A 113,812-nucleotide genomic window follows, 5' to 3' on the forward strand; every position below is an offset into this window, starting at 1 on the left:
AAACCCCCCCCCCTTGGGGCGCCTGCTATTTTTTTTAATACCCCCCGGGCCCCCGGGGGGGGGGGGGGGGCGCCCCCCCGCCCCGATGGGCGCGGGCCGGCTTCCCGCCGCCTACCGGCGGCTGCGGATCAGCAGGTAGAGGAAGTATGGCGTGCCGATGACCGCGGTCATCAGGCCGGCGCCGAGCTGGGCCGGTGCGATGACGGTCCGGCCCACCAGGTCCGCGGTGCAGACGAGCACCGCGCCGAGGAGCATCGCGACGGGAACCACCCGCACGTGCTGCCGGCCCACCAGGGCGCGGGCCGCGTGCGGTGCCACGAGCCCCACGAAGCCGATCGTGCCGGCGGCGGCCACAGCCGTCGCGCTGAGCAGCACGGCGAGGGACAGGAAGCCCAGGCGCCCGCGTCCCAGGCTCAGTCCGAGCAGCCTCGGGGTGTCCTCGTCGAGCGACACGAGGTCGAGTTCGGTGCGCCGCACCACCGCGATGGCCATGCCCACGACGAGCACGATCGCGAGGGGCACCACGTCGGACAGGGACCTGCCGTAGGTGGAACCCGACAGCCAGGTCAGCGCCTTGGTCGCGTTGAACGGGTCGGTGAGGATGATGAGGAGGCTCACCAGGGCCGCTGCCGCGGTATGGGTGCCGAACCCGACGAGGACCAGCCGGTTCTGCTGGAACCCGCCCCGCGCGGCCAGCCCGAACACCAGGACGGAGGCGACCGCGGCGCCCGCGAAGGCCGCACCGGCCACGCCCCACGTGCCGGCCATCGGCACCGTCGTCACGAGGAGCACGGCGCCGAGCGCCGCACCCCCGGAGACGCCCAGGACACCTGGTTCGGCGAGGGGGTTGCGGGTCACGGACTGGACGAGGGAGCCGGCCAGGGCGAGGGCCGCTCCGGCGAGCAGGGCGGCCAGGACCCGGGGCACGCGGGTGTCGAGGACGAAGGTGACGGTCCGGCCGGCGCGTCCCTGCGCCCAGTTCACCACGTCGCCCAGCAGCAGCTTGCTGTCGCCCACCAGGACGGCGGCGACGACCACGCCCACGAGGACCGCCACCAGGACGGCCGTGGTGGTGAGGAAGACGGACCTGCTCCTGATGCGCAGCCGGTCGGTGGCGGTGGCCCCGGCCGTGTCCCGGACCCGTACGGCCATGACGACGAGGAAGAGGGCGCCGACGAGGCTGGTGACGACGCCGGTCGGCACGGCGACCGCCACGTCCGCCGGCACGAGCGCGCGCAGCAGTACGTCGGAGCCGATCACCAGCGCCGCGCCGGTGAGGCCCGCGACCGGCAGGCTCACCCGTGAGCGGGCGAAGGCGCGGAAGCGGCGGACGAGCGGGCGGACGAGGGCGGGCGCGCACAGGCCGACGAAGCCGACGGGGCCGGCGAGGGTGACGGCGGCCGTGGAGAGCAGGGCGGCCAGGACGACGGCGGTGACCCGCGTGGCGCGGACCGGGACGCCGAGGCCGCGGGCCGCGTCGTCGCCCAGGGCGAGGGCGTCGACCCGGCGGGCGAGGAGCAGCAGTCCGACGAGGCCGACGCCGCCGATCGGCGCCACCTGCAGCACGCCGTCGAAGCCGTGCTGGGCGATGCTGCCCTGGTTCCAGTGGTAGACGCCCTCGGTCTCCTGCGGGAACAGCAGGAGCAGGCCCTCGGTGAGGGCGGTGAGGCCGAGGGTGAGGGCGCTGCCCGCGAGGACGAGCCGGACGGTGCCGGTGCCCAGCCCGGACAGTCCGAGGACGACGGCGGCCGCCGCGAGGCCGCCGACGAAGGCGGCACCGGAGGAGGCCAGGAGCGGCAGCGAGAGGCCGCTGGCGCTGATGAGGCCGAGGGCGAAGTAGGAGCCCGCGTTGACGGCCAGGGTGTCGGGTGCGGCGAGGACGTTGCGGCTGACCGCCTGCAGGGCGGCGCCCGCCATGCCGAGGAGGGCGCCGACGAGCAGGCCGGCGGTCATGCGCGGCAGCCGGGAGGCGATGAGGACGGACGCGTCGGCCGGATCGGACCGGCCGGTGAGCGCCTTCCACACCTCCGAGCCGCCGACGTCCGCCGTCCCCTGCGTGATGTCGACGATCGCGAGGACCGTGACGAGGAGGACCATCGCGGCCGTCACCGCGGCCGCGCCCGTCCGGGACGCGGCCGCCGAGGGCCGGGTGGCGGGGCGGGTTGCGGTGACGGCCATCGGTTACTTCTTCAGAGCGGCGACGAGCGCGTCGATGTACTTGTTCATCGACTCGGGACCGCCGAACATCCAGATGCCGTCGGGCAGACGGTGCACGTTGCCCTTCGTCACGAACGGCAGCGTGGTCCACACCTTGTCCTGGGCCAGGGCGCCGGTGAAGGGCGTGCTGTCCTTGTCGCCGTCGTTGGCGATGTAGGCGAACTCGACGTCCTCGGGCAGCTTGGTCAGGCCCTCGACGTCGGTGGTGCCGAGGCCGTAGGCCTCGTCGCCCTGGACCGTCCAGGCGTTCTTCAGGCCGAGCTTCTCGTTGACCCCGCCGATCAGCGAGCCGCTGGTGTAGGGCCGGATCGAGACCTGGTTGGAGATGACGTACCCGTCCGCGAAGGCGATCGGGGCGCCGGCGCGGCCGGCGTCGGCGAGGGCCTTGCGACCCTCCTCGATCTTGGCCTGGAACTGGCCCTTGAGCTTCTCGGACTGCTGGGTGGTGCCGGTGGCCTGGGCGATGATGTCGAGGTTCTTCGTCATCTGCCCGATCGGGTCCGCGGCGACGGCGGCGCGCACCGTCAGGACCGGGGCGACCTTGCGCATCTGCTCGATGGCGGCCGGCGGCAGGTCGGTGGTGGCCAGGATGAGGTCCGGCTTCAGCGAGGCGATGCTGTCCATGCTCGGCTCACCGCGGGTGCCGACGTCCTTGGGCTCGTTCTTGAGCGGGACGGCGGTGTTCCAGGCCTTGTAGCCCTTGACGTCGGAGACGCCGACCGGGTCGACGCCCAGCGATATCAGGCTCTCGACGACGTTCCACTCGGTCCCGACGACGTTCTTGGCGGGTCCGTCGAGCTCCACCTTCACACCGGTGTCATCGGTGAGGGTGATGCGCTCGGCGGTCTTCTTGGTGTCGTCCTTGGCGGGTTCGGTGGTCCCGCAGGCGGTCAGGGTGAGGGCCGCGGCGGTGGCGGCCGCCGCGGTGAGGAGGAGTCGTCTCATGAGGTGGTGCTGAGCCTTTCGCTTCGTGCGTGGTGCCGGCCGATCGCGCGGGTGCGCAGCAGGCCGGTGAGGGGGTCCGTTTCGACGTGGATGCGGATCCCGTAGGTGTCGGTGAGCCGTTGCGGCGTCAGTACGTCCGCGGGGTCGCCGTCGGCGATGACCCGTCCCGCGTGGAGCAGGACGATCCGGTCGGCGACGGCGGCGGCCTGGTCGAGGTCGTGGAGGACGACGCCTACGGCGATGCCGTGGTCGTCCGCCAGATCCCTCATGAGGTCGAGGAGTTCGACCTGGTACCGCAGGTCGAGGTAGGTCGTCGGCTCGTCGAGCAGCAGCACGCCCGTCTCCTGTGCCAGGCAGCCGGCCAGCCAGACGCGCTGGAGCTGTCCGCCGGACAGGTGCTCGGCGCCGCGGTCCGCGAGGTCCGTGACGCCCGTCAGGGCGAGCGCCCGGTCCACCGCGTCCCGGCCGCCCGGGTCGTCCCGGCCCCAGCGTCCCCGGTAGGGGTAGCGGCCGAACTCGACGAGGTCGCGTACGGTCAGCCCGCTCGGCGTGGGGCGCCCCTGGGTGAGCAGGGCGACCCGGCGCGAGAACTCACGGGGGCTCAGGGCGAGGCCGTCGGTGTCCCCGTCGATGACGAGCGTGGCGGTCCTGGGCCGCTGCAGGCGCGCGATCGTGCGCAGCAGCGTCGACTTGCCGCTGCCGTTCGGCCCCACCAGGGCGGTCACTTCGCCGGGCAGCAGCGTCAACGCGGCGTCGTGTACGACGTCGACGCCGTCGTACGCCACGGTGACGCCCTTGGCGGAAAGCTCATGACCCTGGGGACGCGTGGCGTCGGTGGTCTTTTCAACTGCTTGCACGATCGGAAGGTTAGCCTACCCTTACCGATTGGCAAACCACTTCCCTGCGGGAATCCGCAAGAGCGTAAATCGGCCACTCCGCACTCCGGCCGTCGGCGGGTGCATTGTTCGGGGAATGTACGGGTGTTGGCGCGTCCCCGTGCACGGCGGACCGGTGCGGTTAGCATCGACGCGGTCCGCCGCACGTGAGAGGCAGTGATGACGCAGTCCAGGGGCCTCGTGCTGATCGTCGAGGACGAGCGCCACATCTCCGATGTGCAGCGGCTCTACTTGGCGCGCGAGGGCTTCGGCGTCCACGTCGAGGCCGACGGGACCGCCGGGCTCGCGGCCGCGAGGCGGATGCACCCGGTGGCGATCGTGCTGGACATCGGCCTGCCGGGCATGGACGGCATCGCCGTCTGCCGTGCCCTGCGCGACGCGGGCGACTGGACGCCGGTGCTGCTGGTCACCGCGCGCGGTGAGGAGGCCGACCGGATCCTCGGCCTCGAGCTGGGCGCCGACGACTACCTGACCAAGCCGTTCTCGCCGCGCGAGCTGGTGGCCCGGGTCAAGACCGTACTGCGCCGCGCGGCGGGGCCGCCCGGCCGGCTGCCCGGCCACTCTCCCGGCCGGGCAGCCGAGAGCCTCGGCCGGCTCAGCGTGGACCAGGCCGGCCGCACCGTGCGCGTCGACGGCGAGCCGGTCGAGCTCACCGCGACCGAGTTCAACCTGCTCGCCCACCTGCTCCGGCACGTGGGCCAGGTCTTCACCCGCGAGCAGCTGCTCGCCCAGGTGTGGGGCTACCCCGGCTACCGCGACACCCGCATGGTCGACGTGTTCGTCTCCCAGCTGCGCGCGAAGCTCGGCGACGCGAGCCCGATCCGTACGGTCCGCGGCGTCGGCTACAGCGCGACGGCCCCAGGCGGATGAGCCTCCCCGGCCCGGACGGCCCGCGCCCGGACGGCCCCCGCCCCGGCGGCCCCCGCCCCGGCAGCCCCCGCCGCGGCTCCCTCGCGCGCAACATCGTGGTGCTGACCACCCTGGTGGCGGCGCTCGCGGTGGCGCTGACCGGGCTGATCGCCTGGCAGACCGCCGCGCACGGCGCGGAGCAGCGCGAACGCGACCAACTGACGCGGCAGGCAACCGTGCTCAGCCGGCTGCCGGCCCTGTCCGAAGCCCTCTTCCACGGCGCCCAGGTCCTCGGCGGGCCGAACAGCGTGCAGATCGCGGTCATCGCCCCCGACGGCACGGTGAGCGGCACCGCCACTCCGGCCGTCGACCGGGAGTCGAAGTCGGCCCTGATGGCGGGCAGACCGGTCTCCACCACCGGCTTCCTGGGCGGCCGGGACGTACTGCTGGTGGGACAGCCCGGCGTACGCGGAGGCGCGGTCGTGCTGACCGAGCCGTACGCGGTCGTCACCGAGAACACGAACCGGATCCGCCGCAACGTGGTCGTGCCGCTGGTCGTCGGCATGCTCGGCGCGGCACTGGCCGGAGCGCTCCTGGCCCGCCGCATCGCCCGTCCGCTCGTGACGGCCGCCCGGATCGCGCACCGGCTGGCCGACGGCGAACGCGGCGTACCGGCCCCGGTCGACGGCCCGCGGGAGACCGCCGACATCGGGCGCGCCCTCAACGTCCTGGACGAGGCGCTGGGCCGCAGCGAGAACCGGCAGCGGGAGTTCCTGCTCTCCGTCTCGCACGACCTGCGCACGCCCCTGACCGCGCTGCAGGGCTACGCCGAGGCGCTCGCCGACGGCCTGATCGAGCCGGACGCGATGCCGGAGGTCGGCGCCGTCCTGGCCGAGGAGACCCGCCGCCTGGACCGGTTCCTGGGCGACCTGCTGGACCTGGCCCGGCTGGAGGCGGACGACTTCCGCCTCGACCCGGCCCCGGCCGACCTGGGCGCGGTCGTCGCCGGGGCCGCGGCCTTCTGGACCGGCCCCTGCGCGCGGCAGGACGTGGAGCTGCGGGTCGAGCGGCCCGAGCGGCCCGTCATCGTCGCCACGGACGCCTTCCGGGTCCGGCAGCTGATCGACGGCCTGGTGCAGAACGCCCTGCGGGTCACGCCAGGGGGCGCACCCGTCGTCCTCGCCGTCCGTGCGGCGGCGGGCGGCGGGGCCGAGCTCCAGGTCCGCGACGGCGGGCCCGGCCTCACCGAGGACGACGTGCGCATCGCCTTCGACGAGGGCGCCCTCCACGAGCGCTACCGGGACACCCGCCCGGTCGGCAGCGGCCTGGGCCTGGCCATCGCCCGCCGCCTGACCGCCCGCCTCGGCGGCGTCCTCCGCGTCGAAGGGCACGGCCCCGAAGGCGGCGCCTGCTTCACCGTCAGCCTGCCGCCCGCACCCGACGCCGCCGCCTGAGGGCGCGGGCCCCGGCCGACCCGGCCTGCGCGCCCGCGCCCGTACATTCCCCGAACAATGTGCCAACGGCCCCCTTACACGCGCCGCGCAAAGTGAGGCCCCATGAACACTCCATCCACCGAGAGGCCCGGTCTCCTCCACCGCAGCGGGCGCTGGTGCGCCCGGCACGCGTGGCGGGTCGTCGCCGTCTGGGTCCTCGCCCTCGTCGGGATCGGGCTGGCCAACCACGCGTGGGGCGGCAGCTACGCGGACAGCTTCTCGCTCCCCGGGACCAGCACCCAGACCGGCGCCGACCTGCTCGACGCGCACACCAGCGGGTCCGGCGGCACCGCCGCCCCCATCGTGCTCCGGTCCGGCCAGGGCCCGGTGGGCGACCACCGGGCCGCGATCGACGCGGCGGTCGCCGGGCTGGGCCGGCTGCCGGACGTCCTGTCCGTGGCCGATCCGCTGAGCACGCCCGGCGCGGTCTCCGCGAACGGGGACATCGCCCGGATCACCGTCCGCTTCGAGGGCAACCCGGCCACCTTCGACCCCTCCTACCTCGCCGGTGTCGACGCCGCCGTGGAGCCGCTGCGCGCCGACCACCTCACCGTCGAGTACGGGGCCCCGCTCGGCCAGCTGGCCACACCCAAGTCCGCCGACCGCACCTCCGAGGCCATCGGCCTGGGCGTCGCCGTGCTCGTGCTCCTGATCGGCTTCGGCAGCGTCGCCGCCACCGGACTGCCGCTGCTGACGGCGGTGCTCGGCCTGGCCGTCAGCCTGGCCGGTCTCGGGCTGCTCGCCGGACAGTTCGACTTCGCCCAGGCGTCCCCGACCCTGGCCTCGATGATGGGCCTGGGAGTCGGCATCGACTACGCGCTCTTCCTCGCCACCCGCTACCGGGCCCTACTGCACGCCGGCGCGGAGCCCGCCGAAGCGGTCGGGCGTACGGTCGCCACCAGCGGCCGCGCCGTACTGGTCACCGCCGCCACGGTCGCCATGGCCCTGGGCGGGCTCTGCGTCTCCGGCGTCGGCTTCATCGGCACCCTCGGCGTCGCGGCCGGGCTCAGCGTCGTCGTGGCCGCCGCCGCGTCCGTGACCCTGACCCCCGCGCTGCTGGGCCTGCTCGGGCGGCGCATCGACCGCCTCCACGTCCGTACGCCGGTCGCCGAACCCACCGGCGAGTCGGACGTCTGGCACCGCTGGGCCCTCAGGGTCAGCCGTCGCCCCTGGCTCGTCCTGGTCAGCGGCCTGCTCCTGCTCGGCATCCTGTCCGTGCCGGTCGCCTCCATGCGGCTCGGGCACGTCGACGCCGGAGCCCAGTCCACCAGCCGGACCGACCGCCGCGCCCACGACCTGGTCACCGAGGGCTTCGGGCCGGGCGCCAACGCCCCTCTGACGGTCGTGACCCACCTCGACAGCCGGCAGGTCGCCGACGAAGGCCGGCGCCAGGCCCTGGCCGCCTCGCTGCAGAGCTCGCTGGCCGCCGTACCCGGCGTCGTCTCCGTGACTCCCCCGGTCCCCAGCCCCGACCACGTCCTGCTCATCACCACGGTCACCCCCACCACCGGCCCGCAGGACGAGGCGACCGCCGACCTGATCCACACCCTGCGGGACGACACGGTGCCGCGAGCCCTGTCCGGGACGGGAGCCACCGGCTACGTCACCGGCACCACCGCCGCCACCCAGACCTTCACCGACACCCTCGCCGCCAAACTGCCGCTGATCATCGGGGTGGTCGTCGCCGCGGCGTTCCTGCTGCTGCTCACCGTCTTCCGCAGCCCGCTGATCGCGCTCAAGGCCGCCGTGCTCAACCTGTTCTCCATCGCCGCCGCCTACGGCGTGGTCGTCGCGGTGTTCCAATGGGGCTGGGGCGGAGCCCTGTTCGGCGTGACCGAGAAGGTGCCCGTCGAGTCGTACGTGCCGATGATGATGTTCGCGATCGTCTTCGGACTGTCCATGGACTACGAGGTCTTCCTGCTCTCCCGGATCCGCGAGACGTGGCTGCACCGCGGGGACAACCACCTGGCCGTCGCCACCGGCCTCGCCTCCACGGCCCGCGTCATCACCTGCGCCGCACTGATCATGACCAGCGTCTTCCTGGCGTTCCTGCTCTCCACGAACGTCGCCGTCAAAATGCTCGCGCTGGGCCTGGGCGTGAGCGTCATCATCGACGCCACCGTGGTCCGCCTGCTCCTGGTCCCCGCGTCCATGTACCTCTTCGGGCGCGCCAACTGGTGGCTCCCCGGCTGGCTCGACCGCCTCCTCCCGCACCTGGACCCGGAAGGCCCCCCCGGCCTCACCGGCCGCACCGGCCGCCGAGCCCACCGGGTCAGCCGGGTCCGCCGAGTCTGCCGGGTCCGCCGGGAACTCCGGGCCACCGGACCCCGCCGCGACGCCCGCCCCCGTACCCGCCCGGAAGGACGGCCGATGAAACAGCGCCTCACCAGGGCCCGTGCGGCCCTGCGCCGTCACCTCGCCCTCACGGTCACGGCCGCCGTCGTCCTGGTGGCCGTACTCGCCGCGGGAGCGGCCGAGTTCGCGGCCCGTACCGTGCTCCAGCACCGCGTCGCCGCGGCCGCGCCCGCCCTCGGCGGCAACGTGGCGGTCCGCACGCCCGGCGGGTCCGTCCTGTGGGACCTGGCGCGCGAGAGCATCCCGCGGCTCGACATCAGCAGCGACGACGCCCGGCTCGGGCGCCTCTCCCACGTCCGTGTCACGGCGCGGCTCGACGAGGTCCGGCTCGGCGGGGAGGCCACCGTCGGCAGCACCCACGTGCAGGTGACGGCCTCCACGCCGTCCATCGCGGCGGCGATCCGCAGCGCCGCGCCGTCCGTGCCGGTGAGCGCGGTCACCACCGATCCGGCCGCGGGTACCGTCCTCGCCTCCGTCGGCCCGGGCGGCGCGGGGCAGCTGACGCTGCGTCCCGTGCTCGCGGAGGGAAAGGTGACCCTGGCCGTCGACGGGTTCACCCTCTTCGGCCGGTCCGTCCCGACGAGCAGGCTCGGCCTGGACGACGGCGGTCTCGGGGCGGGGCCGGGGGCCGGGGAGTACCCGCTCGGGCTGAAGGCCACCTCCGTACAGGTCGGTCCGGACGGCCTGCACGTGGCCCTGACGGGCGGCCCGAGCGCCCTGCCCGGCGGCGCGTGACGGAGCGTCCGGTCAGGAGCCGGACGGCTTCGGCGGCGTCTGCGGCGACGTCTGCGGCGTCTGGGTTCCGGTCGCGGGCGGGGTGGCGTCGGGCGAGACGTTCGGCTGCGCCGCGGCCGGCAGCGACCACGGGTGGTCGGGAGTGGCGATCTCGGTGACGGTCTTGCCGATGAGGGTGCTCAGGCTGCCCGTGCCCTTGTCGATGTCGGAGTTGACGATGACGACGAGGACCGCGCCGTCCTGCGGGAGGCGGGCCGCGATCGTCTCGTAGCCGGGCAGCTCGCCGTTGTGCCCGACCCAGCCGTTGATGTCGGCGATGCCCAGCCCGTAGCCCACGCCGGGGTGGCCCGTCGGCAGGGCGCGCATCCGGTCGGCCTGTGTGCCCGGCTCCAGCAGCCGCTCGCCGTCGGGCAGCTTCCCGCTGGTCAGTACGGGGACCCAGGTGCGCAGGTCGTCCAGGGTGGAGGTCATCGCGCCGGCGGCCCAGCCCCAGGACGGGTTCCACAGGGAGGCGTCGGCGACCTTCCCGCCGGGGGTGAAGTCGGTGTAGCCGTGGGCGTACGGGCTGGGGATCTCGGCGCCCGTCGGGAAGGCGGTGTCGTCGAGGCCGGCCGGGTCGAGGACGTGGTCGCGCAGGTAGGCGGCCAGGCTCTGCCCGCTGAGCTTCTCGACCAGCAGGCCGAGGATCACGGTGTTGGTGTTGGAGTACTCCCAGCGGGTGCCGGGCGGGAACTCGGCGGGGTGCCGGAAGGCGATGTCCAGCAGCTCGCGCGGGGTCCAGGAGCGGGTCGGATCGGCCTGGAACTCGGCCAGCCACGCCTTGTCCTCGGTGTAGTTGAAGAGCCCGCTGCGCATGTCGGCGAGCTGGCGGATGGTGATCCGGTCGCCGCCGGGCACCCCGTCGAGGTGCCTGGAGACGGGGTCGTCGAGGGCCAGCTTGCCCTCGTCGACGAGCTGGAGCACGCCGGTGACGGTGAAGGTCTTGGTGACGCTGCCGATCCGGGTGAACAGGTCGGTCTTCATGGGGATCTTGGTGGCGGTGTCGGAGACGCCGAAGGAGCGCTCGTAGGAGCCGCGGCCGTCGAACCACAGCCCGACGCTGACCCCCGGGATGTCCGCCTTCTCCATGGCCGCGGTGACCGCGTCGTCCAGCCGCTCGGCCGTGGCGGCATCGACGTCCACCCTGCCCTGCGGCGCCGCCGCGGGAGCCTGTCCCGCACACAGCGCGCTCATGAGCACAGTGGCGGCCGCCATCGCGGGGAACGCCCGGAAGCTGCGCATGGCGCATCACCCCTGAACACCGGTCCCCGAGGCTGTTCCTCCATCGTAGGAACCCCCGCCCCGACCGGCGACCGGGGCCGCGGCGGCGAACGGTCGGCGCGGCGGCCGGCGGCTCTGACGAGGAGCGTGGGTCGCTGACGGGGTCGGCGCGGGCCCGCTGTATAGGGTCGGGCCGCAAGCGCAGACGTGAGCGATCGTCAGGAGCCCTGCCGTGCGACCCACAGAGACAGCGTCCGCGCCCGGCGGCCTCGGCTGGAACCGTGAGACGGCGATGCTCGGACTGCTGTCCTTCGCCATGCTGATCGTCTCGCTCGACCAGTACATCGTGGTCGTGGCCCTGCCCGACATCGCCCGCGACCTCGGCTACTCCGCCCGGACGCTCCAGTCGGTCATCAGCGCCTACGCGGTGGCCTCGGCCGGCTTCCTGCTGTTCGGAGGGCGCGCCGCCGACCTGCTCGGACGGCGCCGGATCCTGGTCACCGGGCTCGCCCTGTACGCCGGGGCCTCGCTCGCGGGCGCCCTCGCCACCGGGCCCGGGCTGCTGCTGGCCGCCCGCGCGGTCCAGGGCCTCGGTGGCGCGCTCGTCTTCCCCACCACCCTGGCCCTCATCAACACCACCTTCGCCGAAGGCCGGACCCGCAACCGGGCCCTGGGGATCTGGGGCGGGGCGGGCGCGGCCGGGCTCGTCATCGGTGTGCTGCTCGGCGGTCTGCTGACGCAGGCCTTCGGCTGGGAGGCGGTCTTCCTCGTCAACGTCGCGCTGGCCGGCCCCGCGCTGCTGCTCGCCTTCGTCCTGATCCCCCGGGACGGCGCCCGGGAGAAGGGCCGCAGCTTCGACCTGCCCGGTGCGCTCAGCGTGACGCTCGGGGTCACGCTCATCGTGTTCGCCCTCGTACAGGGCCCCGGACTGGGCTGGCTTTCGCCCGGCGTCCTGGGCAGCGCTGTGGTGGGCCCGGTGCTGATCGCGGCGTTCGTCGTCATCGAGCGGCGCAGCGGCGACCCGCTCATGCCGCCGGGGCTGCTCGCCAAACCCCATCTGGTCACCGGCGTCGTCATCGCTTTCATGTTCATGGCGACCTTCGGCTCGGTGCTCTACTTCCTGTCCGTCTACTTCCAGGAGGTGCTGGGGTACGACGCCCTGCGGACGGGGGCGGGGTTCCTCCTGCCCACGGCGGTGGTGGTGGCCGGGTCGGCCACCGCGGGCCGGCTCGTGACCCGGTTCGGGCTGCGGCCGACCCTGGTCGCGTCCCTGGCCGTCGGTGCGCTCGGTGCGGTCGGGCTGGGCCTCGCGATCTCGCCGGACGGCAGCTACGCCGGGCTCGTCCCCGGGCTGGTGGCGCTCGGCATCGGCGACGGGGTGGTCTTCACCGCCATGTTCATCGCGGCCGCCACCGGAGTCCCCGACCGGCAGCAGGGCATCGCCTCCGGCATCGCCTCGACCGGCTCGGGCGCGGGCGCGGCGGTCGGCCTGGCCGTCCTCGTCCTGATCGCGACGGCCGGCCTCGACGGACTGTCCGGCGAGCCGCTGCGCACCGCCACCGCCGACGGGATCTCCACCGCGCTCTTCTTCGTGGCGGGCGGGATCGCGCTGACCTTCCTGTTCGCCCTGCGCCGGTGCCCGACGCCGCCCGGACCGCCGCCCGCGCCCGTTCCGTACCAGACCCGCCGCTGCTGACGGGCCGGCCGGTCGGCCGGTCAGAGGCCTGCTGCGCGCTGGAGCCTGCCCCAGTCGACGAACTTGAAGTCGGTATCGGTACGGGGCTGCCCGTCGGGTCCGGCGGTTTCGGGGGTGTTGGCGCCGTCCTGGACGACCAGCAGGCCGTTCGGGAACCTCCGTCCCAGCGGGGCGCTGGTGACGGCTGCGCCGTCGCAGACCTCCGAGCCGTCCGGTGCGCCGGGCGCGGCGCCCGCGGTGACCCGGAAGCCCCGGACGAAGGCGTTGCGGTGGCCGCGGTCGAAGACGGCGAAGGTGTCGTCGCCCTGGCCGGAGGCGATGAGGTAGCCGTCGCGGCGGGGGTCCTCGGGGTCGCGCCAGATCGTCAGGCCCTCCACATCGGCGCTGAGGTACCGGCCGCCGAAGCCCGGGTCGGCGCCCGCGTCGCATTCCTCGGTCCCCGGGTTCCAGGTGCCGGGCACGCCGTAGGAACGGACCTTCTCGATCAGGCGGGCCGGGGAGCGCAGGTCGGCGTCGAGCTTCCAGATGCCCACGTCCTCCTGGCCCGCGTACAGGTCGCCGCTGTCGGGGTCGACGACCATGCCTTCGACCTGGGGAAGCTCACCGGGTTCGGCGCACGGGGTCCAGCGCGTCCCGTCGGGCAGGGTGAAGGAGGACGGCAGGGTGAGGGTCCGGACCAGGCGGTAGCCGACCGTTCCGCGCGCGTCCGGCGTCAGTTCGGCGAGCGCGAGCCTGGTGTCGTGGCGCCGGCTGGTGACCGCGAACGAGCGGCCGCGCCGGTCGGTGTAGGCGGCCAGGCCGTACGCGGTGCGCTGGTCGCCGACCTCGTCCTGGCCGGAGGAGAAGACCAGCGGGGCGGCCGCCTCGTCGGTGACGTCGACGAGCGGCCCGGTGCGGCGCCCGGGGTCGATCCGGTAGAAGCGCAGCTGGTCGCGACCCCGGTCGGAGACCACGGCCACGTCGTGGCGGCCGTCGGGGAAGCGCAGCCCGGTGATCAGGTCGACGTTGTTGAAGCGGCCGGGCTTGTCCCCGTCGCGCGGGGGCGGCGGCGCGGGCAGGCTCTGGACCTGGCGGCCGTCCAGGTCGTAGACCCGCAGCCCGCCCTCCTTGGCGGTGGCGATGACCAGGCTGCGGTCGGGGTCGGAGGCGTTCCGCCAGATCGCCGGGTCGTCGGCGTTGGCGTTGCCGCCCGCCTCGTCGTCGAAGAGCGACGGGGTCTCGGCCGAGGCGGACACCTCGGGCAGCGCCGGGGCCGCGCCCCGGTCCGCGTGTGCGTGCGCCGGTGCCGGAGCCTGTGCGTGCGCCGGTACGGCGATCATTACGAGGGCCGCGATCGTCGCCGCGGCGACGAACGGGGTCCTCCTGCTCGGGGTCACACTCACACGCATGCTGCCTCCTGGTCACGGAGTCGGGTCGAAGCGCCGGGCGGGCCGCCACCCTGGCCTACTCGCGGGTAGCCGACATGGAGGCGATGTGGCGGCCGTATGAGCGGTCGATGACCCCGTGGGAGGACCGATGGCCGGAGGACCGGCGGCCGGAGGACCGGCGCGCCGAACCGCCGAGGTGCCGGACCCGGCCACGGCGCACCGGCAGGATGCTGCGACGTCACCCTTGCAGGATGCTGCGCCGGGAGCCGTGGCGCGCTCCGGAGCCCCCGGGCGGCCGGCGCGCACGAGCCTTGGAGCGCTGAGCACCTATGACGGGCAGCCCCGCCGATGTCCCCACTCCCCCGCCGGCCGGCCGACCGCAGGGCGGTCCCGTGCCCGGGGCCGCCGTCTCGCGCGAGGAGTTCGACGCGCTCTTCGCGTCGGTGCGCGGCTGGGGCCGGTGGGCCGCGGCCGGCCGCGGCGCCTGGAACAGGGTGACGGCGGACCACGTACGGAGGGCCGCGGCCCTGGTCCGGTCCGGCACGGTCGTCCCGATGGGGCGGCCCTGGGACACCCGGCCCGGGCCCGACAACGCGAAGCCCGCCCTGCACTACATGTCGGAGCTCGGTGACGTGGAGGCCCCGGAGCCGTCCGTCTACAAGGACTTCCTCGCCGTCGACTACCACGGCAAGGGCGTGAGCCACCTGGACGCGCTGTCACACGTCGCCTACCGAGGGCGCCTGTTCGACGGGCACGCGGCGCGCGAGGCCGTGGACGCCGCGGGGGCCCGGTTCGGCGCGGTGTCGGAGCTCGGCCCGCTGGTCACCAGGGGCGTGCTCCTGGACCTGCCCGCCGCCCTCGGGGTCCCGTGGCTCGAGCCGGGGCACGCGGTGCACGCGCCGGACCTCATCGCCGCGGAGCGGACGCTCGGCGTGGCGATCGGGGAGGGCGACGCGGTCCTGCTGCGCTCCGGCGCCGGCCGGCGCCGCCGGGAGACCGGGCCCTGGGACCCCTCGGCGGCGAGCGCGGGCTGGCACGTGGACGCCGTACCGCTGCTGGCCGAGCGCGGCATCGCCCTGCTCGGCGGGGACGGGGACAGCGACGTACGGCCGTCGCCGGTCGAGGGCCTGCACTCCCCCGTCCACGCGCTGGCGATCGCCGCGATGGGGGTCCCGCTGCTGGACAACCTCAACCTCGAGCGGCTCTCCGCGGCCTGCGCGGAGGCGGGCCGGTACGCGTTCCTGCTCGTCGTGACGCCGCTGGACGTCCCGGGCGGCACGGGCTCGCCCGTCAACCCGGTCGCGGTCCTGTGAGCCACCCACGCCCCCCACAAAGGTGAGGAATATACTCAAATCGGGCGATCGAGAGCGTTCCGGTGAGGGGAAGTGGTGTAGATGGGGGTCGTCGGCGACCGCATCGGCCCCGTAGGTTCCCGTGACCGGTTCCTGCACGGCGAGTCGGCCGAAGCGGTCGAGGGGAGCGTGCGGAGTCCGATCCTGAGCTCCTGGCAGCGCAGCCGGCTGCTGGGGCTGTCGCCGGACCAGTCCGAGCTCCCCTTCACCCAGGACTTCGACCCCGAGGGCAGGCTCGTCCGCGCCGCCCGGCCCGTGCTCGACCGGCTGGCGTCCATCTTCTCGGGCAGCCAGATGAACATCTGCCTCGCCGACGGTTTCGGCACCGTGCTCGAACGCCGCTTCGGCGACAAGTCGATGGTCAGGCACCTGTCCGCGATCCAGAGCGTCCCCGGGTTCGTCTTCGCCGAGCAGTACGCCGGGACGAACGGCATCGGGCTCACCCTGGCCGAGCGGCGGCTGTGCCAGGTGTACGGCGCCGAGCACTTCGCCGAGCGGTCCCAGGCGAGCGCCTGTACCGCGATCCCACTGCGCGACCAGCTCAACGGGCACATCGAGGGCGTCCTGTGCCTCGGCTATCCCTACACCGACGCGGACCCGGCCCTGGTCCCGGTGGTGCGCAAGGCGGCCGAAGCCATCGAACGACGGCTGATGGACCAGAGTTCGGCGCGCGAGCGCGGGCTGCTGCACGCGTACCTGGACGCCGAGAGCCGCGCCCGGACCGGCGAGGGCGCCCGGAACGGCTACCCGATCGGCATGGACGAGCTGCTCCAGAGCGAGCTGGAGCAGAGCGACCAGATGACGCTCAAGGAGAGGGCCACGGAGCTGATGTCCTCGGCCCGGCGGGCCGCCACCGAGGTCCCGCTGTCCCGCGGCCGCTCGGTCACCCTGGTGAGCCGGCCCGTGACGAGCACGACCGGGGTGGAGGGCATCGTCATCGAGGTGCTCCTCCCCGACGAGTCGGAGCGGCACGCCCCCGCCCCTCCCCACGCCCACGCCGACGCCCGTCCCCACGCCCACGCCGACACCCCTCCCCACGCCGACGCCCCGCCCCACCCTCCGGGCCCGGCCCACGCCGACGCCCCGCCCCACCCTCCGGGCCCGGCCCATGCCGACGCCCCGCCCCACGCCGCGGGCCCCCGACCGGCCCCTGACCCCGCTGCCGCCGCCCCGCAGCCCCCACCCGGCACCGACGACCCCGCGGGCGGCATGGTCCGGGGCCTGGTGCTGGTGGGCGAGCCCGAGGTGGGCAAGTACGCCGTCGCGGCACGGCGCCGCCTGGAGCTGCTGGCCGAGGCCAGCAACCGCATCGGCACCACCCTGGACGTCGGCCGCACCGCCTGGGAACTCGCCGAGATCGCGGTACCGCGCCTGGCCGACTTCGTCACCATCGACATGCCCGAAGCGGTGCTGCGCGGCGAGGAGTCCCCCCACCCCACCACCGAGATGCACCGCACGGTGGTCCACGGCATCCGCGAGGACTGCCCCTTCTACCCGGTGGGCGAGCAGGTCAGCCTCCGCCCGACCACCCCCCACATGCGCTGCCTGAGCACCGGTCAGCCCGTACTGGAACCCGATCTGAAGGCCGCCTTCGGGTGGATCGCCCAGGACCCCGAGCACGCCGAGCTGCTGCTCGCCCACGGCATCCACTCCCTCGTCACCGTCCCCCTGCTCGCCCGCGGCGTCCTGCTGGGCATCGCCGCCTTCTACCGTTCGCAGGACCCCGCACCGTACGGGGACGACGACCGCTCGCTGGCCCAGGAACTCGGCGCCCGCGCCGCCCTGTGCATCGACAACGCCCGCCGCTACACCCGCGAACACGCCCTCGCCCTGTCCCTGCAACGCAGCCTGCTGCCGCGCGGCCTCCCCGAACAGGACGCCGTCGAGGTCGCCCACCGCTACCTGCCCGCGGAGCACGGGGTGGGCGGCGACTGGTTCGACGTCATCCCCCTGTCCGGCACCCGCGTCGCCCTGCTCGTCGGCGATGTCGTCGGCCACGGACTGCACGCCGCCGCCACCATGGGCCGGCTGCGCACCGCCGCCCGCAACTTCGCCGAGCTCGAACTCGCCCCCGACGAACTCCTCACCCACCTCGACAACCTGATGGTGCGCCTCGACCGCGAGGAGGGCGGGGACCATGCCGCCGACGGCAGCACCGGCATCGTCGGCGCCACCTTCCTGTACGCCATCTACGACCCCACCTCGCAGGAGTGCACGATGGCGCGCGCCGGCCACCCGCCGCCCGCGCTGGTCCGGGCCGACGGCACCGTGACCTTCCTCGAACTGCCCGCCGGACCCCCGCTCGGCCTCGGCGGCCTGCCCTTCGAGTCGGTCACCTTCCACCTGCCCGAGAACAGCCAGCTGGTCCTGTTCACCGACGGGCTCGTCGAAGACCGCCGCCGGGACATCGACGTGGCCCTCGACGAACTGCGGCGCACCCTGGCCCACCCGGACCGCGCCCCCGAGGACACCTGCCAGGCCGTCCTCGACGCGATGGCCCCCGAACACCCGGCGGACGACATCGCGCTCCTCGTCGCCCGCACCCACGCCGTACGCCCCGACCGGATCGCCACCTGGGACCTGCCCGCCGACCCGGCCCGGGTCTCCGGGGTGCGCAACGCCGCCGTGGACCAGCTGGGCCGGTGGGGCCTGGACGAGGCCGCGTTCGCCATGGAACTGCTGCTCAGCGAGCTGGTCACGAACGCCGTCCGGTACGGCACCGGGCCCATCCGGGTCCGTCTCATCCACGACCGCACCCTGATCTGCGAGGTGTTCGACACCAGCAGCACCGCCCCGCGCATGCGCCATGCGGCCATCACCGACGAGGGCGGCCGCGGCCTGTTCCTCGTCGCACAGCTCGCCCAGGCCTGGGGCACCCGCTACACCGACGAGGGCAAGGTCATCTGGGCCGAGTGCGCCTTGGCCGCGGCATGACCTGGACCGGCATCTGCGCCCGATATACCGGAAATGCGCCGTACGCCCCCGTAGAATCCCCCATGCAGTCGGGAAGAACTCGGAGGCCGACCCCCGGAGAAGTCTGTGCATGACGCTCCCGACACCTCGACGGGTCCGCCTTCCCGCTCCGCACCGGAACCCCTCGTCCGCATCCGCGGTCTGGGCAAACGGTTCGGCGGCACCCACGCGCTGGCCTCGGTCGACCTCGACATCCACCGGGGCAGCGTGCTGGCCCTGCTCGGTCCCAACGGCGCCGGAAAGTCCACCCTCATCAAGGTGCTCGCCGGGGTCCACCACGCCGACGAGGGCGAGGTGACGGTGAGCGGACAGCCGCTCGGCTCCCACGCCGCCACCCGGAACATGTCCTTCATCCACCAGGACCTCGGCCTCGTCGAGTGGATGACGGTCGCCGAGAACATCGCCCTGGGCACCGGCTACCCGCGTCGCTTCGGGCTGGTCTCCTGGCGGCGGACCCGGCAGCTCTGCGCCGGGGCCCTGGAGACCGTCGCCGGGCACCTGGACCCCGACGCCCGGATCGCCGACCTCGCCCCCGCCGAGCGCTCACTGGTCGCCATCGCCCGCGCGCTCGCGACCCGGGCCGAGCTCATCGTCCTCGACGAGCCGACCGCCACCCTCCCCGCCGCGGACTGCGCCCGGCTGTTCGGCGTCCTGCACGCCCTGCGCGACCGGGGACACGGCATCCTCTACGTCAGCCACCGCCTCGACGAGGTGTACGAAGTCGCCGACACCTTCGCCGTCCTGCGTGACGGCCGCATCGCCGACCGGGGGCCGCTCGCCGGTCACAGCCCGGCCCGGCTGGTGCACGCCATCGTCGGCCACGAACCGGCCGCCCGCGCTCCGGGCGCTCCCCCGGCCGCCGGCCCGCCCCTCCTGAGCCTCGACGGGGTGCGGACCGGATCCACCGGACCGGTCTCCCTGGACCTGCGCAGGGGCGAGATCCTCGGCATGGTCGGCCTGACCGGCGCCGGCCACATGGAGCTGGGCCGCGCCCTCGCCGGCGCCCGGCCGGTCCTCTCCGGGCGGGCCCTGCTGGACGGGCGCCCGTACCGCCCGCACACGGTCGCCGCGGCCCTCCGCTCCGGCGTCGGCCTCGTGGCGGGCAACCGGCAGGAGGAGGGCTGCGCCGCCGAACTGACCGTACGGGAGAACTTCCTGGCGAATCCCCGGGCGGCCGGTCTGCCGGCCTGGCACTGGATCAGGCCGCGGCGCGAACGGGCCGAGGCCGCCGCCCTGATCGACCGGTTCTCCGTACACCCCCGCGACAGCGAGGTGCCGATCGCCACCCTGTCGGGCGGCAACCAGCAGAAGGTCATGGTCGGGCGGTGGCTCGGGGGGAGGCTGCGCCTGCTCGTGCTGGAGGAGCCGACCGCCAGCGTGGACGTCGGCGCCAAGGCCACGATCCACCGGCTGCTCGACGAGGCGGTGGCTTCCGGCCTGGCCGTCCTGCTCCTGTCCACCGACTTCGAAGAGGTCGCGGACCTGTGCCACCGCGCCCTGGTGTTCGTCCGCGGGACCGTGGCCGCCGAGCTGTCCGGGGCCGCCCTGACCGTCGCCGAACTCACCCGGACCGCCTCGGCCATGCCCCCCATCACCGGAGCTGCGACGAGCCGATGACCCCCTCCCCCGCGCCCTCCCCGCCGCCCTCCCGCGCGCCCCGGTCCCTCCTGGGACGGCTCCGCGGGCACCACATCGGCGCCTACGGCCTCCCGGTCCTCGGCGCCCTGCTCTTCCTGGTGTTCTCCCTCGCCCTGCCGCAGACCTTCCCCACCCGGGACAACGTCTCCTCGATCCTCTCCAACCAGGCGATCCCCGCGATCCTGGCGCTCGCCGCGACCCTCCCGATCGCCACCGGCCGGTTCGACCTGTCCCTCGGCTACGGTCTGGGCCTGGCGCACGTGCTGGTGCTGCAACTCATCGTCAACGAAGGCTGGTCCTGGCCGCTCGCCTGCCTCGTGGTGGTGTGCGGCGGGGCGGTGGCCGGCGCGCTCAACGGCGTCATCGTCGAATTCGGGCAGATCACCTCCTTCATCGCCACGCTCGGCACCGGCAGCATGATGTACGCCGTCACCGGCTGGATCACCGGCGGCAGTCGGATCGTGCCCGGCCCGGAGGGGCTGCCCGCCGCCTTCACCGGGCTGTACGACGCCCGCTTCCTCGGCCTGCCAGTACCCGCCTTCTACGTGCTCGCCGTCGCCGCCGTCCTGTGGCTGGTCCTGGAACGGCTGCCGCTCGGCCGGTACCTGTACGTCATCGGCTCCAACCCGCGCGCCGCCGGCATCCTCGGCATCCCCACCCGCACCTACTCCGTCTACGCCTTCGCCGGTTCGGGCCTGGTCGTCGGCTTCGCCGGCGTCCTCCTCGCGGCCCAGCAGCAGACCGGCAACCCGAGCGTCGGCCTGGACTACCTGCTGCCCGCCTTCGTCGGCGCCCTGCTCGGGTCCACCACGATCCGGCCCGGCCGCGCCAACGCCCTCGGCACCGTCGTGGCCGTCGCCGTCCTCGCCGTCGGCCTGGCCGGGATCGGCCAGCTCGGCGCGCAGTTCTGGGCCACGCCGCTGTTCAACGGCGGCACCCTGCTGATCGCCGTCGGCCTGGCCGGCTACGCGGCCCGCCGCCGGCTGCGCACCGGCGAAAGGCAGCCGCTCCCGGAGCACCTCTAGGCCCCCGCACCCGGCACCCCACACACCGCACCCCCGCACCCGTCTCAAACACGTCGTACGCGCGACCGCGTCAGGAGCACCGTGTACCCGAAGCGCAAGACCCCCCTCACGGCCGCGGCCCTGCTGACCGCGGCCGCCGCGCTCGTCTCCGGCTGTACGAGCGGCCCGCCGGCCGGCGGCGGTCCGTCGCCGGACGGCTGTCCCGGCACGCTCGCGAAGGCCCGGGCGGCCGTCCGGCAGGCGGAGAAGACCGACACCTCCTGGCACGGGCCCACCACCGGTCCCGCGGCGGTGCCCGGCAAGACCGTCGTCTACGTCGCGCAGACCATGACCAACCCCGGAGTCGCGGGCGTCGCCAAGGGAGTCGAGGAGGCCGCGAAGGCCATCGGCTGGCAGGTCCGGGTGATCGACGGGGAGGGCACGCCCGCCGGGATCCAGGCGGCGCTCAGCCAGGCCGTCACGCTCAAGCCCTCGGGCATCGTCATCGGCGGCTTCGACCCCCGTCTGACCTCGCAGCAGATGGCACGGGCCGCGGCGGCGCGGATCCCGGTCGTCGGGTGGCACGCGGTCGGCGAGCCCGGCCCGAGCGAGGACCCGGCGCTGTTCACCAACGTCACCACGAAGGTGGAGGACGTGGCGCGGATCAGCGCGGACTGGGTCATCGCCGGGTCCGGCGGCGACGCCGGGGTCGTCCTCTTCACCGACGACTCGATCCCGTTCGCCCGGAACAAGGCGCAGCTGATCAAGCAGGGCCTCGCCACCTGTTCCGGCGTACGGATCCTGTCGTACGAGAACATCCCGATCCCGGACGCGAGCAGCCGTACCCCGCAGGCGGTCTCCTCCCTGCTGTCCCGGTTCCGGGACGAGTGGACGTACTCGGTGGCCATCAACGACCTGTACTTCGCCGACGCCGCCCCGGCCCTGCGCGCGGCCGGCGAGCCGGGCTCCGGGCCGCCCTTCAACATCGGCGCGGGCGACGGCGACACCTCCGCCTTCCAGCGCATCAACAGCGCGCAGTTCCAGGCGGCCACCGTCCCCGAGCCGCTGAACCAGCAGGGCTGGCAGATCGTCGACGAGTTCAACCGCGCCTTCGCCGGGCAGCCGGCCAGCGGCTACGTCGCCCCCGTCCACATCGCCACGGCCGGGAACAGCGAGGGAGCCACCTCCTGGGACCCGACCGGCTACCGCGAGGGGTACCGCAGGATCTGGGGCAGGTAGCGGGCCGTCGCGTCACCCGAGGATGCGCCGGAGCCAGCGGGTGCGGGCGTCGCGGGCGTCCCGGCTGAGGGCCGCCCGCGGTGGCGCGAAGCCGCCAGCGCCGCGGCCGGCTCGGCATCGACCGGGGTCACCGGCCGGCCACCCGCACCGGGCCCGGCCGGCGAGGGCTCGTCCGTACGGGAGGCAGCAGCACGCGCGCGTTCCATACGCCCCGGTCAACCACCCGCCGGGCACAGGCCGGCCGGTTGCTAGCCTGCGCTGGTGGGACTGGACATCACCGTGGTCATGGCCGATTGGGAACATCTGGCGCGGCTGCCGGCGGGCGAGCGGGTGGCCGCGCTGACCGACGCCGTGTATCCGGACTTCTGCTGCGCCGCGTGCGAGGAGGCCGACCGGCCGGCGGGCGACGGCTGGCTGTGGCCGCGTCGGGAGCCGTGGTGCGCCGAGTACCGGTTCTTCGGCACCACCGGTTCGTACGGCTGGCACGTCCACCTGGCCAACGCCTGGGACGACATCAGGACTTCGGCCGCGCCCGAGCTGCGCGACGCCCTCGACCGCTTCCTGGGCGGCCTGGTGTGGGACGGCCCCTACGACACGGCCGGGAGGGGCCCGAACGACGACCGCCCGCCGGCGGGCGGCTTCCCGGACGACCCCGCGCCGTGGCACCCCCGCGTCCTCCTGCTCCGTGCGCCGGACGAGGTCCCGCCCCTCGTCGGCGCCTGGGAGCGGGCCGCACCGCGACTGGAGGAACTCCGGGAGCCGTTCGACACCCGGTCCGCCGGCTGGGCGGCCCGGCCCGGCTCCTTCGACGCCTTCGTCGCGCTCCTGCACGAATGGGGCGAGGTGGTCACGCGGTGCGCGGCACGGGGCTGGGGGCTGATCGGGCTTCCGTAGGCACGGGCGGACTTCCTTCGGATCGTGTCGCGGCCGGAAGGAGACGGCTTATCCCCGGGGGACGTCCTTGACGAAGACGATCGCCGCGTGTTCGGCCAAGTGGGCCGGGTCCAGGGGGGCGTAGCCGAAGTACGGGGACACGCGGGGAGCGGGGACGGTGTCGCCGAGGGCGGTGGACAGGCGGCGGGCGTCGATGATGCCGGCGGGCTGCGGGAGGGTGTGGAGCAGGCCTTCGACGGTGTCCGGTGGCGGGGTGTCCACTCCCTGGTGGCGGATCGTGCCGAGGGCCGTGGGCAGGAAGGCGTACCGCTCGCCGAGCCGCGCGTGCACGAGCGCGCCCGCACTCCACCACTCCAGCCGCTGTTCGCCCATCCGCATCGTGCTCTTCTCCCGCTGGAGATGGCTGTTGTGGGCGTGGACCAGCACCGGGCCCCGTTCGGCGAGGGCGAGGAGGTTGTCGGCCATCATCCGGGCCCGCTCGGCCACCAGCCGCGTCATGCGGACCGGTGCGGGGTCGGCCATGCAGGCGTGGTAGCGCAGCAGACCGGTGGCGGTGCGCCCGTACAGGCGGGCCCGGTCGCAGTCCTCCCGCGAGGTCGCCGTGATCAGGTACGGGGTCTGCGCGTCGAGCAGGGCCACCAGCTCGTCCGCGAGCAGCCGCAGCTCACCGGCTCCGGCCGACCGGCCCACGGACCGGGCCGGGTCCCACATCGCGCCGGGGTCGGTCCACCGGTCGTCGGCGCCGAGCAGCCGGTCGAGGGTGTGCGCGGTGCAGGGCAGCAGGTCCGCGTCCACCCGGGCGGCGAGGTAGCCGTGGAGTGCGGTCAGGGCCTGCCGGGGGCTCGCGGCGGCGGTGATCTCCAGGGGGCCGTCGAAGCCTGCGAAGCGGAGCCGTTCGGACGCGGGCCGGCCGGTGTTGTACGCCCGCATCCAGCGCACGAGTTCGCGGTTGGCCGCGGACCTGCCGAAGCCGTGGCTGAAGCCGCGCTCCATGACCTCGTCCTCGTCGGGGGTGTCGGTGCCGGAGGCGATGTGCTCGTCCACGGCCAGTCCCGCCACGCAGTCGCTCTCGATCGCGATGGTCCGGTAGCCCTCCTCCTCCACGAGCTGCCGGAACAGCGTGTTGCGCACGTCGAGCAGGGCGTCCTCGCCGTGGGTGGGCTCGCCCAGCGCGAGCAGCCGCGGGCGGGCCGGTAGCAGCTTCATGACGGCTGCGGCCTCGACGGCATGGGCGGCGTCGGCGATGTGCTTGATGTCAGTGGCCATGCCTTCAACGGTATCTTTGAACCCTCGGTTGAGGGTTTTACGCGAAATGGTGGGTCGTATGGGGCAGAACCTTCAAAGCAGTGGGCGGCTTCGGCCGATCGATCTGGCGCGCGGGCACGGTCTGTCCACGCAGGCCGTCCGGAACTACGAGGAGGCCGGGATCCTTCCGGCCGCCGAGCGCACGCCGCACGGCTACCGCGCCTACACCCCGCTGCACGCCCGGGCGCTGGGCGCCTTCCTCGCCCTGGTGCCCGGGCACGGCCACCAGACGGCGGCGTCGATCATGCGGGCCGTGAACGAGGGCGCGGTCGACGAGGCCATGCGCCTCGTCGACGAGAGCCACGCCCGGCTGCTCGAAGACCGGCGGACGCTGCGGGCCGTGGAGAGCGCGCTGCGCGACCTGGCGGCCGCGCCCGACGAGCGTGCCGCCGGACCGGGGCCCGGGGGCACGTTCGTCGGGCCGCTGGCCGAGCAGCTGGGGATCCGGCCCGCGACGTTGCGCAAGTGGGAGCGCGCCGGTCTGGTGAGCCCGCGGCGCGACCCGCTGACGGGGTACCGGGTGTACGGCGAGGCCGACGTACGGGACGCCCGGCTGGTCCACCAGCTCAGGCGGGGCGGCTACCTGCTGGAGCGGATCGCCCCGCTGATCGCCCAGGTGCGGGCGGCGGGCGGGCTGGAGCCGCTCGAGGCGGCCCTGACCGACTGGCACGGCCGGCTGGCCGCCCGCGGCCGGGCGATGCTGGCCGGGGCGGGCGAGCTGGAGCGGTACCTGCGCGAGCGCGGTTAGGAAGCCGCGGGTTCGAGGAGGTGGGGGCCGTTGTTGCGGACGCTGTTGACCGCGGTCGAGACCTCTGTCACCGCGAGCCGCCCGTCGGCCGGGGTGTGCAGGAGGGCGCGGAGGTCGGCGGTGTCCTGGTGGGCGGGGTCGAGCCAGGTCTCGTAGTCACCGGGGTCGAGGGCCAGCGGCATGCGGGGGTGGACGCGGCCCGCCTGGTCGGTGGCTTCGGTCGTGATGATGGTGGCCGTGAGCAGCCAGGCCGACGGATCGTCGTCGTCCTTGACGGCCGGGTCGCGCCAGAACTCGTACAGGCCCGCCATCGCCATCACTCGCGCGTCCTCGGGGCGGATGAAGTACGGCTGCTTGTACGCCTTAGCGGAGCCGGTGGCGGGGACGGCGACCCATTCGTAGAAGCCGTCGGCGGGCAGCAGGCACCGCCGCCGGGTGAACGCGCGCCGGTAGGCCGGCTTCTCGTGGACGGTCTCGACGCGGGCGTTGATCATGCGCGAACCCACCGACGGGTCCTTCGCCCAGGACGGCACCAGACCCCAGCGCACGGGCCGCAGCCGGCGTGCCACTTCCCCGGTGTCGCGGTCGGCCCGTTCCAGGACCGCCCACACGTCGTCGGTCGGGGCCACGTTCCAGGACGGGCCCAGGGCCTCGGCGCCGGGATCCCGCTCGGCGTCGAAGAGGCCGGCGAGGTCTTCCGGGGCCCGGGAGGAAGCGTAGCGACCGCACATGGAACCACTCTCCCACTCTTCCGCTCCGGCCTCACCGACCGGCACGGATAATGGCACGACCCCACGCATCGAGCCGAGAGACGAAGAACCATGACGTTGAAGGAAGGCCGGCGCGTGAAGCTGGCGGCGGACACCCGGCTGACCGGTGCGGTCGCGGTGGCGGAGGACTCCGACCCGGCGGCGGCGCCCGCGGGTGCCGTCGCCGGGTTCCTGTCGCTGGCGGCGGGCACCGAGGGCACCGTCGAGCGGGTGGTCGAGCACCGGCACCGGAGCCGGGGAGTCCTCGAGTACGAGCGGCTCAAGTCGCTGCTCGACTCCTTCGGCCGTGACATGCCCACGGAGAGCCGCAAGCAGCTGGAGGAGCAGGTCGGCGCCCTGGAGCCGGAGTGGACCGCCTACCAGGAGCAGGGGCCGCGGGTGACGGTCCGGGTCCGCTTCGACAACGGGTTCATCCTCGACGAGGCGCACGAGGGCCTCTTCACCCCCGCCTGACGGCCCCGCCGACTGACGGCCCCGCCCGCCCGCGGTCGCGCCCCGAGCCCCGCAACCGGTCACCGGCCGCGCGGCCATCCCGTACGCCGGCGGGAGATCCGCTGCCTGCGCCCGGACGGCAGGGGCGGGGCCAGTGCGAAGACCACGGTGATGTGCGCGCCGCCGAGCGGGCCGCGGGCGATGCGCACCGTGCCGCCGGTGACGGCCGCGGCCCTGCGGGCGATGTCGAGGCCGAGGCCCGACGAGCCGGTGCTGCTCCCGCGCGAGAGGGCCCGGTCCGGATCGGGGATGCCGGGTCCGGCGTCCTCCACGACCAGTTCCACGGCCTGGGCGGTGCGCACGACGCGGACGCCGAACGCGGTGCCGGACGGGGTGTGGCGGAAGACGTTGCCGATGAGCGCGTCGACCACGGCCGCGATGTCGTCGTCCGGGAGGCTGACGGCCGAGGGCTCCTGGGTGAGTTCGAGGTCGCAGGGCCTGCTCTGCTGCTCCGCCAGGACGGCCCAGAAGGCGGTCCGGCGGCGGACGACGTCGGCCGCCTCGCAGCGGGCTCCGGACGGCCCCGCTCCGGTGCCGTGGTGGCCCGGGCCCGGGTCGGTGTCCGTACCGCGCAGGCCCGCGCCCATGGGTCCCACGGCGAGCGGGGTGCGTGCCGCGGCGATGATGGCCTGGAGTTCCGTCTCCAGTGCTCCCACGGCCGCCTCGACCCTGGCCGATTCCGGTGAGCCGGCCATCCGCTCCGATGCGAGGTGCAGGGCGGTCAGCGGGGTGCGCAGCCGGTGGGACAGGTCGGCGACCAGTTCGCGTTCGACGGCGAGCAGTTCGGTCATCCGGTGGGCCATCGCGTTGAACGCGAGGCCCGCGTCGCGCAGTTCCCGGGGGCCCATGGGATCCACGCGGGCGTCCAGGTTGCCTTCGCCCAGCGCGTGGGAGGCGTGCGCGAGCCTCCTGGAGGACCGGACCACCTTCGCCCCGAGGCGGTCGGCGACCAGTACGGAACCGCCGATCAGGCCGACGGCGAGGAGGGTCATGACCGCCCAGGACGCCTTGACCCCGCGGGTCAGTTCCGCCTCGGGGACGAAGTTCTCGATGACGGCGACCCGGTCGCCGGGCAGCACCACCGGCTGGAGGCAGATCCAGCCGCTGGGTATCTCCTGGGAGATGGACTCCCGTCCGCGCTGGGCCCGTTCGAGCAGGGCGGACGGCGCCCGGGAGCTGCCGAGGGCGGGGGCGTCCGGCAGGTGGACGACCAGGTACTCGGCGGCGTCCAGGCCGGCGGCGGACTCCCGCAGGGCGGACGGGTCCGTGGTGAGCGTCAGTACGGGGGCCAGGGCGGCGGCCCGCTGCTCGGCCGCGGTGACGCTCTGCTCCTTGACCAGCGACATCACCAGTGCGGCCAGCGGTATGAGGAAGGAGAGGGCGACCATGGAGGTCACGGCGAGCGCCACTCCGGCCAGTGAGCGTCTCAACGCGGGGCCACCAGTTTGATGCCGACACCGCGGACCGTCAGCAGGTAGCGGGGGGCCGCCGCGCGTTCGCCGAGCTTGCGGCGCAGCGACGACAGGTGCACGTCGACGGTCTGGTCGTCCACGTACGGCTCGCGCCACACCTCGGTCAGCAGCCGCCGTTTGGAGACGACCTGGCCGCTGTGGTGGGCGAGGAAGGCCAGCAGGTCGAACTCGCGGCGGGTGAGGTGGAGCTCGCGGCCGGCCAGGTACGCGGTGCGCGCGCCGGGGTCGACGGCCAGCTCGCCCACGGTGGTGGCGCGCAGGGGTTCCGCGGCCGGTGCGGGCCGCGCCGGCCGGCCGCCCTGCGGGGCGTGGGCGGTGTGGGCCGGGGGGAGGTGGCTGGTGCGCCGGAGGACGGCGGAGAGGCGGGCGATGAGCTGTCCCCCGGAGAACGGCTTGACCAGGTAGTCGTCGGCGCCCGCGTTCAGGAGCTTGATGATCTCGGTCTCGTCGTCGCGGGCGGTGGCCACCAGGACCGGGACGGAGGATATGCCGCGGATCATGCGCAGTGCGTCTCCTCCGTCCAGATCGGGCAGCCCCAGGTCCAGGACCACCGCGTCGACGGGCACCTGGGTGACCTCGCGCAGGGCGCCGAACCCGTCGGCCGCGCTGCGTACGGCGTACCCGTGCTCCGCCAGGACCTCGATGAGTGACTGGCGGATGCTGGGGTCGTCTTCAACGACCAGGACGCTGGGCATGGCCACACCTTAGGTGAACGCCCGTTCCTACGGCCGGGGGGTGGCGAAGGCGAGGCCTTCGCCGGTGACGCGCAGGTGCACCGGGCGGTCGGATACCGGGATGGTGCAGCCTTCCCGGGTGCTGCAGCTGGCGTAGCCGAGCAGTACCGTCGCGTCCCCGTCGCCGTCGGCCCGGATGGGCAGCGTGGTGGTGACGGGGCCGTCGGGGTAGACGGGGACGGGGGCCTTGACGCCGGGCACGCTGATCGTCTGCACCTCCGCGCCGGCCGTCAGCTTCCCGGCCGCCCGCAGGACCCCGGTGACGCCGACGGCGGTCGGCCGGCCCACGCCCTCGATCCCGGTGGCGGGCAGGTCGGTGCTGTAGAGGTGGAACCCCTGCTCCTCAGGGGTGAAGACGGCGGTCAGGGTGCCCTGGGGGGCGCGCCAGTCGGACACCGACAGCGTGACGGTGACCCCGTTCTCGGTGAAGCTCGTCGTGGGCGGGGCCCCGCCGCTCCCGGCGGGCTGTGCGCCGCATGCCGCGAGGGTGGCCAGGGAGAGGAAGGCGGCGGCCGCGGCGAGGCCGGCCCGGGCCGCGGCGGCGGACCGCGGGATGCGACGGCTCACGGTGCCCACTTGCGCAGGAAGGAGTTGATGCCGTCCGAGGTCAGGGCCGGGTTGCCCGTGGCGTGGGTGTCGGTGCGGACCGTACCGGAGGGGGTGACGACGACGAGGACGGGCATCTTGTAACTCCCGCCCGAGGGGCTGTACTTGCGCAGGAGAGCGGAGTTGGCGGAGCTGTCGCCGCCGATGTCGACCTTGACCAGGTGGTAGGAGGCCCCGAGGATCGCCGTCGTCTGCGGCTGGGCGAAGACCTTGTCGGCCGCCTTGCAGTTGCCGCACCAGTTGGCGCCGAAGTCGAGCAGCACCATCCGTCCGTCGGCCTTGGCCGCGCGCAGGGCCGCGTCGATCTGCTTCTGCGCGTCGGCGGAACTGTCGTAGCCGGGCCCGGGGACACGGGCCGGTGCGGGCGCGGCGGAGGTGCGGGCCGGCTTGGGGGCGGCCGAGGTGCCGCGCGTACGGGAGGGGGCCGGGGTGGAGCCGGTCGTGGCGGCGGCGGACGCCGACGGCGAGGCCGAGGAGGCGGCGGTCGGGGAGGCCTCGGCGGACGCGGACGGGGAGGCGGACTCCGCTCCGGCGGGGAGGGTCTGCGACGACTGCCCGACCGCGGAGGGCGAAGAAGCCCCGGCGGACTGGGACGACGAGGGCCCGCAGGCCGCGGTCAGCCCGACGGCGACCACGGCCGCGGCGGCCAGCGGCAGCCGCACCCCCAGGAGCGGGGCGGAGCGGGGCTGCGTCGTGCGGCGGCCCGCGCGGACGGGTCGGAGTATGCGAGAAGTCATGGCGAGGACACCCCAGGGCACGGTTCGGACTGCGGGAACGGCGAATGCGTCCCGGCTCGGGGAGCACGAATGCCTCCCGGCTCGGGGAGCATAGGACCGCCCGGGGCGGCACGGACCGGGTGCGCGTGATCTTGAGGATCCCCTAAGGAAGCGCTCACCTTCCGCTGCGCCGGCACTCAGGCGGCGAGCACCCGCGAAGGCCCGAAACCGGCAAAGGGGATCAGGGGGTTGAGTGGTGCTGGTCGCCCCAAATGGGTCGGCGCCGCGGCTCAGAAGGACGTCTCGCGGACGGTGGCCTTCGCCACCGGTTCGATCGTCGCCGTGATGACCGAGCGGTGGTCCGCGCCGGAGAACGTGACCGTCAGGGTGTCGTCGGCGGTCTGGGAGGTGGTGGCCTTGAATCCGCGGCCGGGGATCGCGGAGATCAGGCACACGCCGCGGCTCCCGTACCGCACGGTGACCTTGCCGCCCTGCGAGGGGACGGTGTGCAGGCCGGGTCCGCCCTGCTCGCAGTCGACGGCGGGCTTGGGCGCGGTGGTGCGGGGGGCTCCCGTCGAGGTCTTGGCGGGCGTGGGCGTGGAGGCCGAGGGGGACGGCCGCTCGGTGGCGGTGGGCGAGCCGGTGGGGGAAGCGGTCGGGGGCTGCGGGCTCGGGGACTGGCCGTCGCCCGCCTGCCACGCCGGCGGGGATTCGAAGACCATCGGGGCGGACCGGGCCACGGGCGGCGTATGCCTGGTCGAACCGACCACGAACTGGACCGTGACGAGCACGGCGGTCACGCTGGCGGCCGTGCACGACAGCCATATGAGCAGGTAGCGCGGAATTCGGGGCACGGGCCCATAGTGGCCGACGCGCCGGGCCGCCCGTCACCACCTCCCCCGAACGGCGCGGACGCGGCAGCGGCCCGGGTCCGGGCGGTGCGGACGACGACGTCCCCCTGCCCGGATGCGGGCAGGGGGACGCGTGTGGGGGGTGTGGAGTGGTGCGTGTGGTGCGTGTGGGGGGTGTGGGGGTTACCGGGGTTCCGGGGGTTCCGGGGGTACCGGGTTTACCTCGGGGTGCCGAAGTTCTGTGTCCACCAAGGGCCGCCGTCGCCCTTGTGCACGCCGATGCCGATCTCCTTGAAGGCGCAGTTGAGGATGTTGGCCTTGTGGCCGGGGCTGTTCATCCACGCCTTCATGACCGCGTCGGCGTCCGCCTGGCCGCGGGCTATGTTCTCGCCCAGCCGGGACCACCCGTATCCGGCGGCCTCCACACGGCTGGTCATGGTGGACCCGTCGGGACCGGTGTGCGACATCACGCCGCTGCGGGCCATGGTGTCGCTGTACGCCCGTGCCGCGGCCGTCAGCTTCGCGTTCGCGGCGAGGGGGCCGCAACCGGCCGCCGAACGCTCCTTGTTGACCAGGGCCAGCACCGCGGACTCGGAGTCGCTGGAGGCACCTCCGCCGGAGGAACCGCCGGAGCCGCCCGACCCGCCCGACCCGCCGGTGGGCGCGGCGGGCGTACGCGACGGCTTGCGGGTCTGGGGCGCCGCCGGCGCGGCCGGGCTGCTCTCCTCCGCCTCGGTCTTCGTGGGGGCGGCGGGCTCCGAGGTCTCGGCGCCGGGGGTTCCGGGCGGGGTCGCACCCGGCCCGGAGGCGGCGTCGGCGGTGACCGTGGGCAGGGCGGCCGACGGGCTGGCCGTCGCCTCCGCGCCACCGGAGCCCGCCGCGGCGGACTTCGCCGTCCCGGACCCGGGGCCGGCGCCGCCTCCGGCCCGCTGGTCCGTGCCCGCTCCGCCGTCGGAGTCGGCCACCGCGACCCCGACCGCCACCGCCGCGGCGGCCGCGGTGAGGGACAGCACGATGCGCGTGCGCACCGTCTTCTTCCGCCGCGCCTCGACGCGGGACGGGGATCCGGGAGTTCGGCTGCGGCTCATGCCGGTAGCACCTCGCAGGGAGAGGGGAGGACGGTCGGACCGAGCCTAGGCCGGTGACCAGGGACAAAAGCCTCCCGGAGGCGTTCTTCAAGTTCCCTTAAGGAAGCCCGCAGGGTGGGCGCAGGTCCGTCTGCGCCTCCGTGCGGAGGTACGGGTTCACGTGGTGCGGGCAGGGGATCGGCCACGTCGCCGTCACTGCCCAACTCTGGAGCACGGCCCCGCCGCTGGACGAGGACCGGTGGCAGGACGTCGCCGAGGTACCGGTCCCCTGGGACTCCGCGTTCATCGACTTCGCCACGACCGGCACGCCCCGGCCGGAAGTCCCGTGCTGTGGAAGGCGACCAGCCGGCGACCAGCCGGGCCGCCGGGCGGTGGGGCACGGCCTGAGCGGTACGGCGGCACTCCCGCGGCCTCGGGAACGGCCTCGCTTGACTGGTGCGCGACGCGACCGGTAGGGAGAGGCTGTTCATTGCGCGAGGTGTGAAACGGGGGACCCATGAAGCCGCTCGAAACGGGCGATCCCACGTCGGTCGGCGAGGGCCGCTACCGGCTGGTGGGGAGGCTCGGCCAGGGGGGCATGGGTGTGGTCTACCTGGGCCGCTCCCAGTCCGGGCGTGCGGTGGCCGTCAAGGTGGTACGGCCGGAGCTGAGCACCGAGCCCGGGTTCAGGCGCCGGTTCGCCGACGAGGTGGCGGCCGCGCGGCGGGTCGGCGGCTTCCACACCGCGCCGGTCGTCGACGCCGACCCGGACGGCGATCCGGCCTGGCTGGTCACGGCCTTCGTGCCCGGTCCCACCCTGCAGGCGGTGCTGGCGCGCGTCGGATCGCTGCCCCTGGACACGCTGACCGTCCTGGCGGCCGGCCTGGCCGAGGCGCTGGAGGCGATCCACCGGGCCGGGGTCATCCACCGCGACCTCAAGCCCGCGAACATCATCGTCGCGGAGGACGGGCCGCGCGTGATCGACTTCGGCATCGCGCGCGCTCTGGACGGAACGGCCCTGACGCAGACGGGGCTGCAGATCGGCACGCCGGGATTCCTGGCACCGGAGCAGCTGACCAGCGGCACGGTGACCCCTGCGGTCGACATGTTCGCGCTGGGGGTGGTGCTCGCCCAGGCGGCGGGCGGCTCTCCGTTCGGCGACGGCCCGTCGGCGGCCAGGCACTACAAGGTGGTCCACGAGGAGCCGGACCTGACCGCCGTTCCGGACGAACTCCGGGCGGCCGTCGCTGCCTGCCTGTCCAAGGACCCGCGGGACCGGCCCACCCCGACGGCCTTCCTGGGCGGCCTGACCGTCCGCCACCCGGCGGGCGACAACTGGCTCCCGGACGCGGCGACCCAACTGCTCCCCCGCCCGGAACCGTCCGCCGAAGCCACCGCCTCTGACGCCCCGCAGGACGCACCGGCCCCACAGCCCTCCGCCCCCGGCGGGACACCGGATCCCGCTCCCCTCGGCCCCGGACTCACGGCACCGGGAACAACACCGTCAAGCCCACCGACCGAAGCAAAGCCGCACACGACCCCGGAGCCCGCCCGCCCCAACGCCACGGCACCCGACCCCCAGTCCGGGACGCCCCACCCCGACGCCACGGCACCCGACGCCCGGCCAGAGGTCTCACGGCCCGGTGGCGCGGGGCCCCGTACGGCTCCGGAGACCACCGACCCCGGCGCCACCGCACCCGACGCCCGGCCCGAAACCCTCCCGCCCGGCGACACGGACCCCCGTACCGCTCCGGAGACCGCCCGCCCCGACGCCACCGCACCCGACGCCCGGCCCGAAACCCTCCCGTTCGGCGGCACGGACCCCCGTACCGCTCCGGAGACCACCCGGCCCAACGCCACGGCACCCGACGCCCGGCCGGAGGTCTCACGGCCCGGTGGCGCCGGGCCTCGTGCCGAGCAGCCGTCGGCCGTGACGGGGGCCTCGGGGGCGGATTCGGCCGTGCCCGTGGACGGGCGGCGGCGGGCGGTGGTGGCGGCCGTGCTCGTGGTCGCTCTCGTGGCCGGCGGCCTGCTGGTGTGGCGGCCCTGGGACGGCGGCGGCTCGGACGATGCCAAGCCCGACGCCGTCGCCCCCACCGGTTACGGGTCCGGGTCCGCCTCCGCCGCCGCCGCGTTCCCCGCCGAGGACATGCTGATCCGGCAGGACACGGCCCCCGGCTGGCCGGGGACCTGTCACGGTGTCATCGCCCGCCGGGACGCCTCGTCGGCCGCTCCCGTACGCCTCCTCGCGGGCGGCGCGTGCGATGTCCTGCCCCAGTGGTCCCCCGACCGGAAGTCCTTCGCGTTCACCCGCACCAAGCTCGACGGCTCATCCGTCTGGACCGCCGAGGCGGACGGTGCGAACCCGCGGCGGGTCGCCGCCATCGCCGGCGGGCGGGTGTCCTGGTCGCCGGACGGCGCCCGGCTGGCCGTCCTGCGCAAGAAGGACGGCGTACAGCAGCTGTTCGTCGTCGACATCGCCGACGGCTCCGCGCGCCAGCTCACCTCGGGCACGAGCCCGGTCGAGGATCCCGCGTGGTCCCCGGACGGCAAGCACATCGCGGTCAGCATCGAGACGCGGCCCGAGAACTGGCAGATCCACCTCGTCGACCCCGCCGCTCCCCACCGGGCCCCGCAGCAGGTGACCCGGCTGTCCCATCCGGCGCTCGACCCGGTGTGGTCACCCGACGGCACGACCTTCGCGTACACGGCCGGCACCTACGGGAAGGACCGCCAGGGCGATATCCGCCTGGTGGCCGCCGACGGCACCGGCGACCGTGATCTGGTGGCCACCGACGCCCACGAGATGGACCCGGCCTGGTCCGCCGACGGCGCGTGGGTGGCCTTCGTCCGGGGCCCGTACGAGAAGCCCGTGATCTGGGCCGTGCGCACGGACGGGACCGGCGAGCGGGCGCTCACCACCGGCACCGCCGCCGAAGGCCACCCCTCCTGGCGCTGAGTCCCCGCCGGCCCCGTGGCGGTGCCCGGCCCCCTCGATGCCCAGGGGGCCGGGCACCGCCCGCGGGTCAGGAGACGGTGACGAACTTGGCGATGCTCGGCACCCCCTGGGCATCGAGGGCGAAGAGCATGTACGTCCCCGGCAGGACCACGCCGGTGTCGGCGGGTACGGACACCGTGTACGTACCGGTTCCGGTGGCCGTGGCCGTGGCCGTGAGGGGGACCCGCCGCTGGTCGTTGTCGGTGGAGTGGGTCGCGGCCGCGGCCCGCATCAGGACGAAGGACGCGACCGGGGCCTCGGTGCTCACGGTGAGCGAGCTGCCGGGGGCCGTCCGGGGAGGCACGCCTCCGGTGATGACGGGGCGCGGTTTCGGCGATCCGTCCGCGTTGAGCAGGTAGGGCGGTGTGAAGACGGATCCGTCGGGGTGGTTGGTCGCGCAGTCGCCGCACAGGCCTCCGCCGCCGGAGAAGATCCGGCCGTCCGGCAGGAGGTTGGCCACGCTGTGGTAGTTGCGCGGGATGGCCATGGTGGCGAGCGGGGTGAAGGTGCCGGTGGCCGGGTCCCACAGTTCGGGGGTCAGTACGGAGGTGGCGTCGCTGAACGGCACGGGGTAGGCCTGTCCGCCGAAGACGGCCACCTTGCCGTCGGGCAGGACGACGCTGTTGCCGAAGGCGCGGGCGTGTTCCATGTCCCCCGTGCGGGCGGCCTGGACCTGGCTGCCGGAGATGCCGACGGTGTAGGCGCGCCGGGTGGCCGGGCTCTTCTCGTAGGCGGGCGAGCCGCCCAGGGTGAGCAGTTTGCCGATGTCGTAGGCGACGGCGTTGCCGGTCATGGCGTCCTGGCTGTCGGCCCGGGTGCCGGCGGGGGTGGTGCTGCCCTGGCCGGTGGTCGAGATCCAGTTCATCTGCTTGCTCGGGCCCAGGTGCAGCACCTTGCCGCCCGAAGTGGCGTGCAGCCACATGTGGTTGTCGGCGCGGTAGGGTCCGGCCGGGTCGGCGGTCAGGGCTGGGGTGGCCGAGACGCCGGGCAGGCTCCGCCAGGTGCGGGTGTCCGGGGACCAGACCTCACCGGCCTTGTCGCCCGCGGCTCCGCTCCAGGAGCCGCCCAGGACGAAGGCCTCGCCGGTGGAGAGGAGGGTCATGGCCTGGTAGCCGCGGGCGATGTTCATGCTGGTGGTGGCGGACCACTCGTCGGTGGCGGGGTCGTAGACGCTCGCCTTCTCGGCGTTGCTCCCTCCGGTGACCAGGACGCGGCCGTCGGCCAGCATGGCGATGCCGGGGCAGAACATGTCGTGGCCGGTGTTGTCGATGCGGCGCTGGGTGACCTTGCCGGTCTTCAGGTCGAGGATCGCGGTCTGGGTGTAGCCGTTGCTGCCGCCGAAGCGGTCGACCGCGTACGCCGACCAGGCCAGCAGTTTGTCGCCGGGCAGGGCGGCGGTGGCCACGGGCACCAGGGGGAAGCCGATGATCCGGTCCCAGGAGCCGTGGACGGCGGGGCTGGCGGGTCCGCTCAGGCGTATCTCGCCGGCCGAGGTCCACGGGCCGCGGCCGCCGGCCTCGGTGGTCACGGTCAGGCGTATGAAGCGGGTGTTCTCGGTGCGGGTGAAGGTGGCGGTCTTGACGGTGTCGTCGTCCCGCCAGGTGCCCGCGGCGACGGGTGCTCCGAAGGCCGTGCCGTCGGCGCTGGTGGTGACGGTGTACGCGCCGGCCCGGCCGTTGGCCCCGTCGGCCCGGGGGTGGTAGACCAGCGCGGAGACCGCGGTCGTGCGCCGCGTGTCGATGGTGATGCTGTGCGGCAGCGGGGCCGGGGTGCCGGTCCACTTGCTGTGCCAGACGGTGGCGGTGTTGCCGTCGAGCACATTGGCCGCCCGGCCGTTCTCGCCGGTGGTCTCCTCGTCGCTCGCGGTGGCGGTCCAGCCGGTCCGGGACAGGTCGACGGTGGCCGCGGGGGTGCCGGGGTCGCCGAGCAGGTTGATCTCGGCGGCGGAGGACCAGGGGCCGCGGCCGCCCGCCTCGGTGAGGGCGGTCAGCCGGACGAAGCGGGCTCCCTGCGGGGCGAACCCGAGGGTCTTGGCGCCGGCGTCGTCGGCGAGCGTGCCGGTGGCGACCGGGCTCCCCCAGTTCTGGCCGTCCGTGCTGACGCTGATGCCGTACTCGCCGACGCGCCCGTTGGGGCCGTTGGTGCGGGGCTGGTAGACGAGTGCGGAGACGACGGCCGTGCGCCGCATGTCGATGGTGATGCTGTGCGGCAGCGGGGCCGGGGTGCCGGTCCACTTGCTGTGCCACAGGGTGGCGGTGTTGCCGTCGAGTACGTTGGCCGCCCGGCCGTTCTCGCCGGTGGTCTCCTCGTCGCTCGCGGTGGCGGTCCAGCCGGTCCGGTCAAGGAGCGGAGCCGTGGGTTCCATCGCGTTCGCCGGGGCTATGCCGTGGTGCGGTGACTGCACGGCCGTCTGCTGGTCGAGGGGTACGGGGGCGGGCCGGGGCGCCGGGGCCCGGCCGGCGGCCGCCGGGCCCGCGACCCCGAGCCACGGCGTCAGGCCTATCAGCAGCGAGCCGAGGCCGAAGGCTATGAGCAGGTGGGAACGGCGTAACAGGCGTGGGAAGGCGAAACGGCGCCTGGACTGCAATCTGACCTCCTGGGGCGAATGGGCGTGCTCCAGGAACATAGGTCAGCGAAACGGCAACTCGCCGCACATAAAGGATAGTTGGCGGGAAGCGGCGATTCGGCCGAAGCCCCGGCGCCCGCCCCGGTGAAACCGGTCAGGATTGGAGAAGCGCCGTCCGCCGAAGCCTCGTAGCGTCGTGGGCATGGACATCAAGCTCTCTCAGTGCTTCATCGCAGTCGACGACCACGACAAGGCGCTCGCCTTCTACCGCGACGCCCTCGGCCTCGAGGTGCGGGGCGACGTCGGATACGAGGGCATGCGCTGGGTGACCGTCGGGTCGCCCGCGCAGCCGGACGTGGAGATCGTCCTCGAACCGCCGCTCGCCGACCCCAACGCCTCCGCGGCCGACCGGCAGGCCATGGCGGACCTGCTGGCCAAGGGCATGCTGCGCGGGGTGATCTTCTCCACCGACGACTGCGACGCCACCTTCGAAAAGATCCGGGCCGCCGGCGGCGACGTGCTGCAGGAACCGATCGACCAGCACTACGGGGTGCGCGACTGCGCCTTCCGCGACCCGTCCGGCAACATGATCCGCTTCGCCCAGCCCCGCGAGCGGTAGCCGACGCCCGTCACGTCGTTGCCATGATCGAGCCGACGAAGTAGAACCAGACGTACTGCTCGATCCCGGCCGGATCGAGCCAGGCGACACCGAAGGGGGCCGCGCGAGCGGCCCCCGCCCGACAGATGGAGACACGATGAGCAAGGTCACGAGGTCGGACACGCAGTCGCCTGCACCGCACGATGCCGACAGCCACGACCGGATCCGCGTACACGGAGCGCGCGAGAACAACCTCAAGGACGTCAGCATCGAGATCCCGAAGCGCCGGCTGACGGTGTTCACCGGCGTATCGGGCTCGGGCAAGAGCTCGCTCGTGTTCGACACGATCGCCGCGGAGTCCCAGCGGCTGATCAACGAGACCTACAGCGCCTTCGTACAGGGCTTCATGCCGAACCTGGCCCGGCCCGAGGTCGACGTGCTCGACGGACTGACGACCGTGATCAGCGTCGACCAGCAGCGGATGGGCGCCGACCCGCGCTCCACCGTCGGCACCGCCACCGACGCCAACGCGATGCTGCGCATCCTCTTCAGCCGGCTCGGCAAGCCCCACATCGGCCCGCCCAGCGCGTACTCCTTCAACACGGCCTCGGTCCGGGCGAGCGGTGCGATCACCGTCGAGAAGGGCAACAAGAAGGCCGTCAGGGCGACCTACGAGCGCACCGGCGGCATGTGCACGCACTGCGAGGGCCGGGGCAAGGTCTCCGACATCGACCTCACCCAGCTCTACGACGACTCCAAGTCGCTCGCCGAAGGCGCGTTCACCATCCCCGGCTGGAAGTCGGACAGCCAGTGGACGGTGGGCCTCTACGCCCAGTCCGGCTTCCTGGACCCGCACAAGCCGATCCGCAGGTTCACCAAACAGGAGATGCAGGACTTCCTGTACGGAGAGCCGACCAAGGTGAAGGTCAACGGCATCAACCTCACCTACGAGGGGCTGATCCCCAAGATCCAGAAATCCTTCCTGTCCAAGGACAAGGAGGCGATGCAGCCGCACATCAGGGCGTTCGTGGAGCGGGCCGTCACCTTCACCACCTGTCCCGAGTGCGACGGCACCCGGCTCAGCGAGGGCGCCCGCGCCTCGAAGATCAAGAAGCTCAGCATCGCCGACGCCTGCGCGATGGAGATCCGCGACCTCGCCGAATGGGTCCGCGGCCTGAAGGAGCCGTCGGTGGCGCCGCTGCTCGCGGCGCTCCGGCAGACCCTCGACTCGTTCGTGGAGATCGGCCTCGGCTACCTGTCGCTGGAGCGGCCCGCCGGCACGCTGTCGGGGGGTGAGGCGCAGCGCGTCAAGATGATCCGCCACCTCGGCTCCCCGCTGACCGACATCACCTACGTCTTCGACGAGCCCACCATCGGCCTGCACCCGCACGACATCCAGCGGATGAACGACCTGCTGCTGCGGCTGCGGAACAAGGGCAACACGGTGCTCGTGGTGGAGCACAAGCCGGAGACGATCGCGATCGCCGACCACGTCGTCGACCTCGGCCCGGGCGCCGGGACGGCGGGCGGCTCCGTCTGCTTCCAGGGCACCGTCGAGGGGCTGCGGGCCAGCGGGACCACGACCGGCCGCCACTACGACGACCGGTCCTCGCTCAAGGAGACCGTGCGCGAGCCCAACGGCACGCTGGAGATCCGCGGGGCGGCGGCCAACAACCTGCGCGATGTGGACGTCGACATCCCGCTCGGGGTGCTGACCGTCATCACCGGGGTCGCGGGCTCCGGCAAGAGCTCGCTCGTGCACGGTTCGATGCCCGCGGGCGAGGGCGTGGTGTCGATCGACCAGAGCCCGATCCGCGGCTCCCGGCGCAGCAACCCGGCGACCTACACCGGGCTCCTCGACCCGATCCGCAAGGCGTTCGCCAAGGTCAACGGGGTGAAGCCGGCGCTGTTCAGCGCCAACTCCGAGGGCGCCTGCCCGACCTGCAACGGCGCCGGCGTCATCTACACCGACCTGGCGATCATGCAGAGCGTGGCCACCACCTGCGAGGACTGCGAGGGGAAGCGGTTCGACGCCTCGGTCCTGGAGTACCGGCTCGGGGGCCGCGACATCAGCGAGGTGCTCGCGATGTCGGTGACCGAGGCCGAGGAGTTCTTCGGTGCGGGCGAGGCGCACACGCCGGCCGCCCACAAGATCCTCGACCGGCTCGCCGACGTGGGCCTCGGCTACCTCAGCCTCGGCCAGCCGCTCACCACGCTGTCCGGCGGCGAGCGGCAGCGCCTCAAGCTGGCCACCCACATGTCGGAGAAGGGCGGGGTCTACGTCCTCGACGAGCCGACGACCGGTCTGCACCTCGCCGACGTCGAGCACCTCCTCGGCCTGCTGGACCGGCTCGTGGACTCCGGCAAGTCCGTCATCGTCATCGAGCACCACCAGGCGGTCATGGCGCACGCCGACTGGATCATCGACCTCGGGCCGGGCGCCGGCCACGACGGCGGCCTGATCGTCTTCGAGGGCACCCCCGCCGACCTGGTCGCCGGCCGCCCCACCCTCACCGGCGAGCACTTGGCGGCCTACGTCGGCGCCTGACGGGCTGCTCACGGACCCGGCGGCTCGGCTGCTCGGCTGCCCGGCGGACCCGGCGGATCGGTCGACCGGGCGGGTCGGCCGAAGACCGGGCGGTTCGGCCGACCCGCCGGGTCAGTCGCGGCCGAGCAGCCGGGTCTCCGCGGCCGGGATCCCCTTGGTCCACCAGTGGCCGTAGCGCCCGTACGCCCGGGGCTCGCGGGGAGCGAGGAACGAGACGAGCGCCCGCGCCTCCGCGGCCAGCGCCCGCCAGGTGTCCTCCGGCAGCGGGTGGAAGGCGGCGGCCTCGATGCCGCCCTCGGCGGGACGCCAGACGCCGGCGACGAGGCCGTCGACCAGCAGGGTGGGCAGCACGTCGCCGTTCACCCGGGTCACGTGCTTGCGGTAGGCGGGCGGGATGAGGCGGCCGCGGTCGGCGTAGGCCAGCAGGACGCTGTCCCACATCGCCATCAGCCTCGGCGGGGCGGGCGTGTCCGCGGCCGGCCGGGGCGCGCCCGGGACGTCGTACAGCTCCTTGCCGTCCGGGCCCGCCAGCCGTTCGAGCCCGCCACCGAGCGCCTGCACGGCCGCGCGGACCCGGGTCTGCTGGACCAGCGCGAACTGCGCCATGTCCGCCACCGACGCCGGGCCGAAGCCCTCCAGGTAGCGGCGGATCAGGATCCGCAGGCCGCCGGCCGCGGCGTCGGGTCCGGCCAGGACCGGTCGCTCGCGCGGTGCGACGTACGAGGGCCGGGTCCGGAACGACCAGGGCCCGCCCGTGGGCGCGTGCCACAGCGGCGCGTACTGCCGCAGCATGCGCTGGGCGGCCGGCTCCATCGGTGCGCCGAGCCGCTCCTCGAGCCGGCGGCCCAACTCGGCGGTGGTCCGCGGCCGGTCCGCGTACCCCAGCAGATCGCCGACCAGGTCCGCGGCCTCGTCGGGGCCGAGTCCGGAGGACCTGAACCGCGGGTCGCCGAGCCGCGCGCCGCGCAGGGTCGGCTCCATCGCCTCGCGGAAGGGCGCGTAGTCATCGGCGTGTACGGCGTGCAGGGTGAGCCGCATCAGGGTCGCCTTGACCGTGCTCCGGCCGGCCAGGGCCTCGTCGAGGCCCGCCGGATCGAAGCCGTCCAGCCTGTTCCACAGCGCGACGTACGGTGAGGCGGGCTCCTGCGCCTGCAGGGCGACCACCCTGCGCACCGCGTCCGGGACGGCGAGCGGCTCGCGGCGGAGCAGCAACTGCCGGGCGAGCGTCGCACGGTTGAGGGACTGCGCGCTGATCTTCATGCCGGCATTCTCCTGTCATTCGGGGGGTGGGGTCACCCCCCGAATGACAGGTGGCCTACCTTCGTCACGTGGACCAGTTGATCGCAGCAGACCCGACCCGCATCGGTCCGTACCGTCTGATCGCCCGGCTGGGTGCGGGCGGTATGGGCCTGGTCTATCTGGGCCGTTCCGAGGGCGGACGCACCGTGGCCGTGAAGGTCGTACAGGCCGAGCACGCCGGGCACCCCGAGTTCCGCAGGCGCTTCGCCCGCGAGGTGGCCGCCGCCCGGCGGGTGGGCGGGGACTGGACGGCGGCGGTGCTCGACGCGGACCCGGAGGCCGCCGTGCCCTGGGTGGCGACCCAGTACATCCCGGGGCCGGACCTGCGCACGGTGGTCGCCGAGGACTTCGGGCCGCTGCCCGAGTACTCGGTGCACACGCTCGCCAACCGGCTCGCCGTCGCCCTGCAGGCCGTGCACGGGGCGGGCCTGATCCACCGTGACCTGAAGCCGTCCAACGTCCTCGTCACCGTCGACGGCCCCCGCGTCATCGACTTCGGCATCGCGCGCGCGATGGACAGCCTCGCCGGGGACAGCCTGCACACCCGCACCGGCATGCTGATCGGCTCCCCCGGCTTCATGTCGCCCGAGCAGGTCCGCGGCCTCGAACTCACGCCCGCCAGCGATGTCTTCTGCCTGGGCGCCGTGCTCGTGTACGCGTCCACCGGACGGCTGCTGTTCGGAGCCGGCGACTCCGGTCTGAACGCCCACCTGTTCCGGGTCGCCGAGGAGGAGCCGGACCTGACCGGTGTGCCGCAGCCGCTGGCCGGTCTCGTGCGCGCCTGCCTGGCCAAGGACCCGGCCGAGCGGCCCACGCCCGGGCAGGTGGCGGAGCGCACGGCGGTGGACCGGCCCGGGGAGTGGCTGCCCGGTGCGGTGCTGGCCCAACTCGGCCGCCGTGCCGCCCGGTTGCTGGACTACGGCCCGGAGGTGGCGGCCGAGGCCCCCGCCGCGCGGCCGGACCCCCGCACCCCCTCCGTCCCGCACCAGCCGGTGCCCGCGCCGCCCGCCTACGCGCCCACCGCCCCGGCGCACTCCGTCCCCGCGCAGGGGTTCGGACCGCCGCCGTCCGGCCCCGAGCACCCGGATGCCCCGCATCCCAGGCGCTGGTGGGGGCTGGCGGTGATCGCCCTGACGCAGCTGCTGGTGCTGCTCGACGCGATGGCCTTCAACATCACCCTGCCGTCCGTCCTGGCCGAACTCGGCCTGGGCGGCGACGGCTTGAACCCGGCGGTCAGCGCCTACGTACTCGCCTTCGGCGGGCTGCTGCTGCTCGGCGGGCACATCGCCGACCTGGTGGGGGCCAGACGGACCCTGCTCATCGGCCTGGCCGGCTTCGCGCTGGCCTCGGCGCTCGGCGGCTCGGCCGACGGCCCCGGTCTGCTGACCGCGGCCCGCGCCCTGCAGGGTGCCTTCGCCGCCCTGGTGACACCGTCCGCGCTGTCCCTGGTGTCCACCGGTTTCACCGATCCCAGGGAACGCGCCCGGGCCTTCGGGGTCTACGCGGCGGTCGCGGCCGGCGGCGGCGCGGTGGGCCTGCTCGCGGGCGGCTGGCTCGCCGAGCTGCTGAACTGGCGCTGGTCCCAGTACGCCTGCGTCCCGCTCGCCGCGCTCGCGCTGACCGGCGCGGCCACCCTGCTCCCGGCCCGCCCGCGGCGTGCGGGGGCCCGCTTCGACTGGCTCGGCGTGCTGCTCGGCTCCGCCGCGATCGCCGCCCTGCTGCTCGGCCTGGGCGAGGCCGAGCAGCTGCGCTGGACCGCCCCCGTGACACTGGGGCTGCTCTCGGCGGGCGTCCTGCTGCTCGGGGCCTTCCTGTGGTGGCAGACCGTCACGTCCGGCCCGCTGTGGGCGCCGTACGTCGCCAGGGACCGTGACCGCGCCGGCTGCGTCCTCGTCCTGGTGCTGGCCGGCGCCGGCACCTTGGCCCTGCTCCCCACTCTGTCCTTCTACTTGCAGTACCTCTTCGGCCACGCCCAGGTCGTGGCCGGACTGATGATCCTGCCCGTGGCCGCCGCGGCCGCCGTCGCCGCCACCCAGGTCTCGGCGCGCCTTCAGCACCGCGCCGCGCCCCGTGTCCTGATCGTGTCGGGGCTGGTGACCGCGGCGGTCGGGCTGGTGCTCCTCACCGGCAGCGACTACACGCTCCGGGTACTGCCCGGGATGCTCCTCGCCGGTTTCGGCATCGGCCTGGCCTTCGTGCCGCTCTTCGCCACCGCGACCGCCGGCGTGGCCCCGCAGCACTCCGGCGCCGCCTCGGGGATCGCGGTCACGGCCCAGCAGGTGGGCGAGGCGATCGGGGTGGCCCTGCTCACCAGCCTCATCACCGCCCGCTTCAACCGCGCCTCGGAGGACGGCCAGACCGAGGAGCTGCTGCACGGCTACACCGACACCCTCTGGTGGTCGGCCGGCGCCCTGCTGTTGGCGGCCCTGGTGGCCGGCCTGATGGTCACCGCCCGGGCGCCCCGGGGCTCCGTGGTCAACGCGCCGCGGCCGGCGGCGGGGTGACCCGCAGGGTGCGGGGCGGCTGCGCGGGAGGTGCGGGCAGGCGCAGCGCCGTACGGCCGGGGGTGAGGCTGCCGAGGACCCGCGGGCCCGCCGCGCCCGTGCACTCGGGCAGGGTGCCGGGCAGGCCGTGCAGGGTGAGGTAGCCCAGGACGGCGAAGGCGTACGCCTCCTTGGCGGCGCTGGGCAGTCCGAGCGCGTCCGAGGTGCGCAGCCGTACCGCGGCGCCGAGTTCCTGCCGCAGGGCGGCCATCAGGGCGGGGTTGCGGGTGCCGCCCCCGGAGGCCAGCACCTCCGTGACGCCGAACGGGCGCAGCGCGTCGGCGACCGTGCGGGCGGTGAGCCGGGTGAGGGTGGCGAGGACGTCGGGGGCGGAGAGCGGGCCGACGGCGTCCAGGGCCGTGCGCAGGTAGCCGGAGTGGAACAGCTCCCGGCCGGTGGTCTTGGGCGCGGGCAGCACGTAGTACGGCTCGGCGAGCAGGCGGTCGAGCAGCGGCCGGTGGACGGTGCCGCGGGCCGCGAGGCGGCCGTCGGTGTCGTGGTCCTGGCGGCCGGCGGTGAGGTGGCGGGCGGCGGCGTCGAGCAGGGCGTTGCCGGGTCCGGAGTCGAACGCGGCCGGGGTGCCGTCGGGGGTGAGCACGGTGGCGTTGGCGATGCCGCCGACGTTCAGCGCGGCCGGTACGCCCGGGTGTCCGCGCAGCAGCATGCGGTCGATCAGGCCGACCAGGGGTGCGCCCTGCCCGCCGGCGGCGACGTCACGGGTGCGGAATCCGGAGACGACGGGGAGTCCGGTGGCCTCGGCGATCCACGCGGGTTCGCCGAGTTGCAGGGTGCCGTGCACGCGGCCGCCGTCCGCCCAGTGGAAGACGGTCTGGCCGTGAGAGGCGATCAGGTCGGCGCGGCCGGCGCAGAGTTCTCGGTCGGCCCGGACGGCGAGACGGGCGAAGGACTGCCCGATGCGGGTGTCGAGGCGGCACACGTCGGCGAGGGTGGTGTGGCCGGGCGGGAGCGCTGCCGCGAGCGCGTCGCGCAGTTCGCCGTCGTACGGTTCGCTCACCATGCCGAGCGGGGTCAGGCGCAGTTCGGTGCCCTCGCAGCTGATGCGGGCGGCCGCGGCGTCGACGGCGTCGCAGGAGGTGCCGGACATCAGGCCGATCACGGTGGTCGTGGCGGTGGTCGTCGCGGTGGTCGTGGCGGTGCCGGTGGCGGTCCGGGGCGGGGTCATCGCAGGGGCCTCAGGTGGTCGTCGGGGCGCAGGGTGAGCAGGGCGGGGATGGCCAGCGCGCAGGCGCCCGCCGCGTAGTAGGCCGGGATGTCGGGGTTGCCGGTGTGCCGTACGAGCGCGGTGACGATCAGGCCCGCGCATCCGGAGAAGACGGCGTTGGAGAGTGCGTAGGCCAGGCCGAGCCCGGTGCTGCGCACCCGGGTCGGGAACATCTCCGCGAGCAGGGCGGGGCCGGGCCCGGCCAGCAGTCCGATCATCGCGCCGGCCGCCGCCAGCAGCGCCGCCTTCACGGCGACGGAGGTACCGGGGTCGCGCAGCAGGTGCAGGAGCGGTACGGCGGTCAGGACGACCAGGGCGCTGCCGGTCAGCATGACGGCCCGTCGGCCCACCCGGTCGCTGAGCGCACCGGCGGGCAGGATCGCGGCGGCGAATCCGAGGTTGGCGACGAAGGTGGCGGCAAGGGCCTGTTGGAAGGTGGTTCCGAGGGTGGCCTGGAGGTAGGAGGGCAGCACCACGAGAAAGGTGTAGCCGGCCGCGGACCAGCCCATGATCCGGCCGACCCCGAGGACGACGGCCCCCACCGTGCCGGTCCCGCCGGGGGCGCGGGGCGGGGCGGGCGGGCCGGCGATGTCCGGCGTGGCCGGGCCGGCCGGCGGGGCGCTTTCCGGCAGTCGGAGCCGGAGCCACAGGGCGACGGCGCCCAGCGGCAGGGCGAGCAGGAAGGGGATGCGCCAGCCCCACGCGTACAGGGCGCTTTCGGAGAGCAGGGTCGCCAGTGCGGCGGCGAGGCCCGCGCCGGTGAGGAGTCCGAGGGCGACCGTGAACGACTGCCAGGCGCCGTGCCGGCCGCGCCGGCCCGCCGGTGCGGTCTCGGTCAGCAGGCTCACGGCTCCGCCGAACTCGCCCCCGGCCGAAAGGCCTTGGACGCTGCGCAGCAGGGTCAGCAGCCATGGCGCGAGGGCCCCGATGGCGGAGTACGCGGGCAGTACTCCGATCAGGGCGGTCGCGCCCGACATCAGGCAGACGGCCAGCACCAGCGCCGGCCGGCGGCCCGCCCGGTCCGCGAGCCGACCGAAGAGCAGGGCGCCGAGCGGGCGGAAGAAGAAGGCGAGGGCGAAGGCGGCGTAGGTCGCGATGAGCGCCTGCGCGCGGTCGCCGCCGTCGGGGGTGAAGAAGCGGGCGGCGATGACGGTGGCGAAGGATCCGTAGACGCCGAACTCGTACCACTCCACGAAGTTGCCGACGGACCCGGCGACGAGGGCGTGCCGGGCGGACGGCCGGCGGACGGGCACGGGCACGGGGGCCACGGCGGACGCCGCGGGCCGGCTCTTCGGGCGATGCGCGGGGCGAGCCACAGTGGCTGGCTGCCCGGGCGGGGCTCCTGCGATGCGCGGGGCGGCCGGTTTTCAGCGGATCGGCCGCACGCCGGGCGCGTACCGCCCGGCGCGCCCACACCGACCCGCTACTGTCCGTTTCATAACGGAATCAGACGATTTGGAGATGTGTGGTGCGTCGTCTCACTGTTGCCCTCACCACGCTCGCGACCCTCGGCGCCGGCGCCCTCCTGGGCCCCCAGGCCCTCTCGGCCGACCGCGCGGGCCCCAGCCGGGGTACGAACATCCTCGTCGTGGGCATCGACAGCCGCGCCGGCATCTCCGCCGCCGAGAAGAGACGGCTCCACGTCGGCGGCAAGGGGTGCAACTGCACCGACGTGATGATGCTCGTCCACCTGTCGGCGGACCAGCGCCGCGCGAGCGTCGTGTCCATCCCGCGCGACTCGTACGTCGAGTACGCGAACCACACCGCGACCGCGCCCGCCCGGTGGGGCAAGATCAACGGCGCGTACGCGGTCGGCGGCGGCGACCTGACGGTGCGCACCGTCGAGAAGGCCACCGGTCTGCACGTCGACCACTACCTGGAGACCGGCTTCACCGGCTTCGAGCAGGCCGTAAACGACCTCGGCGGCGCGACGGTGTGCACGGACAGGCCGCTCAAGGACGAGAACTCCGGCCTCGACATCACCACGGGCGTGCACCGCACCGACGGCAACGGCACGCTGCGCTACGTCCGGGCCCGGCACGTCAACCAGCGCCCCGGCGACCTCGGCCGCGTCCGCCGCCAGCAGCGCATGGTCAACGACCTCCTCGCCCGGCTCGGCGCCGAGGGGGCGCTCGACGGCCCCGTGAGCACGGCGCGCACCGCCCGGGCCCTGCTGAAGTCCGTACGCACCAACGCGCACACCGGCCTGCAGGACCTGGTCCGGATCGGGTGGGCGCTCGGCCGGCTGGGCGCGGACCGCACCGAGTTCGCGACCGTCCCGATCCGCCTCTTCGACCACCGGGTGCCGGGGGTGGGCTCCACCCTGGTGTGGGACGAGCCCCGGTCGGCGGCGCTGTGGGAGGCCCTCGGCGCCGACCGCCCCATCACCGGCGACAGCCGCATCCAGCCCGTCGCCGAGACACCGGTCGACAGCAACCCGGCCGTCATCCCGGTCGTCGTGGACGACGCGGCGGTGGCCTCGGCCCTGAGCGCGAGCGGCTTCGCCGCCACGACCGCGCGGCCCGCGCCGTCCGTACGTCCCGCAGGGCCGCCGGTGATCACCTATCCGGCCGGACGGGACGAGGACGCGGCGACCCTCGCGGCCGCCCTGCCCGGCGCCCGTCTGCGGCCGGACCCGCACCAGGCCAAGACCTTCGACGTCGCCGTCGGCGACGGGCCCGTCCAGGTCAGGACGGTCACCTACGACCGCAACGTCGCGGACGGAGCCCCCGTCACCGCCGACCGCCTCCGCTGCGCGGGCGCGCCCGCATCGCCCGCATCACCCGCACCGGCCGCCCCGGCCGCCCCGGGACGGTAGTGCGGCGGGGGCGAGGCCCGGCGCGAGCGGCTGCCGTTCACACCCGGATCGCGATCTTGCCGCGCACCTGCCCTGACCTCAGACGCCGTATCGCGTCGGGGACTTCGGCCAGCGGGTAGGTCCGGTCGACGGCCGGGGTGAGCGCGCCGGACTCGAGCAGTTCCCCGAGGGCGCGCAGGTCCGCGGGCTTCGGCGTGGAGGCGAGCACGCGCACCCGGGAGCGGATGAACGGGGACACGAGCAGGGCCCCCAGCTGCCGGTGGAAGCCGCCGAGCCAGCGGCCGTCGGTCTCGCCGCCGACCATGACCAGGGTCCCGCCCGGAGTCAGCAGCCGGCGCAGCCGCCGCAGGGAGTGGTTGCCCGCGATGTCGAGGACGAGGTCATAGCGCCGGCCGCCGCCGGTGGGGTCCTCGCGGGCGTAGTCGAGGACCTCGTCGGCTCCGAGGGAGCGGACGAGGTCCGCCTTGGAGGCGCTGCAGACACCGGTGACGTGGGCGGCCCCGAGGGCCTTGGCCAGTTGCACGGCGTAGCTCCCCACCCCGCCCGAGGCCCCGATCACCAGGACCCGCCCGCCGGGCCGCAGCCGGCCGGTGTGGCAGGCCTGGAGGGCGGTGGACCCGGAGATCGTGACGACCGCCGCCTGTTCGGGCGTGAGCCCGGCCGGGCGGGGTGCGAGCTGGTCCTCCTTGGCGCACGCGTACTCCGCGAAGGAGCCGGTGCACGTGCCGTAGACCTCGTCGCCGACCCTGAGGCGGGTGACGTCGGGGCCGACGGCCTCCACCCGGCCCGCCACGTCCATCCCCCGGACCCGCTGCCTGGGGGCCCGCAGGCCGAAGCCCGCGCGGAGCGCCAGGGGCAGGCCCGCCATCAGGTGCCAGACGCCCATGTCGACACCGGCGGCCCGCACGCGCAGGAGCACCTCGCCGCGGCCGGGTTCGGGCCGGTCGATCTCCTCGAGGCGCAGGACGTCGGGTGTTCCGTACGCGTCTTGGACCATGGCTCTCATGAGGTGCCTTCCGTGGTGTCGGTGGTGCCGGGGCCGCCCGGGTGGGCCGCGTACTGGAAGACGGCGTCGAGGGGAACCCCGAACACCTGGGCGATCTGGAAGGCCATCTCCAACGAGGGCGAGTAGCGGCCCTGTTCGATGGCGATGACGGTCTGCCGGCTGACGCCGATCCGGCGGGCGAGCTCGGCCTGGGTCATCTCCCCGTGCGCGAACCGCTGGGCACGGATGGTGTTCGTGACCCGCGTCGCCTTCACCACGGGTGGAAGCCGAACCGGTAGGAGATGACCTTGACCGCCGAGCCGACCACCGACGAGAGGACGAAGGCCAGGAAGATGGCGTTGGCGATCCAGAACGGAGCGGCCTGCGCCATCGCCAGCACCAGGCCGCCCACCGCGCCGATCACGACCAGCGACTGCCCCACGTACTCACCGAAGCGGTGGATCTCGCGGTCGCGCTGGTCCTTGACGTTCGCCTCCCGCGGCGAGGCCACGGCGATCACCACGTGCGCGGCGATCGACACGGCGACCGAGAGGCCGACCGTCCACAACAGGGGCGCGACGTACGGCGCCTGGGTCAGCGGCACCGCCGCGGGGCGGCCCAGCACCACCCACAGGTACGCCGCGTACGACCCGACCGCGATCACGAGCATGCTCCAGGCACGCTTCTCCTCGACTGCCACGTCCGCTCCCACTCCCCCGATGTCAAGAAAACCAGACATTCGGAGTGTCAAGCAGTCACGACATCGTGTCAAGTATTCTTGACCTCAGATGACGACTACTAATCTGTGCGCATGACGATGCACATGAGCGCACAGGTGAGCGTTGACGCGATGATCGAGGACCTGCGGGCACTCGTCGAGACCGAGTCGCCCTCGCGCGACGCCGATGCCCTGGCGGCATCGGCCAAGGTGGTCGCCTCTGTCATCGAGAGCCGCCTCGGCGGGCAGGCCGTCCTCGTCGACAGCGAAGCGGGGCCGCACGTCCACTGGTCGGGGGGCGGCGAGCCCCGGGTGCTGATCCTCGGCCACCACGACACGGTGTTCCCCCTCGGCACCCTCGAACGCCGCCCGTTCCTGGTCGAGGACGGGCACGTGACCGGGCCCGGGGTCTTCGACATGCTCGGCGGCCTGGTCCAGGCGGTCCACGGCCTGGCCTCCCTCGACGACCGGTCGGGCGTCGAGATCCTGGTGACCGCCGACGAGGAGGTCGGCTCCCGCTCCTCCCGGGCCCTCATCGAGGAACGGGCCCTGGCCTGCGGCGCCGTACTCGTCCTGGAGGGCGCCGCCGACGGCGGGGCCCTGAAGACCGGCCGCAAGGGCTGCGGCACGTTCCAGGTCTCCATCGCGGGCCGGGCCTCACACGCGGGCCTCGAACCCGCGGCCGGGGTCAACGCGCTGGTCGAGGCGGCCCACCAGGTACTGGACATCACAGCGCTCGGCCGGCCCGAGATCGGCACGACCGTCACCCCGACGGTCGCGGCCGCGGGGACCCTGGACAACGTCGTCCCCGCCGAGGCGACCGTCGTCGTCGACGTGCGCGTCGAGTCGCAGGGCGAGAAGGAGCGCGTCGAATCAGCCTTCGCTGCGCTGGCCCCGCATCTCGACGAGGCGGAGATCTCGGTCGAAGGAGGCGTGAGCCGGCCCCCGATGCCCGAGTCGGCGTCGGCCGGCCTGTTCGCCGTGGCGCAGCGGCTGCTCCCCGGGATCGAGGGCAAGGCCGTCGGGGGCGGGAGCGACGGCAACTTCACGGCCGCGCTCGGGGTGCCCACGCTGGACGGGCTCGGAGCGGTCGGCGGCGGGGCCCACGCCGACCACGAGTACGTGGTGATCGAGGCGATGACCGAGCGGGCGAACCTCGTGGCGGGGCTGGTGACGGCGATCCGGCAGGGGTAAGTGCTGCTCCCCCTCGGCGTGTTGGCCCGCGAACCCATCCGGTAGATTTCCGGAAACTGATTCCAATTCCTAGCGGGGGCGGGGCTGACGTGCTGGAGCTGACGGGGAGCGGAGCCGAGCCGCTGGAGGCGGAGGATCCGCGCCGGATCGGCACGATCGCGCTGGCGGGCCGGCTCGGGGCCGGAGGCATGGGGCGGGTGTACCTCGGGGTCCGGGAGGGCCGGTACGTCGCCGTCAAGCAGCTGCTGGCGTCCGTCGTCGGCGAGGACGAGGACTTCGTGCGCCGTTTCGGGCACGAGTTGGACAACCTGGCCCGGCTGCCCGCGGAGGCCACCGCCCCGCTGCTCGACAGCGACCGCACGGCGAGGCCGCCGTGGTTCGCCACCGCGTACATACCCGGCCTCACCCTGCGGGAGGCCATCGGGCTGCACGGCGGCCCGCTGCCCGCGGACGCGCTGTGGCTGCTGCTGCGGGAAGCCGCGGCGGGCCTGGCGGCGGTGCACGCGCTGGACATGGTGCACCGGGACCTCAAGCCGTCCAACGTCATGCTGACCCTCGACGGTCTCACCCTGATCGACTTCGGCGTCGCGCGCGCCGCCGAGCAGAGCCAGCTGACCCGGACCGGCATGGTCGTGGGCACGCCCGCCTACATGGCGCCCGAACAGGCCACGGGCAGAAGGCGGTTGAGCGGGGCCACCGACGTGTTCGCGCTGGGCTCGGTCCTCGCGTACGCGGCGTGCGGCCAGCCGCCCTTCGGCGACGAGTCCGGGCACGGCGTGCTGTACCGCATCGTCCACGAAGCGCCCGACCTGGAGCCGCTGCGGGAGCTGGAGCCGGAGCTCGCCGAGATCGTCGCGTCCTGCCTCGACAAGGATCCCGAGGGCCGGCCCACCGCCGCCGAACTCCTCGAACACGCCTCCCGGAACGTCCCGTCCGGTGCCCCGCTCTGGCCCTCGGCGATCACCGGGCGGCTGACCGAGCGGGCCGCCTTCGCCGCGAACGTGCAGGACGTGGATGTACCGACGCTCCCGCTCGCGGGCGAACACCCGGAACGGGCAGCGGAACCGGAACCCGAACCGGAACCGGAGAAGGCCCCCGCGCCGCGGCCGGTTGCCGGGACCGAGGCCCGCCCGGAGCAGCGCGAACGTCCCGAGCGGCCCGAGCGGCCCGAACGCCGCCGCCGGACCCGGGTCCTCCTGGCCGTCGTCCCCGTCGTCGTGGTCGCCGGCGGTACGACGCTCGCCATCCAGAACCTGCCGTACACGTCCTCGCCGCGGACCGACGCCGGGGGACCCCCGGGCGGCTCGGTCTCGGCACCCGCCGACCCGACGGCGTCCACCGCGGGCGGCAGCCCGTCGGGCGCAGCGCCGGCCACACCGTCCCCGGGCCAGGAGCAGGTCGCGGGGGACCAGGGGCAGGGCGGTACGGCCGGCCCGCCGGCCGCGGGCGCCGGGGGCGCCGCCGCCGGGCCCGGCCCGGGCGGCGGGAACGGCAACGGGGGCGGCAACGGGGGCGGCAACGGCGGCGCGCAGACCGGCTCGGGCGGCCCGGGCAGCCCCGCCAACGCGGGCGGCGCCGGCAGCCCGCGCCCCTCCGGCGGGGCGACGACCAAGGCCCCGACGGCTCCGGCTCCCCCCGATTCCGGCACCTACCGGTACCGCAACGGCAACAACGGCAAGTGCGTCACCCAGGTCTACGGCTCCTCCGACCACGGTGACTGCTCGGACTCGACCGCCCGGTGGACCGTGCAGAGCAGGTCCGACGGCAGCTTCAAGCTGGTCAACAAGCAGAGCGGCGGCTGCCTGTACGCCAACCTGCTCGGCCAGGCCGTCTTCGTCGGCGACTGCGATGGCGGCAGCGTGCTGTGGCGTACGGGGGCCGACGGCAGCCTGCGCAACGACTTCAGCGGCGGCTGCCTCGACCTGGGCATGAGCGCCGGCCTGGTGACGAACACCTGCGGCGGGCAGGCCTCGCAGCGCTGGACGAAGCAGGCCTGACCCGGGCGGCGGACGGCTCCCGTCGCACAGGAGCCGTCCGTCCGTCGGTTACGGCGCCATCTCGTACGCCCCGGCCAGGGCCTCCACGCGCGCCCAGACCCGCGCCGAGCGGTCGGCGTCGACGACCGGGCGCCGGACCGCGCCCAGCGCCCAGGCCTGCTGGTCGGCGGTGGCGGAGTCCTTGCCGTGCAGCTCGACCGCGTGCGCCGAGAAGTCCCGTACGAGGACGCCGAACAGCTCGTCGAGCACGTCCTCGTCCAGGCCGGTCAGGCGGGCCTGCTCCAGGATCAGCTGGCCGTGCACGACCAGGGCGAACAGCTGGCCCACGGCCAGGAGGAGGTCGAGGTCGCGGCTCTGCTCCTCGTCGGGGGCGGCGGTCGTGACGAACGCGCACAGGGCGTCGGCCTGCTCGCGGAAGCGGGCGACGTTGGGCACGGCGGCGTACGCCTCGTAGGCGGGACGCCAGTCGTGGAAGCGTACGGAGCCCAGGCCCCGGGCCGGGCCCTGGCGGAAGAGGAACTCGTCGTCGGCCGCGTCGAGGCGGGTCGGCACGGGAGCGTACTCGGCCGGTTCCAGCAGGTGGTTGCGCATGAACTTGAGGATCAGCGCCAGGTTGACGTGGACGGTGCCCTCCAGCTTCGGCAGACCGCGGATCTCGACGGCGGCCTGGGCGAAGTAGGTGTCCTTCTCGAAGCCCTTGGCCGCGATGACGTCCCACATCAGGTCGATGACCTTCTCGCCCTCGGTGGTCACCTTCATCTTGGTCATCGGGTTGAAGAGCAGGTAGCGGCGGTCGTCGGGGCCGGCGGAGCGGAAGTAGTCGACGGCGCGGTCGCTGAACAGCTTCATCCCGACGAGCCGGACGTAGGCGTCGGCGAGCTCGCGGCGCACGTGCGGGAAGGCGGTGACGGGGCGGCCGTAGAGGATGCGGTTCTGCGCGTGGGTGACGGCCTCGTACATCGCGTGCTCGCAGATGCCGATCGAGGCGGTGCAGAGGTTGAACTTGCCGACGTTGACGGTGTTGAGGGCGGCGTCGAAGGCGGCGCGGCCGGTGTGCAGGACGTCCTCGGCGCCGACCGGGTAGTTCTCGAGGCGGAACTCGCTCACGTACTTGGAGGAGTCGACCACGTTCTGCACGAGCCGGTAGGCGGGGTGGCGGCTGTCGGCGGCGAAGAACACGTAGCCGTCGGGGCCCTCGACGTCGGTGCGGCGGCCGAAGACGGAGACCAGTCCGGCCGCGTTTCCGTTGCCGATGTAGTACTTGGAGCCGGTGGCCCGGAAGCCCTCGGCGCCGTCGGCGTCGTTGCCGTCGGTGGCCGGCTCCAGCAGCATGTCGGTGGAGTAGATGTCGGCGCCGTGGGTCTTCTCGGACAGGCCGAAGGCGAACACCTCCCCCTCGGCGAGGAGCTGCGCCGCGCGGTCGCGGGCGGCGGCGTTGTCGCTCTGCCAGACCGGGCCGAGGCCGAGGATGGTGACCTGCCAGGCGTACCAGTAGTCCAGGCCGTAGAAGCCGAAGATCTCGTTGAGGGCGGCGATCCGCGCCGTGTCCCAGCGCTTGTCGGACTCCTGCCCGGCGGCGGCCGGGGTGAGGAAGGTCGCGAAGAGCCCCTCCTTCGCCGAGAAGGCGAGGAAGTCCGCCAGCCAGGCGCGGGAGCGGTAGTCCTCGATCAGCCTGCGCTTGCCGCGGTCCTCGAACCAGTCGACGGTGGCGCGCAGCAGCCTGCGGGTCTCGGCGTCGAAGTGCGCGGGGTCGTAGGTGCGCGGGTTGAACAGCAGCGGGTCGGTCATGGGAGGTCCGTCTTTCGCGTCGGGAGGATGAAGGGGTGCGGTGCGGGGGGTGAGGTGTGGCGGGGGTGCGGGTCAGCGGTCGGCGAGCCGGCGGAGCGTGGCGAGTACGTCCTCCAGCCAGGCGACTGTCATCCGCTCGTAGGCGATGCCGCCGCGGAGCACGACGTGCTGGAGTTCCCGCCCGGCGTCGCCCGGCGGGGGCGCGTCCGGGCCGGTGAAGTCGCGCAGCTCCCCCGCGAGGTAGCGGGTGAGGCGGTCGGCGTGCGCGCCGCGGTGGCGCTCGACCTCCTGGATCAGCGCGGCCGGGTCGTCGAAGGCGGCGCCGCGGATCTTGACGGCGAGCTCGTGCCGGACGCTGTCGGGCTGGATCGGTTCGTGCAGCCAGGCGGACAGGGCGGCCCGGCCGGCCGCGGCGACCGAGTACTCCTTCTTGTCCGGTCTGGACTCCTGCGGCACGTGGCGGACGTCGATCCAGCCGTCGCCCTCCATGCGCCCCAGCACGCGGTAGATCTGCTGGTGGGTGGCGGTCCAGAAGTACCCGATGGACCGCTCGAACCGCCGGGCCAGCTCATAGCCGGAGCCCGGCTGCTCCAGCAGGGAGACGAGGATCGCGTGCTCGAGTGCCATGCCCCCGATCTTTCTATGCAACTCGTTGCATAGACAAGCGCCACCGCCCGGGTGAGACGCGGCTCACCCGTCCCTCACTGCGCTTCCGGCGGTTTCCCCTCGGCCGCGGACACCTCGACGAACTCGGCCTGGCCCTTGGCGTTGAGCCGCAGGATCGGGACCGCCTTGTTGCGGGGGTTGCCGTTGTTCTGGAAGGAGATGAACCCGCTGGCGCCGGCCACCTGCTGGCTGCCGTCCATCTGGTGGAACATCCGGGCCACGGCGTCTCCGGCGACCTTGCCCTGCCAGCGGGCGGCCATCTGGATGCCGTGGGCCGCGGTGAGGACGGCGTCGTGGCCCATCAGGGCCCCGCCGTCGTGGCGCAGGTCGTGGGGGAACCACTGGTCGAGCAGCCCGCCCGGCTGGAAGTTCTTCGCGGAGGGGGCGGACACCGACTGCGGCGACGCGCGGTGCATGTCGGGGTGCGAGAGGCCGGTGTACAGCACCTCGACGCCCGTCTCGGCGGCGTGGGCGAGCTGCTCGGCGGTGAGGTTGGTCGTGTCGTCCCCGGCGAAGACGGTGAACTTCTGGTCGGTGCAGCTGCGGTTGGACAGGGCGTCGAGGAAGTGCGTGAGGTGGCGGCCGCGGCCCGCGAAGTAGACGAGCTGGGGGCGTTGCAGGCACAGCTGTCCGGGCATGTAGCGCAGTTCGTTCTGCCAGGCGCTGCCCACGGAGGAGTCGTAGGTCATGCGCTCGGCGACCAGCTTGTACTTGTCGCCGTCGTGGAAGGCCTGGGTGAAGGCGGTGCCGAGGGTGGAGGCGTACAGGTTCCCCTGGGCCACGTCCTGGATGACGACGGCGGTGCCGACGCCGCGCCGCTTGAGGAAGCCTGCGGCGGCGTACGCCTCGTCCTCGTTGGTCGGGGCGACGCGGACGAAGCCGTTGATGCCCTGGATGTTCGTGGCGGTCATGGTGGCGCCGACCATGGCGATGCCGTGCTCGGAGAGGCGCTTTATGGCCGCGAGGTTCTCGTCCGTGCTGGGGCCGAGGCCGGCCACGGCGACGAGCCGGTCCGGAGAGTCCTTGCGGGCGATCAGCTCGTCGACGGTGTGCTGCCAGTGCACGGACCTGCTGCCCGGGTTGGCGATCAGCAGCCGGATCTTGGGCGTGGCGGACAGGTCGCCGCGATTGTGCCGGTGCTGGGCGAGGTAGGCGCCCTGGAGCTCGTGGCGCACGCCCTCCGCGGAGTTGCTGTCCTCGGCGGTCTGGGTGAAGTTGGTCAGGTACGCGACGCTGACGTAGGGCTCCTTGTCCGCGTTGGCCAGGATGCGGTCGTTCTCCTCGAGGATCTTCCGCCGGACGTCGTCGAGGTGCGGGGCGAAGGCGTAGGAGCCGTCGGTGACCCCGACGCACTCGTCGTGCGGGCCCTGTTCGACCACCCCGTCGGCGCATCTGGCCTGCCGCTCCTGGATCCAGCCGACGCCCAGCCACAGGGCCGTCACCAGCACGACGGCGGCGGCGGTGGCCAGGGCGACGCGGCGCACCACGTGCAGCGGCCATTCGAGTCTGGCCACGGGCTCAGCCCTCCCCGCCGGCCGTCTGGGGGTCGCGCCAGTGCCGGTGCCGCTCAGCCTCGTTGAACAGGGCCACGATGTCGTTCCTCCGCAGTTGTGACAGCTGGGTGTAGCCGTCGGCGATCATGTCGTTGAGCCGCATGGCGGGGTCGGCGAGCGGATCGCTCCACACCCAGCGGGTGGTCACGAGCGTGTGGATCACGGATTCGACGTCCATCACGCGCCCGGGGCGGCGCGGGCGCAGTCCGGCGAGGAGTTCCACCGGGCCGTACTCCGTCGGGAGGCGGTTGGGGGCGGCGGTGATCGCGTTGAACTCGGAGATCCACTGCACGGCCGGCACCTCGGTGAAGCGCCGGGTCAGATGGGCGGTGACCTCGTCGGTCCGCCCGGCGGCGAGCTGGTGGTACATCTCCTGCACCGGCCTGCCCTCCCCGCGGTAGAACTCCGCGAGGAGTTCGTGCGCGGTGTCCCACGCGTCGGGGCGCCGGGCCAGCCGCCACAGCAGCAGCCGGCGCAGCCAGGGGTGGAGCACGGGGACCACGGTGAGCGGTCCGGACAGCAGCCAGCGGGACCGTATCTCGCCGAACAGGGCGTCGCCCGGACTGAGCAGCCGGGTGCCGACGGAGAAGTCCCGGGCGGCGGCGCACTCGGCGAGGGTGGCGCGTTCGGAGTCGTCGAAGTCGCGCAGGAGGTGGCTGAGGGCGGTGTCCGCGAGGGTGGCGGTGTGTTCGCCGCTGCGCAGCGGCCGGTCGGGGAGGGTGCGCAGCCAGCGGTCCTGCTGGGGGCCGGAGTCCGGGGGCGGCCCGGACTGGCGCAGTACGTCGAGCACTTGGTGCACGGCGCGCGGCAGGCCGCCGGTGAGCCGGTGCACGAAGGGGGTGAGGCGGGCCAGCGGGGCGAGGTCGCTGTTCCCGCCGAGCTGGAGCTCTATGCGGATGCGCACCTCGTCCAGGTTGAGGTCGCGCAGGCGTAACGGGTACCACCAGGTGTCCTCGCTGTCGCGGGTCGGCCGGTGGGTGTTCCAGTCGGACAGGGAGGCCCGGTCGGGTCCGAACAGCTGCCAGGGCCAGGAGTCCCCGGTGGCCGGTCCCCAGCGCGGCAGCCAGCGGTTGGAGCTGGCGACGACGGTCAGCGGGTCGCTGTCGTGGCCGGCGACGACCGTCTCGTCGTGCCGGGCGCGGACCAGCAGGTCGAGGAAGCGGCGGCCGTACGCGGTGTGGGAGTTGTCGAGGAGCAGCAGGTAGGAGCGGGGCATGAAGTTGCGGGCGGTGTTGCGTCTGAGGTCTTCCAGGAACGCCGAGAAGAGGACGAGGTCGAGGCGCTCCTGCTCGTTCTCGTCGCCCTCGTGGCGCCACAGGTTGAGCTCGACGAGGGCCTCCCACGGGTCCCCGCTGCGGGTCATGGGGTGCCGTCCGTACCACTGGGCGCCCGAGGTGAGCCGGTTGCCGAGCCTGCCGCCGAGCAGGCTCGGCATGCTGCGGCGGCTGCGCCGCAGGGCGTCCTGGAACAGGGCGAGGGCGGCGGTGGAGGCGCCTTCGGGCATGCCGACGGCTCCCATGCCCACCTCGAAGAAGGCGGCCAGGTAGTCGCCGTGCCGGGCCTCGTTCTCCTCCTGGAAGCGGTCGAGCTGCCGCTGTACGGCGCGCCGGCCTTCGGCGAGGCTGCGCATCCGCAGCTCCTGGTCGGACGCGAGCAGTCCGAGGCTGAGCAGCGGGAACTGGGAGCGGCCGTAGCGGGGCAGCTTGCGCTCCAGCTGGCGGGCGAGCAGCCCGAGGGCGTAGCGCGGCAGGAGTGACTGTGCTCCGCCGAAGTTGACGAAGGCGAAGGGGTATTGGGGCCCGAAGTGCTCCATGAGGGCGCTGTGCGCCTCGCTGGCGCCGCTGCCGGGCGGGCCGAGCAGCATGGTGAGGGGCCGTTCGGCTGCGGGGGTTTCCTTCAGGCAGGAGTCGACCAGCGACAGGATGCCGCTGCGGCCGCGCAGGCCCATGCCGATACCCGGCTCCATCACGTGTGTGCCCCCCCAGGGTGCCGCTTTCGAGGACACGAGAGTGCCATCCGAAACCCGGTGGCTGCCATAGCCCGTGTCGTCCGGATTCGCCTGGTGCGCCCGGTGCGCGGTACGCGCGGACCCCGCCGCGGCGAGGCCGCGAAGCATACCGGCGGCGCCCGCACCGGGTGCGGGCGCCGCCGGATAGGCCGGGCGGGAGGTCAGCCGCGGACGATGTTCTCCGCCTGCGGGCCCTTCTGGCCCTGCGTGACGTCGAACGACACCGTCTCGCCCTCGATCAGCTCGCGGTACCCGTTGCCGGAGATGTTGGAGTAGTGGGCGAAAACATCCGGTCCGCCTCCGTCCTGGGCGATGAAGCCGAAGCCCTTCTCGGAGTTGAACCACTTCACGGTGCCGCTGGCCATACTCATCCCTCTGCTCAATTCAGCGAGCGGCCCGGGTCCGGGCCCCCGCGGTGCCCGCTCACGGGCGCCTGAGCCACTTCTCCCCCGCTGTCCCCAGCCCTACACCTGCCAATCGCGACCGGATAACCGCATGAACGCCGGGTGGCGGTCCGGGCCTCATCCGCCGTGCCCTCCGCCGGCCGGTTCGCCGGTCTCGGGGCCGTCTTGGCCGGTGGGGGCCGGGGCCGCCGCCGGGTCCAGGATCCGGTTGAGGAAGTTCCGGGTCCGCTCGTGCCGCGGGTTGGCGATCACCTGTGAGGCCGGCCCCTGCTCGACGATCACGCCGCCGTCCATGAACACGACGCGGTCCGCGACCTCGCGGGCGAAGGTCATCTCGTGGGTGACGACCATCATGGTCATGCCCTCGCCGGCCAGCACCCGCATCACCGACAGCACCTCGCCGACGAGCTCGGGGTCGAGCGCCGAGGTGGGTTCGTCGAAGAGCATCACCTCGGGCCCCATCGACAGGGCCCGGGCGATCGCCACCCGCTGCTGCTGGCCGCCGGACAGCTGCGCCGGGTAGGCCTCCGCCTTGTCGGCGAGGCCGACGCGTTCGAGGTTCTCCCGGGCGACGGCGGCCGCCCGCGCCTTGTCCGTGCCGAGCACCCGGCGCTGCGGCAGCGTGAGGTTCTCGGTGACGCTCACGTGCGGGAAGAGGTTGAACTGCTGGAAGACCATGCCGATGCGGCGGCGCACGGCGTCGATGTCCACGTCGAGGTCCGTGACTTCCGTGTCGCCGACGAAGACCTGGCCCTCGTTCGGCTCTTCCAGCAGGTTCACGCAGCGCAGGAGCGTCGACTTGCCGGAGCCGGACGGTCCGATGACGCACACCACCTCGCCGCGGGCGATGTCCAGGTCGATGCCGCGCAGGACGTGGTTGTCGCCGAAGGACTTGTGCAGGCCCCGGATCCGGATCTCCGGGCGGTCCTTGGTCATCGTGTCCGCCGTTCCCGTCGTGGGTCGCATCTTGTCCGTCCCGTCCGTCCTGTCCGCGCCGTCCGTCATGTCGATCCCGGCCGTCCCGGCCCTCCCGGCCTCACGTGGCCTTGTCCGCGCGGGCTTCGAGGCGGCGCACCACGATGCTCAGCGGCACGGTCACGAGGAGGTAGCACAGGCCCGCGACCAGGATCGGGGTGGAGTTGGCGGTCTCGCTCGCGAGGTCGCGGCCGAACTTCGTCAGTTCCCGCTCCTCCAGTGTCACGCCGAGGAACAGCACGAGGGAGGAGTCCTTGAACAGCAGGACCAGCTCGTTGGTGAGCGGCGGGATGACGATGCGGAACGCCTGCGGGATGATGATCGTCACCATGGCGCGGGCGTGCGAGAAGCCCAGCGAGCGGGCCGCCTCCATCTGCCCCTTGGGCACCGCCTGGATGCCGGCCCGGATCGTTTCGGCCATATAGGCGGCGGCGACCAGGCCGAGGCCGAGGGCGACCTTCCCGTACGTGCCGCCGGGGATCTCGGTGCCGGGGAACGCCAGCGGCACCGCCACGCCCACGAAGATGAAGATGAGCAGGGCGGGCAGGCCCCGGAACAGCTCGATGTACACACTGGCGACCCACCGGTAGGGGGCCACCGAGGACAGCCTCATCATGGCGATGACGAGGCCGAGGACCAGGCCGAAGACGAACCCGGACAGCGTGTACACCACGGTGTTGCGCAGGGCGATGGTGATGATGTTCGGGAACAGCCGGACAGCCAGGTCCGTCTGCGCGAACTGGTTCTGCAGTCGGTCCCAGTCGGCCAGGGCGGCGATCAGGACCACCGCGCCGAGGAAGATCGCGTACTGGACGCCCTCCCAGACCCGGCGCCGCTGGCGCCGGGTCAGCCGAGAGGTCACGACCCGGCCTGGGGCATCGGGCCGATCCACTGCTCGTAGATCTTCTTGTAGGCTCCGTCGGCCTTGGCGGTGGTGATGGCCTTGTCGATCGCGGCGAGGAGGGCGGTGTTGCCCTTCTTGACCGAGAAGCCGTACTGCTCGCCGGTCTCGATGTTCTGCCCGAGGACGAACTCGTCCGCGTTCGCCTTGTCCTTGAGCCAGCCCTGTACGACGGGGTAGTCGATGACGACCGCGTCGACCTGGCCGGTGCGCAGTCCGTTGAGCACCGCGTCCGAGCTCTCGAAGGCGACCGGGTTGAAGCCCTGGGCCTTGGCGTAGCTCTCGCCGGTGGTCTCGGCCTGTGCGCCCAGCTTCTTCCCCTTCGCCTTGAGGTCGGCGAGCGAGGTGATTCCGCTCTTCTTCGTCGCGAGGAGCGCCTGCGTCGCGTCGAAGTAGGGGACGGAGAAGTCGACGTTCTTCTTGCGCTCGTCGGTGATCGTCATACCGGCCGCGGCGAGGTCGCACTGGCCCGAGTTGAGGAAGGCGCCGGTCTTGAAGTTCTCGAACGGGGTGTCGAGGATCTTCTGTTCGACACCGAGGTTCTTCGCGACCAGGTCGATCAGGGCCACGTCGAAGCCGACGACCTTGCCGCTCTGCTCGAACTGGAAGGGCGGGTAGGGCAGATGGGTGCAGGTGGTCAGCTTGCCCTTCTCGACGACCGGTACGCCTCCGGCCGCCTCGCCCGGACCGCTGTCGCCGGAGGAACAGCCCGTCACGAGGAACGTTCCCGCGGCGACGGCGGCGCAGGCCGCCGAGCGGACGCGGTGGCTGCTGCGGTGGGTGCGGTGTCCTTGGGCCGTCCGGAACACGGTTGACCTCCACGGGTGCGGGGCGGGCGGCGGTCGCGGGACGGGACCGCCGGTCGCGATCGTAAGCCCCGCACCGGGCGCCGCGACGGACCATTCGAGCGAGTGTCCAGATGCCGATGTGGCCCGTGGTGCCGAGCGGACCGGTTCGGCCGCTCTCGTGCCGGTTCGGCCGTACGGAAGCGGGCAGCCGTACGGAATCGGGCAGCGGTACGGGAGCGGGCGGGCGGCCCGCTCCCGTACGGCCGGGGCCACCGCGGTCAGTCGACACCCAGCAGCCGCCGCCGGTCGTCGGGCCGGGCGCGGAACTCCTCGCAGGGGGCCCGGTGGACGATGCGGCCCTTCTGCATGACGGCCACGTCCCGGGCGACGGACAGGGCGAGCCCCAGGTTCTGCTCGACGAGGACCACCGACATCCCCTGGGCGCTCACCTCGCGGATGACCTCGCCGACGTGGGAGACGATCGCGGGTGCGAGGCCGTCGGACGGCTCGTCGAGGAGCAGCAGGCGCGGATTGCCCAGCAGGGCCCGCGCGATCGCGAGCATCTGCTGCTCCCCGCCGGACAGCTCGTCGCCGCGGTGCCCGAGCCGCTCCCCCAGCCTCGGCAGCAGGCCGAGGACGCGCGTACGGGTCCAGGGCCCGCGCGCGGAGCGGCGGGAGGCGACGGCCAGGTGCTCGTCCACCGTCAGGGGCGCGAACACCCGGCGCCCCTGGGGCACGATGCCCACGCCCGCCCGGGCGATCACGTCGACGCGGGCGCCGGCGAGCTCGCGGCCGTCGAGGGTGACGCTGCCCTCGTACGGCCGGAGGAAGCCCATGACGGTCGACATGAGGGTGGTCTTCCCGACGCCGTTGCGCCCGAGGACGGCGACGGTCCCGCCCGCGTCGAGATCGAGGTCGACGCCGCCCAGGACGGTGCCCCCGGCGTAGCCTGAGTGCAGTCCGCGGATGCTGAGGAAGGGTTTCACGAGGCGGCCTCCGCACTGCCCAGGTAGGCGTTCTGCACTTCGGCGGACGCCCGTACCTCGTCCGGGGAGCCGGTCTTCAGGTGTCTGCCGAGGTGCATGACCGTCACCGTGTCGGCGAGCTCGAAGACCATGTCGAGGTCGTGTTCGACCAGGAGTACGGTCACCTCGGCGGGCAGGGCTGCGATCAGTTCGGTGAGCCGAGCCGTCTCCGCCGGAGACATCCCGGCGGCCGGTTCGTCCATCAGCAGCAGCCGGGGTTCGGTGGCCAGCGCCACGGCGACCTCCAGTTGCCGCCGCTCTCCGTGCGAGAGCTCGGCCGCCGCCGCCTCGTGCCGGTCGGGCAGGCCCACCCGGTCGAGGAGCGCCCGGGCCCGGCCGACCGCCGCGGCCCGGGCGCTCACCTTCCGCCAGCCGCCGAGTCCGGTGCCCGGCCGGCGCAAGACGGCGAGCAGGACGTTCTCCAGCACCGTCTCGCGCAGGAAGAGGCTGGAGTGCTGGAAGGTCGCGGCGACGCCGAGCCCGACCCGCCGGTCCACGGGCAGCCGGGTCACGTCCCGCCCGTCGACGAGGACGGATCCGGCGGTGGCCGCCAGCGTCCCCGAGACGAGGCCGAACAGCGTCGACTTGCCGGCGCCGTTGGGACCGATGACCGCGTGCCGCGCCCCCGCCCGTACGGTGAGGCAGACCTCGTCCACGGCCGTGAAGGACCCGAACCGCCGTGACACCCGGCGCAGTTCCAGTAGGTCGAGTTCGCTCACGCCGTCCTCTTCCGGGTCAGCTGGGGCGGGAGCCGTACGCCGGCCAGCCCGCGGGGCAGTGTGTAGACGGCGATGACGAAGAGCAGCCCGAGCAGCAGCGGCCCGCGCCCGGCGACGGCTTCGAGGTTGCCGAGGTAGTCGCGGGTGAGCCAGACCAGCGCGGCCCCGGCGCAGGCCCCCCACATCGAGCCGGAGCCGCCGATGACGACGGCCAGCAGCGCCAGGGCGGCGATCTCGAAGCCGGCGTCGCCGGGCGAGACGAACCGCTGCACCGACACCCACAGGGCCCCGGCCGCTCCGGCCAGCGCGCCCGCGCCGCAGTACACGGTGAGGGCGTACCGCCGGGTGGGGTATCCGATCGCCCTCATCCGGGGCTCGTTGTCGCGGATCCCGCGCAGGGCGAGGGCGAAGGGGGTGGATCCCAGCCGGATGACGGCCGCGAACAGCAGCAGGAACACGGCCAGGACGTAGAAGTAGACCAGTCCGTCGAGTTCCAGCGCGGGCATGCCGGGCAGCGGTACGACCGGCGGGATGCCGGACAGTCCGTCGGTGCCGTTGGTGACCGGCTTCCAGTTGACCGCTGCGCTGTAGACGATCTCGCCGATGGCCAGCGTCAGCATCAGGAAGACGACGCCCCGGGCCCTGACGGCCAGCCATCCGGTCGGGACGGCCACGAGCGCGGACACCGCTGCGGCGATGAGGAGTTGGAGGATCCCGATGTCGGTGAGGCGCGTCGCGACGATCGCCGCCGTGTAGGCGCCGACCCCGAAGTACGCCGACTGCCCGAGGGTCGGCAGTCCGGTCAGGCCGGTGAGCAGGTTCACGCTCAGGGCGAGCAGGGCGAACACCAGGATCCGCGACAGGGTGCCGACGGCGTACGGGCCGAGGACGAACGGCGCGAGCGCGAGCCCGGCGGTGACGGCGGCCGCGGCGGCCGCCGCGGGTCGCCGGCTCATCCGCGCACCGCCGACGGGACCAGGCCGTTCGGGCGGACCACGAGCACGGCCAGCATGGTGCCGAAGAGGAGGAAGGGCGCGTACTCGGGCAGCAGCGCCACCCCGAGCGTCTGGACCTGGCCGATGAGCAGTGCTCCGGCGAGGGCGCCGCGCACCGAGCCGAGGCCGCCGACGACCACGACGACGAGCGAGAGGACGAGCACGGTCTCGTCGACGCCGGGCCCGGGGCCCAGGATCGGGGCCCCGAGGACTCCGCCGACCGCCGCCAGGGCCGCACCGGACGCGAAGACCCCGTAGAGCACCTTGCGGATGTCGACGCCCTGCGCGCGGACCATGTCCCGGTCCGCGACGGTGGCCCGTACCAGGGCTCCGAGCGAACTGCGTTCGAAGACGAGGTACACGAGGAGCGCGAGGCCGGCCGCGACGGCGATGAACACGAGCCGGTAGACCGGGTAGGCGTGGCCGAGGAGGCCCACCGTCCCGCGCAGCGCCGCCGGCGGGTCGGTGGGCAGGACGTCGCCGCCGAAGGCCGCGGCGAGCAGGTCGGCGACGATGAAGGTGATGCCGAGCGTCAGCACGGCCTGGTCCAGGTGTCCGCGCCGGGCGAGCGGCTGGGTGAGGAAGGTCAGCACCGTCCCGCCCATGGTGCCCACGAGGGCGCCGGTCAGCAGGGCGAGGAGCAGGCCCGGCAGGGTCCCGTCGGACAGTGCGTAGGCGACGTAGGCCCCGGCGAGGTAGAGCGTGCCGTGGGCCAGGTTGAGCACGTCCATCATGCCGAAGACCAGGGAGAGGCCGACCGCGATCGTGAACAGCAGCAGACCGAAGGCGACTCCGTCGACGACGCTGACGAAGTTGCCGTCCAACCATCCGGACATGTCAGCCGCCCAGTCGGCCGAGCTCGGAGCCGACCGTGTTGGCGCCCTGCTTGACCTCGCGCAGGTACCAGGGCTGGACGGGCGTGCCGCCGCTGTTGAACCGCCAGGTGCCGCGCGGGCTGTCGATGTCCCCGACCTCGGCGATGGCCGCGTTGACCGATTCCGGCGTCACCTTGCCTCCGGACGCCCCGGCCGCGCCGATCGCCTTGTCGAGCACCTGCGCCGCGTCCCATGACGCCATCGCGTAGGTGGTGGGAGCCACCCCGTGGGCGGCGGTGTAGGCGGGCGCGAACTGCCGGTTGGCCGCGTTGTCCAGGTCCGCGCTGTAGTTGAGCGAGGTCAGGATGCCGGTGGCGGCGTCGCCCTGGGCCTTGAGCACGCCGCCCTCGGTGAGGAAGCCGGGTGCGTAGAGCGGGATCTTGCCGGCCAGTCCGAAGTCCCGGTACTGCTTGACGAAGTCGACGGCCGCGCCGCCCGCGTAGAAGCAGAAGACCGCCTTCGCGCCGGACTTCTCGATCTGGGCGAGGTAGGGCTGGAAGTTCTTCGTGCCGGGGAACGGCGTGTAGACCTCCTCCCCCGCGATCTTGCCGCCGGCGGGGAGGAAGGTGGACTTGAACCCTTCGATCTCGTCCTTGCCCGCCTGGTAGCCGGCGGCGATCAGGAAGACCGGGCCCCCGGCCTTCTCGGCCACGTGCTTGCCGAGCGCCTTGCCCGGCTCGTCGTTGACGTACGAGGTCCGCCAGACGTACGTGGTTCCGGTCAGGGTCGTCGGCGAGGCGTTGGAGCCGACGAGCGGGACCCTGCTCGTCTCGAACAGGTCCTTGACCCCGTTGATGGTGGCCGAGCTGACCACTCCGCTGACCGCCAGCACCCGGTCCTGCTTGACCAGTTTCTCGGCGGCCGCCTTGCCGGAGTCGGCGGTTTCCCCCTCGTCCGCGACCACGATCTCCACCTCGCGGCCGCCGAGCCTGCCGCCGTGCTGCGCGACGTAGAGCTCGAAGCCCTGCTTCATGTCGTCGCCGAGCGCCTTGTAGGTACCGGACTGCGGGAGGAGGAGCCCGATCTTCACGGGCCCGTTCTGCCGGTCGCCGTCGCCGGTCCCGAGGCTGGCGCCACCGCATGCGGTGGCCAGCGAGAGGGCTGTGGTGACGGCGAGCAGAGCAGCGGGACGAATCCGACGTGCCATGGGGACTCCGTACGTTGTCAGCCGGCCCTGCGTTGGCGGGCGGCATCGGAAGTGACACGTGTCTATCGCGTGCTGGCGACGCTCGTCAATACTTCGCGATATCACGGATCGAAGCGGCCTCCGACCCCTTGACCCCGGTCTCGGACATGCCGTAACACTTGCCGTCGTCAAAATAACGCAATGCCGATTCGGCGACGGGCTCATGATCAGTCAGGGAGTGAAGCACCATGACCGACGATCCATCGCGGCGCAAAATCCTCAGGAACGGCGGGGTGTTGACCGGCGCCGCACTGCTGTCCGGCCTGCCGGAAGGACACGTGGCCCAGGCCGCCGCCCCGCGGGCGGGCGCGTCCGCGCCCGTCGTGGAGCTGCCCTCGGGCGGCCGGCTGCGCGGCGGCATCGAGGGGGGCCTCGCCGTGTTCAAGGGCGTGCCCTACGCCGCCCCGCCCACCGGCGCCCTCCGCTGGCGGCCGGCTCAGCCCCACCCCGGCTGGCAGGGCACCCGCGAGGCGACGGCCTTCGGCCCCAGCGCGCCGCAGCCCTACCGGGAGGGCGGCGACCAGGTCCTGGGGACGCACGGGTCGCCGCCCTTCGACGAGGACTGCCTCACGCTCAACGTCTGGACCCCCGCGGCCGACAACGCCAAGCGGCCGGTGATGGTCTGGATCCACGGCGGCGGCTTCATCTCCGGCTCCGGCTCGATGCCCAACTACGCGGGCGACACCTTCGCACGCGACGGCGACCTCGTGGTCGTGACCATCAACTACCGGCTCGGGCCGCTGGGTTACCTCTACTTCGGCGAGGACGGAGCCAACGGGAACTTCTGGCTCACCGACCAGCTCGCCGCACTGCGCTGGGTACGGGACAACATCGCCGCGTTCGGCGGAGACCCGGACCAGATCACCCTCGCCGGGCAGTCCGGCGGCGCCCTGTCGGTCGCGGCACTGGCCGGCGCCCGGCCCAAGGGCCGCCCGCTGTTCCGGCGCGCCATCCTGCAGAGCCCGCCCCTCGGCCTGCAGATACCCACCCGGGCCGAGTCCCTTCAGCGCACCGCCGCCTTCCTGGAGATCGTCGGGGCCCGGGACGTGGCGGAACTGCGGGCCGTACCGTGGCCGCGCCTGATCGCCGCGACCTTCGAGATGTTCGGCCGCACGGGCAAGTGGGGGTACTGGTCCACCCCGTTCCTGCCGGTGCTCGACGGGGTCACCCTCGACCGGAACCCGGCCGACCTGCTCCTGAACGGCGCCGGGGCGGACATCGACGTCCTGATCGGCTGGACCCGGGAGGAGGCCAACTTCGCCTTCGCGCTGAGCGAGCCGTACGCCGCGGCGACCAAGGAGCAGGTGCTCGCGCGGGCGCGGGACACCTTCGGAAACCGGGCGGCCGAGGCGTACACCGCGTACGAGGAGGCCCGGCCGGGCGCCCGCCCGGTGGACGTGCTGATGGACCTGATCGGCGACGACCTGTTCCGCATGCCCGCGCTCGCACTGGCCGAGCGGCGAGCGGCCCGCGGGCGTCCGGTGTGGGCCTACCAGTTCAACCTGCCGACACCCGCGCACGACGGCCGGCTGGCGGCGGCGCACTGCCTGGAACTGCCGTTCGTGTTCGACAACTTCGACAAGTGGTCGCAAGCGCCGTTCCTGACGGGTCTGCGCCCCAGGGTCCGCGACGGCCTCGCCGCCACCCTGCACGCGTCCTGGATCTCCTTCATCCGCACCGGCGACCCCAACCGGCACCCGATGCCGCGGTGGGAGCGCTACGGCAGGGAATCGCGCACCACGATGGCCCTCGACTCGGTCACCGCGGCCACCGACGACCTGGCCGGCTACTGGCGACGCCTGCGGCCGCCGGCGGCCTCGTAGGGCCTACCGCGCCTACCGCTCCCGGCCGGAGGGCGGCCGGGGGCGGGCGGGGGCGGACGGGCGGCGGGTTCGTCAGCGGGTGGAGGTGTCGCCGGCCCGTAGCGCGGCCAGGTTCGCCACGGAATTGCCGGTCCAGGGGTGATCCGGTCCGAGGACGCGGCCGCGCTGCTCGACGACGGCCTCCATGTGCGCGATCGCCTCGGGGAACTCGCCGACGCCCGCGAGGGTCAGCGCGAAGAGGGACCGGGAGGCCAGGGTGATCTGGTACTCCGGCCCGTAGCTCCGCCGCGCCGCCTCGAACGCCCGGCGGGCGAGGGGAAGCGCCTCGGCGGGCCGGCCCGCGTAGTACAGGGCGTTCGCGTAGCTGAGTTCCGCCCCCATGGTGATCGTGTGGTCCGGTCCCATGGTCTCGGCGCACTCGCGGAGCACGGCCGGCGCCCCCTCGATCTCCCGGGCGAGCTCCGGGCCCCGGAGCAGTTCCAGGATGATGTAGCGCGCCCTCAGGGTCACCGGATGCAACGGCCCCAGCACCTCGATCCGGCCGTCGACGGCGCGCCGCATCAGGGCCGAGCCCTCGGCCTCCCGGCCGTCCGTCCAAAGGACGCTCGCCAGGACCGCACAGCTTTCGAGGGTGTCAGGAGCGCTCGGGCCGAACAGCCGCTCGCAGTCGGCGAGGGTCCGCCGCGCGAGCGTCTCCGCCTCCTCGTAGCGGCCCAGCCTGCGCAGCGTCCGCGCCAGGCGCTGGCGCAGCCGTACGACCAGCGGGTGTTCGTCGCCCAGCCGTGCCCGGGCGAGCTCCACGGCCTGCTGTCCGACCGCCAGCGCGGAGGCGGAGTCCCCCGACCGGTGGAGGTTGACGGCGAGCCGCAGCGCGCACTCCGCCGCCGACTCCACGACCGGCAGGTCCACGCCCTCGCCAACCACGGGGACCACCGCCGACACCCGCCGGAGCAGCGCCAGTACGTGGGGGGCCAGCGGCCGGAACGGCGCCGCCTCGATGCCGCGTTCGGGGATCTCGGGGAGGACCGCGAGCAGCATCTGCGCGGCCTTCGCGGCGAGTTGTCCGCGCTGACCGGCGGGGGTGCCGCGGGCCACGCTGTCGAGGAGGACCCCGTGGGTCCGCAGGCTGCGCGGAGGGCCCGGCACCAGTTCGGTCAGGGAGTGGTCCAGCAGGCCGCGCAGCGCCGGCTCAACCCGGCCGGCCGGGAGGTCCGCGCCCAGTTCGAGGCCGGACAGCAGGGAGAGCGGGAGCGGGTCGCTCGCCCAGCAGGCCAGCAGGCGCAGCAGGGTCTGGGCTTCGGGCAGGCCCTGGCCGGCGACGGCGTCGAGGGAGAGCTCCCAGGTGCTGCTGACCAGGTGGCGCGAGTCGCCGGCGTGGTCCACGGCCCCCTGGTCGATCAGGTCGATGTCCAGGCGCTGCCCGTACTCGGCCAGCGTCCAGGGGCTGATCACCTGGTGGGCCAGGAAGGTGCCGGCGAGGGTGAGCGCCAGCGGCAGCCGGCCCAGCCGTTCGGCGATCTCCTCCGCCTCCTCGGCCGTCCCGGCGTCGGGCGCGAGGTCGCGGAGCACCTGGGCGGCGTCCGCGCGCGGCAGCACTCCCACCTGGAGGAGCTGCGCTCCGGGCCACCAACGGCTCGCGGCCTGACGGCTCGTGACCAGTACGGTGCCGCGCGGGCTGGTGCGCAGCCAGCCGCCGTCGCGGAGTACGGAGGGGTCGTCGGCGTTGTCGATGACCAGCAGCCAGGGCCGGTCGGAGCGGTCGAGGTGGTCCCAGACCAGGTCCGCCGCGGCCCGCAGCCCGCTGCGCGCGGCCGTCAACTCGCCCTCCGAGGCGCCCCGGTCGGCGGCGACGGCCAGCATGCCGGAGCGCAGGGAGGTGGTGTCGGAGGCGTTCACCCACAGGCCGACGCGGCCCTCGCCCGCGGTCGCGTGCTCGAAGAGCGCGCAGGCGACGGCGGTCTTGCCGCAGCCGCCGAGTCCGTGGAGGACGTGGACCTGGCCGCCCGCGCCCGGGGCGACGGCGGCCCGGAGCGTCTCCATCAGCTCGACGCGGTCGCGCAGGACGAGCGGTGTGCGGCCCAGTGCGGGGCTGCGGACCGTGTCCGGGCCGGACCACGAAGGCCCGTGGTGGTGGTTCTCGACGATGTGCTGGTCGCCTGAGGCCTGGTAGACGCGGCCCTGGCCGCTGGCCCGGCCGTCGGTGCGGCCGTCGGTGCGGCCGTCGGTGCGGCCGCTCACCGAGGGCCCAGGTGCATGTCGCGGCCGGCCTGGTAGACGCGGCTGGTGCCCGACGCGGTGGCGTGCTGGGTGACGGTGGGCGCGGCCGGCGGCTGCTGCTGCGGCTCGATCAGCAGGGCGCGCAGCTCGTCGGCCGCTTCCGGGTGTGCGCTCAGCAGCCGCCGGATCCGGCCCTGCCATTCCGCCGCCAGCTCGGCCTTGGTCTCGTCGTCCCCGTCGTCCTGTGCGCCGAGGAGGTCGTCGCGTGTCGCGTCGAGCTCGGCCTCCACGGCATCGGCCCGCTCCGGAAGGAAGCGCCTCCACAACGCGACCAGCCCCACGCTCGCGCTCTGCCAGGCCTCCGTCGCGAGCGCGGTGACCAGGGCCGTGCCCGCACCGGCCGCCAGAGCGGTGATCTCCGGATCCATCAATCCCCCATGTCCACACGGTATTTGTCTCAGCATCACATACTGAAGACACCCATCTCCTCGGTCTGCCCCGTCGGTCGACCCTCGTCCGTCGACCTCGTCCGTCGACCTCAACGCGGCCGCGGCGGGTTCCGTGGCCGCTGTTAGCCTGCCGTTCATGATCAAGGGCAGCCTGGCCGGCCGCATGAGCCGCACGGTGGGGGACAGCAGGCCGGAGCGCGTGCTGATCGCCGCCAGTTTCGTCAACCGCGTGGGCAACGGCCTGTTCAACGCGGCGTCGGCGCTGTACTTCACCTTGGTCGTGGGCCTGCCCGCGGTGCAGGTCGGTGCCGCGCTCACCATCGCCGGAGTGATCGGCCTGGGCGCGGGGATACCCGGCGGGCATCTCGCCGACCGGCGCGGGGCGCGCCCGATCATGATGGCGGCCCTGGCAGTCCAGGCCGTGTCGATGGCGGCTCTCGTCCTGGTCGAGAGCTGGGCCGCGTTCACGGTCATCGCGACGGTCGACCAGATCGCCGCGGCGGCCGGCGGAGCGGCCTGGGGCGCCCTGGTGGTCCGGGTCGGGGGTGACCGCCCGGCCCTGTTCCGGGCGAGGCTGCGCACCTTCGTCAACCTCGGCGTCATTCTCGGCACAGTGGGTGCCGGGCTGGCCCTGGCCGTGGACACCCGTGGCGCCTACGTCACGCTGATCCTCGGCAACGCGGCGAGCTTCGCCCTGTGCGCGCTGCTTCTGCTGCTCCTCCCCCGCTATCCGGTGCTGCCGGCACCGCCGCAGCAGCGTCGCTGGCTCGCCTTCGCGGACCGCCCGTACCTGGCGTTCACCGTCCTCTACGGGGCCATGGGACTGCAGTATCCCGTGGTCTCCCTGCTCCTGCCGATCTGGATCTCCGAGCACACCGAGGCGCCGCGCTGGACGGTGGCCGCACTGTTCGCGGTCAACGCCGCCTTCTGCGTACTGATGCAGACCAGGATCGGCTCCCGCATCGAAACCCCGCACGACGGCGGCAGGGCGTTCCGCACCGCGGGGCTGCTCTTCCTCGTCAGCTGCCCGATGATGGCGCTGGCGGCGTACGCCCCGGTGTGGGCGGCGGCGGGACTGGTCCTGGCAGCGATCTTCGTCCACAGTCTGGGAGAGGTCTGGGAGTCCTCGGCGGGCTTCGCCCTGGGCTTCGGCCTCGCCCCCGACCACGCCCAGGGCCAGTACCAGGGCCTCCTCGGCCTCGGCTTCAGCGCGGGCCAGGCCCTTGCCCCCGCGATCCTCACGACGGTGGTCCTCGGCCTCGGCACGACGGGCTGGCTGCTGCTGGCCCTGTGCTTCGCGGCGCTGGGCGCCACCGGCCCGGCCCTCGCCCGCTGGGGCGTACGGACCCGGCCGCAGCCGGGCGTTGCCGCGGAAGCGGCGGCGGCTATCGACGAGAACCTCCCGGACGACACTGTTCCACGATCTTGAAGGTGGGGGCGGCCCGGTCCGTGGCCGGGTGAGGCCGGTAAGGTCATGGCCTGTTGGCCCCGGGAAGGCCAGTCGACACACGGGGGTTGTGACACATGCCTACGCCTGAGGCAATCTGGGCGGCCGCCGATCTGCCCGAGCGCCGGCTCGCCGGGGTGGCGCTGAATCCGTCTTCTCCGCAGGACGTCCTGTTGCGGCTCCTCGCCGACGGTCCGCCGGCCGTACGGATGGTGCTGTGCCGGGACCGGACCCTGCCCGACGCCGTGGTCGACGCCGTGGTCGAGCACCCCGACCGCCGCACCCGCAGCTTCTTCGCCCGCAACCCCCATGCCGATCCGGCCCAACGGGTACGGCTGGTGGACGACCCGGAATGGTTCGTCCGCTCCCACCTCGCCGAGGCTCCCCGGGTGCCTGCCGGTGGTGCGCCCAGGCCGCTGCCCGACGAAGCCGCCGTGTACATGATCCGTACGTACGACGCCGAGCTCCTGCAGGGCAGCTTCTACCAGCAGCTCTCCATCGGGCTGCGCCGGTCCATGCCCACCCATCCGGTTGCGGAGGTCCGCCGGTGGGGGGTCGGCGTGTGGAGCCTGCTGCCCGCCGACACCCGGGCCGCGCTGCTGGCGGACGCCGACGAGGAGGTCAGGAAGCGGGCGGAGGTACACGCCCGAGAAGAGGATCCGGCCTGGGTGGAGCGAGAACTGCCCGACCGGTCGTGCCACGCGCGCTGGGACATGCTGATGCACCGGGCCCTCAGCAGGGCCGTCGTGTACAGCGTCCTCACCGCTCCGCTCGCCGAGGGCGAACGGGCGGCGATCGCCGACAACCCCAGCCTGCCCGCCGACGTGGTGACCCTCCTGGCCGGCGATCCGGATCCGGCCGTACGCGTGAGGATCGCCCACCGCGCCGACCTCGGACCCGCCGAGCGCCGCGCGCTCGCCGCGGATCCCGACCCGAAGGTCCGGCTGGCCCTGTCCGTGCACCCCGCGCTGAGCGAGAGGGAACGGGCCGGGATCCACTACGAGATCCCCGTGGACGACTGCTTCCACCTGCGGCCCGAGCCCCACGTGCCCCGCGACCCGCAGGACGTCCGCCGAGACGCGCTCTCCGGCCACCCGCTGCTGCGCCGGAACGCGGCCGCGGACCGCTCTCTGCCGCCCGACCTCGTCGAACACCTGGCCGTCGACGACGATCTCGGCGTACGCGTCCTGCTGGCCCAGAACCACCCCGACGCCCCGGCTTCCCTGCTGCTGCGCAGCTTCCTGGAGTACGACGGCCACCAGCGCGCCCACCTCATCACCCGGCCGAACTTCCCCACCACCGGCCTGTCCGCCTTCGCCGACCACGACGACCCCGAGGTCCGCGCCTTGGCCGCCCGCGACCCCCAGACTGCACCTGCAACGGCAGAGCGGCTCACCCGGGACCCGGACCCGGCCGTACGAGCCGCCCTGGCAGGCCACCCGAACCTTCCGCAGCCCCGGCTGACGGAAATCCTCGACGACGAGGAGCTCGCCCACGCGGCCGCGGCCAACCCGGCCCTGGCCCCCGAGGCGCTGCACCGGCTGGTGACGACGCAGGGCCGGGGGAAGTAGCCGCCGCGGCGCAGCCGGGACCGGACCGGGACCGGGATCGGGATCGGGATCGGGACCACGTTCGGCCTACATGTCATCGCCCCGGGAATACCCGGCATCCGGTGGCGACTTGGCCCGTACATGAACGCAACCCCGTACGACCCGCGCACCCTGCTCGCGGAAAGCCGCCTGGGCATTCTCGCGACGATCAAAGCGGACGGCCGTCCGCAGCTCTCGCCCGTCATGCCCTTCTACGATCCGCAGGCCGACGTCCTCTACGTATCGATGACCGAGGGACGAGCCAAGACGGTGAACCTGCGACGGGACCCCCGCGCCGCCCTGGAGGTGACCAGCCCGGACGGCTGGGCCTGGGCCACCGCCGAAGGCACCGTGACGCTGACCGGGCCGGGAACCGACCCGCACGGCCCCGAGGTCGAGGCGCTGGTGCGGTACTACCGCGCCGCCGCGGGCGAGCACCCGGACTGGGACGAGTACCGGGCCGTGATGGTGGCCGACCGGCGGGTGCTGATGACGATGACCGTCGACCACGTCTACGGCGAAAAGATCCGCTGAGCGCGAGCGCGCCCCGGGACCTCAGCCCTCCGGCCGAAGCAGGTCTCGGTCGCGGCTCACAGCAGTGACTCGTCCAGCGTCAGCGTCGCCAGGCCGGCCGGGCCGTGGACGTGCAGGGCGGCCCGGCCCGTCGGGCCGGGCCCGGTCGCCAGGGCGTGGACCGGGGCTCCGGTGAGCAGGGTGTGCCGTACTTCGCCGGTCAGCGGGTCCCAGAGGCGGACACCGCCCGCGACACCGGAAGCGAGCAGCGTACGGCCGTCCGGCAGGGGGACGCCGGCCAGGGCGAGGGTGCCCGGAGTCTCCCAACTGGCGACCGGGCGGCCGTCGGTCGTGTCCCAGACCTGGATGTCCGTGGAGGACGCGGCGGCCAGCAGCACCCGGCCGTGGGACGGGAGGACGCACGCGCGTCGGAGCAACGACCGGGAGCTGTCGGGTCGTTGCAGTGTGGCGACGCGGCGGCCGGAGTCGAGCTCCACCAGCTCGATGTGCGTACCCACCGCAGCGAGCACTTGGGCTTCGCCGGGCCGTGTGGGGAGGGGTACGAGGAAGTTCGCGCGCCCGATGGGCGGGCGGGGCTCGGGGGTGGCCGAGGCCCCCGCGCCATCGGCGGGATCCCACACCGTGCAGCGGATCTGTCGCCCGCTTTCCATGCTGACGACCATCGGCAGTCCGGTGGCCGTCCTGGTGACGTAGAGCCGTGAGCCCGGGCGACGGTCTCCGCCCACGGACAGGGCCTCGCCGGACACCAGATCCCACACCGACCAGGCGCCACGGCCCCCGACCACCACGCACGCGCTCCCAGGAGGTGACGGGATCGGCTCGACCACGAGGACCGGGCCGGTGTCCAGCTGCTTCACCAGCCGCCCCGTCACGGCGTCGTGGACGTCCAGACCGAGGCGGGTTCCGACGACGAGGACATCTCCGGTGCCGTCAAGGCCCGGATAGCCCGTCCTGCACAGGGGCCACATCCTGGAGCGTTCTCCGGCCAGGCTGAACGGCGCCGCGTACAGCACCTCGGCCGGGCCGTCCTCGTACCGAGCCGCTTCGCGGGCGTAGTCCCACAGCCTGATCCCCTCCGGACCTGCCGAGACGAGCCGCGGACCGGTGGGTTCGTCCAGTAAGGCGAGGCAGTCGACGCGGGGGTGGTCGGCCTCGAACGACTCCTCCCAGCGGCCGTGGATGTTCTGGACGATGATGCGGCTGCCCCGGGAGTAGACCAGCGCCTCGCCGTCGGGCAGTACGGCCAGGGGGCGGCCCCTGAGCGGGTTGGGTCGCACCGGTTCGCCCCGGAAGGGATCCCAGAGCCCCGTAAGGGAGTGCGACTCCGGTCCACTGCCGACGATGAGCAGGTCGTCCTTCTCGGGCCGGGACACGGTCTCGTGCACACGGGCTCCGGACCCCCCGAACGGGGGGTGTCCGGTCCGGCCCGAGAACGGATCCCAGAGGCGGATGCCCTCCGTGGCCGAGAAGGCCACGAGCGCGTGTCCACTCGCCCGACGCACCACTGCGGTCCAGCTCCGGCTGTTCAGCGACGCCCGCGGAAAGCCTTCGACGGTGATGACCTCGCCCGTGCCACGAGCACTCGGCCTCCACACGAACGTGCCCTGCGCCGTGATGACGAACAGTTTCCACCGGGCGGCCCCGTCCTCGAGAACGTGAACGTCGAGGACATGGCTGCGGGCCAAGGCGGCGAGGGGCTGGCCCGAGCCCGAGTCGTGGATGGTGACGCCCCTCAAGCCCCACGTGACGAGGAACGTCCGGCCGCCCGTGGCGCGGATGGGGCGCAGGCCCCCTACCTTCCCGTTCCCGCGGCCGAGTTCGGCCGTCCGCCGACCGGTCGAGGCGTCCCAGATCCGTACCGTCCCGGCCTCCGACAGCACCGCGATCAGGGCCCGTCCGTCGAGCGTGGGCAGTACGCACAGGTCAGTCGTTTCCCCCCGCGTCGGTGCGAGGACGTTCACGCGTGCCGCCCACCGGCCCCAGGTCAGCGTGGCCGGCAGCGTGTCCGGCGCCTCCCACGGCTCGCCCCGTACGCCCCGCTGGAAGGCGATGCTGCCCGTGCGCGAGGCCTGGTCCACGGTGTCGTCGACGTACGGCTCGATGAGTGCCGCCGCCGTCAGCGTGCGCAGCCGCGGGTCCGCCGTCGGCAGGGGCAGGCCGAGGCGGGCGCGCAGGGTGCCGGAGGTCTCCTGGGCCAGCAGGTCCAGCGGCACGCTCGGGTCGTCCAGCACCTCTCCGGCCGCCGCGTGGTGGAGGTAGTGCCTGCGGACGTACGGGTGGGCGGGGTGCGGCCGGGACCGCTCGACCAGGTCGGCCAGCGCCGCGGTGATGGAGGCGTGGGCCGCGGCGAGGGCCTGCGCCGCGGTGGGCGGACGCCACCAGTGCGAGGCCTGGACCGAGGAGCGCACCAGCAGCCACTCGGGGTTCGCGAGCAGGAGGTCGGTCAGCCGCTGGTGGACCGGGCGGTAGACGGTACGGGCGTCCTCCTCAGCGGTGGCCAGGTAGCCGGTGAGGCGGCTGGTGCGCAGGGTCCGGATGGCGTGCTCGGCGGCGTCCGTGCCGACCCCAGGGCCGTCAGCGAGCGCGCCGGGCGTGGCGAGTGCGGCCGGCGTGGCGAGTGCGGCGGTGACGGCGGGCCAGACCTCGGCCCAGGGCAGGCCGGCGCCCGGTGCGAAGGCCGTGGCCCGCAGGGCGGCGACCAGCAGCTCGGCCGGGACACCGGTGCTGCGGGAGACGGCCTGGACGTCCTCGCGGAGCAGCCCGCTGGTGCCGTCGGCGAGGCGCTCCTGCCACCCGTACTCGGTCAGGTCCTGGCGGGTCTGGGCCCGTCGCAACTGGTCGGCGGCGATGCGGGCGTCGAGGAAGGAGGGTGCGACCGCGTCCGCGGTGATCTGCGCCGCTTCCGCGGCCGCCTCGGGTGCGCCGTGGTACGGGCTGTCGGCCGGGGCGAGCAGCAGGGTGGCGGCGTAGGCGGCGATGTCGCCGGCGCAGTCGGGGCCGTCGCTGCGCAGCATCGCGGGCGCGAGGCCCTCGTCCTTCAGGGCCTCGGTCAGCCGCAGCAGCAGCTGGTCGGCGCGTTCGTCGACGAGGTCGTCGCCGGCCGGGTAGGCCACGTCGGGGGAACTGCGGATCCCGAGGAGGAGCCGGACGCGGCGGGCCCCGCCCGGCCCGCGCAGGCGCGCGAGCGGCAGGACGACGTCGTTGAAGACGGCGAGCGGGTCGTCCGCCTCGTCCAGCGCGTCGATGACCACGGTGACCGGCCCCCGGGACGTCCCGGTCCGTTCCATCACCTGCCGCAGCAGGGACTGGAGGGGCAGGTGGGCCGCAGCCGGCCCGGAGGGCTGTCCGCCGTGTCCGTGGCCGAGTCCGGTGACCAGGTCCTGTACGACCGCCCCGGCGGACTTGTTGCGGGCCAGTACGGCGACGTCGATCGCCCCGGGCTCGGGCCGCAGGCTCTCGGGGATAGCCGCGACCATGGCCGCGTGCCGCGGATCCGCCGTGAACCCGGGGTCGGAGAGGGTGACCAGGCGGGCCAGGAGCGCCGACTTGCCGGAGCCGGCCGCGCCCGTGACCACGAGGACGCCCTCGCCGTCGCGCAGGAAGCCGGTCATACGGCTCATCTGCTCGGCCCGGCCGCTGAAGTACCAGCCGGCGTCGTCGGCGGCGGCCCGTCCCGAGGCACGCTCCGGCCAGAACTCGTCGAGGGCGTCCGCCTCCTCGTCCGCGTCGGCGTCCGCGGCCGTCGCGGTCAGGGCGAGCTGGCGCAGCGCCGGGCCGGCCGTGCTGACGGGCGGCCGGTAGCGCGGGTTGGGCAGGCAGGCACTCAGGCCGCGCCGCCGCGAACGCGGGACGATCCACCGGGCGTCCACGAGGTTCTTCTCCACACCCCGCTCGTCCCAGCCGACCTCGTCGAGCAGTTGCTCCCACTCCTGGAAAGACAGATACGGGGCGGTGTACCCGGCGGCCTCGTCCCGCATCCGCTCCCAGGCCAGCGCCACACGTTCGGTAAACGAGCCCACCAGAGGCTGAACGTCGTGGTCCCCGGCCGTGACCACGGCCGCTCCGTCGTGCCCGCGCCGATCCTTGCCCAGCGCCTCGAGCAGGCTGGTCAGTTCGGTGTCCAGGGTGCCGGAGAAACACGAGTCGACGAGCACCAGCACATGCTCGGACTCACTGTCCAAAACCGCGGTGACGAGCTCGCTCGTCGGGAAGGCCGTCGCGAACGGCCGCTCCTCGTCCGTCTCCGCGAGCGTGAGGAAGTGCCGGGGCGCGACCCGACGCACACCGTGGCCGGTGATGTAGACGACAACGGCTTCCTGGTACTCGGCCGCGGCGAGGTTCTCCTTGCCCAGGAATGCGCGCAACTCCCCGACCGAACGCACCGACGGCGCCTGACTCACCTCGAAGCGGCGGGCATCGTCCAGCGCCGGGTCCGCGAGCCAGGCCGTGATCCGTTCAACCTGCTGGGCAATGGCTTCATCGAACCCCGGAGGACTGTTCTTGTACCCGTCCACCGCCACCACGACCAACCGCCGCCGGACGATCCCCTCCAGCTCCTCGGCACTCACAGCTCTCCCCCTGCTCCCCTGCCCCGCGCGAGGTGCGTGCGCAGGGCTTCCTCAGCCTATCGGGAGCCGCCGGCGGGGCCGTGGTTACGATCGACTCAGAGCAGAGGCCCGGTGGACGGGCGGGTAGGGGGAGCGCGTGAACGTGCTGCAGGTCGTCGGGGTGCACGGCATCAAGCAGGGGGCGTCGGCCACGACGGAGGGTCTGAGCCGGACCTGGCAGGAGTCGGTGGCCAAGGCGTTGGCCGCCTCCGGGGACGGGGCGACGGCAGGTCCCGTCCAGCTCACCGTCCCCTCGTACCAGGGCGTGTACCCGAAAACGGCGACCCGGTTCATGCGCCTGGGCCCGGACCCGGCCGATGACGAAGCCCCCGTGGAGGAGACGGAAGAGGCATTCATCCTGGACGCCCTGGCCGCGTACGCGCCGTCGGCGGTCGCCCTGGAGGACGATTCCCCGATGGCCGGCCAGACACTGGGCGCGGGCCGGCTCACACCGCGCATCCTGCGGCGGGCCCAGGCCGTGGACCGGGTGGCGGGCAGGGGCGTGACGGACCGTCTGCTGTGGCTGGTCCGCGAGGCGCACGGCTACCTGCGCCAGGAGGAGACCGGGGCCGCGGTGCGGGCCGAGGTGGGGGCGGCGCTGGCGGCGACGGGCGCGCGGATGGTCATCGCGCATTCGCTGGGCAGCGTCGTGTTCTACGACATGCTCAGCCGGGGCGAGGTTCCGGCCGCGGCGGATGGGAGTCCTGGGGTGATGTCGCTGATCACGTGCGGCTCGCCGCTGAGCTGGCTGGCCGTCAGGAAGGGCGTGCACACGGCCGGTGCCCCGCTGACGGTTCCGGCGGGGGTGGAATGGACCAACCTCTACGCACCCAACGACCCGGTCAACAAGTTCGGCGGCCTGAACCACCTCGCGGCCGCCGTCACGGACATCAAGGTCAACAACGGCAAGCTCAACGCCCACGACGTCCGCCGCTACCTGGACAAACCGGCGGTGGCAGAACGCCTGGCGAAGGCCCGGCTGCTGTGACGGCGTCGTCGTCCTGGAACGAGGCGTGGCAGGCGGCGTGCAGGATCTCCGCGCCGGCCATGTCGCGCAGCACCCGCTCGCGGGTGGCCGCCTCGCCGATCAGCGGGTTCGTCCCCAGGCGCGCGCCGAGCAGCCGCGCCTCGGAGCGGGCGTGGGGCAGGTCCCCGCCGGGGTCGCCGAGCACGACGGCGCCCCGGCCGCCGCCCGCCGTGCGGTGGCCGAGCGTACGGAGCAGGGAGACGCTGGGCAGGTAGCCGACCGGGTTGCGGTCCAGGAGGGTGGCGCCGCCGTCCGGTGACAGGGCGTGGAACGCTACGTTGTGCAGGGCCCCGGTCGGGCAGATCGGCACGGTGTCCCCGGGGGTGGTCAGCCCCTTCAGCGGGGCCACCAGCGGGCCGAGCACCTGCTGGAAGAGCCCGGGCATGTCGGTCGCCATCTCGCGCACCCGGCCCGCGCCGCCCAGGTTGTCCTCGATGAAGCGGAGCATCCGCCCGGAGTCCGCGTCGATCCCGGTGACGGCCAGACCGCTGCGGGGGTCGAGGGTGAACAGCACGGTGCGGCCGTCGCCGAGGTGTGCGTACGAGGCCACCACGACCCGCTCGCCCGCGAGTTCCTCGAGGACGGCGCCCGGTGATGCCACCGCCGCGCAGCGGATGGCGACGTACTCCTCGGCCGCCGGACAGCGTTCGGCGATCGCGGACCATACGGCGGCCAGCTTCCGGCCGATGTCGTGGTGCAGGGCCCAGTCGGTGTGGGCCGCCTGTCCTACGGCGGTCCGCTCGCGCAGCAAGGCGGCTTCCCGGGCGAGCAGTTCACCCGGCACGCCCGCGGGCGGGCGGAGTTCGGCCGTGCTCATGGCGTCGAGCAGGGAGCGGGCGCGCAGCCGCTCGGAGACCGTGAACGCCGCCTCCGTGCTGCCGTAGCCGTCGACCCGGTAGCGGGTGAGCAGTGCGTACACCTCGGCGCGCTCGTCCTGGATGCGGCGCCGCAGCGCCGGGTCGGTCTGCTGGGCCCGCACCAGGTCGGCCAGGTCGACGCCGAGACGGCGAACCGGGGGTGGGCCGCGAACACGGCGTCGAGCAGCCGCGCCCGGTCCGCGACCCGGCCGTCCTCCACGGCCACGGACCGCGCCAGTCCGTGGAGCAAGGCTCCGAACAGTTCCTCCGCGTCGCCGCCGCGGTGCTCGGACAGCCAGCGCTCCAGCGGGTCCCGCGCCGGGACGGGCTCCCCGGCCTCCCACCACCGGTGTGCGGCCTCCCGCGCCGAGACCCGGACCCCCGTCGCCCGGCGCACCTCCTCGACGGCGGCGCCCGGCCCCTGGCCCGCCCGCTGCTCCAGCGGCTCCAGCGCCCGGTCCAGGGAGTCGCGGAGGCTCTCGGCCTCCGGTGCGGTCTCCGCGGTGGCGAGCATCCCGATGCGCCCGAGGGCCACCGCGACCGGGTTCCCCACGGCGCTGCCTCGGTGGTCGGCCCGGGAGAACTGCCGATGCGCCTCCTCGCCGTCCCGCGCCCGGTCGGCGGCGATGCCCCGCAGGACGTGGGCCTCGACCACCGTACGCTCGCCTGCCGTGCGGACGTCACGGCCTTCGCGGCCCTCGCCCGACGCCGCGAGGGCCATCCCGGCGGCCGCCAGGACCTCCCCCATCGCCTCGGCCGTCTCGGCGTCCTGCCAGTCGGTGCCCGCGCCGGCCGCCAGCGCGACCAGGTCCGCGCAGAGCTGCCCGGGCCCCGGCCGGCCGTCCCTGCCGATGACGCGCAGCAGTTCTTCGGCCGGGAGCGTGCCGAGCCTTCGGACGCGCTCCCCCGCCGCGGCCGGGTCCGTCGGCTCCGGCCCGGTGAACTCGGAGGCCCGCAGCGCGCCCCAGAGCCTGAGCAGTGCCCAACCGAACATGACCGCCCCCCTGCGTCATGCGTCACGCGTCACGCGTCATGCGTGCATGTGCCACGTGGTGTGAACCGTACGTCACTCCACCCCCTTCCAACGTCCTTTCATCCTCTACCGGTTCCCTCAGGCAGCGGTCAGGAGGGTGCGCAGCGCGGTGCGGTCGGTCTTGCCGTTGGCGTTGAGCGGGAGGGCGTCCAGCACGGTGAGCGTGGCGGGGACCATGTAGCCGGGCAGGCGGGCGCGCAGGGCCTCCGTGAGGGCGGCGGCCCGGTCGGGGCGCGGGCCGGAGCAGGCGGCGGCGAGTTCGGTGCCGCCGCCCGCGTTCGGGACGGCGATAACGGCCGCCTCGCTGACGCCGTCCTGCTCGCGCAGGGCGGCCTCGACCTCGCCGAGTTCCACGCGGTAGCCGTTGACCTGGACCTGCTGGTCGAGCCGGCCCTGGTGGAGGTAGCCGCCGTCGGGCAGGGCGGTGACCCGGTCGCCGGTGCGGTACCAGTGGTCGTCGCCGAGCGGCGTCGCCGGGTCCCAGGGGCTGCCGTCGGGGGCGAGGAAACGGCCGGTGTTGTCGGCGGGGTCCAGGTATCCGGGGAAGCGCTGGGGGCCCCGCAGGCACAGTTCGCCGTCGCGTACGAGCGCCTCCAGGCCGGGGTAGGGGCCGCCGATGGGGACGGTGCCGTTGGAGGTGCGCGGCCAGGTGTCCGGCTCCCCGGACAGGTGGTGGCCGGTGCAGGTGACGGTCAGCTCCGTCGGACCGTACGCGTTCTCCACGGTGCTGTACGGGGCGGCCAGCCGCCAGGCCTCCGCCTGTTGCAGGGTCAGCGGCTCGCCGCAGAAGACGCTGCGGCGCAGGGCCGGGAGGCTGTCCGGCCGGAGCTGGCGCAGCCGCCGGGCGAGCGAGACGAGGGAGGGTACGGAGTTCCAGTGGGTCAGCTCGCGCCGGGCGGCGAACCGGACCGGGGTCAGCAGCTCGGTGCGGTCGGGGACGACGAGGGTGGCGCCGGAGCCCCAGGCGCAGAACATGTCGAAGACGGAGGGGTCGAAGGTGAGGTCGAAGGTCTGGGAGAGCCGCGCGCCGGGTCCGGCGTCGTGCGCGGGGACGACCTGCCGCAGGAAGGCGTCCGCGTTGCGCTGGAGGACCGGGACGCCCTTGGGCACGCCGGTGGATCCGGAGGTGAACAGGATGTAGGCGAGGTCGCCGGGTCCGCCCTGGACCGGCGGCGGCGCGGAGCCCGCGGCCAGCGCGTCGAGACCGCCGTCGGTCAGCCGCAGGACGGGCGCGGGCAGGGTCAGGCCGGGCGCGGCGTGTTCGTCGGCGAGTACGGCGTCCAGGGCGGCGGCCCGGGCCACGGTGACGTGGCGGGCGTGCGGGAAGGCCGGGCCGAGCGGCACGACGGCGGCGCCGAGGCGCTGGACGGCGAGGTATCCGGCGTACGCGACGAGCGTGCGCCCGGCGAGCAGGCCGACCCTGCGCGGGGCGCGGCCGCCGAGGTGGTCGAGGAGGGCGGCGGCGATCCGGCCGGCCAGGTCGTCGAGTTCGGCGTAGCTGACGACGCGGCCGGCGGCCTCCAGCGCGGGCAGCGTGGCGTGGGCCGCCACGGAGCCCGCGAACCAGTCATGGAGGGTGCGGTGCCCGTCGGGCGCGGCCGGGGGCGGGGGCGCCGGTGCGGGTGCGGGTGCCTCCGTGGCCGCCGGTGCGGACGCGGGTGCGGATGCGGGCGTGGCCGCCTGCACGGACGCAGGTGCGGACGCGGGCGTGGCCGCCTGCACGGACGCGGATGCGGACGCGGGCGTGGCCGCCTGCACGGACGCGGATGCGGACGCGGGCGTGGCCGCCTGCGCCGGTACGGACGCGGGTGCGGACGCGGGCGTGGCCGCCTGCGCCGGTACGGACGCGGGTGCGGATGCGAGCGTGGCCGCCTGCGCCGGTACGGACGCGGGTGCGGATGCGGGCGTGGCCGCCGGTGCCGGTACGGACGTGGGTGCGGACGCCGGTGCCGCTGTGGCCGTGGTCGCGGGGCTCGGTGCAGCCGTGGTCGCGGGGCTCGGTGCAGCCGTGGTCGCCGGGGTGGATGCCGGTGCGGTCATCGTGTGTCTCCTCGGGGTTCGAGGCGGGCGAGCACCTGCTCGGCCGAGTCGGCGAGCGTTGCGAGGACGACCTCGGTGGCGCCGCCGCCGATCCCGAACAGGGCCGCCTGCGCCCTGGTCTGCTGGACTGATCCGTCGGCGAACCCGGCGGCTCCCCACCACTGCGCGCACTCGCCGAGCACCTGGCCGACGGTGGCCCCGGCCGCCGCCTTGAGGGTGGCGGCCGCGGTGGTGTCGTAGCGGCGGGCCACGGGTTCCGCGAACTGCTCGCACAGGGCGTTCAGTTCCTGGGTGCGGACCAGGCAGGCGGCGAACCGCTGCCGGATGGCCTCGTTGTCCCAGAGGGTGGCCTCGCCGTGGGCCCGTGCGGCCAGCCGGGTCCGGGTGTCGGCCAGGACGCGCCGGCAGAGGGCGACTCCCCACAGGGCTCCGGCGAGCCGCTCGGTGGCGATGTGCCGGGCGAAGGAGGGCAGGCCCATGCCCACCCGGTCCACGAGGTGACCGGCGGTCAGGCGTACGCCGTCGAAGCGGACGTGGCCGGTGCCGGATGCCGCGTAGAGGGAGGAGTCGGCGGGCCGGACGTGTACGCCGGGCGCGTCGGCCGGGACGAGCACCCAGGTGAAGGAGGTGAAGTGGCGACCGGGGCGCAGGCGGGCCAGGACCAGGAACCAGGCGGCGGTGGTCGCGTTGGCGATCCACTGCTTCTCGCCGGTGACCTCGACGGTGTCCCCGTCGACGTGGACGGCCGTGTGCAGGCCGCTGAGGTCGGTGCCCGCGGTGGCGTCGGTGGCGGCCAGGGCGGTGGTGACCCGTCCGGCGAGGGCGTCCTCCAGGGCGCGGCGGGCGGGGTCGGTGGTGCCGGTGGCCAGGACCGGCAGGGTGGTGGCCAGCGGCACGCTCACCGAGAGGGTGGCGGGGATGCCGAAGCGGGCGTCGGTGGCGGCCAGCAGCCGGGCGAGCGCGGCGGGGCGCACCCCGCGGCGCGGGTCGCCGTCCCGGTAGCAGGCGGCCAGATGGCCCGCGCCGCCGAGGGCGGACCAGACCTCGGCGCCGGAGGCCCCGGGAGGCAGGGCCTCCAGAGCGCCGTCAAGCGTGACGTGCGGCGTACCGTCCCGCGCCTCGTGCGGCGTACCGTCCCGCGCCTCGTGCGGCGTACCGTCCCGCGCCTCGTGCGGCGTACCGTCCCGCGTCTCGTGCGGCGTACCGGGCAGGACGCGGATGCCGAGGTCAGACAAGGCGCACCCCCGTGTCGCGCAGGGCGAGGCGGCCGTCGGCGAGGTGGAGGCGGTCGTTGCTGTAGTTGAGGGCGGCGGACCTCAGGTCGCGCAGGGCCTGTTCGAGGCGGGTCGGCGAGTCCTTGAGGTAGCCGTGGCGCAGCCCGACCGCCGTCACCAGGTCGTCGACGGCCTCGTGGCACTGCTCGGCCGCGGTGATCTTCAGGCTGTTGAGCAGCAACTGGCCGCTGGGCGTGTGCAGTTCGGTGCCCTCCTCGACCATGGCGAGGGTGTGGCGGAGCAGGGCGTGGACGGTGTCCAGCCGCTGCCGGGCCCGGGACAGCCGGGTCAGCAGCAGTTCGGAGCCGATGTCGAAGCGGCCCCGGCCGTCCGGGGCGCGCAGCAGCCGCAGGACGCGGGAGAGGGCTCCGGCGGCCGTGCCGAGCCAGGCCGCCGACCAGCCGAGGTGGGCGTACGGGGCGAAGATCCCGCCGGCGATGCGGGAGAACTCGCCGTGCTCGCCGACGACCTGGTGGCCGGGGACGCTGCCGGTGAGGCGCAGCGGCACGCTGTGGCTGGCCCGCATGCCGAGCGGCTGCCAGTCCCCGTCGCCGGTGATGTGGAGCTGCTCGCGGTCGGCGTAGACGAGCGAGACCTGGTGCCCGGCGGTGGCGCCGGGGCTGCGCATGGTGACGAGGAAGCCGTCGGCGTGGGCTCCGCCGGTGACCACGGGCGCGAACCGGTCGATCTCCAGGTGGCCGTCCTGCTCGGCGAGGCCGGCTTCGGCGGTGAGGAGCCGGCCGCCCTTGCCCTCCTCGGTGGTCACGGAGGCGAGGTAGACCTCGCCGGCCGCGAGCCGGGGCAGCAGGGCGGAGCGCAGCGGCTCGTGGGCGTGGCGCACCAGCGCCTCGGCCTGCTGGCAGTGCATGGCGAAGATCATGGCCACGGACAGGTCGGCGCGGCCGAGCCGCTCGGTCACCTCGACGACATCGCGCAGGGTGCCGCCCGGTCCGCCGTGTTCGGCGGGGACGAGCAGGCCCAGCAGGCGGGTGCGGCGCAGGGCGTCGAGTGCCTCGACGGGGAAGACCGCGTCCCGGTCGGTGCGGGCCGCGTGCTCGGCGGCGACGGCGGCCACCTCCTCGGCGGCCTCCAAGGCCTCGACAGCAGCAGCGGACGCGGCCTCGGCGGTGGTCACGGCCGTGGTCATGCCGCCACCTGGCCCGGGGAGCCCTGGCCCGGCGAGATCTGGGCGGAGACGGCCTGCCAGAGGCTGCCGGCGGTCGCGAAGGTCTCGTCGTTGAGGTCGGTGTCGGGCAGGGAGATCCCGAAGGTGTCCTCGAGCGTGAACAGCAGCTCGATCGCGGCCATCGAGTCGATGCCGAGGGCGCGCAGGTCGGTGTCGGAGGTGATGTCGACGCCGGCGGAGCCGTCGACGGAGGGGCGGAGGATCTCGATGAAACGGGGGTCCATGGGAGGGGTCCTTTCCTCGGGCGTGGAGCGGATGCGAATGCGAATGCGGATACGAATGCGGATACGGAGACCGGTACGGCTTATCGCACGCGCCTCATGCAGCCGGGGCGGCCGCCCGGGGGCTGATGGCGATCTGGCAGAGGTCGTCGACGCGGCGCAGGTTCTCCGGGATCAGCTCGTCGGCGTCGAGTTCCACGTCGAGGTCGCGCTCCACCCGTTCGATCAGCTCCACGAGCCGGAAGGAGCTGAAGGTCGGGAAGGCGGTGAACTCGACTCCGTCGAGGAGGTGTTGGCGGGGTGCGCCGAGTACGGAGGCGGCGATGCCCGCGACGGCCTCCCGCAGCTCCGGGTCCGCGACGGCCTCGCGCCGCACGGGCTCCGCGGCGGCCTGCGGTGCGGGCGCGGCGAACGCGGTGGCGTCGGCGGCGAGCGCCGCGGCGAGCCGGTCCAGCACGCCGGGCGGTTCGGTCCGGCCGCGCGCCACCCTGCGGTGGGCGAGGTAGGACTGTTCCACGACCAGGTCCCAGCGCCGCAGGTGCTCGGTGTCCACGGGCAGCGACAGCCGGGCCCGCCACCGGGCGTGCAGGGCGCGGGCCCGGGCCAGCAGCCAGGTCTCGGAGGCGAGTTGTTCGAGGGCGGCCGCGCGGTCGGGGTGGTCGGCGTAGGCGGCGAGGTAGCCGTCGGGGTCTCCGCCGTCGTACGCGGGCCGCGGCGCGGTGGCGTCGAGGAGCGTCGGCGCCCAGGCGATGACCTCCGCGGTGTCGATGCCCGCGAGGTCGCCGGCGCCGAACTCCCAGTGTCCGGGGACCGCGTGCCCCCACGGGGTCTCGGTGCGGTAGCCGTCGGCGACGTGGAAGCCGTCGGGTCCGGGTGCGAGGAGGAAGCTGTGGTCCATGTGGCGGCGGCCGTGGTAGGGCAGCCAGGGCATGGCGTGCGCGTCGGCGACGACGTAGTGCGTGGTGCCCCGGGCCCGTACGACGTCCTGGAGTTCGGCGCCGGTGAGCCGGGTGCGGCTGCTGGCCTTCAGGCCGAGGAGTTGTTCGGCCTCCGCGATCCGCTGGTCGAGCGACGGGTCGACGGTGGGCAGTCCGTGGGCCCCCGGGCGGGTGTGCCAGCGCAGGGCGGAGCCGAGCCGCAGGTGGGTGTCCGGCCCGTGGTGGTGGTCGGCGAGCACGGCCAGGTTGACCTGGATGCAGTCGAGCAGTTCGGCGTGCACGGAGCCGAGCGCGTGGCGTTCGGGCAGCGGCGCCGGCGCCGCGTGGTCGTTCATCTGGGGTTCCTTCCGGGTGGTTCGGTACGTCAGATCCAGGCGGGCAGCCCGGGCAGCGGGCCGGGCGCGGTGAGCCCCTCCCCCGCCGAGCGTCCGGTGAGCCAGGCGAGCAGGGCGCCGCGCGGTCCGGTGACGACGGGCCCGCCGGAGCCGAAGGCGGCCACCGGGGCGCCCGCGACGTCGCGCAGCGTGCAGGGCGGGGTGCCGTCGGCCGCGGCGAGGTAGCCGGACACGTCGTCGAGCAGGACGTCGGCGGCCGGCCGGGGGATGTCGGCGAAGCCGTAGCCGAGGTCGAGGTCGGTGTGGTGGACTTCGAGTTCGCGCAGCCGGATCACCAGGATCCGTCCGGGGGTGCACAGTTCGCCGGTGAAGGGGCGGACGACGGTCTGCCAGGCGGGGTCGGGCAGCTCGCGGACGGTGGTCAGGAAGCGGGCCGCGGAGCCCCGTACCCGCTCGACGAGGGCGGCGGCGGGCTGCCGGGAGCCGTCCTCGATCTCCGTGTCCCGGGCGTGCCGGTCGGCGTACTGGGGTGTCTCGGTGCCGGTACGGGCCCAGTGCAGCAGCCGCTCCAGGGCGTCGACCTGGGCGCTGAGGTGGCTGAGCACGTGGGCGCGGCTCCAGCCGCCGAGGCGGGAGGGGGCGGCCGCGTCGGCGTCGGTGAGCCCGTCGAGGTCGTGCAGCAGCCGGTCGCCCGCGTCGGCGATGAGGGCGAAGGTCTCCGGGGTGGGCGGCAGGGACTTCATGACGACCTCCGGTTGCGGTGGGGCCCGGGCCCCTTGGTCAGACGGGTGAAGGCCTCCTCGATCCGGGCGAGTTGCCCGGCGATGTGCGGGAGGGCGGTGGGGTCCTCGGCCCGCAGGGCGCTCAGCTGCTGCTCCGTGTCCCCGTAGAGCAGGCTGGTGGCCGCCTTGAAGCGGAGGGCCGCCGGGTCGTCGCCGAGGAGGTGTCCGGCGAGTACGGCGACGCCGCCGTGGTCGAGGAGGTGTGCGGCGAGCGAGGCGGAGCCGGTGATGCCGTGCCGGGCCAGCGGGGCGCGCAGCGGTTCGAAGTCCGGGTAGACGTAGAAGCCCGCGGTGGGCGGCCGGCAGTGCGCGCCGGCGGCGGTCGCGCGGGCGTGCACCGCGCGGGCCACCGCTCCGTGCAGGCGGGCCGCGGCGGCCATCCGGGTGCGGACGGACTCCGGTTCGGCGAACGCGTAGGCGGCGACCTGCTGGAGCGGGCCGGCCAGGGTGGACCAGATCTCGCTCGCGGCGGCGACGACCCCGTCGCGGACCGCGCGGCCGCGGGGGCCTGCGGGGAAGCGCGCGGCGCCGACGCGCCAGCCGCCGATGCCGAGCGATTTGGACAGCCCGGTGGTGACGACGGTGCGCTCGGGCACGATCTCGGCCGGGCTGAGGAAGGGGGCGGCCGGGTCGTGCAGGACGTCCCGGTAGATCTCGTCGGAGACGATCAGCAGATCCTCGGCCTCGGCGACGGCGGCGAGTTCGCGGACCAGGTCCGGCGGGGCGAAGGTGCCGGTGGGGTTGTCGGGCAGGGTCAGGACGAGCAGGCGCGGGGTGTGCCCGGCGGCGCGGGCGCGGCGGATCGCGCCGCGCAGCGCGCCGGGGTCGGGGACTCCCCCGCACACGTCGGGTACCGGTACGGCCAGGGGTTCCCTGCCCGCGTACCGGACCTGCGGTGCGTAGGTGTTCCAGGCGGGCCGGGGCAGCAGGACGTCCCCGTCCGCCGCCAGGTTCAGGGCCATCAGCAGCGGTTTGCTGCCCGGGGCGAGGACGATGTCGGCCGGATCGGTGGGCAGGCCGCGCCGCTCGAAGTAGCCGGCGACGGCGCCGCGGGCGTCCTCGGCGCCGGCGACCGGCCCGTAGGAGGCGCGGTGGGCGCCCGCGGCGAGCTGCTGTGCGAGTTCGGGGAGCACGGGCAGCCGCGCCTCTCCGAAGGTGAGGTTGACGAGCGGCTCGCCGGCGGCGCGCCGCTGTTCGACGAGGTGGCTGAGGGTCAGGTTCGGGGACGGCTGGGTCATGCCGCTTCCCGGGCCGGATCGGTTTCCGTACGGGCCGCCGGCCCGCTCGCCGTGCCGACGGCCGTGCCGCGCAGCGCGTCCACGAGGTCGGCGGGGGTGTCGGGGTGCGGCCGGAGGTCGTCGAGCCATGCGGCCGTGGTGGAGTAGCGGGCCCGGAACGGGCGTCCGACCAGGGCCGGGTTGCGGGCCTGGACCATGCGCAGCTGGAACCAGCGTCCCTCGGCGGTCTCCTCTACGCCGTCGACGCAGACCTTGCCCGGGGTGGCGGACATGACCGGGCCGCGGACCGTACGGGCGAGGCCGGGCAGGGTGCGGTAGGCGGCGCGGAAGATCCCGACGGCTTTGGCCAGCGGCACCTTGAAGTACTCGTGCGGGCCGGTGTCCCGTTCCACGAAGAGGTAGTACGGGACGGCTCCCGCGGCGAGTTCGGAGCGCCACAGCTCGCTCCACACCCCGGCGTCGTCGTTGACGTGCGCGATCAGCGGTGCCTGGCAGTAGACGACGGCGCCGGTGGCCCGGATGCGGGCCAGGGCCCGGCGGGCGAGGTCGTTGTCGAGTTCGCGGGGGTGGCTGAAGTGGGCCATCACCGCGAGCTGCCGTCCCGAGGCCACGACCTGTTCGAAGAGCCGCAGCAGGTCGTCGGCGTCCTGGTCGGTGACGAACCGCTGCGGCCAGTAGGCGGGCGACTTGGTGCCGATGCGCACGGTGCGTACGGATTCCACGTCGAGCAGCGGTTCGAGGTGGGAGCGCAGCCGCTCGGTGGACATGATGAGCGGGTCGCCTCCGGTCACGAGCACGTCGTGGACCTCGGGGTGTTCGCCGAGGTAGCCGATCAGGCCGGAGGGGTCGGGGGCCGCGAAGCGCAGGTCTGCGTCGCCGATGAACTGGGCCCAGCGGAAGCAGTAGGTGCAGTACGCGTGGCAGGTCTGGCCCTGGCCGGGGAAGTACAGCACGGTCTCGCGGTACTTGTGCTGGAGTCCCGGGACCGGCCGGCCCTCGTGGTGGGGGACGTTGAGCTCGCGCTGGCCGGAGGGGTGCGGGTTGAGGCCGGCGCGGATCCGGCCGACGGCCGCGCGCAGTTCGGTCCGGCGGGCCCGGTCGCCGAGCAGGCCGCCGATCTCCGCCTCGTCGGCGGCGGTGAGCATGCCCCGCTGGGGGAAGGTGAGCTGGAAGATCGGGTCGTCGGGGACCCGGTCCCAGTCGATGAGCTGGTCCAGGACGTGGGAGTTGACGCGGAACGGCAGCACCTGGGAGACGCGGCGGACGGTCTCGCGGATGTCGTCGGGCAGGCCGTAGCGGGCGGCGATGTCGTCGAGGTGGTGCGGCCCGTAGGCGGTGAAGCGTTCGGTGGCGAGGGCTCCGGGTGTGGTCACCGTGCTGCCCCCTGGCCTGTCTCCTTCGTGTAGAGGGAGTCGTCGAGGACGAGGAAGTCCAGCTGCATCGCCCGGAAGGCGTTGACCGCGTGGACCGCCGTGTCGACGATCGGCTCGCCCTTGTCGTTGAAGGAGGTGTTCAGCAGGACCGGCGGGACGCCCTGGCGTTCGAGGGTGTCGAGGACGGCTCCGACGAGCGGGGCGTCGTCGCCGCGCAGCACCTGCGGGCGCGTGGTGCCGTCGATGTGGACGACGCCGGGGGCGACCTGCCGGCCCAGTTCGGTGGCCTTGGCGGCGCCGAGCATATAGCGGCTGAGGTACTCCTGCTGCTCCCACAGCTTGGCGCTGTATCCGGGGCGGGTGACGCCGGCGAAGGGGCGCCACTGCTCGCGGTTCTTGACCGTGTTGACCCGGGTGTTGACCTCGGCGCTGTCGGGGAAGGCGATGATGGAGCGGTGGCACAGGGCGCGGGGTCCGACCTCGGCGCGGCCCTGGGCGACGGCGCCGACGCGGCCGGCCAGCAGCAGCCGGGTCACCTCGTCGACGTCGAGGTCGGTCCGGTGCAGGCCGGTGGTGTCCAGGCCGGCGGCGCTGCCGATGTCGCTGCCCAGGTACGGGCTGAGCGTGCCGGTGTGCTGCTTGGGCGGGCTGACGGCCCAGGCCGCGCCGAGGGCGACGCCGGCGTCGTGCGGCACGGGCGGGACGTACAGGGGGCCGGGCAGGGTGCCGTTGGTGGAGCAGTTGAGGGCGACGCCGCCGGCCAGGCAGAGCTCGTCCACGCCGGAGATCTTGCGGGTGAGGGAGCTGAGGTGGGTGACGGTCTCCTCGATGATGCGCTGGGCGGTCCAGGCGACGGCCACGGCCTTGGGGTCGTCGGGGAGGTTCTCCTCGCCGGCCTGCGGGCGGTCGGCTCCGACGATGCGGGTGTAGCGGTCGCGCCAGGCGGCGACCTGGGCCTCGTACTGCCGCTTGATGTCCTCGGCGGTGGCCTGGCCGGTGGCCTCGGGGAGCGGGGCGATGGCGAGCCGGAAGTCCTCGTCGCGGATGTCGACGAGCTGCTCGGCCGGCATGCCGGCGGCCCGGCCGTAGGCGGCGAGGCCCATGGTCTTGCCGGCGTTGAGGAAGGAGAAGCCGAGCCAGGTGGAGGCGGCGTCGTAGGCGTAGCCGAGGGAGGCGGTGCGGCCCCAGCTGCGTTCCTGGCGGGGCTCCTTGCCGTCCTCGAAGGTCCAGATGCTGGAGGACTCGTTCTCGCCGTGGCCGTCGATGACCAGGACGCCGGCCTTGCGGAACGGCGAGGCGTAGAAGGCGGAGGCGGCGTGCGCGGCGTGGTGCGGGACGCGGACGACCTCGGGGAGGCGGCTGCCGAAGTCGAGTCCGACGGCGTACGCGAGGAAGTCGGCGTCGCTGGTGAAGCGGCCGGGGTAGAGCTGGTCGACGTCCCAGCCGAGGGCGACGACGTCGATGTCGGCGGGGCTGATGCCGGCCCGTTCGAGGCACAGCCGGGCGGCGCTGACGGGCTTGCGGTACAGCGAGTGGCGGTGGCGGTTGATCCGCTCTTCCTCGCTGAAGGCGATGATCTCGCCCTCGCCGTTGACGAGGCAGGCGGCGGTGTCGTGCCAGCCGGTGGGGGGTGCGTTGACGCCGAGGGTCCACATGGTGGTCGCCTTTCATCGGATGCGTACGGTCGTGGTGTCGCGTGCGTTCGGTCGGTACGGGGTGCGGTACTGCGTGAGGTGCGGGGCGGGCAGGGCCCGGCGGGGTGTCAGCCGGCGGCCGTGACCAGCGGGGTGACGTCCGCGCGTACGGCGCGGGCGGCGGCCGCCGAGGCGGTGGCGCACTGCTCGGGGGTGTCCCCGGTGACCAGTACGGCGGCGAGGCGCGGGACGATGCCGCGCGGCGGCAGGAGGAGTTCGGTGCCGGGGGCGGCCAGCGCGACGACCCGTTCGACGCCCGGGACGGCTTCGGCGGCGCTGAGGTCGAGGGAGCGGACCTGCCCGTCGTGCGGCGGGTAGACGAAGGTGACCTCGGCGCAGCGGTCCCGCGCCGGGGTGAGGTCGGGGGTGCGGCCGAGTGCGATGTCGGCGGCGGCGGCGACCAGGTCGACGCCGGTGGCGAGGGCGCCGAGCAGCGGGATGAAGTCCCCGCCGAGGCGGCCGTTGACCTCCACGACGCGCGGTCCGGTGGGGGTGAGCCGCAGCTCGGTGTGGGTGAGGCCGGTGCGGATGCCGAGCGCCGCGTGGGCCTCGGTGACCACGGTCTCGACGGCGTCGGCCCAGGGTTCGTGCCGCCAGGGCGCGACGAGGTGGCCGACCTCCTCGAAGTGGGGGGCGAAGCCGAGGCGCTTGCGTGCGACGTTGGCCACCACGGCCCGGCCGCCCCGGACGGCGCAGTCCACGCTGATCTCGGGACCGGTCAGGTACTCCTCGACGATCACGCCGTCGAGTCCGGTGATGCCGGGGAAGGCCGATCCGGCGGCCTGTTCGAAGGCGGTGGCGAGTTCGCCGGGGTCGGCGGCGAGGGTGACGCCGATGGAGCCGGCCAGGGCGCGGGGCTTGACGACGACGGGGTAGCCGAGGGCCTCGGCGGCGTCCAGGGCCTCGGCCGGTGTGCGGACGTGGCGGAACCCGGCCGAGGGGACGCCCGCGGCGCCCAGGATGCGGCGGGTGGTGAGCTTGTCCCGGCAGCGGTCGACGGCCTCGGGGCTCATGTGCGCCAGGCCGAGCCGGGCCGCGACCCCGGCGGTGGTGCGCAGCAGGGTCTCGTCCCAGGTCAGGACTCCGGCGGGGCCGGCGTGACCGGCGAGGAGCGAGGCGACGGCGGCGGCGGTCGCTTCGGGGTCCCTGGTGTCGGCGGTGCGGTGGCGGTCCTGGACGTACGGGAGCTGCCAGTCGGCGGGGGCGGGCTGGACGAGCGCGGCGTCCGCGCGGGCCGCGACCGCTTCGAGGGAGTACGAGCGGTAGGCGGGGGTGCCGCAGCCCACGACGACGACGCGGGCGGGGGCTTCGGGATCGAGCGCGGTGGTGTCGAGCCGGGCGGTCCGGGCGATGCGCCGTACGGCGGTCTCGACCTCGGCGGTGCTGTGGCCGCGGAAGCGGAAGCGGGCTCCGGCGTGCTCGTAGCCGCCGCCGGTGACGAGGGCGCCGACGGCCGGGAGGGCCTCGGCGTAGGGGCCGTCGCCCTGGTGGGAGCTGACGGCGCGGACCCGGCTGGGCGCGGCTTCGGACGGGGGCACGAGCAGCCACCCGGCGACCTGCGAGGGGTCGTCGACGGCGGTGCCCGAGGTGTCGGGCAGGCCGGTCTGGTGGGAGAAGGAGGCGGCCATCAGGTCGATGCCGTGCACCTCGCGCCATACGAAGGGGACTTCGGCGCCGCCGGGCCGGGCGGCCATCTCCAGGACGGAGAGCCCGCCGAGTTCGTCGCGGAAGAGTTCGAGGTGGAAGACGGAGGGTCCGGTGAACAGGGCCCGGGCGGTGGCGAGGGTGAGCGCGCCGACGGCTTCCAGGGTGGCCTCGTGGTCGATCTCCACGGAGCCCAGCGCGCTGCCGGAGGTGAACTCCAGGCAGGTGTTGAGGTAGCGGGAGGCCCGCCAGGCGCCGAGGCAGGACCCGGTGTAGACGCCGTCGACGTGCAGCACCTGGTGCGGCTGCCAGGGCTGCACGATCATCTCGGTGCCCTCGGGCAGCCGGTATGCGGCCAGCTGGGCGGCGTCGTCGAGGCGGGTGATGGCGGCGCTGGCGGTGCCGCGGCGGGGCTTGACGAGCACGGGCCAGCCGTGGCGGGCGGCGAACTCCGCGATGGCCGCCCGGTCCGGGGCTTCCTCGGTGGCGGGGGCGGGCAGTGCGGCGGCGTGCAGCCGACGGGCCATGACCAGCTTGTCGCGCAGCGGTTCCAGGTCGGCGGGGTGCGTGCCGGGCAGGCCGTGGGCGGCGCGGAGCTCGGCGGCGAGGTCCAGGTCGGTCTCCTGGAGGGCGACGATCCGGGTCGGGGGGCCGCTGCGGGCCACCAGCTCGGCGACCCCGGCGTGCACCGCGGGGACGTTCTCGGTGCTGTCGACGAGGGCCACCCCGGCGGCCTGCCCGGTGGGGAGCGAGCGGACGGCGCGGTCGGTGGTGACGTAGCTGACGCGGTGCGCGGTGTGGTCGACGTAGGCGGCGTAGTCGGCGTAGCGGTCGGTCCACCGGTGGATGATGATCACGTGTTCGGGCATGGCGGAGCCTCCAGAGGGCGGGTGCGGGAAGGCGGCGGAGCGTGCCCGGTGTCGCCGGGGCGTGCTCGGGCTTGCTCGGGCTTGCTCAGGCTTGCTCGGTGGGCTCGGTGTGCTCAGTCGAGGGAGACGGTCAGCGGACGCAGCACGCGGGACGAGGCGGCGAACAGCAGCCAGCCGGCCGCGAAGGCGGCGCAGACCACGACGAGTGCGGTGTGCAGGCCCAGCTGTCCGGCGAGGGCGCCGCCCGCCCAGGCGCCGAGCGGGAAGGTTCCGAAGGCCACGGTGCGGTAGGCGGCGGTGACCCGTCCCAGGCGGTCCGGAGGGGTGACGGTCTGCCGCAGGGTGACGAAGTAGACGTTGAAGACGGTGAATCCGATGCTGAACACCGCGAACGAAGCGGTGATCAGGGCGAGGGAGGCCGGGTCGCTGCCGTCGGACAGGAGGATGACGGCGGGCGCGGCGCAGCCGAGGAGCATGGAGCCGACCAGGACGCGGGCGACGCCGAGGGCCCGGCCGGCGCGGCGGGCGAGGACGGTGCCGAGCACGGCTCCGAGGCTGCCGAGGCCGATGCAGGTGCCCAGGGCGCCGGCGCCCAGGCCGAGTTCCCGTACGGCGTAGACCAGGAAGACGGTGAGCAGGGCCTGTTCACACAGGTTGAACCAGGCGCCCTTGAGGGTGAGCAGGCGCAGGGCCGGTTCCTTGAGGATGAAGGTGAATCCGGCGCCGAGCTGGCGCGCCAGTCCGCCGTCCTCATCGGGGCGGGGCCGCGCCGGGGCGTCCTCGCGGGTGCGGATCAGGAGCAGGCTCACGGCGGAGACCAGGTACGAGGCCACGTCGATCAGCAGGGCGAGGGGGGCGCCCGCGAAGCGGATGAGGAGGCCGCCGAGTCCGGGGCCGCCGACCTGGGCGACCGCGTAGCTGCCCTGGAGCTTGCTGTTGGCGGCGACCAGGTCCCGGCGGTCGACGAGGCTCGGCAGGTACGAGAGGTAGGCGACGTCGAAGACCGCGTTGCAGCAGCCCACGGCGAAGGCGACCGTGTAGAGCAGGCCGAGGCTGAGTCCGTCGGCCCACCAGGCGAGCGGTACGGCGGCCAGCGCGACGGCGCGGACCAGGTCGGCGCCGACGAGCAGGGGCCGGCGCCTGCGGCGGTCCGCCCAGCGGCCGGCGAACACGGTGAGCAGCAGGACGGGCAGGAACTGCACGGCGGTCAGGGTGCCGACCTGGGCGGCCGAGGCGTCGAACACGGTGAGGGCGACGAACGGCAGCGCGAGCTGGGTGACGTAGGTGCCGCACAGCGACACGGTCTGGCCGGACCACAGCTTGAGGAAGTCGCCGTTGCGCCACAGGCTCGGGCGCGGGGCGGCGGGCGCGGGGGCGGGTGCGGGGGCCTGGGCGGGTACGGGCGTGGTCGGCGCGGTCATGCCGTCTTCCCTTCGGTGAGCAGCCGTGCGTGCAGGTCCCACAGAAGGGCGGCGACCTGGTCCCGGCCGAGGTCGCGGACGGTGAGCCGGACGGACAGGACGCCGTCGATGTCGTCGGCGCGGGCGTAGCAGCGCGGTCCGATGGTGGTGAACGGGGTCTCCCAGCGCAGGGCGGGGCTCTGGTCGCCCGGCTCGGGCCCGGTGCCGGCGGCCGCGGCGGCGGCTCCCTCGGGCAGCGCTACGAAGTTGTAGGCGCAGGTGGGTTCGGGGGCGGCGGCCCGGTCACGGAGCCGGGCCACGGCGGTGACGTCGTGCATGCCGTGCCGGAAGGCGGTGAGGCTGCTCCAGTTGGCGGCGCGGGCGAGGCCGACGAGGTTGGTGGCGGGCGGCAGCGGGAGCAGCGCGGGCGCCCACTGGTTCATGGAGGTGACCAGGCCCTTCCAGCGGGGCGTGAACCGGTTGGCGCTCATCAACTGGACGGTCAGGGCCTCCGGTTCGGCCCGGCCGTCGGCGCACAGCCGGGCCACGGAGCGGGCGTAGGCGGCGAGGACCACGCAGGCCACGGAGACCCCGGCGCGGTCGGCGAGGACGCGGGCGGCGGCCAGGGCGGGGGCCGAGCGGAGGGTGGCCTGCAGGGCGGTGCCCCGGTCGGCGGGCCGGTGCGGGAGGGCGGTGCGGGGCGTGTCGGTGTGCAGCCGCTCCCAGTGCCGCAGGGCCGCGGCCTGCCGGCCCAGCCCGGCCTCGGAGAACTGCTCGGCGGCCAGTTCGGCCGGACCCGGCGCCGGTGCCTCGGCGGTGGGAGCGGGGGCGGTGACGGCGAGGGCCTGGGACAGCTGGACGCGGAGCAGCTCCTGCGCCCAGGCGTCGGCGACGATGTGGTGCTTGACGAAGACCAGGGCGCGGGCGGTGTCCCCGTGGGTCAACAGGCGGGCGCGCCAGCCGTGTTCGGAGCCGAGGTCGAAGGGGCGGGCGGCGAGTTCGGCGGCGACGGCGTCGGCCTGGCCCGGGTCTCCCGGGTCGGCCTCGACCTGGTCGAGCACGGCGGTGGCGGCCTCGTCGGCCGGCAGCTGGCGCGGCGCGTCGGGGTCGGTCAGGTCGTAGCGGGTGCGCAGCGAGGGGTGCCGGCGGGCCAGCGTGCCGAGGGCGCCGCGGGCCTGGTGCACGCCGGTGCCCGGGGGGAGGGTCCAGACGGCGGCGTTGTTGGGCTCGTGGCGTCTGGCCGGGGGCAGATCCCGGATGTCGTGCCAGACCGACAGCTGGCCCAGGGAAAGCGGAATGGCCTGAAACATTTGGGGACCGACCTCCAGTTCCGGTGTTATTCGAATGGTTTTCCAGCGCTTCTCTAGCTGCTCTCGAGCGGAAATCGACCGAGGCTCCGAGAATTCTCGAAAGAGCATCGATAATTCTGCATTGCGGAAACTTTTTTCCGCCACTGGAGAGACGATTACACAACCTGTTGAAGCATGTCCAGTGCGGCAATTGACGCACTGTGAGGACGAATGGGAGACCCGACATGACCCACGGCGACCGACTGTCCCCTCCTTATGGCGCTTCACCTGCGGAATTCCTGCACGAATTCCTGCTGGCGGCCGCGGCGACTTTCCCGGACCGGCCGGCCGTCATCGAGCCGGCCGATAGCGGGACCCTGGAGACCACCTATCGGGAACTGGCCACGGCGGTGGACGCGCTCACCGAGGGGCTCGCCGCGCTGGGGGTCGGCGTCGGTGACCGCGTCGTCCTGGAGGCCGACGCCTCCGCCGCGGCCCTCGCCGCGCTGCTCGCCTGCTCCACGCTGGGCGCGGCCTTCATCCCGGTCAGCCCGCAGACCCCGCGGGAGCGGCTGCTGTCGATCGTCGCCGCCACGGATCCGGTGCTGCACCTGCGGGACGCCGGCACGCCCGGCACCGAACTCCCCGCGGCCACGGGCACGGCCACGTTCACCGCGGCCGGGGTGAGCGCCGAACGCACGCCCGCGCCCCGGCCGCGCAGGCGCACCGAGCGGTCGGTGACCGACCCGGCCTACGTCATCTTCACCTCGGGCACCACGGGACGGCCCAAGGGCGTGGTGATGAGCCATCGCGCGGTCGTGGCGTTCTACCGCGGCATGCTGGCCGAACGGCTGGTCACCGAGCACGACCGGGTGGCCTCCACCTCGCCGCTGCAGTTCGACTTCTCGCTGCTGAACTTCGGCATGGCCCTGGGCGCCGGCGCCGCCGTGGTGCCGCTCAAGCCCGAGGTGGTGCGCTGGCCCCGGCGCTTCCTGTCCGCGCTGCACGAGGCAGGGGTCACCCAGGTCAACGGCGTGCCGTCGCTGTGGACTTCCGTACTGCGCCGCGACGCCGGCCGGCTCGCCGCCCTCGGCTCGCTGCGCACGATCCTGTTCTGCGGCGAGAAGTTCCCCCTGCCGCAGCTGCGCCGCGTCCAGGAGCTCCGGCCCGACCTGCGGATCGTCAACTGCTACGGCAGCACCGAGTCCATGGCCGCCTCCTTCGCCGAGGTGCCCCGGCCGCTGCCCGCGGACGAGACGGACCTGTCCATCGGCGTGGCCCACCCCGGCGCGGAGATGCTGCTGGTCGACGCCGACGGCCGGGTCGTCGACGAGCCGTACGCCACCGGGGAGATCCTGCTGCGGACCCCCGCGCTCTTCTCCGGGTACTGGGACGACCCGGAGGCCACCAGGGCGGCGCTGGCCCCCGATCCGCTGGAGCCGCGCTCCGGGCAGCCGCTGCTGCGCACCGGGGACCTCGCCTACCGCGACCCGTCCGGCGCCTTCCGGCTGACGGGGCGGACCGACTCGCAGGTGCAGATCCGCGGGAACCGGGTGGAGCTCGGGGAGGTCGAACGCCGGCTGCTGGAGCTCGCCGGGACGGCCGCGGTGGCGGTGTTCGCCGAGGAGCGCGGCGCCGAGGGCACGGTGCTGTGCGCGTTCGTCGTCCCGGAACCGGGTACGGGTGCCGGTGCCAGTGCCAGTGCCAGTGCCAGTGCCAGTGCCGGTGCGAACGCGGGTGCGGGCGCGAGTGCGAGTGCGGGCGCGAGTGCGGGTGCGGGCGCGGGTGCGGGTGCGAGTGCGGACGCCGCCCGGGTGCGCGCCTTCTGCGCCGAGACCCTGCCCGCCTACATGGTGCCGCAGGAGGTCAGGTCGGTTCCCGCCCTGCCCGTCACCGCCAACGGCAAGACCGACCGGGCGGCGCTGCTGGCCCTGCTGTGAGCGGTGCGGGCGGCTCCGGCCGGACGCGAGCACACCCCGAGCCGACGTCGAGCGGGGGCCCAGGACCGGCCGGAAGCATCTACCGCAGCATGATCGTTTCGACGGATGGGGTGACAGTGGACATGCGACCCGGCAGGCGGCCTTCCCTTGCACGGCGCTGGGCGGGCGTGGTGTGGCAAGGCCTGGTCTCCTTCGGCACCCTCCACCTGAACGGGGAGATCGCACGCGCCGAGCACCGGCCGGGCCCCGCCCCGCTCGACTGCCCGCCACCGGGCCACCCCGAACGCCTGCGCCCCGACGTCCCCTTCACCGCGGTGGAACGCGCCCTGCTCCGCGACCTCCAGTCCCGCCGCCCCGTCCGCTGACACCGGGCGGCGCCCCGCGGCGCGGCCAGGGGCCCGCCCACCCGGCGGGGGCGCGGCGGGCCCGCGGGGTCCTACGTGCGCCGGTCCTCCGTGCGCCGGTGCTACGTGCGCCGGTCCTACGTGCGCCGGGGCCGCAAGGGTGCGCCCGGGCCGCCGGTGGCGGCCGAGTCGTGGTCGGGGTGGAGGCCGAGCATGTCGAGGAGCTCCTCCAGCTCCTCGGCGTTCGCGGCATGGGCGGCCGCCGTGCGGCGGGCCGCCCGGCGCTCGGCGAGGCCCGCCGGCGCCGATACGGCCAGGACGTCAATGGCGTACGGATCGTTCATGCACCGATCCGACCACTCCCCCTCGCCCGTGGCAGCTCCATGTGCTCCACCTGCCGAGACGTGCCTGTCAGGAGCAGCCCGGGACCGTTCCGGAGCAGTTCGTGGGAAGGTTCGTACCGATCTCGCTCTGCGTGAGGGTCACGACCGCGCCGGCCCCGTTGCTGATGCTGCCGCCCACCCCGGCCGCCCGGTTCCCCGAAACGGTCGTCTGTTCGAGCGTCAGCTGTGCGGTGTCGGCCCCTGCCACCTGCTCGTTGCTGAGGCCCCCGCCGTCGCGGGCCGCCGAGTTCCGCTGGACCTTGCTGTCGCTCAGCGTGGCGGTGCCTTCGTTGTGCAGGGCTCCGCCGTCGTTGCCCGCCTTGTTGCCGGTGAAGGACGTGTCCTGCACCTCCAGCGTCGCGTCCTCACCGTTGTGGATGCCGCCGCCGTCGAGGCCGGCCCAGTTCTCGACGAGCCTGCTCTGCCGGATCTCCGCGCTGCCGAGGTTGTTGACGCCCCCGCCGTTGTCGTCGCGGGCCTGGTTGTTCGCGATGTAGCTGCGGTCGACGGTCAGCGTGCCGTGGTTCTGGATGCCGCCGCCGTCCTCGTCGGCCGTGTTGCCGGCGACGGTGGCCCGCCTGAGCGTGAGGGTGCCGGTGGCGTCGTTGCTGAGTCCGCCGCCGAAGCCGGGTTCGCCCGCCGACGAGGTGGCCACGTTGGTCAGGACCGTGCTGTCGACGAGCGTGACGTCGCCGCCCGCGTTGGAGATGCCCCCGCCGACCCCGCCCGACTGGTTGCCCACGACCTTGCTGTTCTCCAGCCGCAGCGTCCCCCGGTTGGCGATGCCCGCTCCGTTGCCCTCCGTGTGGCCACCGGTCACGCCGATGCCCTTCAGGGCGAGCCGGCCGCCCTGACCGACGGCGAGGATGCGGAAGTACGGGAGGCCCTCGCTCGCGGAGCGGATCAGGGTCGAGTTGTCGCCGACGAGGCCGACCTTCCCGGTGATGGCCGGCAGGGCGGTGCCCGAGTCATCGAAGTCGTCCTGGAAACGGTAGGCGCAGTCCTTGACCAGCCTGATCGTGCCGCCCTCGGGCTGTGCGTTCGCCTGTCCGATGGCCGCGATGAGCCCGGCCACGTCGCCGCAGCCGACACTGAGGTTCAGGGGGACCTGCGCCGCCGTGGCGGGCGCGGCCGCGATGCACAGTCCGACACTTGCCACGACGGCGGACCCGGCGAGTACGAGTCGATTCCTCATGCGTTCCCTCTCCTCGGTTCGGAGGCACCAGAGGTATCCCCCGTCGGGGGCAGGCCCCCGCACCCGCGTTCGGACCCTCCGCAAATCCACGCGAACGGCCGTCAGCTCCCCGCCCTCACCGCAAAAGCGTTTGCCCCGTCTGCTGGTGGACGGCGGCAGATTCGCCCGGTGATCGGTTTCGGGTGCGCGGGGGTCGGCGGTCCGGCCTGCGATCCGTTCCCGGTGTGGAACCGGGTGCCGCCGAATGCAGCCGCCCGGCGCACTCCTTCGGGGGAATCCGGCGGGCGGGGCCGGGCGGGCGGGGCGAGGGCTGCCGAAGCAAGGGTGCGGACCCCGTCCGGGGCCCCCGGCGCAGCCTGGCTGCGCTTGCCGTCTGTACAAGGAGATTTCACATGTCGCGTGTCCTGAAGAGTGCCGGGCTGGCCCTCGCCGTCGGCTTCGCGCTCCTCGGTGGTGCCTCGGTCGCGTCCGCCGACGCCGAAGCCTCGGGTATTGCGGCCGGCTCCCCCGGTGTCCTGTCCGGAAACCTGATCCAGATTCCGGTGCACATCCCGATCAACGTCTGCGGCAACTCCATCAACATCATCGGGGCGCTCAACCCGGCCGCCGGCAACACCTGCGTCAACCTCTGACGCTTCTCGAACCCCCGGGTGGTGCCGTGTTGGGGCACGGCACCACCCCGCCGGGCGGCCGGATCCAGGCCGCCCGGCCGCTCAGCCGGTGCCGTGCGGGTCCGCCAGGGTGAAGGAGCCTCCGACGTAGCGGGCGTCGGGGTGGGCGGGGTCGAGGGGACCGTGCGCGGCGAGCAGTGCCTCGGCGTAGGCCTCCGCGTCGTCCTGCGGGGCGTAGCCGAGGGCGCGCGCCGAGCCGAGGTCCCACCAGGCACGGGTGTTGGCGCTGATGCCGTTGACGACGGTGTGGCCGACGTCCGGGGCGGTGAGGGCCGCGTGCACGAGACGGGCGCAGTCGGCCGGGCTGAGCCAGGTGGCCAGCATGCGGACCGAGCGCGGCTCGGGGAAGCAGGAGCCGATCCGCAGCGAGACGGTCTCGACCCCGTACTTGTCGGCGTAGAGGGAGGCGAGGTTCTCCCCGAAGGCCTTGGACAGGCCGTAGTACGTGTCCGGGCGCGGCCCGACCGCGCTGCCGATGGGTGCGCCGCCGGTCAGGGGCACGTAGCCGACGGCGTGGTTGCTGCTCGCGAACACGACCCGGCGGATTCCTTCCCGCCGGACGGCCTCGTAGAGGTGGTAGGTGCCCTGGACGTTGGCTCCGAGGACGGCCTCGAAGGTGTCCTCGAGGGAGATCCCGCCGAGGTGGACCACGGCGTCGACACCGCGCACCGCCGCGCGGACCGCGTCCGCGTCGCGCAGGTCGAAGACGAGGGACTCGGCGCCCTCGACCGGCTTCAGGTCGGCGAGCCGCAGCCGGTAGCCGTAGCCGGGCAGGCTCGCCCGCAGGAAGCCGCCGACGCCGCCCGCGGCGCCGGTCAGCAGGAGGGTGCGGGGCGGGTCGGGGGACGGAGTGCGGGGCGGGGTCATGAGGGTCATGAGCGGAACTCCTTCGCCAGGCGGGCCAGCAGCGGCAGCCGCGGGGGCGGCAGCAGGCCCAGGTGGTAGAGGCTGAGCCGGCTCGCCCCGGCGGCGCGCAGGCCGCGTACGTGGGCGGGCAGCCTTTCGGGGTCGGCCGGCGGCTGGGCGGTGACGTAGGCGTCGACGGGCAAGCCGTGGCGTGCGGCCGCCTCGACGAGTGAGGCGGAGCCGGGGCCCGTCGGCCAGCAGGGCACGAGGAGGGCGTCCACGTCCTCGGCGGCCCGGGCCGTCAGCCCGGGAGAGGGCCCGGTGGCCCACGGGTCCGGGTGGGCGTGCAGGGTGACCGGTACGCCGGGCAGGGTCTCCCGTACGGCGGCCAGCACCTGCCCGCGCAGCTCGTCGGCCGCGGTGTGCCGGGCCGCGAGGAGTACGGATCCGGGCGCGTCCGGGACCGGCGGGCCGTCGGCGGCGGTCGCCGAGCGGCGCAGCAGGGCCACGGCCTCGCCGGGGTCGAGTCCGGCGGCCCGCCAGCGGGCGCGGCAGGCGGCGCAGCAGCACACGGACAGGGCGCGCAGGGCGGCGGCCGGGTAGGCGCCGTCGGTCTTCTCATGGCAGCCGAGGTGGACGGCGCCGAGCTGTCCGGCGGACTCCAGGGACACTCCGCGGACCGCGCCGGGGGTGAGCCCGCGCAGTGCTTCGGCGGCGAGGGTGGCGCAGTACTCGCGTACCTCCGGCTGCGCGGGGCACAGGGCGTACGGGTAGGGCTCGCCGAAGCAGTTGGTGACGGCGAGCCGCGGGTGGAGGGTGCCCAGGCGGCTGTTGTGGGCGAGGACCAGCCAGGCGTTGACCGGGATGCCGGCCGCGGCGAGTGCCTCGACGGCGGCGCCGCCCGGGTCGGGGCCGGGCGCCCAGTCGGCTCGGGAGGGCACCAGGCGGCGGCCGGACCAGGCCCGGTGGTCCACGGGGCGGTAGAGCGCGAAGTGGCGGGCGTCGACGAACCGGCGCTGCGGGTGCAGCGGGGTGGCGGCCCGGGTGGAGTGGTAGCTGAGGGCGAGGGTGACGGCGTCCAGGCCGGCGTCCCGGACCCGGTCGGGGAAGGCGGGGTCGTCGAGGACGTCCCACGGGTAGGCGTGGGCGGAGACGGTCGGGGTCACCATCGGGGCCGCCGCTTGCGGAAGGAGGGGTCGAAGCGCCGCATGTACCCGGTGTCGTCCCGTTCCCGGATGCCGCACCGCAGGTAGTTCTCGTGGAGGCGGGCCAGCGCGTCGGGGTCGAGGCGGACGCCGAGTCCCGGACGGTCGGGGACGGCGACGGATCCGTCGGTGATGCGCAGCGGCTCGGCGAGGACGTCCGCCCCGTACTGCCAGGGCGTGTGGGTGTCGGCGGCGTAGGACAGCTCCGGCAGGGCGGCGCCGAGCTGGGTCATGGCGGCGAGGCTGATGCCGAGGTGGCTGTTGGAGTGCATGGAGACGCCGATGCCCCAGGTCCGGCAGATCGCGGCGAGTTCCGCGGTGCGGCGCAGCCCGCCCCAGTAGTGGTGGTCAGCGAGGACGACGCCGACGGCGCGCTCGGTGAAGCCGCGCGGTATGTCCTCGGGGGCGACGACCACCATGTTGGTGGCGAGCGGCATGGGGGCGGTGCGGGCGACCTCGGCCATGCCGTCGACGCCGGGGGTGGGGTCCTCGAGGTACTCCAGGAGGCCTTCGGTCTCGGCCGCGACGCGGCGCGAGGTCTCCACCGTCCAGGCGGCGTTGGGGTCGAGGCGCAGCGGGTGGTCCGGGAAGGCTTCGCGCAGGGCGCGGATCGCCTCGATCTCCCGGTCGGGCGGGAGCACTCCGCCCTTGAGCTTGATCGAGCGGAATCCGTACGTGCCGGTCAGCTGCCGGGCCTGGGCGACGATGCCTTCCGGGTCGAGGGCCTCGCCGTACGGGTCCCCGCCCTCCGGGGCTCCCGGGTGCGCGGCCCGTTTGTGGAAGAGGTAGGCGGAGTAGGGGACGCGGTCGCGGACGCGGCCGCCGAGGAGGTCGGCGACGGGCCGGCCGGCGAGCTGTCCCTGGAGGTCCAGGCAGGCGGTCTCGAAGGGGCTGAGGACGCGCAGGGTGGTCTTGTGGGGGCTGGATCCGCCGGTCAGTCCGTGCCAGTCGGGGGTGTCGGTGTCCTCGCCGAGTACGGTGCGGACGCGGCGCAGCAGGGCGTGGGTGTCGAAGGGGTCGAGTCCGGTGAGGGCGGGGCCGACGGCGTTCAGGAGCCGCAGGTGGGGTGCGTCGCCGTAGGTTTCGCCGAGGCCGACGAGGCCGTCGCCGCAGTGGAGTTCGACGATGGCGCGCAGGGCCCACGGCTCGTGCACGCCGGCGGAGTTGAGCAGCGGCGGGTCGGGGAAGGCGACGGGGGTGACGACCGTTTCCCGGATGCGCATCAGACCTCCAGCCGGGCGAGTGCGGCGCGGCCGCGGGCGATGACCTCGGCGAGCCGCCGTTCGTGTGCGGCGGCGGGGTCGACGAGCGGCGGCCGGACGGATCCCATGTCCAGGCCGGCCTGCCGCGCTTCGGCCTTGACCAGGGCGACGGCGTAGCCGGGTGCTTCGTCGCGCAGGGCGACGAAGGGCAGGTAGAACTCGGCGAGCAGGGTCCGGACGGCGTCCTTGTTCCCGGCCCGTACGGCGCGGTGGAAGGCGGCCGCGAGGTCGGGTGCGAAGCAGAGCACGGCGGAGGAGTAGCACTCGACGCCGATGGCCTCGTACGCCTGGACGGAGAGCTCGGCGGTGGGCAGGCCGTTGAGGAAGCCGAAGGCGTCAGCGCGGGGGTGGCCGCTGGTGCGGACGGCGGTGACCAGGCGCAGCATCGCGTCGACGTCGCCGCGGCCGTCCTTGATGCCGGTGACGGTGGGGATGTCGAGGAGGGCGAGGGCGGCGGCCTCGTCGAGGACGGCGTTGGCCCGCTGGTAGACGGTGACGGGGAGGGCGGTGGCGGCGGCGACGTAGCGGATGTGGTCGACGAGGCCGGCGGGGGTGGAGGAGACGAGGTAGGGCGGGAGCATCAGCAGTCCGTCGGCTCCGCACGCGGCGGCGGTCTCGGCGAACTCGCGGGCCAGGCGGGGGCCTCCGCCGCAGCCGGCGACGACGGGGAGCCGGCCGTCGGCGACGCGGACGGCGGTGGCGACCACGTCGCGGTACTCGTCCGGGGACAGGGCGGTGAACTCGCCGGTGCCGCAGGCGACGAAGAGCGCGGCGGGGCCGGCTGCGATCTGCTGCTCCAGGTGTGCGGGGAAGACGGCCAGGTCCACCTTGTCGTCGGGGGTGAACGGGGTCAGCGGAAAGGACAGCAGCCGGCCTCCTTTCCGGTGCCGGTCCGCGACAGCCGGACGGCGAGTGTGAGGGTGACGGACGCGGCCAGCAGGATCATGGAGCCGGCGGCGGCGATGCCGAGTTCGCCCCGTTCCAGGCCGAGTTTGTAGACGAGGGTCATCAGGACCTCGGTGGAGCCGCTGGGTCCGCCGTTGGTGAGCAGGAAGATCTCGGTGAAGACCCGCAGGGAGCGGATCGCGGCGAGCGTGAGCAGGATGGTGAAGGCGGGGCGCAGGGCGGGCAGGGTGACGTGCCAGAGCCTGCGGGCGACGCCGGCGCCGTCCGCGGCGGCGGCCTCGTACAGGGTCCGGTCGACGCCCGCGAGGGCCGCGATGAAGATCATCATGTCGTAGGGGGCGCCGCGCCACACGCCCACGGCCATGACCGACCACAGGGCGCTGTCGGGGCCGGCGAGGAACTGGGAGGGGCCTGCTCCCAGCCAGCCGAGGAGGGTGTTGACGGTTCCGTCGGCGGCCGGGTGGTAGAGGATCCGCCAGACCTCGGCGACCACCGCCATGGCCGTCACCGTCGGCAGGAAGACGGCGGTGCGTACGATCCACAGCCGGCGTGCGGTGCCCTCCAGCAGCAGGGCGAGGGCCAGTCCGAGGACCACCGAGCCGCCGGTCTGGCCGAGGGCCAGGACCACGGTGTGCCCGATGGCGTCGAGGAAGGCCCCGTCGGACACGACCTGCCGGTAGTTGGCCCATCCCACCCAGCGGTCGCCCAGGTAGGGCCGCACCTCGTGGAAGCTCATCTCGATCGCCCGCCACATGGGCAGGAACTTGAAGAGCGCGAAGAGCAGCAGCGCCGGGGCGAGGAACAGCCAGGGAGCGGCCCGGCCCCGCCACGGCCGCTGCATCAGGACGCTCCCTGCCTCTTCAGCTCCTCGGAGAAGGCGCCGGCGAGCTTTTCGAGGACGGCCCCGGGGTCGGAACCGCAGTCGGCGACCAGGCCGTTGAGGGCTTCGGCGGAGGCCTGGCGAAAGGGCGTCCACTCCTTGACGACCGGGGAGTAGCGGCCCGCCTCGCGGTAGACCTTGTCGAACACCTGCGCTCTTGTCGGCGCAGAACTGGTCCTTGAGGTGCTGCGCGGCCCGTACGGCCTCCGGGCCGCCGATGGCGGGCGCGAGGTTCCGGCCCTCGCCGGTGAAGTACTCGCCGCCCGCCGACCACAGGAAGCTGGAGAAGTACCAGTCCATGTAGCCGCGCTTGGTGGTGCCGGGGACCACGTAGCCGTAGGTGTCGGGCCGGCCGTTGCCGTCCGGGTCCCCGGTGGTGAAGGCGGTGGCCAGCGCGTCGAGCTGGTCCCAGTCGGCGGGCGGCGCGATGCCCAGCTTCTCCCGCCAGTCCTTGCGCACGAACAGGGCGAAGGTCTGCGCGGAGAAGGGGACTCCGTAGTACTTGCCGTCGGCGGCCCGGGCGGCCTCCCAGGAGGCGGGTATGAGCTGGTCGCCGCCCGCGAGCTCGGACTGCGCCACCTCGCGGACCAGGCCCTGCTTGACCAGGGTGCCGAGCTGCGCGGTGTCGTTGACGATCAGGCCGGGAGCTTCCGCTGCGCCGCGGCCTGCTGGAGTTTCGTCTCGAAGTCGTCGAACAGGGCGGTGACTTCGGCCTGGATGCCGGTGGACCGGGTGAAGGCGGCGGCCAGCTCCCTGTGGGTCTGCTCGGTGGGCGAGCCCGGGGGCTTGCGGACCCAGACGGTGAGCGGGGCCTTGTCGTCGCCGGCGCCGGAGGCGGCGTCCGGGTCACCGCCGCAGCCGGTGAGGGCGGTGAGGGCGAGGACCCCGGCCAGGGAGGTCGCCAAGGTGGTGGATGCGGCTCTGCGATTCATCGATCCAGCTGGTCAATAACTGTCTCAGCATCAATAAGTCATCCACATACATGGATTGCATGCACGGGGTCTTGTGCGGACCGGGCGGACGCTGCTATTCCATGCCATTAGGAAAGTTTCCTTACGATCGCCGGATCGTCAACGGGATGGAGACACCTTGAGACCCCCACGTGTTCGGCTGCGTTCCCTCGCCGGAGCCGGAACTCTCGTCAGCGCCCTGCTCATAGCCCTCACCACCGCACCCGGCGCCTCGGGCGCGCCGGCCGCTCCCGTCACCCACGAGGCGGAGAGCGCCACCATCTCCCGGGGCGCGGCCGAGTCCAACCACGCAGGATTCACCGGCAGCGGGTTCGTCAACTACGACAGCCTCAGCGGCAGTTACGTCGAGTGGACGGTCAACTCGGCCCAGGCCGGCACCGCCACGCTGGGCCTGCGCTACGCCAACGGCACCACCGCCAACCGCCCGATGACCATCACGGTCAACGGCACCGCCGTCGCGTCGAACAAGGCGTTCAACGGCACCGGAGCCTGGACCTCCTGGTCCACCACCAGCCTGAGCGCCGCCCTCAAGGCCGGCGCCAACACCATCCGGGCCACGGCCACCACCGCGGGCGGCGGCCCCAACGTCGACCACCTCACGGTCGACACCGGCACCACCCCGCCCGGGCCTGGCACCACCCCGGTCGGCATCAACGGCCGGCTCACCGTCTGCGGCACCAAGCTCTGCAACCAGTACGGCAAGCCCGTCCAGCTGCGCGGCATGAGCACCCACGGCACCCAGTGGTACGCGCAGTGCCTCACCGGCGGTTCGCTCGACGCCCTCGCGAAGGACTGGAACGCCGACGTCCTGCGCGTGTCCACGTACGTCCAGGAGGGCGGCTACGAGTCCGACCCGCAGAAGTTCACCGACCTCGCCCACTCGCTCATCGAGCAGGCCACGGCCCGCGGCATGTACGTGATCGTCGACTGGCACATGCTCGACCCGGGCGACCCGAACTACAACCTGGCCCGGGCCAAGACCTTCTTCAGCGCGATCGCGAACCGCCACAAGGGCAAGAACAACATCTTCTACGAGATCGCCAACGAGCCGAGCGGTGTGAGCTGGGCCGAGATCAAGAGCTACGCGGAGCAGATCATCCCGGTCATCCGGAACATCGACTCCGACGCACCGGTCCTGGTCGGCACCCGTGCCTGGTCCTCCTTCGGCGTCTCCGAGGACGGCAACGAGACCGAGGTCGTCAACAACCAGGTGAACGCGTCCAACATCATGTACACCTTCCACTTCTACGCGTACTCGCACCGCGAGGAGTACCTCGACACCCTCTCCCGCGCCGCCGACCGGATCCCCGTGTTCGTCACCGAGTTCGGCACGCAGAACTACGCCGGTGAGGGCTCCAACGACTTCGCCATGACGCAGAAGTACCTCGACCTGATGGCGGCCAAGAAGATCAGCTGGACGAACTGGAACTTCTCCGACGACAACCGCACCGGAGCCGTCTTCAAGCCGGGCACCTGCGACGCCAACGGCCCCTGGGCTGGGACCGGTTCGCTGGGGCCCGCCGGCGTCTGGATCCGCGACCGCATCCGCACCGCGGACAACTTCCCCACCGCCTGACGCTCCCCCGCCGGCCCCCTGAGCCCCACGGCCCCGTCCGGTACGCGCAACCGGGCGGGGCTCGGCGCTGGCCTGTACGTCACGTAGAGCGGCTACGACCCCGAGCAGCCGCTCGCCTGGTCGGACCTGGAGCCCCAGCCCTTCCTGACGGTCACCGTCCCCCCCGCTGTCACCTTCAGCGGGATCGTCTGGCTCTGGTTCGGGATGCCGATGTGGCATCGGCCGTGCTACGACGCGGATGAGGAGGACGGCCCCGGGGACAGGGGCGGGGCCGGCCGCGATATGTGAACCTTGGCTCAGTGGGACCACATCAGGTCAGGTCCGGTCAGGAGGACGCTCCATGCCCGACGAGGAACCGCGCACCGAGCTCGACGCGCGCTACAGCGACGAGCAGGCGACCGCGGTGCCGTGGTCGCAGGCCGTCACCCGGCTGGCGGAGGCGGAGCTCTACTGGCTCACGACCGTACGCCCCGACGCGCGGCCGCACGTCACGCCGCTGATCGGCGTCTGGGCCGACGGCGCACTGCACTTCTGTACCGGGCCGCAGGAGCGCAAGGCCAAGAACCTCCGGAGGAACGCGCACGTCGTCCTCACCACCGGCACGAACGCCCTGCACGAGGGCTTCGACCTGGTGGTCGAGGGCGAGGCGGCGCGCGTGACCGACCCGGCCCGGCTGCGCGCCCTGGCCGCCGCCTGGGAGGCGAAGTACGGCGCCGAATGGCACTTCGACGTGGGCGACGGCGTGTTCGTCAGCCCCGAGGCGGGCGAGGCCCTGGTCTTCGAGGTGGCCCCGCGCACCGCGTTCGGCTTCGGCAAGGGCGGCTACAGCCAGACGCGCTGGCTCTTCGCCTGACGCGTACCGCCGGCGCGGCCGCTGCCGGCGCGGCCGCCGCCGTCCACGAAGACGAGCGTGACCGCCACGGAGACGGCCGCCACGGCGGTGATCGCGGTGCCGGGCCCCAGGTACTGGGCCGCGCCGCCGGCGAGCGCGGCGCCGATCCCCTGCCAGGTCATCCGGCCGGCCGACTCCACGCCCTGGACCTGGCCGCGGACCGGGTCCGGGGTCAGTTCGAGCAGCCGCTCCTGGAGGGGCAGGGTGGCCGCGAACCCGGCTCCGGCGACGAACACGGCCGCCGCGGCGAGCAGGACCGGCGGCTCCGTCGCGAAGAGCAGGTACGGGACGGCGAGCAGCAGCCTCAGGGCGAAGGCGCAGCGGCGGCGCCGGTCGGCGGTCAGCAGGCGGCCGACGGCCAGGTCGCCGAGGAGCATGCCCGCCGATCCGGCGGCCAGGAAGGTCCCGGCGTGGTCGGGGTCGTAGGAGATGAACAGGGCCTCGCAGCCGACGATCAGGCCGTTGGGGACCCACAGGTTGAGCAGCAGCCGGCGCCGGCCGGGATCGGCGAAGAGGGCGGCGTTCGCGGTCCAGGTCTGCCGCAGCCCGGGGCGGCGGGTGAGGCGGATCGAGTGCTCCCGTACGGTGGCGGCCACGACGGCCAGGGCGAGTGCGGTCAGGGCGGCGGCGACCGCGAAGAGGCCCTGCGGGGACAGGAACCGCAGCAGTACGGCGCCGGCCGCGTAGCCGAGGATCGCCGTGCCCCCCGCGGTGATGTTCATCAGGGAGCGCGCCGGCACGTAGGCGGAGGCGGGCACCACCTCGGCGAGCAGGCCCAGCCGGGTGCCGGTACCGAGGGACTGGAAGAAGCCGAGCACCAGCAGCAGGGCGAACCGGACGGGCAGCGGCAGGCCGGGCACGGCCTGGGCCGCGACGCCCGCCAGCGAGAGCAGCTGGAGCACGACCAGCGTGCGCCGCGGGCGTTTTCCGTCGGCGACGGACATCAGGGTCAGGGCGCCGAGCACCGTGGCGAAGGTGGCGCCGTACATGCTGACGGCCGTCAGGAACGGCGAGCTGGTCTGCTCGTTGACGAGGGTGCCGAGCGCGAAGCCCGCCAGGGTGGTCGCGGCGGCCGTGAGGGTGAAGCCGGCGTACAGTCCGGCGAACTCGCCGGTGCGCAGCAGGTCGCGGTATCCGGTGGTGGAGGTTGCGGGGGCGGGAGCCGCATCGGGCTCAGACATGGGAGAAGGCATAAAAAAAGCCTTCGGACGCATGTGCGGGGCACGGGCGCCGGAGGCCAACGGGTGCATTTTAGCAGCGTTTCGACCCTCAGGCTCCGGCATCACCCTCCGTCACAACACGGCGATGCGGTGGCGGCGCCCGGACCGCATGATGAGACGGCGGGCGGCCTGCCGTGCGCACCTGCCAGGAGGACCGGCCGGAGGGAGCGAGATGCACGCGGAACGCTACGAACTGGTGTTTCCCGAGGGCGCCGAGGAGGGCCAGGACGTGGTCGTCGTCAGCCGTACGGACCGCACCGGCCCCGGCGGGCACCCCGTCTACCGCGACGTGACCGGCATCGTCCAGGCGGAGATCAGCGATCAGGCCGAGGTCCGCATGCTCCCGTCGAGCGGCCAGCAGGTGCCCGCCCACGGGGTCCAGGCCCGGCCGCTGCCCGGGTGACGCGCGTCCCCGGTAGGCTCGGCGGATGGCCAAGTACTTCGATGTGCACCCCGAAAACCCCCAGCCGCGCACGATCGGCAGCGTGGCGGACAGCATCCGCTCCGGCGCCCTCGTCGCGTACCCCACGGACTCGTGCTTCGCGCTGGGCTGCCAGCTGGGCAACCGCGAGGGCATGGCCCGGATCCGGTCGATCCGGAACCTGGACGAGC

General features: G+C 73.9%; 90 protein-coding genes (1 of these 90 cut by a window edge). 31 read left to right on the forward strand and 59 right to left on the reverse strand.

Annotated elements, in window-relative coordinates:
• Positions 1–111: 111 nt before the first annotated feature.
• The 3 genes from ACFWP3_RS09090 to ACFWP3_RS09100 are packed head-to-tail and all read right to left on the reverse strand — an operon-like array spanning position 112 to position 4,019.
• Positions 112–2,178, reverse strand: coding sequence for an iron ABC transporter permease (locus tag ACFWP3_RS09090; RefSeq protein ID WP_384217875.1), 2,067 nt, complete (start codon positions 2,176–2,178; stop codon positions 112–114).
• A 3-nt stretch (positions 2,179–2,181) separates the two neighbouring features.
• Entirely contained in the window at positions 2,182–3,162 is a 981-nt protein-coding gene (locus ACFWP3_RS09095; RefSeq protein WP_384217877.1) for an iron-siderophore ABC transporter substrate-binding protein, read from the reverse strand.
• Positions 3,159–4,019 (reverse strand): ABC transporter ATP-binding protein, encoded by an 861-nt coding sequence (locus ACFWP3_RS09100; RefSeq protein ID WP_384217879.1) that lies wholly within the window; start codon positions 4,017–4,019, stop codon positions 3,159–3,161. Before ACFWP3_RS09100 ends, ACFWP3_RS09095 begins: the two co-directional genes overlap by 4 nt.
• Before the next feature lie 198 nt (positions 4,020–4,217).
• Here ACFWP3_RS09100 and ACFWP3_RS09105 point away from each other — a divergent pair, with 198 nt between their 5' ends.
• From ACFWP3_RS09105 to ACFWP3_RS09115, 3 genes are all read left to right on the forward strand, one after another.
• Positions 4,218–4,928 carry a response regulator transcription factor gene (locus ACFWP3_RS09105; protein WP_384217882.1) on the forward strand — a complete coding sequence of 237 codons (711 nt, stop codon included), beginning with the start codon at positions 4,218–4,220 and terminating at the stop codon, positions 4,926–4,928.
• Positions 4,925–6,361 carry an ATP-binding protein gene (locus ACFWP3_RS09110; protein WP_384217885.1) on the forward strand — a complete coding sequence of 479 codons (1,437 nt, stop codon included), beginning with the start codon at positions 4,925–4,927 and terminating at the stop codon, positions 6,359–6,361. The genes ACFWP3_RS09105 and ACFWP3_RS09110 overlap by 4 nt, the downstream gene beginning before the upstream one ends.
• 102 nt (positions 6,362–6,463) lie before the next feature.
• Positions 6,464–9,490 carry an MMPL family transporter gene (locus ACFWP3_RS09115; RefSeq protein WP_384217887.1) on the forward strand — a complete coding sequence of 1,009 codons (3,027 nt, stop codon included), beginning with the start codon at positions 6,464–6,466 and terminating at the stop codon, positions 9,488–9,490.
• 12 nt (positions 9,491–9,502) lie between these two features.
• Here the strand turns inward: ACFWP3_RS09115 and ACFWP3_RS09120 are convergent, their stop codons facing one another.
• Positions 9,503–10,771 (reverse strand): serine hydrolase domain-containing protein, encoded by a 1,269-nt coding sequence (locus ACFWP3_RS09120; RefSeq protein WP_384217890.1) that lies wholly within the window; start codon positions 10,769–10,771, stop codon positions 9,503–9,505.
• Between the two features lie 211 nt (positions 10,772–10,982).
• Here ACFWP3_RS09120 and ACFWP3_RS09125 point away from each other — a divergent pair, with 211 nt between their 5' ends.
• Positions 10,983–12,446, forward strand: coding sequence for an MFS transporter (locus tag ACFWP3_RS09125; RefSeq protein WP_384217892.1), 1,464 nt, complete (start codon positions 10,983–10,985; stop codon positions 12,444–12,446).
• 20 nt (positions 12,447–12,466) lie between these two features.
• On the opposite strand, the gene ACFWP3_RS09130 is transcribed toward ACFWP3_RS09125, so the two are convergent.
• On the reverse strand, positions 12,467–13,834 hold the full coding sequence (locus tag ACFWP3_RS09130; protein ID WP_384217895.1) for a phytase: 1,368 nt from the start codon (positions 13,832–13,834) through the stop codon (positions 12,467–12,469).
• Positions 13,835–14,142: 308 nt separating this feature from the next.
• On the opposite strand from ACFWP3_RS09130, the gene ACFWP3_RS09135 reads away from it, so the two are divergent.
• From ACFWP3_RS09135 to ACFWP3_RS09160, 6 genes are all read left to right on the forward strand, one after another.
• Positions 14,143–15,126 carry a cyclase family protein gene (locus tag ACFWP3_RS09135; RefSeq protein WP_384217897.1) on the forward strand — a complete coding sequence of 328 codons (984 nt, stop codon included), beginning with the start codon at positions 14,143–14,145 and terminating at the stop codon, positions 15,124–15,126.
• Between the two features lie 81 nt (positions 15,127–15,207).
• Positions 15,208–18,099: a SpoIIE family protein phosphatase gene (locus ACFWP3_RS09140; RefSeq protein ID WP_384217900.1), complete on the forward strand. Its 2,892-nt coding sequence runs from the start codon at positions 15,208–15,210 to the stop codon at positions 18,097–18,099.
• Between the two features lie 105 nt (positions 18,100–18,204).
• The gene (locus ACFWP3_RS09145) at positions 18,205–19,755 is read left to right on the forward strand and encodes a sugar ABC transporter ATP-binding protein (RefSeq protein WP_384217902.1); all 1,551 of its coding nucleotides are present in this window, start codon (positions 18,205–18,207) and stop codon (positions 19,753–19,755) included.
• A complete protein-coding gene (locus ACFWP3_RS09150; RefSeq protein ID WP_384217904.1) occupies positions 19,752–20,801 on the forward strand; it encodes an ABC transporter permease in 1,050 nt (349 codons plus the stop codon). The genes ACFWP3_RS09145 and ACFWP3_RS09150 overlap by 4 nt, the downstream gene beginning before the upstream one ends.
• A gap of 81 nt (positions 20,802–20,882) precedes the next feature.
• On the forward strand, positions 20,883–22,019 hold the full coding sequence (locus ACFWP3_RS09155; RefSeq protein WP_384217907.1) for a substrate-binding domain-containing protein: 1,137 nt from the start codon (positions 20,883–20,885) through the stop codon (positions 22,017–22,019).
• Positions 22,020–22,280: 261 nt separating this feature from the next.
• Positions 22,281–22,913, forward strand: coding sequence for a hypothetical protein (locus ACFWP3_RS09160; RefSeq protein WP_384217909.1), 633 nt, complete (start codon positions 22,281–22,283; stop codon positions 22,911–22,913).
• A gap of 48 nt (positions 22,914–22,961) precedes the next feature.
• Here ACFWP3_RS09160 and ACFWP3_RS09165 read toward each other — a convergent pair whose 3' ends face one another.
• On the reverse strand, positions 22,962–24,179 hold the full coding sequence (locus ACFWP3_RS09165) for an erythromycin esterase family protein (protein ID WP_384217912.1): 1,218 nt from the start codon (positions 24,177–24,179) through the stop codon (positions 22,962–22,964).
• A 58-nt stretch (positions 24,180–24,237) separates the two neighbouring features.
• Here ACFWP3_RS09165 and ACFWP3_RS09170 point away from each other — a divergent pair, with 58 nt between their 5' ends.
• The gene (locus tag ACFWP3_RS09170; RefSeq protein ID WP_384217914.1) at positions 24,238–24,966 is read left to right on the forward strand and encodes a TioE family transcriptional regulator; all 729 of its coding nucleotides are present in this window, start codon (positions 24,238–24,240) and stop codon (positions 24,964–24,966) included.
• Here ACFWP3_RS09170 and ACFWP3_RS09175 read toward each other — a convergent pair.
• Positions 24,963–25,697, reverse strand: a complete 735-nt coding sequence (locus ACFWP3_RS09175) for an SOS response-associated peptidase (RefSeq protein WP_384217915.1) — start codon at positions 25,695–25,697, stop codon at positions 24,963–24,965. The genes ACFWP3_RS09170 and ACFWP3_RS09175 overlap by 4 nt on opposite strands.
• 90 nt (positions 25,698–25,787) lie before the next feature.
• Between ACFWP3_RS09175 and ACFWP3_RS09180 the strand changes: the two genes are divergently transcribed.
• On the forward strand, positions 25,788–26,189 hold the full coding sequence (locus ACFWP3_RS09180) for a hypothetical protein (RefSeq protein ID WP_384217918.1): 402 nt from the start codon (positions 25,788–25,790) through the stop codon (positions 26,187–26,189).
• A gap of 59 nt (positions 26,190–26,248) precedes the next feature.
• Here the strand turns inward: ACFWP3_RS09180 and ACFWP3_RS09185 are convergent, their stop codons facing one another.
• The 6 genes from ACFWP3_RS09185 to ACFWP3_RS09210 form a co-directional block, all read right to left on the reverse strand.
• The gene (locus tag ACFWP3_RS09185; protein WP_384217920.1) at positions 26,249–27,658 is read right to left on the reverse strand and encodes an ATP-binding protein; all 1,410 of its coding nucleotides are present in this window, start codon (positions 27,656–27,658) and stop codon (positions 26,249–26,251) included.
• Positions 27,655–28,395 carry a response regulator transcription factor gene (locus ACFWP3_RS09190; protein ID WP_384217921.1) on the reverse strand — a complete coding sequence of 247 codons (741 nt, stop codon included), beginning with the start codon at positions 28,393–28,395 and terminating at the stop codon, positions 27,655–27,657. The genes ACFWP3_RS09185 and ACFWP3_RS09190 overlap by 4 nt, the downstream gene beginning before the upstream one ends.
• 27 nt (positions 28,396–28,422) lie before the next feature.
• Positions 28,423–29,001: a hypothetical protein gene (locus ACFWP3_RS09195; protein WP_384217924.1), complete on the reverse strand. Its 579-nt coding sequence runs from the start codon at positions 28,999–29,001 to the stop codon at positions 28,423–28,425.
• Positions 28,998–29,777, reverse strand: coding sequence for a thioredoxin family protein (locus ACFWP3_RS09200; RefSeq protein WP_384217926.1), 780 nt, complete (start codon positions 29,775–29,777; stop codon positions 28,998–29,000). The genes ACFWP3_RS09195 and ACFWP3_RS09200 overlap by 4 nt, the downstream gene beginning before the upstream one ends.
• Before the next feature lie 269 nt (positions 29,778–30,046).
• Positions 30,047–30,610: a hypothetical protein gene (locus tag ACFWP3_RS09205; RefSeq protein ID WP_384217928.1), complete on the reverse strand. Its 564-nt coding sequence runs from the start codon at positions 30,608–30,610 to the stop codon at positions 30,047–30,049.
• Between the two features lie 215 nt (positions 30,611–30,825).
• Positions 30,826–31,695 carry a CAP domain-containing protein gene (locus ACFWP3_RS09210; RefSeq protein WP_384217930.1) on the reverse strand — a complete coding sequence of 290 codons (870 nt, stop codon included), beginning with the start codon at positions 31,693–31,695 and terminating at the stop codon, positions 30,826–30,828.
• Positions 31,696–32,191: 496 nt separating this feature from the next.
• On the opposite strand from ACFWP3_RS09210, the gene ACFWP3_RS09215 reads away from it, so the two are divergent.
• Positions 32,192–34,633: a protein kinase gene (locus ACFWP3_RS09215; RefSeq protein ID WP_384217932.1), complete on the forward strand. Its 2,442-nt coding sequence runs from the start codon at positions 32,192–32,194 to the stop codon at positions 34,631–34,633.
• Positions 34,634–34,700: 67 nt separating this feature from the next.
• Here ACFWP3_RS09215 and ACFWP3_RS09220 read toward each other — a convergent pair whose 3' ends face one another.
• Positions 34,701–37,259, reverse strand: a complete 2,559-nt coding sequence (locus tag ACFWP3_RS09220; RefSeq protein WP_384217934.1) for a discoidin domain-containing protein — start codon at positions 37,257–37,259, stop codon at positions 34,701–34,703.
• A 181-nt stretch (positions 37,260–37,440) separates the two neighbouring features.
• On the opposite strand from ACFWP3_RS09220, the gene ACFWP3_RS09225 reads away from it, so the two are divergent.
• The gene (locus ACFWP3_RS09225; RefSeq protein WP_384217937.1) at positions 37,441–37,857 is read left to right on the forward strand and encodes a VOC family protein; all 417 of its coding nucleotides are present in this window, start codon (positions 37,441–37,443) and stop codon (positions 37,855–37,857) included.
• A gap of 136 nt (positions 37,858–37,993) precedes the next feature.
• Entirely contained in the window at positions 37,994–40,384 is a 2,391-nt protein-coding gene (locus tag ACFWP3_RS09230; protein ID WP_384217939.1) for an ATP-binding cassette domain-containing protein, read from the forward strand.
• Positions 40,385–40,495: 111 nt separating this feature from the next.
• On the opposite strand, the gene ACFWP3_RS09235 is transcribed toward ACFWP3_RS09230, so the two are convergent.
• Entirely contained in the window at positions 40,496–41,644 is a 1,149-nt protein-coding gene (locus ACFWP3_RS09235; protein ID WP_384217941.1) for a winged helix DNA-binding domain-containing protein, read from the reverse strand.
• Positions 41,645–41,712: 68 nt separating this feature from the next.
• Here ACFWP3_RS09235 and ACFWP3_RS09240 point away from each other — a divergent pair, with 68 nt between their 5' ends.
• Positions 41,713–44,187, forward strand: coding sequence for an MDR family MFS transporter (locus ACFWP3_RS09240; protein WP_384217943.1), 2,475 nt, complete (start codon positions 41,713–41,715; stop codon positions 44,185–44,187).
• Here the strand turns inward: ACFWP3_RS09240 and ACFWP3_RS09245 are convergent.
• Positions 44,159–45,409 carry an anhydro-N-acetylmuramic acid kinase gene (locus ACFWP3_RS09245; protein WP_384217945.1) on the reverse strand — a complete coding sequence of 417 codons (1,251 nt, stop codon included), beginning with the start codon at positions 45,407–45,409 and terminating at the stop codon, positions 44,159–44,161. The genes ACFWP3_RS09240 and ACFWP3_RS09245 overlap by 29 nt on opposite strands.
• The gene (locus ACFWP3_RS09250) at positions 45,406–46,707 is read right to left on the reverse strand and encodes an MFS transporter (RefSeq protein ID WP_384217947.1); all 1,302 of its coding nucleotides are present in this window, start codon (positions 46,705–46,707) and stop codon (positions 45,406–45,408) included. The genes ACFWP3_RS09245 and ACFWP3_RS09250 overlap by 4 nt, the downstream gene beginning before the upstream one ends.
• 209 nt (positions 46,708–46,916) lie before the next feature.
• On the opposite strand from ACFWP3_RS09250, the gene ACFWP3_RS09255 reads away from it, so the two are divergent.
• Entirely contained in the window at positions 46,917–48,266 is a 1,350-nt protein-coding gene (locus tag ACFWP3_RS09255; RefSeq protein ID WP_384217949.1) for an LCP family protein, read from the forward strand.
• 37 nt (positions 48,267–48,303) lie between these two features.
• On the opposite strand, the gene ACFWP3_RS09260 is transcribed toward ACFWP3_RS09255, so the two are convergent.
• Genes ACFWP3_RS09260 through ACFWP3_RS09270 form a run of 3 tightly spaced genes read right to left on the reverse strand, consistent with a single transcriptional unit; the run spans position 48,304 to position 49,951 of the window.
• Positions 48,304–49,272: an NAD(P)-dependent alcohol dehydrogenase gene (locus ACFWP3_RS09260; protein ID WP_384217952.1), complete on the reverse strand. Its 969-nt coding sequence runs from the start codon at positions 49,270–49,272 to the stop codon at positions 48,304–48,306.
• Positions 49,269–49,529: a helix-turn-helix transcriptional regulator gene (locus tag ACFWP3_RS09265; protein ID WP_384217954.1), complete on the reverse strand. Its 261-nt coding sequence runs from the start codon at positions 49,527–49,529 to the stop codon at positions 49,269–49,271. Before ACFWP3_RS09265 ends, ACFWP3_RS09260 begins: the two co-directional genes overlap by 4 nt.
• Entirely contained in the window at positions 49,523–49,951 is a 429-nt protein-coding gene (locus ACFWP3_RS09270; RefSeq protein ID WP_384217955.1) for a hypothetical protein, read from the reverse strand. The genes ACFWP3_RS09265 and ACFWP3_RS09270 overlap by 7 nt, the downstream gene beginning before the upstream one ends.
• Positions 49,952–50,062: 111 nt before the next feature.
• Here ACFWP3_RS09270 and ACFWP3_RS09275 point away from each other — a divergent pair, with 111 nt between their 5' ends.
• Both ACFWP3_RS09275 and ACFWP3_RS09280 read left to right on the forward strand, forming a co-directional pair.
• A complete protein-coding gene (locus tag ACFWP3_RS09275; RefSeq protein ID WP_384217957.1) occupies positions 50,063–51,163 on the forward strand; it encodes a M20 family metallopeptidase in 1,101 nt (366 codons plus the stop codon).
• Positions 51,164–51,252: 89 nt separating this feature from the next.
• Positions 51,253–53,160, forward strand: coding sequence for a protein kinase (locus tag ACFWP3_RS09280; RefSeq protein WP_384217960.1), 1,908 nt, complete (start codon positions 51,253–51,255; stop codon positions 53,158–53,160).
• A 48-nt stretch (positions 53,161–53,208) separates the two neighbouring features.
• Here ACFWP3_RS09280 and ACFWP3_RS09285 read toward each other — a convergent pair whose 3' ends face one another.
• From ACFWP3_RS09285 to ACFWP3_RS09345, 13 genes are all read right to left on the reverse strand, one after another.
• The gene (locus ACFWP3_RS09285) at positions 53,209–54,948 is read right to left on the reverse strand and encodes an acyl-CoA dehydrogenase family protein (protein WP_384217962.1); all 1,740 of its coding nucleotides are present in this window, start codon (positions 54,946–54,948) and stop codon (positions 53,209–53,211) included.
• A 72-nt stretch (positions 54,949–55,020) separates the two neighbouring features.
• Complete coding sequence (locus tag ACFWP3_RS09290; RefSeq protein WP_384217964.1) at positions 55,021–55,575, reverse strand: PadR family transcriptional regulator; 555 nt, start codon at positions 55,573–55,575, stop codon at positions 55,021–55,023.
• Between the two features lie 74 nt (positions 55,576–55,649).
• The gene (locus ACFWP3_RS09295; RefSeq protein WP_384217967.1) at positions 55,650–57,128 is read right to left on the reverse strand and encodes a branched-chain amino acid ABC transporter substrate-binding protein; all 1,479 of its coding nucleotides are present in this window, start codon (positions 57,126–57,128) and stop codon (positions 55,650–55,652) included.
• A 4-nt stretch (positions 57,129–57,132) separates the two neighbouring features.
• Positions 57,133–59,133, reverse strand: a complete 2,001-nt coding sequence (locus tag ACFWP3_RS09300) for a hypothetical protein (protein ID WP_384218083.1) — start codon at positions 59,131–59,133, stop codon at positions 57,133–57,135.
• Positions 59,134–59,336: 203 nt separating this feature from the next.
• Positions 59,337–59,540, reverse strand: coding sequence for a cold-shock protein (locus ACFWP3_RS09305; RefSeq protein WP_069918725.1), 204 nt, complete (start codon positions 59,538–59,540; stop codon positions 59,337–59,339).
• Positions 59,541–59,696: 156 nt separating this feature from the next.
• On the reverse strand, positions 59,697–60,545 hold the full coding sequence (locus tag ACFWP3_RS09310) for an amino acid ABC transporter ATP-binding protein (protein ID WP_384217970.1): 849 nt from the start codon (positions 60,543–60,545) through the stop codon (positions 59,697–59,699).
• A gap of 70 nt (positions 60,546–60,615) precedes the next feature.
• Positions 60,616–61,416, reverse strand: coding sequence for an amino acid ABC transporter permease (locus ACFWP3_RS09315; protein WP_384217973.1), 801 nt, complete (start codon positions 61,414–61,416; stop codon positions 60,616–60,618).
• Positions 61,413–62,264, reverse strand: a complete 852-nt coding sequence (locus tag ACFWP3_RS09320; RefSeq protein ID WP_384217975.1) for an ABC transporter substrate-binding protein — start codon at positions 62,262–62,264, stop codon at positions 61,413–61,415. The genes ACFWP3_RS09315 and ACFWP3_RS09320 overlap by 4 nt, the downstream gene beginning before the upstream one ends.
• A gap of 257 nt (positions 62,265–62,521) precedes the next feature.
• The gene (locus tag ACFWP3_RS09325; protein ID WP_384217978.1) at positions 62,522–63,229 is read right to left on the reverse strand and encodes an ABC transporter ATP-binding protein; all 708 of its coding nucleotides are present in this window, start codon (positions 63,227–63,229) and stop codon (positions 62,522–62,524) included.
• Positions 63,226–63,987, reverse strand: a complete 762-nt coding sequence (locus ACFWP3_RS09330) for an ABC transporter ATP-binding protein (protein ID WP_384217980.1) — start codon at positions 63,985–63,987, stop codon at positions 63,226–63,228. Before ACFWP3_RS09330 ends, ACFWP3_RS09325 begins: the two co-directional genes overlap by 4 nt.
• Positions 63,984–64,943, reverse strand: coding sequence for a branched-chain amino acid ABC transporter permease (locus tag ACFWP3_RS09335; protein WP_384217982.1), 960 nt, complete (start codon positions 64,941–64,943; stop codon positions 63,984–63,986). Before ACFWP3_RS09335 ends, ACFWP3_RS09330 begins: the two co-directional genes overlap by 4 nt.
• The gene (locus ACFWP3_RS09340) at positions 64,940–65,818 is read right to left on the reverse strand and encodes a branched-chain amino acid ABC transporter permease (protein WP_384217985.1); all 879 of its coding nucleotides are present in this window, start codon (positions 65,816–65,818) and stop codon (positions 64,940–64,942) included. Before ACFWP3_RS09340 ends, ACFWP3_RS09335 begins: the two co-directional genes overlap by 4 nt.
• A gap of 1 nt (position 65,819) precedes the next feature.
• The gene (locus ACFWP3_RS09345) at positions 65,820–67,004 is read right to left on the reverse strand and encodes an ABC transporter substrate-binding protein (protein WP_384217987.1); all 1,185 of its coding nucleotides are present in this window, start codon (positions 67,002–67,004) and stop codon (positions 65,820–65,822) included.
• Between the two features lie 227 nt (positions 67,005–67,231).
• On the opposite strand from ACFWP3_RS09345, the gene ACFWP3_RS09350 reads away from it, so the two are divergent.
• A complete protein-coding gene (locus ACFWP3_RS09350; RefSeq protein WP_384217990.1) occupies positions 67,232–68,866 on the forward strand; it encodes a carboxylesterase/lipase family protein in 1,635 nt (544 codons plus the stop codon).
• 72 nt (positions 68,867–68,938) lie between these two features.
• On the opposite strand, the gene ACFWP3_RS09355 is transcribed toward ACFWP3_RS09350, so the two are convergent.
• Positions 68,939–70,906, reverse strand: coding sequence for a tetratricopeptide repeat protein (locus tag ACFWP3_RS09355; RefSeq protein WP_384218085.1), 1,968 nt, complete (start codon positions 70,904–70,906; stop codon positions 68,939–68,941).
• Positions 70,907–71,100: 194 nt separating this feature from the next.
• Positions 71,101–71,511 carry a hypothetical protein gene (locus ACFWP3_RS09360; RefSeq protein ID WP_384217992.1) on the reverse strand — a complete coding sequence of 137 codons (411 nt, stop codon included), beginning with the start codon at positions 71,509–71,511 and terminating at the stop codon, positions 71,101–71,103.
• Positions 71,512–71,668: 157 nt separating this feature from the next.
• Here ACFWP3_RS09360 and ACFWP3_RS09365 point away from each other — a divergent pair, with 157 nt between their 5' ends.
• From ACFWP3_RS09365 to ACFWP3_RS09375, 3 genes are all read left to right on the forward strand, one after another.
• On the forward strand, positions 71,669–72,961 hold the full coding sequence (locus ACFWP3_RS09365) for an MFS transporter (RefSeq protein ID WP_384217995.1): 1,293 nt from the start codon (positions 71,669–71,671) through the stop codon (positions 72,959–72,961).
• Positions 72,962–73,056: 95 nt separating this feature from the next.
• A complete protein-coding gene (locus ACFWP3_RS09370; protein WP_384217997.1) occupies positions 73,057–74,550 on the forward strand; it encodes a hypothetical protein in 1,494 nt (497 codons plus the stop codon).
• A gap of 120 nt (positions 74,551–74,670) precedes the next feature.
• Entirely contained in the window at positions 74,671–75,102 is a 432-nt protein-coding gene (locus ACFWP3_RS09375; protein ID WP_384217999.1) for a PPOX class F420-dependent oxidoreductase, read from the forward strand.
• A 56-nt stretch (positions 75,103–75,158) separates the two neighbouring features.
• Here ACFWP3_RS09375 and ACFWP3_RS09380 read toward each other — a convergent pair whose 3' ends face one another.
• The gene (locus tag ACFWP3_RS09380) at positions 75,159–79,670 is read right to left on the reverse strand and encodes an AAA family ATPase (protein WP_384218001.1); all 4,512 of its coding nucleotides are present in this window, start codon (positions 79,668–79,670) and stop codon (positions 75,159–75,161) included.
• A gap of 136 nt (positions 79,671–79,806) precedes the next feature.
• On the opposite strand from ACFWP3_RS09380, the gene ACFWP3_RS09385 reads away from it, so the two are divergent.
• Positions 79,807–80,697, forward strand: coding sequence for a hypothetical protein (locus ACFWP3_RS09385; RefSeq protein WP_384218004.1), 891 nt, complete (start codon positions 79,807–79,809; stop codon positions 80,695–80,697).
• Here the strand turns inward: ACFWP3_RS09385 and ACFWP3_RS09390 are convergent.
• The 14 genes from ACFWP3_RS09390 to ACFWP3_RS09455 form a co-directional block, all read right to left on the reverse strand.
• Complete coding sequence (locus ACFWP3_RS09390) at positions 80,621–81,553, reverse strand: CHAT domain-containing protein (RefSeq protein ID WP_384218087.1); 933 nt, start codon at positions 81,551–81,553, stop codon at positions 80,621–80,623. The two genes, ACFWP3_RS09385 and ACFWP3_RS09390, sit on opposite strands and share 77 nt — an antisense overlap.
• The gene (locus tag ACFWP3_RS09395) at positions 81,550–82,587 is read right to left on the reverse strand and encodes a hypothetical protein (protein WP_384218006.1); all 1,038 of its coding nucleotides are present in this window, start codon (positions 82,585–82,587) and stop codon (positions 81,550–81,552) included. The genes ACFWP3_RS09390 and ACFWP3_RS09395 overlap by 4 nt, the downstream gene beginning before the upstream one ends.
• Before the next feature lie 117 nt (positions 82,588–82,704).
• Positions 82,705–84,666, reverse strand: a complete 1,962-nt coding sequence (locus ACFWP3_RS09400) for an AMP-binding protein (RefSeq protein ID WP_384218008.1) — start codon at positions 84,664–84,666, stop codon at positions 82,705–82,707.
• Positions 84,663–85,901 carry an acyl-CoA dehydrogenase family protein gene (locus ACFWP3_RS09405; protein WP_384218010.1) on the reverse strand — a complete coding sequence of 413 codons (1,239 nt, stop codon included), beginning with the start codon at positions 85,899–85,901 and terminating at the stop codon, positions 84,663–84,665. Before ACFWP3_RS09405 ends, ACFWP3_RS09400 begins: the two co-directional genes overlap by 4 nt.
• Positions 85,894–87,087 (reverse strand): acyl-CoA dehydrogenase family protein, encoded by a 1,194-nt coding sequence (locus ACFWP3_RS09410; RefSeq protein WP_384218012.1) that lies wholly within the window; start codon positions 87,085–87,087, stop codon positions 85,894–85,896. The genes ACFWP3_RS09405 and ACFWP3_RS09410 overlap by 8 nt, the downstream gene beginning before the upstream one ends.
• The gene (locus ACFWP3_RS09415) at positions 87,084–87,350 is read right to left on the reverse strand and encodes an acyl carrier protein (RefSeq protein ID WP_384218014.1); all 267 of its coding nucleotides are present in this window, start codon (positions 87,348–87,350) and stop codon (positions 87,084–87,086) included. The genes ACFWP3_RS09410 and ACFWP3_RS09415 overlap by 4 nt, the downstream gene beginning before the upstream one ends.
• 94 nt (positions 87,351–87,444) lie before the next feature.
• Positions 87,445–88,620, reverse strand: a complete 1,176-nt coding sequence (locus tag ACFWP3_RS09420) for an acyl carrier protein (RefSeq protein WP_384218016.1) — start codon at positions 88,618–88,620, stop codon at positions 87,445–87,447.
• 29 nt (positions 88,621–88,649) lie between these two features.
• Positions 88,650–89,363, reverse strand: a complete 714-nt coding sequence (locus tag ACFWP3_RS09425; protein ID WP_384218019.1) for a maleylpyruvate isomerase family mycothiol-dependent enzyme — start codon at positions 89,361–89,363, stop codon at positions 88,650–88,652.
• Positions 89,360–90,640, reverse strand: a complete 1,281-nt coding sequence (locus ACFWP3_RS09430) for a pyridoxal phosphate-dependent aminotransferase (protein WP_384218021.1) — start codon at positions 90,638–90,640, stop codon at positions 89,360–89,362. The genes ACFWP3_RS09425 and ACFWP3_RS09430 overlap by 4 nt, the downstream gene beginning before the upstream one ends.
• Complete coding sequence (locus ACFWP3_RS09435; RefSeq protein ID WP_384218023.1) at positions 90,637–92,013, reverse strand: KamA family radical SAM protein; 1,377 nt, start codon at positions 92,011–92,013, stop codon at positions 90,637–90,639. Before ACFWP3_RS09435 ends, ACFWP3_RS09430 begins: the two co-directional genes overlap by 4 nt.
• A complete protein-coding gene (locus tag ACFWP3_RS09440) occupies positions 92,010–93,668 on the reverse strand; it encodes a carbamoyltransferase C-terminal domain-containing protein (protein ID WP_384218026.1) in 1,659 nt (552 codons plus the stop codon). The genes ACFWP3_RS09435 and ACFWP3_RS09440 overlap by 4 nt, the downstream gene beginning before the upstream one ends.
• Positions 93,669–93,775: 107 nt before the next feature.
• Positions 93,776–96,220, reverse strand: a complete 2,445-nt coding sequence (locus ACFWP3_RS09445) for an ATP-grasp domain-containing protein (protein ID WP_384218029.1) — start codon at positions 96,218–96,220, stop codon at positions 93,776–93,778.
• Between the two features lie 113 nt (positions 96,221–96,333).
• Complete coding sequence (locus ACFWP3_RS09450; protein WP_384218031.1) at positions 96,334–97,641, reverse strand: MFS transporter; 1,308 nt, start codon at positions 97,639–97,641, stop codon at positions 96,334–96,336.
• Positions 97,638–98,930 carry a condensation domain-containing protein gene (locus ACFWP3_RS09455; protein ID WP_384218034.1) on the reverse strand — a complete coding sequence of 431 codons (1,293 nt, stop codon included), beginning with the start codon at positions 98,928–98,930 and terminating at the stop codon, positions 97,638–97,640. The genes ACFWP3_RS09450 and ACFWP3_RS09455 overlap by 4 nt, the downstream gene beginning before the upstream one ends.
• Before the next feature lie 224 nt (positions 98,931–99,154).
• Between ACFWP3_RS09455 and ACFWP3_RS09460 the strand changes: the two genes are divergently transcribed.
• Together ACFWP3_RS09460 and ACFWP3_RS09465 are read left to right on the forward strand one after the other, a co-directional pair.
• A complete protein-coding gene (locus tag ACFWP3_RS09460) occupies positions 99,155–100,849 on the forward strand; it encodes an AMP-binding protein (protein WP_384218036.1) in 1,695 nt (564 codons plus the stop codon).
• Positions 100,850–101,016: 167 nt separating this feature from the next.
• Complete coding sequence (locus tag ACFWP3_RS09465; protein ID WP_384218038.1) at positions 101,017–101,214, forward strand: DUF6059 family protein; 198 nt, start codon at positions 101,017–101,019, stop codon at positions 101,212–101,214.
• Positions 101,215–101,330: 116 nt separating this feature from the next.
• Here ACFWP3_RS09465 and ACFWP3_RS09470 read toward each other — a convergent pair whose 3' ends face one another.
• Positions 101,331–101,537: a hypothetical protein gene (locus ACFWP3_RS09470; protein ID WP_384218041.1), complete on the reverse strand. Its 207-nt coding sequence runs from the start codon at positions 101,535–101,537 to the stop codon at positions 101,331–101,333.
• 67 nt (positions 101,538–101,604) lie between these two features.
• On the reverse strand, positions 101,605–102,771 hold the full coding sequence (locus ACFWP3_RS09475; RefSeq protein WP_384218043.1) for a hypothetical protein: 1,167 nt from the start codon (positions 102,769–102,771) through the stop codon (positions 101,605–101,607).
• A gap of 392 nt (positions 102,772–103,163) precedes the next feature.
• On the opposite strand from ACFWP3_RS09475, the gene ACFWP3_RS09480 reads away from it, so the two are divergent.
• A complete protein-coding gene (locus ACFWP3_RS09480; protein WP_384218046.1) occupies positions 103,164–103,403 on the forward strand; it encodes a chaplin in 240 nt (79 codons plus the stop codon).
• An 81-nt stretch (positions 103,404–103,484) separates the two neighbouring features.
• Here ACFWP3_RS09480 and ACFWP3_RS09485 read toward each other — a convergent pair whose 3' ends face one another.
• From ACFWP3_RS09485 to ACFWP3_RS09510, 6 genes are read right to left on the reverse strand one after another with little or no spacing between them, the layout of a single operon-like run.
• Positions 103,485–104,318, reverse strand: coding sequence for an NAD-dependent epimerase/dehydratase family protein (locus ACFWP3_RS09485; RefSeq protein WP_384218048.1), 834 nt, complete (start codon positions 104,316–104,318; stop codon positions 103,485–103,487).
• Positions 104,315–105,457, reverse strand: coding sequence for a hypothetical protein (locus ACFWP3_RS09490; protein ID WP_384218051.1), 1,143 nt, complete (start codon positions 105,455–105,457; stop codon positions 104,315–104,317). Before ACFWP3_RS09490 ends, ACFWP3_RS09485 begins: the two co-directional genes overlap by 4 nt.
• Positions 105,451–106,716 (reverse strand): glucarate dehydratase family protein, encoded by a 1,266-nt coding sequence (locus tag ACFWP3_RS09495; RefSeq protein ID WP_384218053.1) that lies wholly within the window; start codon positions 106,714–106,716, stop codon positions 105,451–105,453. The genes ACFWP3_RS09490 and ACFWP3_RS09495 overlap by 7 nt, the downstream gene beginning before the upstream one ends.
• Positions 106,716–107,582: a 5-dehydro-4-deoxyglucarate dehydratase gene (locus ACFWP3_RS09500; RefSeq protein WP_384218056.1), complete on the reverse strand. Its 867-nt coding sequence runs from the start codon at positions 107,580–107,582 to the stop codon at positions 106,716–106,718. The genes ACFWP3_RS09495 and ACFWP3_RS09500 overlap by 1 nt, the downstream gene beginning before the upstream one ends.
• A gap of 23 nt (positions 107,583–107,605) precedes the next feature.
• Positions 107,606–109,180: an extracellular solute-binding protein gene (locus ACFWP3_RS09505; protein WP_384218090.1), complete on the reverse strand. Its 1,575-nt coding sequence runs from the start codon at positions 109,178–109,180 to the stop codon at positions 107,606–107,608.
• Complete coding sequence (locus tag ACFWP3_RS09510; protein WP_384218058.1) at positions 109,177–109,473, reverse strand: hypothetical protein; 297 nt, start codon at positions 109,471–109,473, stop codon at positions 109,177–109,179. The genes ACFWP3_RS09505 and ACFWP3_RS09510 overlap by 4 nt, the downstream gene beginning before the upstream one ends.
• A gap of 73 nt (positions 109,474–109,546) precedes the next feature.
• Between ACFWP3_RS09510 and ACFWP3_RS09515 the strand changes: the two genes are divergently transcribed.
• Entirely contained in the window at positions 109,547–111,088 is a 1,542-nt protein-coding gene (locus ACFWP3_RS09515) for a cellulase family glycosylhydrolase (protein ID WP_384218061.1), read from the forward strand.
• Positions 111,089–111,428: 340 nt separating this feature from the next.
• Positions 111,429–111,941 (forward strand): pyridoxamine 5'-phosphate oxidase family protein, encoded by a 513-nt coding sequence (locus ACFWP3_RS09520; RefSeq protein ID WP_384218063.1) that lies wholly within the window; start codon positions 111,429–111,431, stop codon positions 111,939–111,941.
• Here ACFWP3_RS09520 and ACFWP3_RS09525 read toward each other — a convergent pair.
• The gene (locus ACFWP3_RS09525) at positions 111,911–113,161 is read right to left on the reverse strand and encodes an MFS transporter (protein WP_384218066.1); all 1,251 of its coding nucleotides are present in this window, start codon (positions 113,159–113,161) and stop codon (positions 111,911–111,913) included. The two genes, ACFWP3_RS09520 and ACFWP3_RS09525, sit on opposite strands and share 31 nt — an antisense overlap.
• A gap of 211 nt (positions 113,162–113,372) precedes the next feature.
• On the opposite strand from ACFWP3_RS09525, the gene ACFWP3_RS09530 reads away from it, so the two are divergent.
• Complete coding sequence (locus ACFWP3_RS09530) at positions 113,373–113,603, forward strand: DUF6296 family protein (RefSeq protein ID WP_384218068.1); 231 nt, start codon at positions 113,373–113,375, stop codon at positions 113,601–113,603.
• 25 nt (positions 113,604–113,628) lie between these two features.
• Positions 113,629–113,812: the start of an L-threonylcarbamoyladenylate synthase gene (locus tag ACFWP3_RS09535; RefSeq protein WP_362306304.1), read on the forward strand. Its footprint extends 437 nt past the window's final position; 184 of the gene's 621 nt are visible here — the first part of the coding sequence; the start codon lies at positions 113,629–113,631; the stop codon falls past the right edge of the window.

The sequence above is a fragment of the Streptomyces sp. NPDC058525 genome, from assembly GCF_042719495.1.
Taxonomy (GTDB): domain Bacteria; phylum Actinomycetota; class Actinomycetes; order Streptomycetales; family Streptomycetaceae; genus Streptomyces.

What these genes read in the sequence shown, in the direction of transcription:
- ACFWP3_RS09260 (WP_384217952.1), bottom strand. Translation starts at nt 49,272, where the DNA reads ATGAGAGCCATGGTCCAAGACGCGTACGGAACACCCGACGTCCTGCGC.
- ACFWP3_RS09355 (WP_384218085.1), bottom strand. Translation starts at nt 70,906, where the DNA reads ATGGAGACGCTCCGGGCCGCCGTCGCCCCGGGCGCGGGCGGCCAGGTC.
- ACFWP3_RS09095 (WP_384217877.1), bottom strand. Translation starts at nt 3,162, where the DNA reads ATGAGACGACTCCTCCTCACCGCGGCGGCCGCCACCGCCGCGGCCCTC.
- ACFWP3_RS09490 (WP_384218051.1), bottom strand. Translation starts at nt 105,457, where the DNA reads ATGGTGACCCCGACCGTCTCCGCCCACGCCTACCCGTGGGACGTCCTC.
- ACFWP3_RS09365 (WP_384217995.1), top strand. Translation starts at nt 71,669, where the DNA reads ATGATCAAGGGCAGCCTGGCCGGCCGCATGAGCCGCACGGTGGGGGAC.
- ACFWP3_RS09375 (WP_384217999.1), top strand. Translation starts at nt 74,671, where the DNA reads ATGAACGCAACCCCGTACGACCCGCGCACCCTGCTCGCGGAAAGCCGC.
- ACFWP3_RS09485 (WP_384218048.1), bottom strand. Translation starts at nt 104,318, where the DNA reads ATGACCCTCATGACCCCGCCCCGCACTCCGTCCCCCGACCCGCCCCGC.
- ACFWP3_RS09120 (WP_384217890.1), bottom strand. Translation starts at nt 10,771, where the DNA reads ATGCGCAGCTTCCGGGCGTTCCCCGCGATGGCGGCCGCCACTGTGCTC.
- ACFWP3_RS09440 (WP_384218026.1), bottom strand. Translation starts at nt 93,668, where the DNA reads ATGTGGACCCTCGGCGTCAACGCACCCCCCACCGGCTGGCACGACACC.
- ACFWP3_RS09480 (WP_384218046.1), top strand. Translation starts at nt 103,164, where the DNA reads ATGTCGCGTGTCCTGAAGAGTGCCGGGCTGGCCCTCGCCGTCGGCTTC.
- ACFWP3_RS09360 (WP_384217992.1), bottom strand. Translation starts at nt 71,511, where the DNA reads ATGGATCCGGAGATCACCGCTCTGGCGGCCGGTGCGGGCACGGCCCTG.
- ACFWP3_RS09530 (WP_384218068.1), top strand. Translation starts at nt 113,373, where the DNA reads ATGCACGCGGAACGCTACGAACTGGTGTTTCCCGAGGGCGCCGAGGAG.
- ACFWP3_RS09430 (WP_384218021.1), bottom strand. Translation starts at nt 90,640, where the DNA reads ATGACCCAGCCGTCCCCGAACCTGACCCTCAGCCACCTCGTCGAACAG.
- ACFWP3_RS09290 (WP_384217964.1), bottom strand. Translation starts at nt 55,575, where the DNA reads ATGGCACTCGAGCACGCGATCCTCGTCTCCCTGCTGGAGCAGCCGGGC.
- ACFWP3_RS09395 (WP_384218006.1), bottom strand. Translation starts at nt 82,587, where the DNA reads ATGTTCGGTTGGGCACTGCTCAGGCTCTGGGGCGCGCTGCGGGCCTCC.
- ACFWP3_RS09345 (WP_384217987.1), bottom strand. Translation starts at nt 67,004, where the DNA reads ATGGCACGTCGGATTCGTCCCGCTGCTCTGCTCGCCGTCACCACAGCC.
- ACFWP3_RS09340 (WP_384217985.1), bottom strand. Translation starts at nt 65,818, where the DNA reads ATGTCCGGATGGTTGGACGGCAACTTCGTCAGCGTCGTCGACGGAGTC.
- ACFWP3_RS09275 (WP_384217957.1), top strand. Translation starts at nt 50,063, where the DNA reads ATGACGATGCACATGAGCGCACAGGTGAGCGTTGACGCGATGATCGAG.
- ACFWP3_RS09200 (WP_384217926.1), bottom strand. Translation starts at nt 29,777, where the DNA reads ATGACTTCTCGCATACTCCGACCCGTCCGCGCGGGCCGCCGCACGACG.
- ACFWP3_RS09135 (WP_384217897.1), top strand. Translation starts at nt 14,143, where the DNA reads ATGACGGGCAGCCCCGCCGATGTCCCCACTCCCCCGCCGGCCGGCCGA.
- ACFWP3_RS09245 (WP_384217945.1), bottom strand. Translation starts at nt 45,409, where the DNA reads ATGACCCCGCCCCGGACCGCCACCGGCACCGCCACGACCACCGCGACG.
- ACFWP3_RS09105 (WP_384217882.1), top strand. Translation starts at nt 4,218, where the DNA reads ATGACGCAGTCCAGGGGCCTCGTGCTGATCGTCGAGGACGAGCGCCAC.
- ACFWP3_RS09390 (WP_384218087.1), bottom strand. Translation starts at nt 81,553, where the DNA reads ATGAGCACGGCCGAACTCCGCCCGCCCGCGGGCGTGCCGGGTGAACTG.
- ACFWP3_RS09230 (WP_384217939.1), top strand. Translation starts at nt 37,994, where the DNA reads ATGAGCAAGGTCACGAGGTCGGACACGCAGTCGCCTGCACCGCACGAT.
- ACFWP3_RS09090 (WP_384217875.1), bottom strand. Translation starts at nt 2,178, where the DNA reads ATGGCCGTCACCGCAACCCGCCCCGCCACCCGGCCCTCGGCGGCCGCG.
- ACFWP3_RS09470 (WP_384218041.1), bottom strand. Translation starts at nt 101,537, where the DNA reads ATGAACGATCCGTACGCCATTGACGTCCTGGCCGTATCGGCGCCGGCG.
- ACFWP3_RS09180 (WP_384217918.1), top strand. Translation starts at nt 25,788, where the DNA reads ATGACGTTGAAGGAAGGCCGGCGCGTGAAGCTGGCGGCGGACACCCGG.
- ACFWP3_RS09425 (WP_384218019.1), bottom strand. Translation starts at nt 89,363, where the DNA reads ATGAAGTCCCTGCCGCCCACCCCGGAGACCTTCGCCCTCATCGCCGAC.
- ACFWP3_RS09110 (WP_384217885.1), top strand. Translation starts at nt 4,925, where the DNA reads ATGAGCCTCCCCGGCCCGGACGGCCCGCGCCCGGACGGCCCCCGCCCC.
- ACFWP3_RS09410 (WP_384218012.1), bottom strand. Translation starts at nt 87,087, where the DNA reads ATGACCACGGCCGTGACCACCGCCGAGGCCGCGTCCGCTGCTGCTGTC.
- ACFWP3_RS09495 (WP_384218053.1), bottom strand. Translation starts at nt 106,716, where the DNA reads ATGCGCATCCGGGAAACGGTCGTCACCCCCGTCGCCTTCCCCGACCCG.
- ACFWP3_RS09420 (WP_384218016.1), bottom strand. Translation starts at nt 88,620, where the DNA reads ATGAACGACCACGCGGCGCCGGCGCCGCTGCCCGAACGCCACGCGCTC.
- ACFWP3_RS09215 (WP_384217932.1), top strand. Translation starts at nt 32,192, where the DNA reads ATGAAGCCGCTCGAAACGGGCGATCCCACGTCGGTCGGCGAGGGCCGC.
- ACFWP3_RS09170 (WP_384217914.1), top strand. Translation starts at nt 24,238, where the DNA reads ATGGGGCAGAACCTTCAAAGCAGTGGGCGGCTTCGGCCGATCGATCTG.
- ACFWP3_RS09225 (WP_384217937.1), top strand. Translation starts at nt 37,441, where the DNA reads ATGGACATCAAGCTCTCTCAGTGCTTCATCGCAGTCGACGACCACGAC.
- ACFWP3_RS09165 (WP_384217912.1), bottom strand. Translation starts at nt 24,179, where the DNA reads ATGGCCACTGACATCAAGCACATCGCCGACGCCGCCCATGCCGTCGAG.
- ACFWP3_RS09190 (WP_384217921.1), bottom strand. Translation starts at nt 28,395, where the DNA reads ATGCCCAGCGTCCTGGTCGTTGAAGACGACCCCAGCATCCGCCAGTCA.
- ACFWP3_RS09175 (WP_384217915.1), bottom strand. Translation starts at nt 25,697, where the DNA reads ATGTGCGGTCGCTACGCTTCCTCCCGGGCCCCGGAAGACCTCGCCGGC.
- ACFWP3_RS09285 (WP_384217962.1), bottom strand. Translation starts at nt 54,948, where the DNA reads ATGACCGACCCGCTGCTGTTCAACCCGCGCACCTACGACCCCGCGCAC.
- ACFWP3_RS09475 (WP_384218043.1), bottom strand. Translation starts at nt 102,771, where the DNA reads ATGAGGAATCGACTCGTACTCGCCGGGTCCGCCGTCGTGGCAAGTGTC.
- ACFWP3_RS09150 (WP_384217904.1), top strand. Translation starts at nt 19,752, where the DNA reads ATGACCCCCTCCCCCGCGCCCTCCCCGCCGCCCTCCCGCGCGCCCCGG.
- ACFWP3_RS09370 (WP_384217997.1), top strand. Translation starts at nt 73,057, where the DNA reads ATGCCTACGCCTGAGGCAATCTGGGCGGCCGCCGATCTGCCCGAGCGC.
- ACFWP3_RS09520 (WP_384218063.1), top strand. Translation starts at nt 111,429, where the DNA reads ATGCCCGACGAGGAACCGCGCACCGAGCTCGACGCGCGCTACAGCGAC.
- ACFWP3_RS09445 (WP_384218029.1), bottom strand. Translation starts at nt 96,220, where the DNA reads ATGCCCGAACACGTGATCATCATCCACCGGTGGACCGACCGCTACGCC.
- ACFWP3_RS09400 (WP_384218008.1), bottom strand. Translation starts at nt 84,666, where the DNA reads ATGACCGCACCGGCATCCACCCCGGCGACCACGGCTGCACCGAGCCCC.
- ACFWP3_RS09130 (WP_384217895.1), bottom strand. Translation starts at nt 13,834, where the DNA reads ATGCGTGTGAGTGTGACCCCGAGCAGGAGGACCCCGTTCGTCGCCGCG.
- ACFWP3_RS09235 (WP_384217941.1), bottom strand. Translation starts at nt 41,644, where the DNA reads ATGAAGATCAGCGCGCAGTCCCTCAACCGTGCGACGCTCGCCCGGCAG.
- ACFWP3_RS09455 (WP_384218034.1), bottom strand. Translation starts at nt 98,930, where the DNA reads ATGTTTCAGGCCATTCCGCTTTCCCTGGGCCAGCTGTCGGTCTGGCAC.
- ACFWP3_RS09415 (WP_384218014.1), bottom strand. Translation starts at nt 87,350, where the DNA reads ATGGACCCCCGTTTCATCGAGATCCTCCGCCCCTCCGTCGACGGCTCC.
- ACFWP3_RS09335 (WP_384217982.1), bottom strand. Translation starts at nt 64,943, where the DNA reads ATGAGCCGGCGACCCGCGGCGGCCGCCGCGGCCGCCGTCACCGCCGGG.
- ACFWP3_RS09525 (WP_384218066.1), bottom strand. Translation starts at nt 113,161, where the DNA reads ATGTCTGAGCCCGATGCGGCTCCCGCCCCCGCAACCTCCACCACCGGA.
- ACFWP3_RS09305 (WP_069918725.1), bottom strand. Translation starts at nt 59,540, where the DNA reads ATGGCCAGCGGCACCGTGAAGTGGTTCAACTCCGAGAAGGGCTTCGGC.
- ACFWP3_RS09300 (WP_384218083.1), bottom strand. Translation starts at nt 59,133, where the DNA reads ATGGAGCCGGGTATCGGCATGGGCCTGCGCGGCCGCAGCGGCATCCTG.
- ACFWP3_RS09115 (WP_384217887.1), top strand. Translation starts at nt 6,464, where the DNA reads ATGAACACTCCATCCACCGAGAGGCCCGGTCTCCTCCACCGCAGCGGG.
- ACFWP3_RS09140 (WP_384217900.1), top strand. Translation starts at nt 15,208, where the DNA reads ATGGGGGTCGTCGGCGACCGCATCGGCCCCGTAGGTTCCCGTGACCGG.
- ACFWP3_RS09450 (WP_384218031.1), bottom strand. Translation starts at nt 97,641, where the DNA reads ATGACCGCGCCGACCACGCCCGTACCCGCCCAGGCCCCCGCACCCGCC.
- ACFWP3_RS09310 (WP_384217970.1), bottom strand. Translation starts at nt 60,545, where the DNA reads ATGCGACCCACGACGGGAACGGCGGACACGATGACCAAGGACCGCCCG.
- ACFWP3_RS09460 (WP_384218036.1), top strand. Translation starts at nt 99,155, where the DNA reads ATGACCCACGGCGACCGACTGTCCCCTCCTTATGGCGCTTCACCTGCG.
- ACFWP3_RS09210 (WP_384217930.1), bottom strand. Translation starts at nt 31,695, where the DNA reads ATGAGCCGCAGCCGAACTCCCGGATCCCCGTCCCGCGTCGAGGCGCGG.
- ACFWP3_RS09510 (WP_384218058.1), bottom strand. Translation starts at nt 109,473, where the DNA reads ATGAATCGCAGAGCCGCATCCACCACCTTGGCGACCTCCCTGGCCGGG.
- ACFWP3_RS09350 (WP_384217990.1), top strand. Translation starts at nt 67,232, where the DNA reads ATGACCGACGATCCATCGCGGCGCAAAATCCTCAGGAACGGCGGGGTG.